This window comes from Amycolatopsis stemonae, from assembly GCF_054781455.1.
Genome location: NZ_BAAGUJ010000018.1, coordinates 56,215 through 169,259 on the forward strand (window position 1 = coordinate 56,215; position 113,045 = coordinate 169,259).

A 113,045-nucleotide genomic window follows, 5' to 3' on the forward strand; every position below is an offset into this window, starting at 1 on the left:
AGGCGATTCGCCCGGTTGGTTGCCATACGCAAGCAAGTTGCTTAGCCTAGCTAAGGGACTTTGCGAGCAGAAGGGTTGCACAGTGGCGGAACGCCGGACGTATTCGATCGCGGAACTGGGGCCGCGGTACAAGTGGATCGCGCTGTCCAACACGACGCTGGGCATGCTGATCGCCACGATCAACTCCTCGATCGTGCTGATCGCGCTGCCCGACATCTTCAAGGGCATCGGCATCAACCCCCTCGAGCCCGCCAACACCAGCTACCTGCTGTGGATGATCATGGGCTTCCTCGTGGTCACCGCCGTGCTGGTGGTGAGCTTCGGCCGGCTCGGCGACATGTACGGCCGCGCGAGGATGTACAACCTCGGGTTCGCCGTCTTCACCGTTTCTTCCATCATGCTGGCCGTCACCTGGTTCGACGGCGACGCCGCCGCGCTGTGGCTGATCGGCTGGCGGATCGTCCAGGGCGTCGGCGGCGCCTTCCTGATGGCGAACTCGTCGGCGATCCTCACCGACGCCTTCCCGGCCAACCAGCGCGGCCTCGCGCTCGGCATGAACGGCGTCGCGGCCATCGCGGGCTCGTTCCTCGGCCTGGTCGTCGGCGGCGTGCTCGCCCCGATCGACTGGAACCTGATCTTCCTCGTCTCGGTCCCGTTCGGCGTGATCGGCACGATCTGGGCGTACCTCAAGCTGCACGACACCGGCATCCGCAAGCACGCGAAGATGGACTGGTGGGGCAACATCACCTTCGCGGCCGGCCTCATCGCCGTCCTGGTCGGCATCACCTACGGCATCCAGCCCTACGGCACCTCGTCGACCGGCTGGGGCAGCCCGATGGTGCTGAGCTGCCTGATCGGCGGCGCCGCGGTGCTGGTCGCGTTCGTGATCATCGAGACGAAGGTGCCGAACCCGCTGTTCCGGCTGTCGCTGTTCAAGATCCGCTCGTTCACGTGGGGCAACATCGCGAACCTGACGGCGTCGCTCGGCCGCGGTGGCCTGCAGTTCATCCTGATCATCTGGCTGCAGGGCATCTGGCTGCCGCAGCACGGCTACACGTTCGAGCAGACGCCGCTGTGGGCCGGCATCTACATGCTGCCGATGACGGTCGGGTTCCTGGTGGCCGCGCCGACGTCGGGCATCCTCGCCGACCGGATCGGCAGCCGAATGCTCGCCTCGAGCGGTCTGTTCATCACCGCCGTGACGTTCCTGCTGCTGATCCTGCTCCCGGTGAACTTCAATTACTGGGCGTTCGCCGCGATCCTGCTGATCAACGGCATCGGCATGGGCATGTTCTCCTCGCCCAACCGCGCCGAGGTGATGAACAGCCTGCCGGCGGACGCGCGCGGGTCCGGCGCGGGCATGATGACGACGTTCCAGAACGCGGCGATGGTCCTGTCGATCGGCTTCTTCTTCAGCCTGATCATCGCGGGCCTGTCGAGCAGCCTCCCGACGACGATGAGCCAGGGCCTGATCCAGCACGGCGTCCCGGCGGCGTCGGCGGACCAGATCGCCCACCTCCCGGCGGTGGCGGTGCTGTTCGCGGCGTTCCTGGGCTACAACCCGATCCAGCAGCTGCTGGGCGGTCAGCTGTCGGCGCTGCCGCCGGACCAGGCGTCGTTCCTGACGGGCCGCAGCTTCTTCCCGAACCTGATTTCGGGCCCGTTCCAGTCGGGCCTGGCGGTGGCGTTCGGTTTCGCGATCGCGGTCTGCCTGATCGGCGCGGTGGCGTCGCTGCTGACGAAGGACGCCCGCCCCAAGGACCGCGAGTCAGTGGGCGAGGAGCTGGCCGCGGTGGCCGGCGAGTCCGGCGGCGGCCCGAGCGAACTGGTGTCGCCCGCCAGCGAACGCTGACGGTGGTTTCGGAAACCCGGGTGCCGCGTCCGGCGGCACCCGGGTTTCCGCGTCCTGGGCTACCAGCCGATCGAAGCCCGCTGGATCTTCACCGGATGTGCCGGAGCGCCGTCGAGCGGCCCGTTCGGATCGGTGGGAATGATCCCGTCCGCCACCATGTGGTCGATGGCCGACATCCCGCGGACCACGGTCCCCAGCACCGAATACTTGGCCGGGATGTTCGCGAAGGAATGCACGATGAAGAACTCCGACCCGTTGGTCCCGGGCCCCTGGTTCCCCATCGCCACGGTCCCGCGCGGGTAGGTCTCCGAACCGGTCACCTCGTCGGGGAAGGCGTACCCCGGCCCGCCCTTCTCGACCTCGTAGATGTCGCCGCACTGCAGGACACCGAGCCGGGAAGAGTTCGAAAGCCGCCAGCACTGGGACCGGTCGTAGAACCGCTGCGCGATCAGCGAGACCATGTTGTGCACCGCACAAGGCGCCGCGCCCGCGCGGTTCAGCCGGACGGTCACCGGCCCGTAGTTGAACCGGAAGGTGACGTCGACCGTCCCGAGCGTCGACGCGAACGGCAGCGGGCGCACCACCGGACGGGCAGCGGGGTTCGACGGCGTCGGCGTGAACGTGCACCGGACGACCGGAACCGACGCGGATGCCGGCGCCGGAGCGACCAGCAGGGCACCCAGGACACCGACGAGAGCCAGACCCCAGCGCAGCTTCATGCCGGGGACGTTAGCGAAGGACGAACTACTTGCGCCAGGCCGTGCGCTGCTTGCGGATGTCCAGCACGAGCAGCAGCATCAGGAACAGCGAGAGCCCGACGAGCCAGACGTTCTCGGTGTTGTTCTCGTGGTTGCCCTTGAGCATCACGAGCAGGATGATCGCGCTGACCCAGCCGGCGACCCGGGTGGCCTTCGGGAACGTGCCGTGCCAGCCCCAGGCCGCGGACGGCTCGTCGCGCGGGTCGACCTCGGGACGCCGCTTCTCGACCGCCTTGCCTGCCACGATGAACTCCTCAAGACCCGTGAACCTCGGACGCGCTGATGATCCCACACCTCGGGGTGCGCCGCGGACACGCCCCGCGTGGCGCCGGACACCCCGGCGAGGGTTTCCGGAACCAGGCTCGCGCGACGGTGTACCTCCGGGTGCGCCGCGGCGACGCGCCGCGCGACAATGACCCGCGATGACTACCTCGCGAAGCGTTCTCGTGCTCGGGTCCACCGGGTCCATCGGCGTGCAGGCCCTGGACGTCGCGGCCCGCAACCCGCACCTGTTCCGGGTGGCCGGCATCGCCGCGGGCGGCGCCGATCCGGCCAAGCTCGCCGCGCAGGCGCTCGCCCACGGCGTCGAAGCCGTCGCCGTGACCAAGGCCACGGCCGCCGAAGACGTGCAGCTCGCGCTGTACGCCGAAGCGCAGAAGCGCGGCTACTCCCAGGGGGACTTCAAGCTGCCGCGGCTCTTCGCGGGGTCCGACGCCGTCACCGAGCTGATCGACGCCGTCCCCGTCGACACCGTCCTCAACGCCCTGCCGGGCTCCCGCGGCCTCGAGCCGACGCTCAAGGCGCTCGCCACCGGCGCCACCCTCGCGCTCGCGAACAAGGAGTCCCTCATCGCCGGCGGTCCGCTGGTGCTCGCCGCCGCGAAGCCCGGCCAGCTCGTGCCGGTCGACTCCGAGCACTCCGCCATCGCGCAGGCCCTGCGGTCCGGCAAGGAGAACGAGGTCGCGAGGCTCGTCCTCACCGCCTCCGGGGGCCCGTTCCGCGGCCGCAGGCGCGAGGAGCTGGCGGACGTCACCGTCGAGCAGGCGATGGCCCACCCGACCTGGTCGATGGGCCCGCTGATCACGATCAACTCGGCGACCCTGGTCAACAAGGGCCTCGAGCTCATCGAGGCGGCGCTGCTGTTCGGCATCGAGCCGGACCGGATCGACGTCACCGTGCACCCGCAGTCGATCGTTCACTCGATGGTGACCTTCACCGACGGCTCGACGATCGCCCAGGCCAGCCCGCCCGACATGCGGCTGCCGATCGCGCTCGCGCTGCACTGGCCGGACCGGGTGCCCGGCGCCGCGCCCGCCTGCACCTGGGACAAGGCCGCGACCTGGACGTTCGAGCCGCTCGACAACGAGGCCTTCCCCTCGGTCGAGCTGGCCCGGCACTGCGGGACCGTGGGCGGCTGCCTGCCCGCCGTCTACAACGCCGCGAACGAGGAGCTCGTCTCCGCTTTCCTCGCGCAGAACACCCGCTTCACGTCGATAGTGGACACTGTTTCCGAGGTGGTGGGAGCCGCCGACGAGTGGCGTCGCGAACCGCGCGACGTCGAGGACGTTCTCGCCGCCGAGCGCTGGGCTCGCGCGCGGGCCGGTTCGATCATCGAGGGGAAGTAGCGGGTGCTCGCCTACATCATCGGGGTGGTGCTCTTCGCGCTGGGGATCTGCGTCTCCGTCGCGTTGCACGAGGCCGGCCACATGATCACCGCGAAGGCCTTCGGCATGAAGGTCCGCCGGTACTTCGTGGGCTTCGGGCCCACGGTGTTCTCGTGGCGCCGCGGGGAGACCGAATACGGCCTGAAGTGGATCCCGCTCGGCGGGTTCTGCGACATCGCGGGCATGACGGCGCTCGACGAGGTGACGCCGGACGAGGCGCCGCGCGCGATGTGGCGGTTCAAGACCTGGAAGCGCACCGTCGTGATGTCCGCCGGGTCCATCACGCACTTCATCCTCGGCTTCGTCGTGCTCTACCTGATGGCCGTGACGATGGGGCTGCCGAACCTGACCCCCGCCGACACCTCGCCGGTGCTGGCGTCGACGTCGTGTGCGCGGGCGGCGACGACCGAGGAGCAGGCCAAGGCCACCGACTGCCCGCCGGGTGCCGTGCGGCCGGCCGAGGCCGCCGGGCTGCGGGCCGGCGACAAGATCCTCGCCGTCGGCGGCAAGGCGGTCGCGAGCTGGACCGAGATGCTCGCCGCCGTGCAGGCCACCAAGGGCCGCACCGAGTTCGACGTCCAGCGCGGCGACCAGCGGCTCGCGCTCGTCGTCGACGTGCCGCAGGTGCAGCGCTGGACCAGCGCCGGCGTCAAGACGGTCGGCATGATCGGCGCCTCCCCGAAGCAGCCCGCCGTGACCACCCAGTACGGCCCGGTCGCCGCGGTCGGCGCGACGTTCGGCTTCACCGGCACGATGTTCTCCGAGACGGCGCAGCGGCTCGTCGAGTTCCCCCAGCGCATCCCGGCCGTGGTCACCGCGATCTTCGGCGGCGAGCGCGACCCGAACACCCCGGTCAGCGTCGTCGGCGCGAGCCGGATCGGCGGCGAGGCCGTCGAGCAGGGCATCTGGGTGCTGTTCTTCTTCCTGCTGGCCAGCCTCAACTTCTTCATCGGCGTGTTCAACCTGCTGCCGCTGCTCCCGCTCGACGGCGGGCACATCGCGGTGGTCTGGTACGAGCGCGTCCGCGACTGGATCCGGGGCCTGCGCGGCAAGGCGGCGGGCGGTCCCGTCGACTACACGAAGCTGTCCGGGATCACGATGGTGCTGGTGCTCATCGGGGGTGCGGTGACGCTACTCACGGTGACAGCGGACATCGTCAACCCGATTCGTCTGCAGTAGCGCCCCGCCACGGAGGGGTTCCGGCCCCTCCGTGGCGGGTGGCACCGGGCGTAATACTGCTCACCGTGACGGTTGACTTGGTGAAGGTGGCCCGGTCGGGGTAGGTACGCTGGAGGCCGTGACCGTCGCACTCGGTATGCCAGCCCTGCCCCCGCCCGTCCTCTCCGAGCGCCGCAAGACCCGCCAGCTCCAGGTGGGCCCGGTCGGCGTCGGCAGCGACTTCCCGATCTCCGTCCAGTCGATGACGACGACGCTCACCTCCGACGTCAACGCGACCCTGCAGCAGATCGCCGAGCTGACCGCCGCGGGCTGCGACATCGTCCGCGTTGCGTGCCCGTCGGCCGACGACGCCGAGGCGCTGCCCGCGATCGCGAAGAAGTCGCAGATCCCGGTGATCGCGGACATCCACTTCCAGCCGAAGTACGTCTTCGCCGCCATCGAGGCCGGCTGCGCCGCGGTGCGCGTCAACCCGGGCAACATCCGGAAGTTCGACGACCAGGTCAAGGAGATCGCGCAGGCCGCGAAGGACCACGGCACGCCGATCCGGATCGGCGTCAACGCCGGCTCGCTGGACAAGCGGATCATGGACAAGTACGGCAAGGCGACCCCGGAAGCGCTGGCCGAGTCCGCGCTGTGGGAGGCGTCGCTGTTCGCCGAGCACGACTTCCACGACATCAAGATCTCCGTGAAGCACAACGACCCCGTGGTCATGGTGCGTGCGTACGAACTGCTGGCCGAGCAGTGCGACTACCCGCTGCACCTCGGCGTCACCGAGGCGGGCCCGGCGTTCCAGGGCACGATCAAGTCGGCCGTCGCGTTCGGCGCGCTGCTGCGCCAGGGCATCGGCGACACGATCCGCGTCTCGCTGTCCGCGCCGCCGGTCGAAGAGGTCAAGGTCGGCGCGCAGATCCTGCAGTCGCTGAACCTGCGCCCGCGCAAGCTGGAGATCGTGTCGTGCCCGTCGTGCGGGCGCGCGCAGGTGGACGTCTACACCCTCGCCGACCAGGTCACCGCCGGGCTCGAGGGCATGGAGATCCCGCTGCGCGTGGCCGTCATGGGCTGCGTCGTCAACGGCCCGGGCGAGGCCCGCGAGGCCGACCTGGGCGTCGCCTCGGGCAACGGCAAGGGCCAGATCTTCGTCAAGGGCGAGGTCATCAAGACCGTGCCCGAGCACGCGATCGTCGAGACGCTCATCGAAGAGGCCATGCGCATCGCCGAAGAGTCGGGGGAGTCCCTCGGCGAGGGTGCTCCGGTCGTCACCGCTGGCTGAGCTGCTCCCGGACGACGTCCTCGAGGCGTCGTCCGTCGTGGCCAACAACGCGATGAACCGCGACCGGCGGCTGGCCGGTCGTGACGGGTATTCGCGGGTCCTCGGCTTCGACATCCCGGGCCTGCCGCCGGGCGCGCGGTGGCTGGATCTCTGCTGCGGCAGCGGGCGCGCGCTCCTCGACGCGGCGGCGACCCGGCCGGACCTGGACATCACCGGTGTCGACCTGGCCGGGTCCTTCGCGGCGGCCGGGCCCGTGCGGTTCGAGACCGCGTCGATCACGACGTGGGTGCCCGCGGGCCGGTTCGACCTCGTGACCTGCGTGCACGGGTTGCACTACGTCGGCGACAAGCTCGGCGCGCTGCTGCGGGCGGTGTCGTGGCTGAGCGAGGACGGCGTGTTCGTGGCGAACTTCGACGCCGCCGGCGTCCGCCTGCCGGGTGGCGCGCGACGGCTGCTCCCGGCCTTGCGCGCGGCGGGCTTCACCTATGACGCGCGGGCTCGCCGCATCCGTCGTCAGGGCCACTTCACCGGCACGCTGCCGTTCCGCTACCTCGGCGCGGACGACCGGGCCGGCCCGAACTACACCGGCCAGCCCGCCGTCCACTCGTACTACGAATCAGCCCTGTAGGTGGTGCTGGGCGGCGTCCCGGATCTGCAGGCGGACGTTCTCCAGCGCGGCGGCGACCTCGTCGATCTGCTGCGCGGCGAGCTGGATGGAGCCCTGGATCGCGGTCGCGGTCGACGTCTCCCCGAGCAGGCCGAGCACCTGGGCCTGCAGGTCTTCGAGGTCGCTCTTGGTGGCGAGCGCGATGCCGGTGGGCACCTGGTCGGCGAGCAGCTCCAGCTGCTGCGCCTGCTCCTGGATCGTCATCGGGTGTTCCTTCCGCGGTGGGGGACGCACCCTCCGTGTTATCAGAACCGGAACTGTCGGTGGTGACGTTTACGCTGGCATTCGTGACCGTGACCTGGGCTGTTCACGAGCCGCACCCCGTGGTGCGGCCCCTGGTCACGCGCTATGTCGGATACGCGCAGGACGAGGTGACGCTGCCGGTCCACCGCGGCCTGCCGTCCCGGCACGTGACGCTGGTCATCAGCCTGGCCGGGCCGGTCCGGATGGCCGGGCGCAGCCTGCAGGCGCTGGTCGGCGGCCTGCACACGCGCGCGGTCCTGATCCGGCAGGACCGCACGCAGGAAGGGCTGCAACTGGAGCTCGACCCGCTGGGCGTGCGCACGCTGTTCGGCGTCACGGCGGCGGAGCTGAGCGGCGAGGTGGCCGATCTGGCCGAGTTCGGCCTGGGCTCGCTGCCGGACCGGCTGCGCTCGGTGCCGACGTGGAGCGAGCGGTTCGCGCTGCTCGACGACGTCTTGGCGGCCCGGGCGGTCTCGCCGGTGGCACCGGCGCCCGAGCTGGGGGAGGCGTGGCGGCGGATGCGCGGCGCCGACGGCCAGGTCCGCGTCGCGGAGTTGGCCGGCGAAGTGGGCTGGAGCCGCCGTCACCTGAGCGAACGGTTCCGCGCGGAGCTGGGCTTGCCCCCGAAGCAGGTGGCGCGGGTGCTGCGGTTCGAGCGCGCCGGGCGGCTGCTGCGCACCGGGCAGACGGACCTGGCGCGCTTGGCCGTCGAGTGCGGGTACTACGACCAGGCGCACCTGACGAACGAGTGGCGCGCGCTGGCCGGGTGCACGCCGGGCACGTGGATCGCCGAGGAGCTCCCGTTCCTCCAAGACGAGGAGGTGGCGGCCGGGCAAAACTCGCCGGTATGACTCCTCAGCCGAACGTCTGGCCCGCCCTGCGCTACGACGACGCCCCGGCGGCGATCCGCTTCCTGGTCGACGTCGTGGGCTTCACCGAGGCGCTGGTGGTGCCCGAAGGCGACCTGATCGCCCACGCCGAGTTGCGCTGGCCCGAGGGTGGCGCCGTGATGCTGGGCAGCGTCCGCCCGCCGGACGGCGTCCACGACGCGATGAAGCCCGGCACGGGCGCGGTGTACGTGGTGTCGGACGAGGTGGACGAAATCCACGAGCGCGCGAAGGCGGCGGGCGCGGAGATCACGGCCGGGCTGACGGATACCGGCTACGGCTCCCACACGTTCAGCCTCCGCGACCCGGAAGGCAACGCCTGGACGTTCGGCACCTACCGAGGCGCTCCCTGATCGCCCCGGCGTCGCGGGTCAGCCCACCGACCGCTCGAACGTGGCCAGCAGGCCCCCACTCCGCCGGGCCCGACCCGGCCCTTCACCTCCGCCGGGGTGATGGCCTTCAGCTGCCACCCGTCGACCCCGTGGTCGTTCAGGAGCTTCTCGGGCTTGCCGCCGATGAGCTTTTCGCGGACTTCGACGACCTTGTCCGTGAACAGCTGCATCGGCCCGATTCCGCCCGCGGACCCTTCATCCCAGCGTGTCGGCGGGCTCGCGTTCCGTTTGCGAGCCGAATCTGGCACCCTGGAGCGCGTGTTGCGGCTTGCAGGTGCACGGCTGCTCGATGATCGGGACTATCCGGCGGTCCGTGCCGCGCTCGCCGCCGACCCGGTGGGCAGCTGCATGGTCAGCGCCCGGGTCGAGGCCGCGGGCCTCGACCCGTGGCGGCTCGGTGGTGAGCTCTGGGCTGCCGACAGCCGACCGGTCCGCGCCGGCCGGCTCCAAGGGCTGTGCTTTTCCGGCCCCAACCTCATCCCGCTCCGCGGCAACGCGCCCGCGTTGCGCTCCTTCGCCGACCGTGCCCTGCGGAGACAGAGAACCTGCTCCTCACTGGTCGGCCCGGCCGAGCAGGTCCTCGGCCTGTGGGACGAGCTCGCCGACGAGTGGGGTCCGGCCCGCGAAGTCCGCGATGACCAGCCGCTGATGGCCCTGGACAGCACCCCGCTCGTCAAGGCCGACCCGCTGGTCCGGCCCGTCCGGCCCGACGAGCTGGAGCGCTACCTGCCCGCGGCCGTCGCGATGTTCATCGAAGAGGTCGGCGTCGACCCGCGCAGCGGCGACGGCGGCGCCAGCTACCGCGCCCGCGTCACCGAGCTGATCGGCGCCGGGCGCGCGTTCGCCCGGTTCGAGAACGGCGAAGTCGTCTTCAAGGCCGAGATCGGCGCCATGTCCGCGACCGTCGGCCAGATCCAGGGGGTCTGGGTGCACCCGGACCGCCGCGGCGACGGCCTGGGCACCGCCGGCACCGCCGCCGTCGTGAACCGGCTCGTGAAAGGCCTCGGCCGCACCGCGAGCCTGTACGTCAACGCGTTCAACACCCCCGCCCTCGCGGCCTACCGCAAGATCGGCTTCCAGCAGGTCGGCCAGTACGCGACGGTGCTCTTCTAGCCACTCTTCCGTGGCGGCGTTTCGAGGCCGTCGCAGCGCGCTGACCAGGCATTATCTCGCCATGAGTGCACGTCGGCGCCGTGGTGCGCTCGCGGTGCTGCTGCTCGCCGCCGCGACCACGGCCGGGTGCTCGGGCGACAGCCCCGAGGACGCCCTCTCGGCCTTCCTCGACGCCTTCGCGTCCGGGGACATCGCCGCCGCGGCGGCGAACACCGACTCGCCGGACGCCGCCAAGACCGTGTTGTCCCAGGTCCGCGGCGTGCTCGAACCCGAGTCGCTGGACGTCGACGACGAAGCGGTGAAGGAGCCGGCCGACGGCGACACCGTCACGGCCGGCTACCAGCTCACCTGGCACCTGCCGCACGGCCGCACCTGGAGCTACCGCGCCGACGCCCAGCTGCGCGCGGCCGAGAACGGCTGGCAGGTGCACTGGCAGCCGACGGTCGTGCACCCGCAGCTGGCCGTCGGCCAGACCCTCGGCCTGGTGCCGCAGCCGCCCGAGACCGCGCCGGTCCTCGACCGCGACGGCGTGCCGCTGATGCGCCCGCAGACCGTGGTCGGCGTGGTCGTCGACCCGCAGAAGACCGGCAACGCGACCGCGGTCGCCGGGTCGCTCGCCAAGGCGCTGCACCGGTACGAGCCGTCGGTCACCGGCCGCTCGGTGCTCGACGGGATGAGCAAGACCAAGCCCGGCGACGCCTACTCGGTGATCACCCTGCGGGCCGGGGACTACCAGCGCGTCAAGCCGGTGATCTACGACCTGCCCGGCGTCCGGTTCGCCAGCCAGGAGCGGCTGCTGCCGGTCGCGCGCGGCTCCGGGCAGCAGGTCCTCCCCGGCATCCGCGCCCTGGTCGAGCAGCAGCTGGCCGGGGCGGCGGGCTGGCGGATCGTCACCCGGGACGTCACCGGCGGCGAGGTTTCGGAGCTGCGGGCCGAGCCGCCGCGGCCGTCGCCCGCGGTCACCAGCACGCTCAGCGCGAAGATCCAGGACGCCGCCGAGAAGGCGCTGGACACCGAGCAGTACCCGGCGGCTCTGGTGGCGATCCAGCCCTCGAGCGGCGACATCCTCGCCGTGGCGCAGAACCAGGCCGCCGACGACGAAGGCTCGCTGGCCCTGGCCGGCCGCTTCCCGCCGGGGTCGACGTTCAAGATCGTCACGGCGGCGGCCGCGCTGGCGACCGGGGACGTCGACGCCGGCAGCCCGGTCGACTGCCCCGGCACCACGACGGTCGAGAACCGCGTGATCCCCAACGAAGGCCGGTTCGACCTCGGGCGCGTCCCCCTGAAGACGGCGTTCGCCCGCTCGTGCAACACGACCTTCGCCCGGCTCGCCGCGGGGCTCCCGGCGTCGGCGCTCACCGACGCCGCGCGCTCGTTCGGGATCGGCGCCGACTTCGTCGTCCCCGGCCTGACCACGGTCACCGGGGCCGTCCCGGCCAGCGACTCGGCCGTCCAGCGCGCGGAGAACGGCTTCGGCCAGGGCACGGTGGTGACCAGCCCGTTCGGCATGGCGCTGGCGGCGGCGACCGTGCAGGCCGGGAAGGTGCCGACGCCGTCGCTGGTCAAGGGGATGCCCGCGGCCACGAACAACGTCGGTGACGCGCCGTCGGACGACGTCCTCGGCGCGCTGCGCGACATGATGCGCGAGGTCGTCACGTCGGGCACCGCGACCGGGCTGCGGGACATCCCCGACGTCGCGGGCAAGACGGGGACCGCCCAGTTCGGCGACGGCTCCCGCTCGCACGGCTGGTTCGTCGGCTACCGGGGTGACCTGGCGTTCGCCGTGCTGCTGACCGAAGCGGGCTCGTCCAAACCGGCGGTGCAGGCCGCCCACCGGTTCCTGGCGGCGGTCGGCTGACCCGGCCGTCGTAAGGTGGAGGCATGTCCGTTCGTGCCCCGCTCGTTCCCGGCGTCCAGACGCCGCGCCGTGACGTCCCCAGTTCGATCGCCCGTCCCGAGTACGTGGACAAGCCGGCGCCGAAGCGGGACACCGGAAGCGGCGTGCGCACGCCCGAGGTGATCGAGGCGATGCGGGTCGCGAGCCGGATCGCGGCACAGGCCCTGGAGGAGGGCGGCAAGGCCGTCAAGCCGGGCGCCACCACCGACGACATCGACAAGGTGGTGCACGAGTTCCTGCTCGACCACCACGCCTACCCCTCGACGCTGGGCTACCGCCGGTTCCCGAAGTCGTGCTGCACCTCGCTCAACGAGGTGATCTGCCACGGCATCCCGGACTCGACGGTGATCGAGGACGGCGACATCTGCAACATCGACGTCACCGCCTACATCGGCGGCGTGCACGGCGACACGAACGCGACGTTCCTGGCCGGCGACGTCTCGGAGGAGGCCCGCCTGCTGGTGGAGCGCACCCGCGAGGCGACGCTGCGGGCGATCAAGGCGGTCCGGCCGGGCCGTCAGCTCAACGTCATCGGCCGGGTCATCGAGTCCTACGCCAAGCGCTTCGGCTACGGCGTGGTCCGCGACTTCACCGGCCACGGCGTCGGCCCGGCGTTCCACACGCCGCCGACGGTGCTGCACTACGAGGAGCCCTCGGTGGAGACGGTGATCGAGGAGGGCATGACCTTCACGATCGAGCCGATGATCACCCTGGGCACCATCGACTACGACATCTGGCCGGACGACTGGACCGTCACCACGAAGGACAAGAAGTGGACGGCCCAGTTCGAGCACACCCTCGTGGTGACCGCGGACGGCAGCGAAATCCTCACCCTCCCCTGACCCCCACGGCGTGTCGACCCCGCAATCACGCGTGTCGACCCCCGGATCACCGGGGCCGCCGGCGGACCGGCCGGGCTCCGGTGATGGAGGAGCCGACACGCGTGACTGGGAGGTCGATACGCGTGACTGGAGGGTCGACACGCGTGATCAGAGCGACGACACGGCCTCAGTGGCTCGTGGCTCGCTTGTAGCAGCGCACCGAGAGCGGCACGAAGACCACCAGCAGCACCACGATCCACAGCACCGAAGCCAGCACGGCGTGCTGCATCGGCCAGACGTCGTGCACGGGCATCGTGGCGCTCGTGTTGCCGAACAGCTCCCGCGCCGCCTGCGTGATCGCCGAGACCGGGTTCCAGTCCGCGACCACACGCAACGGCGTGGGCAGCCGGGCGCTGTCGACGAACGTGTTGGCCAGGAACGTCAGCGGGAAGATGGCCACGCTCGCGACGTTGTTGAACACCTCGGGCTTGCGCACGGCCAGGCCGAGCGTCCCCATCACCCACGACAGCGCGTACGCGAAGGCCAGCAGCAGGAGCACGCCGCCCAAAGCCTCGAAGACGCCGGTGTGGATGCGCCAGCCGACCAGCAGCCCCACGAGACCCATGATGAGCAGGCTCGTCACGTTGAGGATCAGGTCCGCCGTGGTCCGCCCGACCAGCACCGCGGCCGGGGACATCGGCAGTGAGCGGAACCGGTCGATGATGCCCTTCTGGAGGTCGTCGGTCAGCCCGTAGCCGGTGACGATGCTGCCCATCGCCACGGCCAGGGTGAAGATCCCCGGCAGCATGAACTCCCGGTACGACATGCCGGGGATGTCGATCACGCTGCCGAACACGAACCCGAACAGCAGCACGAACATCACGGGCATGAACACGATCGACCCGAGCAGGTCCATCGAGCGCAGGATCTTGATCGAGTTGCGCTTGGCGACGGTGACACCGTCGGTCACGGCCAGCTGTACCGCGTTCATCACACGGCCTCCTTCACGTCGTGTCCGGTCAGGGAAAGGAAAACGTCGTCGAGGGTGGGGCGGCGGACCCCGACGTCGCGGACGTCGACGCCGTCGGCGGCCAGCAGCGCCAGTGCCTCGGTAAGCGCTTTCGCGCCGTGGGTCACGGGCACGGTGAGCCGGAAGCCCTCGGCCTGCGGTTCGCCGTTGGCCAGGCGGGCGAGGGCCCGCTGCGCGAACCCGACGTCGGCGTGGGAGCCGACGGTCAGCTCGATCCGCTCGCCGCCGACCAGGTCCTTGAGCTCGTCGGCGGTGCCGCGGGCGATGACGCGCCCGTGGTCGACGACGGCGATGCTGTCGGCCAGCCGGTCGGCCTCTTCCAGGTACTGCGTGGTGAGCAGCAGCGTGGTGCCGCCCGCGACGAGCTCGGTGATGACGTCCCACAACTCGGTGCGGGCCCGCGGGTCGAGCCCGGTCGTGGGCTCGTCGAGGAACAGCACCGGCGGGTTCGCGACGAGCGCGCCGGCCAGGTCGAGCCGGCGCCGCATGCCGCCGGAGTAGCCCTTGACCGGGCGGTCGGCGGCGTCGGCGAGGCTGAACCGGGCCAGCAGCTCCCGGCCGCGCGCCTTGGCCCGCTTGGTGCCCAGGTGGTAGAGCCGCCCGACCATCTCGAGGTTCTCGGCGCCGGTCAGCTCCTGGTCAACGGCGGCGTACTGCCCCGACGCGCCGATGCGCGAACGCAGCTCGTGCGCGTCCCGCACGACGTCCAGCCCGGCGACGGTCGCTCTCCCCGCGTCCGGTTTCTGCAGCGTCGTGAGGATCTGGACGGTCGTGGTCTTGCCGGCCCCGTTCGGCCCGAGCACGCCGAGCACCGTCCCCTCGGGCACCCGCAGGTCCATCCCGTCGAGCGCGGTGACCTTCCCGTACTTCTTGACCAGTCCTTCGGCCACGATGGCGTCTGGCATGGATTTCCCCTTTTCCGTGTGGAGTTTCAGGCGCGCCGGATGACGATGTCGCCGGTGTAGGTGTGGGCCTTGACCTCGACCGTCTCGGTGCTGCCGCCGGGTCCCTCGGAGGCGGTGAGCGAGTTGAGGACGGTGCCGGTCAGCGAGTTGAGCTCGAGCCACGCGGCACTGCCTTCGCGGATGCCGACCTCGATCTCGCCGACGGCCGTTTCGAGGACGACCCGGTCGCGGATGACCTCGTTGACGCGGATGTCGCCCGCCGCGGTCTTGGCGTTGACGCCCGCGTGGGCGAGGCCGACCAGGATGTCGCCGTTGGCGGTGGAGACCCGCAGGTCGCCGGTGACCTCGCCGACGCGGGTCTCGCCGTTGGAGTTCTTCACCACGGCCGAGCCGTCGATCTCGCGGATCCGCAGCTCGCCGGAGCCGGTGCCGACCTCGGCGTGCCCGGTGGCCCGCTCCACGGTGACGTCGCCGGTCGCGGTGGTCGCCTCGACCCGGGCGGCCTCGTCGAGGTGGATGTTGCCGACGGAGGTCTTCACGCGGCTTTCCCCGACGCGGCCGCTGATCCGGACGTCGCCCATGGCGGCCGTGGTCCGGACGCGGGAGCCGGCCGGCAGCTCGACCGTGACGTGCAGGGCGCCGCCCTTGCCCCACAGCCGGGTGGTGTACTTCTGGCCCTTGACCAGCAGCTCGCCGTCGGCGAACTCGACGCGGGTCTTGGCGACCGCCTTGACGTCTTCGGGGTCGCCCGGGTCGGCGGGCTCGACCTCGACGGTGGTTTCGGCGCGCTCGCCGGCGACGATCCGGACGTCGGCGATGCTGACGTCGATCACGGCCGAGATCGGCTCGGGGGTGGCGAAAACGGGCATGGCTGCGCCCTCCTGGGGTGCGTGGGTGGCGTCTCCGCAGGTCGGAGACGTGCGGGTGAGGAACGGGAAGGGCTACTGAACCCAGCCGGTGTACTTCTCGCCGAACACCGACCGGCGTGGCGCCGGACGGCTGCCGGGGCCGAGCGCGGTGCTCGCGGCCCGGACGAGCCAGGCGTTGATCGAGAGCATGTCCCGGTTCGCGGCTTCTTCGACCCGCTGCTTGAGGTGTTCGGGCAGCCGCAGGTTGATCCGCGAGACGGCGCCGTCCTCGGCCTCCGGCGGGGGAGGCGGGGGCTCGTCGGCCGCGGGCTCGGGCGTGGTGGGCAGGGAGACGGCGAACTCGGCTTCACGGCGGCGAAGGCGTACTTCGACGGAGCCGGGGGCGAGGTCGCGGGTGATCTCGTCGGCCGCGGCCGACAGGGCGTCGAGCAGGGTGAGCCGGATCGCCGATTCGAGCGGCGCGGTGAGCCGCTCCGCGAGGGCGACGGCCTCCTCGCCCGCCGCTTCGGCGGCGACCGCGAGCTCCCGGCGGAGTTCGTCCACGAAGGGCGTCAGGTCCATGGCGCTACTGTGGCACCACGGTGGTGCCACGACAACCCTGAATTGGCACCCTTAGGGGTCAAGCTTGGCACAAACGCAGGTCAGGAGCGCTCGATGCGCTCCAGGAGCTCGTCCAGGAACCCGCAGGCCTCGGCGGCGGCCTGCTCCGGGTTGCGTTTGGCGATGGCGTCGGCGAGGCCTTCGTGGCCGATTTCGGGCACGTAGTCGACGCCCGGGGTGATGCTCGACGTCGCCGCGACGCTCGCCGTGATGACCTCGGTCAGGCCCCGGTACAGCTCGGTGAGCAGCTGGTTGTGCCCGGCCCGCACGACGGCCAGGTGGAATTCGGCGTCGGTGTGCGCGAAGTCCTCCCAGCGCTTCTCGCGCTGCTCCTGCTCGCGGCGGGCGAGCAGCGACCACAGCTCGGCGACCTCCTCCTGGGTGCGCGACGTCGCGGCCAGGCGGGCGCCTTCGGCCTCCAGGGTGCGCCGGACCTGCAGGATCTCGCGCAGCTCGTCGCCGCAGAGGCGGCGGATCGCGCCCGACACCTCGCTGGTGGCGCGCACGTACGTGCCGTCGCCCTGGCGGACTTCGAGGATGCCGGTGTGCGCGAGCGCGCGCACGGCTTCGCGGACGGTGTTGCGGCCGACGCCGAGCTGGTCGACGAGCTCGGCTTCGGTCGGGATGCGGTCGCCGATGGGCCATTCGCCCTGCGCGACCGCGGTCCGCAGCTGCTCGATGACCTGGTCGACCAGGCCGGCCCGGCGGGTGGTGGCCAGAGGCACAGGATTATCCCTTCATCCAATCATCCTACGTATGCGATAGTAGCGGTCATGCAGGTCGAACACCGTGAATCCGCCCTCGAACCCGAGCTGGACGGCGCCATCGAGGTCCGGACGCCGGGGGTGGTCGCCGCCGGCGCGCTCCTGGCGGTCGCGGTGGTGCTCACCGCTCTCAACCTGCGCCCGGCCATCACCGGTGTCGGCCCGATGCTCGCCGAAATGCGCGCGGACCTGGGCACGTCGGTGGTCTGGGCGGGCGTGCTCACGACGTTGCCGACGCTCTGCTTCGCCGGTGCCGGGCTGGCCGCGCCGCTGCTCGCGCGCCGGGCCGGGATCGGCGCCGCCATCGCGATCGCGTTGACCGCCCTCGGCGCCGGGCTGGTGCTGCGCGTGCTCGACGGCCCGGCCGTCGTGCTCGGCGGGACGCTCGTCGCCACCGCCGGGATCGCGCTGATCAACGTGCTCATCCCGGTCGTCATCAAGGACTCCTTCCCGGCCCGCATCGGCGTGATGACCGGCGTCTACACCGCGGCGCTGCAGGGCGGCGGCGCGCTCGGGTCCGCCGTGACCCCGCAGCTCGGCGACGCGTTCGGCGGCTGGCGCCCGGCGCTGGGCTCGTGGGCGGTGGTGGCCGTGGTCGCCCTCGTGGCGTGGATTCTCGCAGCCCGCGGCACCGGCCGGGCACCGCGTCACGCCGATGCCGCCGACGCCGGCCGGTCGCTGCTGCGCAACCGGCTCGCCTGGATCGTCACGGTCTTCTTCGGGCTGCAGGCCTTCTACGCCTACGCGGCGATGGGCTGGTTCCCGCAGGTGCTGATGGACGCCGGGGTGCCGCGCGACGAGGCCGGGCTGTTGTTCGGCCTGGTCTCGCTGATCGCCGTGCCGATCAGCCTCGTCGTCGCGCCGATGGCCGCCCGCCAGCGCGGGCAGGGCCGGTGGATCGTCACGCTCGGCGTGTTCGGCTTCGCCGGGACGGCCGGGCTGATGCTGGCCCCGGAGTGGTCGCCGCTGCTGTGGAGCCTGCTGGTCGGGCTCGGGATGAGCGTGTTTTCGCTGGCCCTGACGGTGATCGCGCTGCGCGCCCGGACCGGTGCCGACACCGCGCGGCTGTCCGGCATGGCGCAGGGCTTCGGCTACCTCTTCGCCGCGCTGGGGCCGTTCCTGTTCGGCCTGCTGCACGACGTCGCGGGCGGCTGGCCGGTGCCGCTCGGGATGCTGCTGGCGTTGCTGCTGGTCCAGATGGTGTTCGGCGCGCTGGCCGGCCGCCGCCGGTTCGTCTGATTCTTAACTGTTAACGCCGTTCGTCCCGCCGGCCCGGCTTAAGATCACCGGGTGGCCGTGCCGGCGCCGGACCTGCGGACGTTGCTGCGCGAGGGGCCGTTCGACGCGGCCCTGCGCGCGGCGATCCGTGCTCGCGGGCTGAGCCTCGACCGGCTGCGCGAGCACCTGCGCGCCCGCGGCGTCACGGTGACGACGGCGACGCTGAGCTACTGGCAGTCCGGCCGGAGCCGCCCCGAACGGCGGGATTCGGTGCGCGGGCTGGGGCAGCTCGAGGCCGTTCTCGACGTGCCGGAGGGTTCGCTCGCCGCGCTGCTCGGCCCGCCGCGGGCGCGCCGGTCCGCGCCCGCGGAGATCGGCCGCTTCTGGCCCGACGGGCGGCGCATCGACGCCGCGGTGTCCGATGTGGACACTCGCTGGGACGAGCGGCTGACCCGGCTCAGCCAGCACGACGTCGTCCTCGTCGGCCCCGATCGCGAAGAGCTGGAGATCCGGTCGCGGCAGGTGCTGCGCGCGGAAGCCGACGGCCCGGACCGGTGGGTGGTGATCCTGCACCTCGACGAGCACGACCGGCCGCTGCCGGAACTGCGCGGGCTGCGCGGCTGCCGTCCCGGTCGCCGGGTGCTCCGGCCGGAAGACGGCCTCCTCGTCGTCGAACTGCTCTTCGGCCGGCCGCTCCGGCGTGGCGAAACCGTCCTGACCGAACACACGCTCGTGAATCGCGCGCCGCATCCGGTCGCGACGAACTACGAACGGAAGTTCCGGCTCCCGGTCCGCGAATACGTGCTCGAAATCCGCTTCTCGCCCGGCGCGGTCCCGCCGGTGTGCCGCCGGTTCGCCGAACCCGGCGAGGAAACCGACGTCGTCCCGGAAGCCGATGCGGTGCACGGGGTCGCGCTCAACTTCGGACCCGGCCGGTACGGTTTCGAATGGGACTGGCCCGCCAGTTAACTGTTAAGGACCTGCGGATCTTCAATTCGCTCCGCCGCGCGTTTTACGGTCTGCGCACTCCACTCGCCGATCCGAGGAGAAACCGATGCGCAGAATCGTTTCCGTCGCGAGCGCGGCCGCGCTGGCCGCGCTCGGCTTGGGCCTGACGCCCGCCGAAGCGGCGCCGGACCACCCGGACGCCGAGGTGGCGGGCGTCGCCGCGGCCTTCGGCCTCACCGCGGACCAGGCCCGCGCGCAGCTCACCGCCCAGGACGACGCCCACCGGCTGGCGGCGCACCTGCCCGCGGCGGTGCGCGCGGCTTCGGCCGGCCAGTGGTTCGACGCGGCCGCCGGGAAGCTGACCGTCGCCGTCACCTCGCCGTCCGCTGCCGGACAGGCGCGGGCCGCGGGCGCCGCCGCGAAGGTGGTCGCGCGGAGCCAGGCCGATCTGGACCGCACGGACGCGGCCGTCCGGGACCTGGTCGGCACGGGCGTCCCCGGCGTCTACGGCTGGGGCGTCGACGTGCGGGGCAACGAGGTCGGCGTCGACGTCGACCGGACGAAGTCGACGGCCGCGACCGAGAGCTTCCTTTCCCGCGTGCGGGCTCTCGGCGTCCGGATCACCGAGACGACGTCATCGCCGCGGCAGCAGTCCGGCACTATCCAGACCGGCAACCCGTGGTGGCCGGGCAGCGAGAGCAACTGCTCGGTCGGATTCCCCGTGACGGATTCGAGCGGGGCCAAGCACTTCCTGACCGCGGGGCACTGCACCAACGACCGCGACCAAGCCGCGTACGGCGCTGCGGGGCAGCAGAACAGGATCGGCACGTCGAACGTCGGCGGCACCCACAGCGTCAACGCCCGCGAAGGCGACATGGGTGTCGTCGCGGTGACGGAAGCGGGCTGGAACCTTTCGGCGTCGGTGAACACCTGGGGCCAGCCGGCAGTCACGCTCACCGGCGCGGCCGAAGCGATGGTCGGCGACCGCGTCTGCCACTCCGGCAACACCTCGCACTGGCAGTGCGGCGAGGTCAAGTACACGCACAAGTCCGTCGACTACGGCGGCGGCCTGGTCATCGACGACCTGACCTGGACGACGGCGTGCTCCCTCGGCGGCGACTCCGGTGGCGGCTGGCTGCTCGGCGACAAGGCCACCGGCCTGCACGACGGCGGCCCGTCGCAGTGCGTCGACAACCCGTCCGACGGCGACCTGTCCCTGTTCCAGCCGGTGCTCGAGGCGCTGGCCAAGTGGCAGCTCAGCCTGGTGACGAGCGGCGGCACGACGGCGCCGGGCGCGCCCGGCAACCCGCGGGTGACCGGCACGACCGCGACCAGCGTCTCGCTCGCCTGGGACGCGCCGACGGGCGACGTCACCGCGTACGACGTCTACAACGGCTCCGCGCCGGCGACGAGCGTCGCGGGCACCAGCTCCACGGTCACCGGGCTTTCGCCGAACACGGCGTACACGTTCACGATCAAGGCGCGCGACGCCGCGGGCAACACCTCGCCGGCGAGCGCCGCGGTCTCGGCCCGGACCCAGGCCGGGGGTGGAAGCCGGACACTGACCAACGACACGGACTACGCGATCCGCGACTACCAGCAGGTGTTCAGCCCGATCGCCTCGACGCTCACCGGCCAGGCGGCGACGTCGCTGTCGGTCGCGGTGACGATCCGCCACACGTGCGCCGAAGACCTCGGCGTCACCCTGCTCGACCCGCGCGGGGTTGCGTACGCGCTGAAGTACAGCGGCGGCAGCACGTGCACGCCGTGGAACGGCGCCCGCACGTTCACGGTCCCGGGCGTCGCCTCCCCGGCCGCGGGCAAGTGGCAGCTGCGCGTCACCGACTACGGCCCCGGCGACACCGGCACCCTCGACACCTGGTCCCTCACCCTCTGAACGCCATGAGGGGCACCTTCGCGGTGAAGGTGCCCCTCATGGCCTTGCGTCAGTCCAGGGGCAGGTTGAGCAGGGCGTTCTCGACCAGCTCCGGCATGGCCGGGTGGATCCAGTACTGGCCGCGCGCCATCGAACGCGCGTCCAGGCCGAAACTCATCGCCTGGATCAGCGGCTGGATCACCGACGACGCCTGCGGCCCGATGATGTGCGCGCCCAGCAGCTGCCCGGTCGCCGGGTCGGCCAGCAGCTTCGCGAAGCCCGTCGTGTCCTCCATCGCCCAGCCGTAGGCGATCCCGGCGTAGTCCTGCTTCGAGACCACATAGGACACGCCGAGGTCGCGCGCCTTCTGCTCGGTGAGCCCGACGGAGGCGACCTGCGGGTGGGTGAACACCGCGTGCGGCACGAACCGGTGGTCGGCGGTGATCCGCTCGTCCGGGTGCAGCAGGTTGTGCTGCACCACGCGGGATTCGTGGTTCGCGACGTGCTTCAGCTCGTGCGGCGAGGAGAGGTCGCCGAGGGCGTAGATCCCCTCGACCGCGGTCTCCTGGTAGTCGTCGACCACGACGTGCCCACTGTCCATTGTGGTCACTCCGGTGGCGGCGACGTCGAGCAGGTCCGAGTTCGGCTTCCGGCCGGTGGCGATCAGCAGCAGGTCGCCTTCGACGGTCTCGGCGCCCTGCGGGCCTTCGAGGTCCAGGGCCACGCCGGTGTCGGTCTTGCGCGCCCGGACGGTCTTGCGGTCCAGGCGGACGTCGAAGCGCTCGGCGGCCAGTTCGGTGAAGCGCTCGCTGACGTCTTCGTCCTCCGAACGCAGCAGCCGTCCCGAGCGGTTGACCAGCGTGACCCGCACGCCGAACGACGCGAAGACGTGCGCGAACTCGGCCGCGATGTACCCGCCGCCGAGGATGACGATGCGCTCGGGCAGCTCGTCGAGCCGCATGACCGTGTCGGAGGTGTGGTAGCCGACGGTGTCCAGGCCGGGGATCTCGGGGATGACCGGCCGCCCGCCCGCGGCGAGCACGAACTTGTCGGCCGTCAGCACCTCGTCGGGACGCCCGTCGGCGAAGCTGACCCGCAGCTCCTTGTGCCCGGTGAACGTGCCGGTGCCCTCGTAGACGTCGACGTTCGCGTTGTCCTCGTGGCTGCGGCGGTACTCCGCGCCCCCGGCGGCGATCGGGTCGATCCGGCCGAAGATCCGGTCGCGGATGTCGCGCCAGCGGACACCCTTCAGCTCTTCGTCGACGCCGTACTTCGCGCTGTGCGAAGGCGTGTACGCGACATCGGCGGCATACACGAACATCTTCGTCGGGATGCAGCCGACGTTCAGGCAAGTGCCGCCGAAGGTGCCCTTCTCCACGATCGCCGTCTTCTTGTCGGCGAAACCGGGGCCGAGGATCGAGTTCCCCGATCCCGTCCCGATGATCACCAGGTCGTAGTGGGGCACTGCATCCTCCGGGGTCCGTTCGGTCGGTTCACCCTAGCCAACCAGGCTCGGAAAGCCGATGTTCCCCGTTGTGCTTAACGTCGTATTACGTGGTCAGTGGCCGGTCGCGGTGAAGTGCATCCGGTCGGTCGGGTCGTGCCAGGCGCCGCCCCAGCTCCACCCGGCCGCCGCGAACGCGCGCACGGTCGCGTCGCCGGCCAGCACCATCCCCGGCCGGCGGTCCGCGCGGTCGACGTAGGCCGAGGCCAGCTCGGGCAGCACGAGGTCGCCCTGGGTGTAGGGGTTGCAGAACGGGTTGACGTCGACCGCGAGCCCGTAGGCGTGCGCCGACCAGTTCGTCTGCCCGCGGGCGGGGCGGCAGACGAACGCGCTGGTGTCGTTGCCGTCGCCGGTCGGCGGCGCGGTGAGCTCCGCCGGGCTGGTGATGCGCATCTCCTCGAGCGGGAAGCGCGCCGCGAAGAGCTGCCCGAACACCCGGGTGATCCCGGCGGCGCCGGACGCGTTCACCAGCAGCTCGCCGGTGTGCGCGCGGCCGTCGAACCCCCAGAACGACATCGTCAGGTAGCGCAGGTCGGTGGAGTTGACCGGGCAGGCGGCCTGCCAGGTGCTGCGCGCGAGGACGTCGGCGGGGACCGCGCTGATCGTCGACGCGTACCGGTCGCCGGCCGGTGGCGGGAGGACGTCTTTTGTCGGAAGTGCCCGGTTCACCAGTTCGGGTGGCGTCGGCTCGATCTCACCGAAGCCGTCCGGGCGCCGGGGGAGGGGGTGGGCACCCACCTGCCAGGTGACGGCGGGCGCGCTCGACGTCGCCGGCGCCGGCGTCGTGACCCCCGTCGTGGGCGTGGTCCGCGGCGGCGCCGGAGCCGCGGACGGCGGTGTCGAGGGCCCTTCCGACGAGCACGAGGCCAGCAGCAGGGTCAGCACCGCCCCGAATGTCGCCGTCGCACTCCGTCGCATCCGGCCAGCTTGGCAGAAGCGGTCGGTGAGCGCGGAGTCCACCCGTTCCAGTGACACCGTTTTGGGCCCCCTCGGATTAGGGTATTGAGCGCACATCGTTCACGCACCGGAGTCATCCGGGTGCCGAGTGCTCTGTCTTCTGCTGTGCCGAATGAGGGGAACGACCCATGTCCGTGAAGTCCCGCCGATCCTTGCTGCTCGCGAGCGGCGCGCTCCTCGCGGTCGCCGCGGTGGCCGTCCCGGTGGTGGTCGGCACGGCTTCGGCGGACCCGGCGTCCGCCAACCAGCCGCGGATCGTGGGCGGTGACAAGGCTTCGCTGGCCGACCACCCGTACGCGGTGTACCTGACCGACTCGGGCGGGAACCAGTTCTGCGGCGCGGTGATCGTCAGCTCCACGGCGGTCGCGACGGCCGCGCACTGCGCCAAGGCCGTGGCCAAGCAGGACATCCGCGTGGTGGCGGGCCGCGAGGACAAGCGCACCGACGACGGTGACGTCCTGAGCGTGTCGAAGGTCTGGGTCAGCAAGGGCTACAACGACCCCACGCAGGGCAACGACATCGCGGTGCTGACCGTCCGCGGCCAGCTCGGCTACCGGCCCGCTCAGCTGCCCAGCAGCGGTGACGCTTCTTCGTACCGCGAAGGCACCCAGGCGACGGTGCTCGGCTGGGGCCGCGTCGCCGACGGCGGCGACCGCTCCGACTACCTGCGCAGCGCCCAGGTGCCGGTCGTGTCGGACAACGCCTGCAAGTCCGACTACGACGTCTACGACCAGAAGTCGATGGTCTGCGCCGGGTACCCGAACGGCGGTGTCGACGCCTGCCAGGGCGACTCGGGCGGCCCGCTCGTCGTGGGTGACACGCTGATCGGCATCGTGTCCTTCGGCGACGGCTGCGGCAAGGCCGGCAAGCCGGGCGTCTACACGCGCGTCTCGGCGTACGTCGACGACATCCAGGACCAGGCGAAGCCGCGCATCTTCTGAGCGTGGTAAGCAGGGGGCATGCCGACCCTGCACGACGCGACCGGGCCCGAGCTGACCGCCGCCCAGCTGCACGACATCCTCCGCCTGCGCGTGGACGTGTTCGTGGTGGAGCAGAAGGCCGCCTACCCGGAGCTCGACGGCCGTGACCTGCTGCCGGACACCCGCCACCTGTGGTTCTCGGACGCCACCGGGGTCACGTCGTACCTGCGGGTGCTGCTCGACCCGGGCGGCGTCCGCCGCATCGGCCGAGTGGTGACGGCGTCCTCCGCGCGCGGCGCCGGCCTGGCGGCCCGCCTGATGGACGCGGCCCTGACGGTCCCGGGCGAATACGTGCTGGACGCGCAAACGTACGTCCAGGGCTTCTACGCACGCTACGGCTTCGTCGCGGAAGGCCAGGAATACACCGACGACGACGGAATCCCGCACATCCGCATGCGCCGCCTCCCGCACTGACGCGTGATGCCCCTTCAATCACGCGTGATACCTCTCTGATCACGCGTGATGCCCGTCCAATCACGCGAGACGTCCGGTGCGGTGTGGCTCAGCCGGTCGCGCCGCGGGGTGCCGTCGCCGTGATCACCTTCACCGCACGGTCCACATCGGACTCCGTGAGGTCGGCCCGCGCGGTCAGCCGCAGCCGGGAAATGCCGTCCGGCACCGACGGCGGCCGGAAGCAGCCGACGCGGATGCCCTGCTCCGCGCACGCCGCCGCCCACGCGACGGCCGTCTCCGCGGACGGTGCCTGGACCGAGATCACCGCCGCGTCCGGCAGGCTCACCGTCAACCCGGCCGCCTTCAACGACATCGCCAGGTTGCCCGCGTTCTCGACGACCTTCTCCGCCAGCCCCGGCTCTTCCTTCAGCGCGTGCAACGCGGCCAACGCGGCCGCGGCACTCGCGGGCGCCAGAGCCGTGTCGAAGATGAAGCTGCGAGCGGTGTCCACGAGGTGCTTGATCACGCGACGCGGCCCCACCACCGCCCCGCCCTGGGCACCGAGCGACTTCGACAGCGTCAACGTCGTGACGACGTCGGGCGCGCCCGACAGCCCGGCCGCGTGGACCGCGCCGCGGCCGCCTTCGCCGAGGACGCCGAAGCCGTGCGCGTCGTCCACCAGCAGCGCCGCGCTGTGCGCACGGCAGATCCCGGCCAGCTCGCCGAGCGGCGCGAGGTCGCCGTCGACCGAGAACACCGAGTCCGTCACCACCAGGGCGCGCGGCTTGCGCCGGGTCGCCAGCGCGTGCTTGATCGCTGACGGCGTCGAGTGCGCGACCGCGGCGACGTCCGCCCGCGAGAGCCGGCAGCCCTCGATCAGCGACGCGTGGATGTACTTGTCCGTGACGATCGCGGCCTCGGCGCCCGACAGCGCCGTCACCGCGCCGAGGTTGGCCGCGAAGCCGGAGGAGAACACCAGCGCCGCCTGCGCGCCGCAGAACCGGGCGAGCTCCAGCTCCAGCTCGGTGTGCAGCTCGGTCGACCCGGTCACCAGCCGTGACCCCGTCGAGCCGGCGCCCCAGCGCAGCGCGGCGGCCGCGGCGGCGCCGGCGACGCGCTTGTCGCGGGCCAGCCCGAGGTAGTCGTTGCCGGCCAGGTCCAGCTCGTCCGCCTGCGCGGGACGCGGCCGCAGCTGCCGCACGAGTCCCGCGTTCGCCCGCTTCTCCGCCTCGGTGTCGAGCCAGTCGAAAACCTCTTCGGGCGGGAGCGTCGGCGGCGTAGTCACGTCCGGCAGTCTCCCATCCGGGCCTCGCGCGACCGTGCAGCAGGGCCCGGAAACGCCGGAAGCCCCGGACCGCGGGGTCCGGGGCTTCCGAAGGACGAGATCAGCTGTCGTAGCCGCGCCGCGGGCCACGGCTCGGGCGGCCGTAGCCACCGCCGTTGCCCGAGCGGGGCTGACGGCCGCGGCCGCCGAAGCCGCCGGGACGGCCTTCGCGGTGACCGTGCCCGTCGCGCGAACCCTGGTAGCCGCGGTCGCCACCGCGCTCGCGGTCGCCGTAGCCACCGCGGTCGCCGTAGCTCCCGCGGTCACGGTCACCGTGGTTGCGGTCGCCGCGGTTGTAGCCGCCACGGTCACCGCCGCGGCCGCCGAAGCCGCGGTCGCCGCGGAAGCCACCGCCGCGACGCGGGTTCTCGCGCCGCCGCTCGACCACCGGCTCGCCGCTGGGCTCCTGGGCACCGGTGATGCGCGACAGCGCGTCGTCACCCGGGCGGACCGTCGTGGACTCGGCGCGCACGCCGGCCCGGTCGGTCATCCGCTTGACCATGCGGCGCTGGTCGTGCGTGACCAGCGTGACGACCACACCGGACGCCCCGGCGCGCGCCGTGCGGCCCGCGCGGTGCAGGTAGTCCTTGTGGTCGGCCGCCGGGTCGACGTGCAGCACCAGCGAGATGTCGTCGACGTGGATGCCGCGCGCGGCGACGTCCGTGGCGACCAGCACCGGGGTGTGGCCTTCCTTGAAGTCGGCCAGGACGCGGTTGCGCTGCCCCTGCGTCTTGCCGCCGTGCAGCGCCGCCGCGTGCACACCCTGCTCGCGCAGCCGCTCGGTGAGGCGGTCGACGTGGTGCTTGGTGCGCACGAACATGATCGTGCGGCCCTCGCGGGCGCCGATCTGCGTGACGACGTCCTGCTTGTCCTGGTGCGACACCTGGAGCACGTGGTGGTCCATCGTGTCGACGCTCGCGGTCGACGGCGCGACCGAGTGCGTCACCGGGTCGGTCAGGTACTGGCGGACCAGGCGGTTGACGTCACCGTCGAGCGTCGCCGAGAACAGCAGCCGCTGCCCGCCCGGCGGAGTGAGGTCGAGGATCTCGCGGACCTGCGGCATGAAGCCCATGTCCGCCATCTGGTCGGCCTCGTCGAGCGCGATGAAGTTGCAGTCACCGAGGTGCGCGGTGCCCTGCCGGACGTGGTCCGACAGCCGGCCCGGGGTGGCGATCAGCAGGTCGACGCCGCGGGACAGCGCGTCCGCCTGGCGGGCGAAGGCCATGCCGCCGACGGCCGTGCGGCACCACAGGCCGAGCGCCTTGGCCAGCGGGGTCAGCGAGTCGGCCACCTGCATGGCCAGCTCGCGGGTCGGGACGAGGATAAGCGCGCGGGGACGCTTCGGGCGCGCCTTGCCGCCGTCGAGCCGGGCCAGCATGGCCAGGCCGAAGGCGAGGGTCTTGCCCGAACCGGTCTGGGCGCGGCCCAGGACGTCGCGGCCGGCCAGCGCGTCCGGGATGGTCGCGGACTGGATCGGGAACGGGGTGGCGATGCCCGCGTCGGCCAGCGCGCGGAGCAGCGGCTCCGGCAGGCCCAGCTGGGCGAAGGTCTTGGTGGCCACGGTCTCGACGGCGTCGTCGCGCAGCATGTCCCCGCCGGCGGCGCGCTGGCGCGGCTTGCGGTCGGGACGGTCCGCGCGCGCGGACGTCGAGGAAGGGCCGGAGTTGAACGTGACGGTCACAAATGCCTCTCGGACGTGGTTCGTCACAAGGAGGCCCGGGCTCCCCGCGCGCAGGCAGGGCAAGATGGTGTGCGATGGGCGTTCACAGGGACGGACCCGGCACACTGTGTCTTGCGCTTGTTCCGACACTGCGCGCCGCTTGGGGGTTACGGATCACCGCGAGCCATTCGGTGGCTTTGGAGGCGACGGACACCAACTACATCCACGCCGCCGGTTGCGGTCTGTATCGATAGTACCTGAGGGGGGCCTGGTCCTCCGCACGGAGGTAACCGGTTGTGGGCGGCGTCGCAGGCGTGTTCCGCGCCACACCCGCGACGCCGCCGTGGAATCACCCGATCCCGGCCGCGGAGACGAGCTCCGCCAGCAGTTCGCCGGTGTTCGTGACGTGCTCGCCGAGCCCCCGGCCGTGGAACCAGCCGGCGAGGTTGCGGACGTCCCGCTCGAGGAACTCGACGCCGCCGGGGTTGGCGACGACGTCGACCACCTGCGGCAGGTCGATCACCACCAGCCGCCCCCGGTGCACGAGCAGGTTGTACGCCGAGAGGTCGCCGTGGGCGAGGCCTTCCGAAGCGAGCAGCTCGAGCGCCGCGGTGGCCTGGTACCAGAGGTCCTTGAGCTCGTCCGGCTCCGGACGCGCCTGGGCGAGCCTCGGTGCGGCCGTCCCGTCGTCCTCGCCGAGGAACTCGAGGAGCAGCTCGGTGCCGTTGCGCTGCACCGGGTACGGCACCGGCGCGCCGAGCGTCCACAAGCGACTCAACGCGGAGAACTCCGCGACGGCCCACTGTTCGGCGATGAGGTTGCGGCCGAACGCCGTGCGGTGCTCGATCGCGCGCATCTCGCGGGAGCGGCGCATCCGCCGCCCTTCGAGGTAGCCCGCGTCGCGGTGGAACAGCTTGTGTTCGTCGCTGCGGTAGCGCTTCGCGGCGAGCAGCGCGCCGCCGGTGCCGGGCAGGCCGCGCCGCAGCAGGTGGACGTCGGCCTCCTTGCCGGTCTTGAGGACGCCGAGGTCGGTGTCGACCGCGGCGAGCTCGGTGACGACCCAGTCCGGCCGGGGGAGCGGGCCGTGTTCGGCGTCGTCCCAGGTGGACCAGCGGTCGGCGCCGTCGGGCAGCTGCCGTTCGGTGTAGGCGTCGTCACGGAGCTTGGCGAGGCGGACGCGCTCGCCCTCGGTGAGCCGGCCGCGGCGGGCGGGTTCGGGTTCCTCGACCCGCCCGCGCCGGCGGGCCCGCGCCTGACGGCGGTGGGTGGGGTGGTCGTCGAACGAATCGAAGTCTTCGGAGTCGTGCGTGCGCACTGGTGGGGTTCTCCTTGGTCGGGATGCCCCACCGGGCGCGTGGTCAGCTCCGTGGGGCGGGTGGGTGGGGGCGCGAAAAGGCCCGGACATCCATCACGACGGCACCTCCCCGCTCTCACGCACCGGCTCCCTGCCGGACCCGGTCAGCTTGCCCGACCGTTCCGGGGCCGCGCAACCGAATAGCGCGAACGGACCGTTCGTGCGCTTTCCTTGAATTCGGCCCGCCGCCGCGGTCACGATGAACGGGCAAGCTCACCCGAGGAGGGGCGGATGGATGCGTACGACGTCGTGGTCGTCGGCGGCGGGCACAACGGACTGGTGGCGGCCGCGTACCTGGCGCGGGCGGGCCGGTCGGTGCTCGTGCTCGAACGGCGCGGGGAGACCGGTGGCGCCGCCGTGTCGTTCCGCGCGTTCGAAGGCGTCGACGTGCGGCTTTCGCGCTACTCCTACCTGGTCAGCCTGCTGCCCCGGAAGATCGTGGCCGACCTGGGCCTCGACGTGCGGCTGAAACGGCGCCGGATGTCGTCCTACACGCCCTCGGGCGGCTCGGGTCTCCTTGTCGACACGGGCGACGACGGCCGGACGGCGGCGTCGTTCCGCGCGGTCACCGGGTCCACATCGGACTTCGCGGCCTGGCGCCGGTTCTACGAGCTGACCGGCGGCGTCGCCGAACGCGTCGCCGGCACGCTCACCGAGCCACTTCTGTCCGAAGTGGACTTCCGCGGCCGGGTCGGCGACGGCGACGCGTGGTCGCTGCTGTTCGAGCGGCCGATCGGCGAGACGCTGGCGTCGTGGTTCGGCGACGACCTCGTCCGCGGCGTCGTGCTCACCGACGCGCTGATCGGCACGTTCGCCGCGGCGGACGGCGAGGACCTGCGGCAGAACCGGTGCCTGCTCTACCACGTGATCGGCAACGGCACGGGCGACTGGGACGTCCCGGTCGGCGGCATGGGCTCGGTCACCGGCTCCCTGGCCGCGGTGGCGGCTTCGGCGGGGGCGCGGCTGGTGACCGGTGCGGAGGTGCTCTCGGTCGACCCGGACGGCGAGGTGCGCTACCGCCGTGACGACGCGGAGCACGTCGTGCACGGCGGGCACGTCCTGGCGAACGTCGCGCCGGCGACCCTCGCGCGGCTGCTGGGCGAGGAACCGCCGGAGCGGCCGGAAGGCGCGCAGCTGAAGGTGAACATGGTGCTTTCGCGGTTGCCGAAGCTGCGCGACCCGGACGTCGACCCGGCCGAGGCGTTCGGCGGCACGTTCCACGTCAACGAGACGTTCACCCAGCTCGAGACGGCCTACCGCGAGGCGGCGGCGGGGCGGATCCCCACGCTGCCGCCGTGCGAGATCTACTGCCATTCGCTGACGGACCCGTCGATCCTCGGCCCGGCCGAACGCGCGGCCGGCGCGCAGACCCTGACGTTGTTCGGCTTGCACATGCCCGCGCGCCTTTTCGAGGGACGCAACGAAGAGGCGCGCGAAGCGGCGTTGCGCGCGACGCTGGCTTCCCTGAACAGCGTGCTGGCCGAACCGATCGAGGACTGCCTGCTGACCGGGCCGGACGGAAAACCCTGCGTGGAAGCGAAGACCCCGCTCGACCTGGAGGCCGAGCTGGGCCTGCCGGCCGGCCACATCTTCCACCGGGACCTGGCCTGGCCGTACGCGTCGGATCCGGCGCAGGCGGGGAAGTGGGGCGTGGAAACGGACCACGAACGCGTGCTGCTGTGCGGCGCGGGAGCGGTGCGGGGAGGTGGTGTCAGCGGCATTCCGGGCCACAACGCGGCGATGGCGGTGCTGGGTCTCCCCGGCGGGTGACGGGCGTCAGGCCCGGGCGGCGTCGTGTTCGGCGCACAGGCACCCGACGCCCGGCTCGATCCACTCCCGCCCGGCCCACTCCGGGTGGCGTTCGACGAGCAGCGTCCGCACCTCGGCCGTGATCTCGTCCACGCCCATCGCGGAGTCGCGGCGGTGCCAGGTCTCGTCCCGCAGTTCGCCCAGGTAGTCGCGGACGTCGGTGAGCACCGAGGTGCCGCCGACCTCTCCGTGGCCGGGCACCACCACGCGCGGCTCGCGCGCGGCCAGTGCGTCCAGCACCGCGAGCCAGCCGGTGCCGGTGACGTCCGTGTCGTGCGGCGGGAACCACGGGAGGATCGCGAACTGCCCGGTCTCGGCGAGGTCGCCGGTGAACAGCACGCCGGCGTCCGGCACCTCGACGACTTGGTCGCCGACGGTGTGGCCGCGGCCCGTGGGGCGCAGCCGGACGGTCCGGCCGCCGAGGTCGAGCTCGTGCACGCCGTCGTAGACGACGTCGGGAGCGGGCACCCGGACGCCGTCGAGCCGGCGGGCGACGACCTCGCCCAGGCCGCGGAACATCTCCAGGTAGCCCGGGCCCTTCGCGGCGAGGTCGACCGCCTGGGCGCGGTTGACCAGGTAGGTCGCCTCGCCGGCGAACACCTGCGCGCCGAAGGCGTGCTCCGGGTGGAAGTGCGTCGTGGTCAGGTACAGGCGGCGGCCCTTCGCGAACTCGGCCGCGAAGGCGAGCACCTGCGAGGCGTTCTCGGTGCCGATGCCGGTGTCGACGACCAGGACGGCTTCGGTCCCGGCGACGACGCCGATGTTGGGCACGAGGTCGACGCGGGCGTTGGGGATCACGAGCAGGTCCGCGGCGAGTTCGCGGGCGCCGCTCACCCGCACGGCGGGATCGGTCAGGTCGGTCATGCCCCCGATTCCACCGCCGGGCCCGCGAGCCGTCCAAGACCGATTGCGTGGTGCCGATACCGGACGCCTATCGTCGCGGGTCATGGAGCTGCGCACGCTGCGGTACTTCGTGGCCGTCGCCGAAGAACGTCACTTCGGCCGGGCCGCCGCGCGGCTGCACATGAGCCAGCCGCCGCTGAGCCGGGCGGTCAAGCAGCTGGAGGCCGACGTCGGCGCCGTGCTGCTCGTGCGGTCCGCGGCGGGTGTCGCGCTGACCCCGGCCGGGGCGGCGTTGCTGGAGGAGGCGCGGGCGCTGCTCGACCAGGCCGACCAGGCGCGCGTGCGGGTGGCCGCCGCGGCCGGGGCCGCGACGATCACCGTCGGGATCCTCGGCGACGGCGCGGATCCGGGCGCGGTGCGGCTCGCCGACGCCTACCGCCGCAAGCACCCGGACGTCGAGGTCCGCGTCCGCGACACGGACCTGACCGACCCCACGTGCGGGCTGCGGGCCGGGCTGGTCGACGTCGCGCTGACCCGCGGGCCGTTCGACGAGACCGGCCTGACCGTGCACCGGCTGCGCGCCGACCCGGTGGGCGCGGTGCTGCGCGCCGACGACCCGCTCGCCGCGCGCGACCACCTGGAGCTCGCCGACCTGGCCGCGCGGCGCTGGTTCCGGTTCCCGGACGGCACCGACCCGGCCTGGCAGGCGTACTGGCACGGCGGCGAACCGCGCGAAGGCCCGGTGGTGCGCGCCGTCCAGGAGTGCCTGCAGGCCGTGCTCTGGAACGGCACGGTCGGGCTGATGCCGCTCGGCCACCGCCCGCCCGGCGAACTGGAAGTCGTGCCGCTCACCGACCTCGCGCCGAACCCGGTGGTCGTCGCCTGGAAGGACGCCGGCCCGCTGGTCCGGTCGTTCGTGCGGCTGGCGGCGGACGCGTATCAGACGACCGGCGGGCGCCGGACGTCGTAGAGGTCCCAGTCCAGCTGCCAGAACGCGTCGATGCCGTGCTCGCGGATGTAGCGCCGCTCGGTGTCGTGCACCGGGTAGCAGCCGGCGATGCTGATCGGCGCGCCGCCGATGTCGATCAGCGTGTACTGGTGCGCGTCGAGGCTCGCGGGCGCCGAAACGGCGAACGCGGTCATCTTGGACTCCGGGGCGATCGGCTCGCCGAAGTCGATGGTGTCGCCGTAGACGAACGGGCAGGTGCCGCGCAGCTGCTCGGCGAGGTAGCCGATGGCGAGCGCCCACACCGGGTCGTCGGACCGGACGCTGATCCACAGCTCCGGTTTCACGCCGTGCCAGTCGGGGTGGTCGGCCAGCGAAAGCCCGTACGTCGCTCCGGTGAGGTAGCGCGGCTCCGGCTCGTCGGCGTAGACGAACGCGACGACGTCGTCGAGGCCGGCGTGGGTCGACGGGATCGGCTGCAGCCGGGGTTCGGCGTTCCCGGTCAGGGTGTCGAGATGGGCGACATACCGCTCGGCACGGCTCGGCATGGCGCGCAGCATACGACCGGCCGGCCGAACGCGCGGCGCATCCCGTTGGCCCCGGCGCGGCAGTTTCGGGCAGGGTGGGGGTATGCGAGTCCTCGTGATCGGAAGCGGAATCGGCGGCGCGGCGACGGCCTGGCACCTGGCGGGCCGGGGCGCGGAAGTGGTCGTGGCGGACGCGGCCCGACCGGGGACGGCCACCGAGGCCGGTGCCGGGATCGTCAGCCCGTGGACGTCGCGCTGGGAAGACGCGGTGTACCCGCTCGCCTCGGCCGCGGGCCGCTACTACCGCGAGTTCACGGCGGAGCTCGGGGGCTCGTCGTTCGAGATCGTCGGCGGCATGATCGTTTCGGCCGACGACGCCGAACTGACCGAAGCGGAAGAACGGCTGGCCGGGCGCGCGGCGGACGCGCCGGAGATCGGCGAGGTCCGCCGGCTCGACCCGGCCCAGGCCCGCGAACTGTTCCCGGCGCTGGCGCCCGGGCTGGGCGCGGTGCACCTTTCCGGCGCGGGCCGGGTCGACGGGCACGAGCTGCGCCGCGCCCTGCTGCAGGACGCCGAGCGCAAGGGCGCGAAGTTCGTCGAAGGCGAGATCGCGTTCCGGGCCGACGGGACGGTCGCGGGTGAAGCCGGCCCGTTGGAAGCCGACAGCGTCGTGGTCGCCGCCGGCGCGTGGAGCCGGGACCTGCTGGCACCGCTCGGGATCGACCTGCCGGTGACGCCGCACCGCGGCCAGATCAGCCACTTCGACCTGCCGGACACGGATACCGCGGTGTGGCCGGTGGTGCTCCCGCGCACCAGCCACTACCTCCTGGCGTTCGGCGGCGGCCGCGTGGTGGCGGGCGCGACGCGCGAGGCGGACGCCGGCTTCGACTACCGCGTGACGGCGGCCGGCCAGCGCGAGGTGCTGGACAACGCGCTGACGGTCGCGCCCGGCTTGGCGAACGCGACGCTGGCGGAGACCCGCGTCGGCTTCCGCCCGGGCACCCCGGACGGCTTGCCGGTGCTCGGCGCGCTGCGCCCGGGCCTGACGGTGGCGACGGGCTTCGGCGCGGGCGGGCTGACGAACGCGCCGTTCGCCGGCAAGCTGGTCGCGTCGATCGCCCTGGGGGAGGATCCGGGCTTCGACCTGACCGCGTTCGCCCCGGACCGGTTCTGACCGGTCTGCCCCACGGGCCGTCGCAGGACCCGTCAGCCCTCGGTGATCAGGTCCAGGGCGTGCTCGCCCGTGCGCTCGACCACCAGGCCCGCCCGCCGGATCACCTTCGCCAATTGGTCCACAGTGGACGGTTCGGCGCGGGTGTCCGCCAGCACGTGCGCCAGGCGGCCCTTGTACGCCTTGTTGAAGTGGCTGACCGTCACGCGCTCGCCGCTCGCGCCCTCCGTCACCACGCGGACCGTCACCGCGTCCGGGCGCAGCTTCGCGAACGCCGAGTACGTGCCCGAGCGCAGGTCCACGACCAGGCCCTCGACCTGCTGCAGCACCAGCTCGAGGACCGGCTTCCACAGCCCGCGGACCGTCCCGATCGACGGCAGCGAGTTCCCGCCCGAAAGCCGGTACGCGGGGATCGGGTCGGTCGCCGACACCACGCCGAACAGCGACGACGTCACCGCCAGCCGCCGGTGGGCCTTCGCCAGGCCCGCGCGGGTGAAGCTCTTCACGTCGAGCGCGTCGTACAGCACGCCGGTGTAGCGGCGCAGGGCCGGCATCGTCGGCGATGTCCACAGCTGCGCGTTGCGGGTGACCTCGCCGGTCTGGCGCTCGGTGATGCCCAGGGCCGCGATGCTGGCCGGGACGTCGCGGGCCAGCTCGACGAGCGCGTCGGCGAGCTTCGCGCGCGCCGGGTTCAGCTCGGGGAACGACAGCGCGTCGAGGTCCAGCGGACCGCCGCGGCCGCCGTCGGCCTTGGTTTCGGAAGGAGGGAGCAGCACGAGCACGGACCGAGCGTACTGCGCCGGTTTTCGCCGGTCCGACCACAGCCGCGCCCGGACCGCCCGCCCGGCAAATCGGGGTGCGCGGACGCCGTCGCCCGGCCTAGCCTCCCGGCATGGACCTGACCTGGCGCCCGTTGAGCCTCGACGACGTCCCCGCGCTCGCCCGGCTGTACGCCGCCGCCGAGGAGGTCGACCGGACGGGGGAGCACCTGAGCGCGGAAGACCTCCGCGAGGAGCTCGAAGCGCCCAACGTCGACCTGGCCCGGGCCACCACCGGCGCCTGGGCGGGCGACGAGCTCGCCGGCTACGGCCTGGTCCGCCGGCGCGACGCCGCGAACCCGGTCCACATGGTCCGGGTCCAGTCGGCCGTGCACCCGGACCACCGCACCGACGCCGTCGGCGCGCACCTGGTCGAGTGGTTCGCGCGCACCAGCCGCGAGGTCCACGAGCGCGCCTTCCCGGCCGCGCCGCTCGAGGTGCACCACGGCCACCACGAGAACGAGCGCTGGATCGCCGGCGTCCTCGCCGGTGCGGGCTACGAGCACGTGCGGACGATGGTGACCATGCGCGTCGGTCTCGCCGACCTGCCACCGCAGCCCCCGCTGCCGGCCGGCTTCGTGGCCGTGCCGTTCGACTTCGAGTACGACCTGGCCGCGCTCGACGCCCGCAACGACACCTTCGGCGACCACTGGGGCAGCACCGTCTACGAACCGGACGCCTGGCGCCACCTGGTCACCGGCGCGAAGGACTTCCGCCCGGACCTCTCGTACCTGGTGCTCGACGGCGACAAGGTGCTCGCGTTCGTGCTGAGCCACTTCTACGCGACCGACGCCGAGGTGACGGGCATTCGCGAGCACTACGCCAGCTGGGTGGGCACGCGCGCGGCCCTGCGCGGACGCGGTGTCGCGTCAGGGTTGCTGGGCCACACCTTGCTGGCCGCGAAGGCAGCCGGCTTCGAGCGCTCGGCGCTGAACGTCGACGTCGACAACGCGCACCGCGCGCTCGGGGTCTACGAGCGCTGCGGATACCGCGTCGAAGACGAGTGGCACGTCCACGTGCTCAAAGGTCCACGAGGTTGACCAGCTCCTCTCCGTTCACGTACCGCTTGAGCTGCTCCGCCGCCAGCTTCTTCGCGCGCGGGTAGAACGACGCCGACCCGCCCGCGACGTGCGGGGTCAGCACCACGCCGGGAATCGTCCACAGTGGATGGTCGGACGGCAGGGGTTCCGGGTCCACGACGTCGAGAGCCGCGCGCAGCCGGCCGGTGCCGGTCTCCGCCACCAGGGCGTCCGTGTCGATCGCCGTGCCGCGCCCGACGTTCACCACCAGCGCGTCGTCGGGCAACGCGGCCAGGGCCTTCGCGTCGAGCAGGCCGTGTGTCGCGGGCGTGTCCGGGAGGACCAGGACCACGATGTCGGCTTCCGGCAGCAGCCCGGGCAGCTCGGCGACGGCGTGGACGTGGTCCTCGGGCCGCGCCCGGCTCGCCACCCGCGTCACCACGGCCTCGGCGGCGAGCAGCTGGCGCTCGATCGCCCGGCCGATCGAGCCGTGGCCGACCAGCAGCGCCCGGCTGTCGGCCAGCGACCGCGTGTGCTCGCGCACCCACTCGCCGCGAGCCTGCTGCGCGAACCAGCGCGGCAGGTCGCGCTGCGCCGCGTGGATCAGCGCGAGCGCGTGCTCGGCGACGCTCAGGTCGTGGAGCCCGCGCCCGTTCGCCAGCCGCACGCCCTCGGGCAGCAGCGGCACGAGCGTCTCGACGCCCGCCGACAGCGACTGCACCACGCGCAACGACGGCAGCTCCCGGATCAGCTTCGGCGGTTCGGGCCCGCGGTCGTAGGGCAGCACGTAGAACTCGACCTCGCCCAGATCGCCGGGCGGCGACGAGACGCCGTCGTAGTACGCGGCCTCGACCCCTTCCGGCACTTCGATGTCGGTCCAAGGCAGCAGTACCCGAGCGCTCATGCCCGCCTTTCTACCCGGAGACGCAGAACTCGTTCCCTTCCGGATCCGTCAGCACCGTCCACGCCAGGCCCGGCACGGAGTGCTCCGCGACCTCCCGCGCGCCCAGCTCCACCAGGCGTTTCACCTCCGCTGCGCGGTCGTCCCCGCCGAAGTCGACGTGGACTCTGTTCTTCCCGGCCCGGGGCTCCGGGACCCGTTGCAACCCGAGCGGCAGCCCGCCCTCGGGCGGCGCCAGCACCAGGAACTCCCCTCCGTGGTCCTGGGCGACCGTCGTGCCGAGCGCGGCCGTCCAGAACTCCGCCAGACCGCGCGGGTCGGCGCAGTCGATCGTGATCATGCCCATGTGGATCGCCATGCCCCCGAAGCTAGCGGCCACCACCGACGAAAACCGGAGCCCGCGTAACCCGTTGGAGTCACGGCCGGGGGGTTGACTACCCTGAGCGGTACTTTCACACCCGCCCGGAGCAGGGAGCCCCGCAGTGATCACCAGGACTTCGTCGTTGTTCCTTCGCACGTTGCGCGAGGATCCGGCGGACGCCGAGGTACCGAGCCACCGGCTCCTGGTACGCGCCGGCTACGTCCGCCGGGTCGCCCCGGGCGGGTACTCCTGGCTGCCGCTGGGCCTGCGGGTGCTGCGGCGCATCGAGAACGTCGTGCGCGACGAGATGAACGCCATCGGCGCGCAGGAGATCCAGTTCCCCGCGCTGCTGCCGAAGGAGCCCTACGAGGCCACCGGCCGCTGGACCGAGTACGGCGACGCGCTCTTCCGCCTCAAGGACCGCAAGGGTGCCGACTACCTGCTCGGCCCGACGCACGAGGAGCTCTTCGCGCTCACCGTGAAGGGCGAGTACAGCTCGTACCGCGACTACCCGGTCACGCTGTACCAGATCCAGACGAAGTACCGCGACGAGGCGCGCCCCCGCGCCGGCATCCTGCGCGGCCGCGAGTTCGTCATGAAGGACTCCTACTCCTTCGACCTCGACGACGAGGGCCTGGCGCGCTCCTACCAGGCCCACCGCGACGCCTACGTCAAGCTCTTCGACCGCCTCGGCCTCGAGTACGTCGTCGTCAAGGCGACGTCGGGCGCGATGGGCGGCTCGGCGTCCGAGGAGTTCCTCGCCGTCGCCGAGACGGGCGAGGACACCTACGTCCGCAGCACCGAGTCGGGCTACGCGGCGAACGTCGAAGCCGTGGTCACGCCCGCGCCCCCCGCGCAGCCGATCGAGGGCCGTCCCGAGGCGCAGGTGCACCACACGCCGAACACGCCGACCATCGAGTCGCTGGTCACCTTCCTCAACGGCGCGAACCTCGGCCGCACGTTCACCGCCGCGGACACGCTGAAGAACGTCATGCTCAAGACGCGCCGGCCGGGCGCGTCGGAGTGGGAGCTGGTCTGCGTGGCCGTCCCGGGCGACCGCGAAGTGGACATGAAGCGCCTCGAAGCGTCGCTGGAGCCCGCCGAGGTCGCCCTGCTCGACGAGGCCGACTTCGCCAAGAACCCGTTCCTGGTCAAGGGCTACATCGGCCCGAAGGCGCTGCAGGACAACGGCGTGCGCTACCTCGCCGACCCCCGGATCGTGCCCGGCACCGCCTGGGTCACCGGGGCCGACAAGGTCGACCACCACGTCGTCGACCTGCTGGCCGGCCGCGACTTCACCCCGGACGGCACGATCGAGGCCGCCGAGGTCCGTGAGGGCGACGCGTCGCCGGACGGCCACGGCACCCTGGTCGCCGCCCGCGGCATCGAGATCGGGCACATCTTCCAGCTCGGCCGCAAGTACACCGACGCGTTCGAGGTCGACGCCCTCGGCCCCGACTCGAAGCCGATCCGCATCACGATGGGCTCCTACGGCGTCGGCGTCTCGCGGCTGGTCGGCGTGCTCGCCGAGCAGAACCACGACGACCTCGGCCTCATCTGGCCGCGCGAGGTGTCGCCGTTCGACGTGCACATCGTCATCGCGGGCAAGGACGAGGCGGTCGCGGCCGGCGCCGAGAAGATCGCCGCCGAGCTGGACGCGGCCGGCATCGAGGTCATCCTCGACGACCGCAAGGCGACCCCGGGCGTCAAGTTCGCCGACGCCGAGCTGGTCGGCGTGCCGACCATCCTGGTGGTCGGGCGCGGCCTGGCCAACGGCGTCGTCGAGGTCAAGGACCGGCGCTCCGGCGAGCGCGAGGAGATCGCGGTCGACGCCGTCGTCGAGCACCTGGTCAAGCTCGTCCGCTCCTGATGGGGCGGTTCTCCCGGCGGTCCGACAACCCGACGCCGGGGTACGAGGACAACGCGGCGCTCCGCGGGTTCGGCGGCTACGAACCCGCGGACGCCCCGCGCGCACAGCCGAAGCGGATCCGCCCGGTCGCGAAGCCGCCGAAGTGGCGGCGGGCGCCGTGGCTCGGGCTCGCCCTCATCGCGCTGATCGCGGGCGTGCTGAACGCGCTGGGCGTCGGCAAGACGCACCAGGCGTCGCCGACGCCCGCGCCGCGTTCGCCGCTGGTGGCGACCCCGTCGCCGCGGGTCGCGGTGCCCGCTGCGGTCGCCGGCTGGCATCCGGTCGCGGCTCGTGACGGGTCGTACGCCTACGACGTCCCGCCGAACTGGGAACCGGCCCCGACCACGCTGCACGGCTGGGACCAGCCGTCGATCCGGCTGGTCACGAGCGCGTTCCTGGGCAAGAACTTCTGCGGCGAGGACGACCTGGGCGGCGCGGGCGTCACGACCTCGCCGGAGCCGGACCCGGACGCGGCGGCGCGCAAGGTCGCAACGGACCTGGCGGCGGCCGCGTACGGCGGGACAGCCCAGGTGGACCCGGGCGCGGAAGCCCCGCTCACCAAGGCCGACGGCACGAAGGTCCCAGCCCGGTTCGTGGTCGCCGAGGTCGCCCCGACGGGCACGGGGGAGTGCACCGCGAAGCACGCGCTGGTCGCGGCAATGGCCTTCGGGAACGGCTCGGGGGCGTCGGGCGTAGTGGTGGCGTACGCCGACAGCGACCGCGGCGGAGCGTCGATCCGCGAGGACCTGGTGCGGATCGTGCGGAGCTACCGGTTCGTGCCGGCGGCGGACCGGAGCACGACCACCCCGCCGCCGACCACCTACCGCTAGGAAGGGTCGTACCGGGTGTAGTCGCCGCCGATTCGCCGGTGCAGCCCTTGTGCCGCGACGCGGAGCGAGCGGACGATCCCGTCGTCGCGGGAACCGCCGAGTCCGGACTCGATGAGCTGCCGGGCCAGCTCGTCGAGGTAGGTCGCGGCCTTCGACACGTACGCAACCGAATCGTCCATGCCGGGGTGGGACCGCAGCGCGACCGTCCGTGCGACGAGGTCGGACAGCTGGTCCGAAAGCTGGCTGTGGGCTCCGCCGGGCAACGGCGACCGCGCGAGCGTGCGCAGGAGCCGCTGGCAGGTGTCGATCAGCAGGTCGAGGAGCTGGAAGTCACGCGGCGCGACGACGAACGTGTCCGCGGTGGCGATCTGCTGGGCCACTCCGATGTTGTCGGGGCCGATGGCGATCCGGCTCTGCTGGGCCGCTACCGGGAACGGCGTCAGCGCCGCCGGCTGGTCGACGCTGAGCGCCGGCCGGAAGCAGGGGTGGATGTGGAACTCGTTCTCCTGCGGCTGCAGGGGGAGCTGCCCCGACCCGGAGTAGGACACGCCGGTTTCGCGGAGCACGCCGAGGAACCCGACGCGGTAGAGGACGTCGACGACGCCGTCCGCGGTCAGGACGCCCGCGTAGTTCGGGAACTGGCTGTGCAGCGCCTCGGCGAACGGCTCCAGCCGCGTGGCCACCGCGCCGCGCATGACCACGTACCCCGTGTTCTGGAACAGCACGAACAGCCGGTCGAGGAACGGGATGGTGACCAGGTACTCCTTGGCGAGGTCCAGCAGCTTCCACTGGGAGAACCGCAAGGTCGCGCCCCGCACGTCCGGCTCCGTGATCCGGTCCGCGCCGTGGTCGTGCGCGGCGTCGCGGCAGAGGTTGAGGAACTGGATCGCGTCGCGCGGGCGTGGCAGCGTGCGCGAGAAGAGGTAGGCATCGGTCGGCTCGTGCCCGATCCGCGCCGGGAAGACCTCGCCCCAGAGTTCGTCGCGGGTCAGCGAACGGCCGAGGGAGGCCCGGGCTCGCAGCAAGGCGACTTCGCCGAGCTTCTCCGGGGTCCAGTCGAGGCGCAGCTCGTCGCTGTGGAACTTGTCGGCGTCGTCGAACTGGAGCGCGTCGTAGATGTCCGAGCGCAGGAACAGCACGCAGCGCACGGCGCCGCCGTAGACCTGGGTGACGCGCTTGCTCGCCAGCAGCAACCCGACCACCAGGTCGTCGCTGTCGCGATCGCTCGACCAGACCTGCTCCAGCTGGTCGACGAGAACGAGCAGCGGGGCGTGGTCCGCACAGCCGAGCGCCCGGAAGCCCCGTGCGACACCGGATTCGAGCACCTCGAGCTGCTTCGAGGCGCGAGCTCCCTCCGATGCCCCGTTCTTGTGGTCGACGCTCGCCTTGACCCCGAACGCCTCCAGCGAGAGCGACGCCTGCAGGCCCTGGCCGCCCCGGAGGATCCGGTCGTAGAAGCTCACGTCGGCGAGCTCGCCGTTCTTCTTCAAGAACCGGCGTAGCGCGCGGACCGGCTTCGCGGACCGGCGGCGGTGCCCGCGCCGCGCGTGGGCGACGAGGTGACGGGCCGCTTGCACCGCGAAGACGTACCGCCAGATCAACGACTTCGCGGTCGCCCCGGTGAGGCCCTGCAGCTCGAAGCGGCGGAGCTCCTCGCCGGCGGCGTCGTCCGGCGTGATCAGGCACGTGCCGTCGTCCGCGGTGAGCTGCATGCAGATGGCGCTCTTGCCCGTGCCCTTGCGCCCGATGACGAGGTTCTTGTGCCCGGCCGACACCTCTTCGAAGGCCTTGGTGACCAGGAACCCTTCGCGAAGCAGCCCGTCCGCGAAGTCGTGCTCGGCGTCGTCGCGGCCGAAGTACAGTCGCCCAACGGTCCCCTCGGCCACGTCCGCCTCCCTCGGTCCGTGGCTCAGGGTACCGCTCGGGTCACCGCTTCCGGGCCAGCTTCGCCAGCTCCCGCAGGCGGACGTCCGGCAGGTACGCCCGGCTCAGCGCCAGCCCGATCCGCGGCAGGTCGGCTTCGTCGCGGTAGGCCAGGTACAGCGGTACCCGCCGTGGCTGGAACTTCGCCTTGAACGCGTGCAGTGACCGGAAGCCGTAGTACGGCTCCATGACCCGGCCCAGTGACTCCAGTGCGCGGTCCACCGTGCCCGCCGGTGACGCGCTGCGGGCCAGCGGTGCGCCCGACAGCGAGACGAACCTCGCGCCCTCCGCGCGGAACTGCACGCACGCCGACGCGATCAGGAACTCCATCACCGGGCGGAAGCCGTGGGCGCTGCGGCGCATCACGTCCAGGGTCCAGCCGCCCACCTTGCCCGCGCCCGTGTGGACCGGGAGCCACGACGTGACGCCGTGGACCGTGCCCTCCGCGTCCACCGCCAGGCCGACGCGCGTCGCCGGGTCCATCGCCTCGTCGAGGCCGCCGAGGGTGAAACCCATCTCCGGCATGCCCTTGCCGGACATCCACTCCTCCGACAGCGCGCGGACCTGGGCGAGGATGGGTTCCGGCTGGTCGGCCAAGCGGACCAGCCGGAAGTCGATGCCCTGCTTGGCGGCCTTGTTCAGCGCCGAGCGGACGTCCTGCCACGCCTTGCCGCGGAACTCCAGTCCTTCCAGGTCGAGCACGTTGTCCTCGGCCACCTGGACGTGCTGCCAGCCCTGCTCGCGGGTCGCCGCGACGGTCGCTTCGGTCGCCGAGAACACGCACGGCACCAGGCCGGTGTTCTCGCACATCGTGGTGAACTCGGTGACCGTGGCCGCCGCCGTGCCGTCCGGGGCGATCGGGTCGCCCAACGCGACCGCGACGCCCGCGTGCCGGCGGTAGGCGAGGTAGGACCGGCCGTCCGCGCGGACGAAGTACGTGTTGCGCGGCCAGGTCGTCATCCACGACAGCGTGCTGCCGCCGTGGCGCCCGAGCAGCGTGCGGGCCAGTGCCGCGCCCGGGCCCTGGGCGTGCCGCCGCAGCCGGCGCCGCGAAGGCACGCGGAAGGCGTGGCGCGCGGCGATCAGGACGCCCAGCAGGACCGTCCACAAGAGATTGTCCACGAAGAACAACGGCAGGCCGGTGGGGTCGTAGTCAGCCCCGAAGAGGTCGGCCAGCCCGTAGACCGTGGCCGCCGCGAGCCCTTGCAGCGTGACGAACGCCGACAGCCCGGCCGCCCAGCGCCAGGCGACGCGGCCGCCCTTGCGCAGCCCGTTGATCATCGGCACGACGACCAGCACCAGCACCGCCAGCTCCGGCGCCGACAGCGAGACCCCTTCCGTGGAGCCGAACGGGCCTTCGCCGGGCACCAGGAACATCACGATCTCGGCGATGGTGAGCAGCAGCAGGCCCGCGACGGTCAGCAGCCGCCACTCCCGCAGGTTCGGCCCCGCCGACGGCACCCGCCGCGAGCCGACGAGCCGGTTGCCGAGCGGGATCGCCAGCAGCAGCGCGAAGAAGTGCACCAGGTCGGCGAGCGTGCCGACGTAGACGATCGCGACCCCGGCGTACACGCACAGCCCGGCCCGCAGCCGCAGCGCCCACGGCGGCCGCAGCGTCGCGCTGGCGACCGCGACCGCGGCGAGCGCGCCGCCGGAGAACCCGACGTCGAGGCTGCCCGCCATGCGTTCGGCCCACAGCCAGCCGGAGTTGCGGCACAGCGCGAGGAACTGCGTCGCGGCGAGCACCGAGACGAACTGGCCGCCGATGGTCACGACCATCGCCCGCCGGGTGCCCAGCTGCCACTCGGCGAAGCCGGCGAAGAGCGCGAAGCTGCCGACCATCGGGAGGTAGTACCAGGGGATGACGGCGAAGAACGGCCCGGTGAGCATGGTCCACCACCGGCCCGTCTCCAGCGACGGCAGCCCGTAGGCGACGAACGGGTAGGCCGCGCGGTCCTCGGCGGCGTTCCACACCGCCCCGGTCGCGACGGCCAGCACGAGCATCGCGAGCACGACGCCGCTGGTGAAGGGCAGCCGTCGCCTGAGTACGGCGAGCGTGCCCCGGATGCGTCCCCCTCCGGCGGCCACGGCCGCCGACGCTGTTTCGGTCATGCGAAAAGCATGTCGACTCCGCCCGCCGCGGACATCAGGCGAAGGACGGACTTATCCCCTAGGGGAGTCCGCCTTTCGATTGAGGGTCATCCCCCTCTGGAGGACCACGCTCAGCCGAGGACGGCGCTCCGGACGGCGTCCGTGTCGGCCAGGTCCGGCAGCACGATGTGCGCGCCCGCCTCCCGCAGCACGTCGGCGGAGTAGAGGCCGGTCGCCACCGCGATCGAGACGGCGCCGTGGTGCAGCGCGGCCTCGACGTCGTTCGGGGTGTCGCCGATGACGACGACGTCGGCGCCCTCGAACGACGCGCTGTGCTTGGCGGCGGCGAGGCCGACGGCGTGCGGCACCAGGTCGGGGCGGTGCACCGACAGCGCGCCGTACCCGCCGATCTCGAGGTCGAGGTGCTCCAGCAGGTCGAACGCGGCGAGCTTGTGCCGCGAGATCTCCGGCAGGTTGCCGGTGACGAGCGTCTGGACGACCTCGCCGTACCCGGCGAACGCGAGCAGCGCCTCGGCCGCGCCGGGCAGCACCCGGGCTTCGGTCGGGAACCGGTCGACCGCGCGTTCGGACTCGGCGACGAGCGCGGCGAACATCGCCTCGATCGTCTCCCGGCCGGCCTCGATGCCGTTCGAGGTGAGCAGCTCGGTCGTGGTCGCCAGCTCCGTGCGGCCGCCGAACACCGGGTCGACCCGCAGGGTAGCGCCGGTCGCGGCGGTGAACGCCGCCGAGTACCAGGAAGCGCCGAGCCCGGCGAAGTCCACCAGCGTGTGGTCGATGTCCCAGAGCACCAGCCGTGTCTTCGTCACGGCTTCGAGGCTACCGGGAGCGCTATTCAACACGTGTTGACTTCTTGGTGAACGCGCCGTACCGTGAGCTGCAATTCAACAAGTGACGAATTACTGGAGGCTTGTCATGACCAGTCCCGTCCGGCGCCCCGCCGGGGCGCTCGCCCTGGTCGCCGCCGTGGTCGGCGCGCTGGTGGCCGTGGTGCTCGGGTTCCTCACCTTCGGTGCGCAGGCCACCGTCGCGCCCGACGGCGTCCCGGTCGCCGTCGCCGCGCCGCCGGGGCCCCTGCAGGGCGTCGCGCACCAGCTCGCCGGGCACGGCGGCGGCCAGCTCGCCTGGACCGTCACCGACCCCGCCGGCGCGCGGCAGCTGCTGGAGGACAAGAAGGTCTACGGCGTGCTCGAACTCGGTTCGCCCGCGACGGTCGTGACGTCCGGCGCGGTCAACCCGGCCGGTACCCAGGTCGCGCAGCAGGCGCTGACCGCGGGCGCGGCCGCCCTGGGTGGTGCGCCGAAGCAGGAGGTGCTGCACCCGGTGAGCCTCGCCGGCCGGACCGCGCCGCTGGCCGCGTCCGCGCTGGCCTGGATCGGCGCGCTCGCCGGCGGTCTCGCGCTGACGCAGCTGGCCAAGCGATCCGGCCGCACGGCCGGCGCCGGCGCCCGGCTCGCGCAGGTCGTCGGGGTGGGCGTGCTCGTCACGGCGGTCGTCGCCGGGTTCTTCGCGCTCTGGGACGCCACACTGCCGCTGAACGCCCGAGTGCTCGGGTTCGTCTTCCTCGCCGCAACCGCGTTCGCGGCCCTGCAGGCCGGGCTGCTGCGCCTGCTCGGGCTGCGCGCGATGGCCGTCCTCGGCCCGCTCTACCTGGTCGCGCCCGCGGTCGCCGGGCAGGTCCCGGAGCTGCTGAACCCGGCCTACCGCACGCTGCTGTGGTCGTGGACGCCGTTCCGCTTCTCCGCCGAAGGCCTGCGCAGCCTGCTCCAGGGCGTGCCGGGCGCGCCCGACGTCAAGACCGGCGTCTGGGTGCTCGGCGGCCTGCTCGCCGCGGGGCTGCTCCTGGCCCTCTGGCCGGGCCGGTCAGCCCGCCAGGAGGCTGAACCGCACCTTGCGGACCGGGTTGTCGAGGTTGGTGTCCACTAGGCAGATCGACTGCCAGGTGCCCAGCGCCAGGACGCCGCCGAGCACCGGGATCGTCGCGTAGGGCGGCACCAGCGCGGGAAGCACGTGGTCACGGCCGTGACCCGGGCTCCCGTGCCGGTGCCGCCAGCGGCCGTCGCGGGGGAGCAGCTCGTCGAGCGCGGTCAGCAGGTCCTCGTCGCTGCCCGCGCCGGTCTCCAGGACCGCCAGCCCGGCGGTGGCGTGCGGGACCCAGACGTGCAGCAGGCCGTCCGCCGCGTCGGCGTCGCGCAGGAACGCTTCGGCCTCGTGGGTGAGGTCGTGGACGACGGCTTCGGAGCCGGTGCGGACCTCGATCTCGGTGGAGTACATACGCCCCAGCCTAGGGAGGGACGGGCTCCCTCGGGCTTCCGGCTCAGGACTCCAGGTAGCGCAACACCGCCAGCACCCGGCGGTTGTCCCCTTCGGACGGTGGCAGGCCGAGCTTGCCGAAGATCGACGTCACGTACTTCTCGACCGAGCCGGCCGAGAGGAACAGCTTCGCCGCGATCGCCGAGTTCGACCGGCCTTCCGCCATCAGGCCGAGGACTTCGCGTTCGCGCGGGGTGAGCCCGCCGAGCGCGTCGGTCTTGCGCGTCGCCGAGAACAGCTGGCTGACGACCTCGGGGTCGAGCACCGTTTCCCCGTCCGAGACCCGGCGCAGCGCGTCGAGGAAGTCCGACACCTCGGCGACGCGGTCCTTGAGCAGGTACCCGACGCCGCCCGCGCGGTCGGCGAGCAGCTGGGCCGCGTACTTCGTCTCGACGTACTGGGAGAACAGCAGGATCGCGCGGCCCGGCACCTCGTGGCGCAGCGCGATCGCCGCCCGCAGGCCCTCGTCGGTGTGCGTCGGCGGCATCCGGATGTCCACAATAGACACATCGGGGGCGGTGTCCGCGACGGCCGTCCGCAGCGCGTCCGCGTCCTTCACCGCGGCGACGACCTCGTGGCCGCGGAAGGTCAGCAGCTCGACGAGACCCTGGCGCAGGATGGTCGAGTCCTCCGCGATGACGATCCGCATGCGCGGGAGCTTATCCGGGCAAGGGCACTCGCGCGGTCACTTCGGTGGGCCCGCCCGCGGGACTGGCGACGGCCAGTTCGCCGTCGACCGTCCGCAGCCGCTCGGCGACCCCGGCGAGGCCGCCACCCGGCACGATCCGCGCGCCACCCCGGCCGCTGTCGCGGACCCGCAGCCACAGGACGTCGCGCTCCTCGGTGAGCTCGACCAGCGTCGTCCCGCCGTGCTTCGCGGCGTTGGTGAGCAGCTCGGCGGCGCTGAAGTAGACGATCGTCTCCAGCGACGGCGGCGGGCGCCGCGGCAGCGCGACGGTCACCCGCGCGTCGATCCCCGACGTCGCGACGAGCGTGGAGAGGGCCACGTCGAGACCGGCGTCCAGGGCCGCGGGGTGGATGCCGCGGGCGAGGTCGCGCAGCTCGGTCAGGGCCTGCTTCGCGTGGGCGTGCGCGGCGTTGACCAGCGCCTTCACCTGGGGGAGGTCGACGTCCGCCAGCTCGTCCTTGGCCAGGCCGAGTTTCATGGCGAGGGCGACGAGCTGGGCCTGCGCGCCGTCGTGCAGGTCACGCTCGATGCGCCGCAGCCGCAGGGCCGCGTCTTCGACCGCCGTCGCCCGGCTCGCCTCCAGGTCGCGGACGCGTTCGGAGAGCACGCGCGTACCGAGCAGGCCGACGACGAGCAGCCGGTCGAGCGCGGCGAAGGCGTGCGTCACCCACGGGAGCGCCACCAGCACCAGCAGCCCCGACGCCGACCAGGCGAGCGCACCCGGCCAGCCGTCGGCGTGGATGTCGAAGGCGGGCATCCGCTCTTCGCCGAGCGGGAACCACAGGAAGGCGTAGCTGGTGGCGGCGACGCCGTAGACCGTCGCGACGACCATGGTGAACAGCGCGACGAGGGTCAGCGGCAGGCGCAGCAGCAGGTAGCCGGCGGTGCGCCAGCCGGCCGGATCGCCGACGCGCGCCTTGACCCACGCCCACAGCCCGGGCTTCAGCTCGGGCCGCCGCGGAGCGGGCACGCTCACGCCGAGCAGCGCCCGCGCGAGCCGCCGGTGGACGGCACCGAGGCCACGTGCGTACAGCAGCGCCCCGGCGAGCACGAGAAACCCGAGGAGGATCGGCGTCAGCCAGAGGCCGAGGGCGACCACGGTGAGGAAGGTGACGAGGGCGAACAGCGTCAGGGGCGCGGAGAGGCACAGCCAGAGGTATTCGGCCCGGAAGTCCCGAGAGGCCAGCGGCCCGAACACCCGCCGCAGCGGGTGGGGGCGGGGCAGGTCGTAGCCGGTCACCTGCCCAGTCTCGCCTGGGCTGGGCGGGCTGCCCATCCGGTTTTCCCCCTACCGCGGCCCCGGGAAGCTGCTTTGGGAAGGTTGCCCGGCTTCGCTGGGCCGCCCGGTCCCGCCGGGGGCGGCTTCGCCGAGCTGCCTGGGCCTGCCGGGGCGGCTTCGCCGAGCGGCCCGGCCTCGCTCAGGCCCCGCGTCGCCGAGTGCCCGCTGGGGGCGCCCCCGTTTTCCACGCTACCGGCGACCACCGACAATTCCGCTCCCCGAAAGCCGCGAAGGCCACGTCGAGGGACTCTCGACGCGGCCTTCGCGAACACTGGGTTCAGACGTGGTCCGGGTCGTCCTCCCGGGCCTTCTGCGCGGCTTCGCGCATCTCGATGACGTCGGTCAGCCAGTCGCCCGTTTCGCGGGCGATGTCGCGGATCGCGCCCGTGATGATCGAGGCGATGTTGCCCACGTGGGTCGCGGCCGATTCGGTGATCACTTGCAAGGTGTCCTTGTCTCGTTCGAACTGGCCCACCATGTCACCCTCACGCTGCTCGGAGCTGCCGGTCGGGTTCCACGGTAGTCGGCGACGGCGAAGTCTGCGGGAGAGCCAGCTTCACGATCTTCTTCGCCACCGACCAGAGCTGCTTGCGCAGCGGGCCGGTGTGGTACGGCAGGCCGTACTTCTCGCAGATCGCGCGCACCTCGCCGGCGATCTGCGGGTAGCGGCGCGCCGGGATGTCCGGGAACAGGTGGTGCTCGATCTGGTGGGACAGGTTCCCGCTCATGATGTGGAACAGCGGGCCGCCCGAAATGTTCGCCGAGCCGAGGATCTGGCGCAGGTACCACTGCCCGCGCGATTCCGAGGCCGTCTCCTCCTCGGTGAAGCTTTCGACGTCGGCGGGGAAGTGGCCGCAGAAGATGATCGCGAACGCCCACAGGTTGCGGGTCAGGTTCGCCGTCGCGTTGCCGAGGAACGTCAGCGGCGCCAGCGGGCCGGTCAGCAGCGGGAACAGCACGTAGTCCTTGCCGATCTGCCGCGACGCCTTCCGGACGATCCGCCGCAGCACCGGCACGTTCTCGGCCCAGGTCCGCTCGCCCTTGACGACGTTCTCGACCTCGAGGTCGTGCAGCATCACGCCCCACTGGAAGAACAGCGCCAGCAGCGTCGCGTACACCGGGTTGCCCAGGTAGTACGGGTGCCACTTCTGGGCGGTGTCCATCCGCAGGATGCCGTAGCCGACGTCGCGGTCCTTGTCGACGATGTTCGTGTACGTGTGGTGGATGTAGTTGTGCGAATGCCGCCAGTTCTCCGCCGGCGCCACCGTGTCCCACTCGAAGCGCTGCGAGCTCAGCGCCGGGTCGCGCGTCCAGTCGTACTGGCCGTGCATGACGTTGTGGCCGATCTCCATGTTGTCGAGGATCTTGGCCACCGAAAGCGCGCCGACGCCGGCGAGCCACGCGGGCGGGAAGAACCCGGCGAACAGCAGCGCCCGTCCGGCGACCTCCAGGCCGCGTTGCGTCTTGATGACGTTGTGGATGTAGTCGACGTCCTCCTGGCCCAGGTCGTCGACGATCCGCTGCCGCAGCGCGTCGAGCTCGCGGCCGAACTCCTCGACCTGTTCCGGGGTCAGGCGGTCCTGCAGACCGGTCATGGCGGTTCTCCCTACGCGTCGATCTCGACGTCCCCGACCGGGACGGAGATGCAGAGCTGGATTTCTTCGTCTTCTTCGCCGGAGATCTCGCCCGTCTTCGCGTTGCGGACGCGCCCGGCGGTCTTGAGCTGGGTGCAGGAGAAGCAGATACCCATCCGGCAGCCGTGCTCCGGCGAAAGGCCCGCTTCTTCGGCCTGCTCCAGCAACGGCTTCCCCGAGTTGGCGCACTCGCGCCCGCTGCGCTTGAAGCGCACCTGGCCTTCCGCGGCCGACGTGTCGAAGGTCAACGCCGGTGGCGTGAACTCCTCGGTGTGCACGCGTTCACCCAACTCCTCGCGAACGGCGTCCATGAGCGGCTTCGGGCCGCAGACGAACGCCTCCGCGTCGCGGAACCAGGGCGCGACCTGCGCGAGGTGCTCCGGCGAGAAGAAGCCGCGCAGGTCCCCGCCCTGGGTGTGGGTGTAGGCGTGCACGACCCGCAGCCCGGGGTGCCGGGCGGCGAGCTCGGCCAGTTCGGTGCGGTAGAGCGCGTCGGCCGGCCCGTTCGAGTACTGCACGAACACGATCTCGCCCGCGTGGCCTTCGTCGACCAGGGTGCGGGCCATGGCGAGCACCGGCGTGATGCCGCTGCCGCCGGCGATCAGCAGCAGCCGGTCCGGCCGGGCGGCGGGCAGGGTGAACGTACCGTCCGGAGTGGACAGACCGACCACCGAGCCGGTGCCGAGCCCGCGGTTCAGGTGCCCGGAAACCAGGCCCTGCTCCTTGACCGTGAACTCCAGTTCGCCGTCGTACTGCGAACCGCACGGCGAATAGCAGCGCGTGCGCCGGACGCCGTCGATCTCGACCTGCAGGCGGACGTACTGCCCGGCGGTGAAGCCGGGCCACGCGCGGCTCGGCCGCACGGTGAAGGTGACGCTGTCCGGCGTCTGCTTGCGCACCGCCGTGACCAGCCCGCGGATCTCGCGGCGGACCAGCATCGGGTCGACGAGCTCGAGGTACCGGTCCATCCCGTGCGGCGTCAGCAGCGCCTCGGCCAGCGAGGCGAGGCCGCGCACCCGCCGGGGGATCAGCGCCGTCATCGGTCCTCCTCGATTACAGTGAACGACTGTACACTCAACAGTGCACTGCAGGAGTGGACCGCCTGTCAACGAAGAGCGCGGAGGATGTGACGTGAGCAACGCGGTGGACATCCGTACGCTGGACCTCGTGTCGGAGGAGCCGGTAAGCCGTCAGGAGCGCAAGCAGCGCACGCGCCAGGCGTTGCTGGACACGGCCCTCGAGCTGCTGGCCGACCGTCCCTTCGCGACGCTTTCGCTGCGCGAAGTCGCCAAGGGCGCCGGCCTGGTGCCGACGGCCTTCTACCGGCACTTCGCCTCGATGGAGGAACTCGGCATCGCGCTCGTCGAAGAGGCGACGCGCACGCTGCGCGGCATGATGCGCTCCGCGCGCACCGACCCCGACACCTACCAGGGGATGATCAGCGCCTCGGTGGCCACCGTCCACCAGTTCGTCCGGGCGCACGAGGACCACTTCCGGTTCCTGACGCGCGAGCGCTACGGCGGCGGCCCGCTCGCGCGGTCCATCGCCGTCGAACTCCGGATGTTTTCCGGCGATCTGGCGATCGACCTCGCGCGGTTCGCACCGCTGCGCGCGTGGAGCACCGAAGATCTGCACATGCTGGCCGACTTGATCGTTTCCGTGATGATCACGACGACGGTCGAACTGCTGGAAGCCCGCCCCGGTGAAGACGCGAAAATCACCGGAACGGCGGAAAAACGGCTGCGCCTGATCCTGCTCGGCATCCCCCATTGGAAAACTCGCTGAATGAGGGCTATTCGGATCAGGCCGGCGCTGCGGCACGGGGGCGGAGCGCCTGGCGGAACCTTGCGCCGGCCGACGTCTGAATAGTCCTCACAGTTTCCCGCACGACGCTCGTATCTTCTGGCACAACCACGAGACTTGCGACCCACGTCACTGGGGAGTGTCGGTCCGACGTGGTACAACCCTCGGATCGTGCCTCGCCGATGAGGAGGTCGTGTGGCGGACAGCGAACAGCATCAGCAGCTCACCGTGGGTGTGGTGGCCGAGTCACGCCCCGGGGAGCGCCGGGTGGCCATGGTGCCCAAACTGGTCGGGAGGCTCGCGCAGCGCGGTTTGCGCGTGCTCGTCGAACCGGGCGCCGGGGCCGGCGCGCACCTGAGTGACGACGCGTACACCCAGGCGGGCGCCGAACTCGGTGACGCCTGGAGCGCGCCGATCGTCGTCAAGGTGAACCCACCCGCGCCGGAAGAGGTCGCCAAGCTGAGCCGGGGCGCCGTCCTCGTCGGCTTCCTCGACCCGCGCGGCAATCCGGAGGGGCTCGCGAAGCTCGAAGAAGCGGGCTTGCGCGCGTTCGCGATGGAGGCGATCCCGCGGATCTCCCGGGCGCAGGCGATGGACGCGCTGTCGTCGCAGGCCAGCATCGGCGGCTACCGCGCCGTGCTGCTCGCGGCGCAGAAGCTCCCGCGCTTCTTCCCGATGCTCACCACCGCGGCGGGCACCGTCCCGCCGGCCAAGGTGCTGGTGCTCGGCGCCGGCGTCGCGGGCCTGCAGGCGCTCGCCACGGCGAAGCGGCTCGGCGCGCAGACGACCGGTTACGACGTCCGGCCCGAGGTCGCCGAGCAGGTCAAGTCGCTCGGCGCGCAGTTCCTCGACCTCGGCATCGAGGCGGTCGGCGAGGGCGGGTACGCCCGCGAGCTGACCGCGGAGGAGCGCGAAGAGCAGCAGCGGCGGCTCACCGAGGCGATCACGAAGTTCGACGTCGTGATCACCACCGCGCTGGTGCCGGGCCGCAAGGCGCCGACGCTCGTCACCGCGGACGCCGTCAAGGGCATGCCCGCGGGGTCGGTCGTCGTCGACCTCGCCGGCGAGACCGGCGGCAACTGCGAGCTGACCAAGCCGGGCGAGGACGTCGTGGAGCACGACGTCACCATCTCCTCCCCGCTGAACCTGCCCGCCGAAATGCCTTCGCACGCCAGCGAGCTGTACGCGCGCAACGTCACCGAGCTGCTCGAACTGCTCGTGACGAAGGAAGGCGCGCTGGAGCTGAACTTCGAAGACGAGATCGTCGCCGGTGCCTGCGTGGCCGGGCGCGAAGGGAGCGCGTCGTGAGTCCGCTGGTGCAGAACCTCGCCGTCCTCGTGCTGGCCGGGTTCGTCGGCTTCGCCGTCATTTCCAAGGTGCCCAACACCCTGCACACACCGCTGATGTCCGGCACGAACGCCATCCACGGCATCGTGCTGCTGGGCGGCCTGGTCGTGCTGGGCCTCGGCGTCGACGGCGTCTTCAACAAGATCCTGCTGGTGATCGCGATCGCCTTCGGCACGATCAACGTCGTCGGCGGGTTCCTGGTCACCGACCGGATGCTGTCGATGTTCAAGGGCAAGAAGCCCGCTCCGGCCGAGGAGGACGACAAGTGACCGACTTCGTCGCGATCCTCTACATCATCGCGTTCGCCCTCTTCATCTACGGCCTGATGGGCCTGACCGGCCCGCGCACCGCGGTCCGCGGCAACTGGATCGCCGCGGTCGGCATGGGCATCGCCGTCATCGCCACCCTGCTCACCCCGGGCATGGGCAACTGGCTGCTCATCGTCCTCGGCGTCGCGATCGGCGCGGTGGTCGGCGTCCCGTCCGCGCGCAAGGTCAAGATGACCGCGATGCCGCAGATGGTGGCCCTGTTCAACGGCGTCGGCGGCGGCGCGGTCGCGCTCATCGCCTGGGTCGAGTTCAACTCCACCGACGGCTACGCGCACGAACCCGCGTACATCGCGATCGCGTCGCTCTTCGCGGCGATCATCGGGTCGATCTCGTTCTGGGGTTCGAACGTCGCGTTCGGCAAGCTCCAGGAGCTGATCAGCGGCCGCCCGATCACGCTGGGCAAGCTGCAGCAGCCGGTCAACGCGCTGCTCCTGCTGATCGCGCTCGCCTGCGCGGTGATCATCATCGCGGGCGGCGACTCCGGCTTCCTGATCGTCGGGCTGCTCGTCGCGGCGGGCATCCTCGGCCTCACGGTCGTGCTGCCGATCGGCGGCGCGGACATGCCGGTCGTGATTTCGCTGCTCAACGCGTTCACCGGGCTCTCGGCCGCGGCGATGGGCCTCGCGCTGGACAACACGGCGCTGATCGTGGCCGGCATGATCGTCGGGGCGTCCGGTTCGATCCTGACGAACCTGATGGCCAAGGCGATGAACCGGTCCATCCCGGCGATCGTCGCGGGCGGCTTCGGCGGCGGCCCGGCGGTCTCGGGCGGTGGCGGCACGAAGGAAGAGCGCCCGGTGCGCTCGACCAGCGCGGCCGACACCGCGATCCAGATGGCGTACGCCAGCAAAGTCGTCGTGGTGCCCGGCTACGGCATGGCGGTGGCGCAGGCGCAGCACACCGTCCGCGAGATGGCGAAGCTGCTGGAGAAGAAGGGCATCACGGTCGCCTACGCCATCCACCCGGTGGCCGGCCGGATGCCCGGGCACATGAACGTGCTGCTCGCCGAGGCCGACGTGCCGTACGAGCAGCTCAAGGAGATGGACGAGATCAACTCCGAGTTCGCCCAGACCGACGTCGCGCTGGTCATCGGCGCGAACGACGTCACCAACCCGGCCGCGCAGACCGACCCGAGTTCGCCGATCTACGGGATGCCGATCCTGAAGGTCAACGAGAGCCGGTCCGTGATCGTGTTGAAACGCGGGATGAGCTCCGGCTTCGCCGGCATCGACAACGACCTGTTCTACGATCCGAAGACCAGCATGCTCTTCGGGGACGCCAAGTCGTCGGTGGGCGAAATCGTGGAGGAACTCAAAGCGCTATGACGACCGGGTCGGATGTCCGTGCCGCGTTCACGGATCCGGCCGAAAACCTGGCGTTCGACGAAGCACTCCTCCGGGTTGCGCCCGAGTCACCGGTGCTGTGGCTCTGGCGCAACCCGGTTTGCGTCGTGGTGGGGCGCGGGCAGCGGATCGCGCGCGAGGTGCGCGTCGCGGAGTGCGAGCGCGACGGCGTCCCGGTGCTGCGGCGGGCGAGCGGCGGCGGCACGGTGTTCCACGACCCGGGAAACCTCAACGTGACGCTGGTGCTGCCGGGGCCCACGGACCGGCCGCTGGAGACGCTCGGCAAGGTGATGAGCGCCGCCGTCGACCAGCTCGGGCTGGTGCCCCGGATCGGCGACCGCGGCCTGTTCGTCGGCGAGGCGAAGCTCTGCGGGTTCGCCGTGTTCCGCACCAAGACCGGCCTGCTGGCCCACTCGACCCTGCTGGTCGAGACGTCGGCGTCGCTCGTCGGCCGCTACCTGACGAGCGCGCCGCCGGACCCGCGGCCGCTCGACTCCCACCGCAGCCCGGTGGCGTCGCTGGCCGAGCACGGCCTGCGTCCCGGCTTCCCGTCGGTCGAAGCGGCGGTGCGGGCGGCGGCGTCGCAGATCCTCGGGACGCTGGTGCCGCGCCCGCCGTCCGCGGCCGAGCTGGCGCGGCAGCGGGCGCTGCTGCACACGCGCTACCGCTACCCCTCTTGGCACGCCGACGGCAGCCAGCGCGCCGCCTGACCCTCTGTCTACTGTGGACTTACTCGGCCGCGGAGAACGTGACGCCGGGCACCTTCCGCGCCGTCGCGCGCGTGGTCTTCTTCGGCTCCGCGGCCTTGCGCGTGCGGGTCGTCTTCGCGGGCTCGGCCTTCGCCTTGACCGCCTTCGCGCGGGTCGTCGTCTTGGGCTCGGTCTTCGCGGTCTTGGCCGCCGTGCGCCGCCCGGCGACCGCCTTGGCCGTCTTGGGGGCCGCTTTCGCGCGTGGCTTCTTGGCGCCCGGGACGATCCGCGGCCGGCGCTTGCGGCCACCGGTGCGGCGGCCGGCGTCGGCGTAGCGCTGCAGCAGCTCGCGCAGCGCCTCGGCGTTGGCGAAGGAGAGGTCGATGTCGTAGTCGATGCCGTCCAGCCCGAACCCGACGGTCTCCCCGGCGGGGTCGCCGGTCAGATCATCCAGTACCTGCACCGCCGTGTTCCTGGCCACGACAAACCTCCCGTGCTCCGAACGTGGTAACCGCGCGCGCACCGGGGCCGACGGCACCCGGGGCCGCCGACTTCTTGCAGCTTCCCGACGAGGATAACCGCTGGCTTGCGTGATCCCGCGTGGTGGTGTGCGCTGAAGCCATGTCTGGACAGACTTTTGACGTAGTGGTGATCGGCGCGGGTCCGGTGGGGGAGGTGGCCGCCGAACGGGCGGCCCGCGGAGGCCTCAAGGTCGCCCTCGTCGAGCACGAGCGCTTCGGTGGCGAGTGCTCCTATTGGGCGTGCATCCCGAGCAAGGCGTTGCTGCGGCCGGGAAACCTCCTCGCCGCGGCGAAGCGGATCCCCGGCGTGCCGGTCGGCGACCGGCTCGACCCCGCCGCGGTCTTCGCGCGGCGCGACTGGTTCACCGGCAAGGGCGACGACTCGGGGCAGGTCGGCTGGGCCAAGGGCGTGGGCATCGAGCCGATCCGCGGGCACGGCGAGCTCACCGGTGAGCGGGAAGTGACCGTCGACGGCGACCTCGTGCTGACCGCGCGGCACGCCGTGATCGTGTGCACCGGCAGCGTGCCCAGCACGCCGTCGATCCCCGGCCTCGACACGATCAAGCCGTGGGGTTCGCGGGAGGCGACGTCGGCGGAGTCCGCACCGCGGCGCCTCGGCGTCCTCGGCGGCGGCGTGGTCGGCGTCGAGATGGCGCAGGCGTTCGCCACCCTCGGCTCGGAGGTCCACCTGGTGATCACCGGCGAGCGGCCGCTGCCGCGCACCGCCGCGTTCGCCGGCGACCTCGTGCTGCACGGGCTGCGTGAGGCGGGTGTGTACGTGCACACGGAGTCGGGGGTCGAGCGGGTCGCGGCGGGTTCGGACGGCACCGAGCTGACGCTGAAGGACGGTGAGGTGCTGGTCGTCGACGAGTTCCTGGTCGCGACCGGCCGGCGTCCCGCGACGGCCCGGCTCGGCCTGGAGGCGATCGGTGTCGAGGCCGGCCGCGCGCTGGAGGTGGACGACACCGGCCGGGTGTCCGCAGTGGACGGTGGCTGGCTGTACGCGGCGGGTGACGTCACGGGCCGCGCCCCGCTGACCCACCAGGGCAAGTACGGCGCCCGCGCGGCGGGTGACACGGTGGCGGCCCTGGCGGCGGGCAAGCCGGTCTCGTCGGCGGCGTGGAGCCCCTTCACCGCGACGGCCGACCACCACGCGGTGCCGCAGGTGGTGTTCACCGACCCGGAGGTCGCGGCCGTCGGCCTGGCGGACGCGCGGCCGGGCTCGGCCGACCGGGTCGTCGACATCGACATCGCGGTGGCGGGCTCGTCGCTGCACGCGGACGGCTACACCGGCAAGGCCCGGATCGTCGTCGACACCGAGCGGAACGTGCTGCTCGGTGTGACGTTCGTCGGCCAGGACGTCTCGGAACTGCTGCACTCGGCGACGATTGCGATCGTCGCCGAGGTGCCGCTGGACCGGCTGTGGCACGCGGTGCCGTCGTTCCCGACGATCAGCGAGGTGTGGCTGCGGCTGCTGGAGGCGTACGGCCTCTGAGTCACTCGGCGGGCAGGTCCAGGGCCGCCTTCGCGGCCCGGGCCAGGCCGGGATCGTCCGCAGTGGACGGTCCCGGCACCCACACGGCTTCGACGAGCCGCACGGAGTTGCCGTCGGCCTTGGAGGCGTAGGCGGCGTTCTCGAAGCGCGGCGCGGGGGTGCCGTCCCACTTGCCGGTCTCGGTGGCGAGGTCGAGGATCCCGCCCCCACCGGGCGTGTCGGCGACGGCCTTGAAGGCGGCGGCCTGGCCGGCGTCGGGAAACTCGACGATCCCGACGGTGACGGCCCCGGCCCGCCCGTCGACGGTGACGGCGTAGGAGGCACGCCGCACGCCGGAGCAGCTGGTCTGCTGCAGGCTGGCCTGGGCATCCCCGAAGGCGTGCGAAGCACAGCGCTGATCGTGATCGGCGGCGCGCAGGGCGAACCGCAGACTCTGCACGGGAGGCGCGGAAGCGGTCGTCCGCGGCGGCGGCGCCGGTGGGGTGGTCGTGCCGGGGGCGGCGGCGGTGTCGTCCCCGGAGGTGGCCACGACAACGGCGGCAACGATCAGCGCGGCGAGCAACCCGATGGCCCCGAGGGGCAGCCACCGGACGGTCCGCGAGGCCGGGGTTTCGGTGGGCGCGGGCGGCCGCGGGGTGGGGAAGGGCCGCGGGCTGTCCGGGGATGCGGCTTCGGTTGAGGAGAGGCCGTGCGCGGGCTGCGCGTGTTCTTGCGTGGCCGGCTGCTCGGGCTCGCTCGGCCGGGAGCCGGCTTTCTCAGGTTCGGACTCGACTGGTCGCGTCGCCGTGGGAACGCTGAGGTTTTCAGTTCGCTCCGTATCCGCGGTCGGCGATGCGTTCGCATCACTCGCCTGGGTGGATTGTGGCAGCGCCGCGCCGGGGAAGATCGGCAGCGTGGAGGTTTTCTCCGGTGCGGGAACCGGAATGGTCTCCGTTTGCCCGGTTTCCGCGAGCGCATCCGGCGACCCGGCACGATCGGCTTCCGGTGCCACCGCGGTCGCCTCCGCCTCGGGCCTGGCAGGCCCTGGCACGCCGGATTCGGGCGCGGCGGGCCCCGGCTCGGCAAGCCCCAGCCTGGCTGGCTCGGGCTTGGCGGCCGCCGACTCGGTGGGCTCGGGTTCCGCACGCTCGGCAGGTCCCGGCTCTGTGGGCTCGTGCTCGGCAGGCCCCAGCCCGGAAGGCTCGGGCCCTGCAGGCGCGGGCTCGGCAAGTTCGGTGGGCCCTGGCCCGGCGGGCGTCGGCTTGGCGGGCTCCGGCGTGGCAAGCCCGGGAGGCCGCGGCTCGGCAGGGCCCAGCTCGGCGGACCCCGGCGCTGCAAGCCCGGCAGGTCCGGGCTCGGCAGGTCCTGGCTCGGCAGGCTCCGGCTCGGCGGGCACCGGGGTCTTGGTGTGCCACTCGGCCGTACCGGCCGAAGCCGCCCCCGCCGCAGCCGCCCCGGCCGAAGTCGTACCGGCCGAAGCCGTGCCTGCCGAGGTTGGGGCCGCGGGCGGTGTGGCCTGGCGGGGTGCCGGTGGGGCCGTGTCCCAAAGGGACTCCGGGGGTGAGTCGTCGGAAAACCTGCTGAATCCCTCGCCCAGCAGGATTTCGTCCGAAAACTCCGGAGCCTCCGGGGCCAGGCCGCGGATCAGGGCCCGTACCTGGTCCACCGAGCGCGGGCGGTGCGCCGTGGCCAGGGAGACCGTGGCCGCCAGCATGGTCGTGGGGGTCGGGTGGAGCACCCGGACCGGGCCGGCCAGGTCGCCTGCCGGCTGGTCGACCGTCTCCACGTACGGTCCTACCGCGACGATCGTGCCCACCGGGGCCGTGCCCGGGACCAGTTCCGCGATCCGCTGCTCGCACGCCTGGGAGATGTCCAGTGCTTCGGTGGCCGGGTTGACCGCGTCGTCGTCGGCCACCAGGGGCCAGCCGTCCGCCTTCCACTCCGCGCCCAGCGGGGCTTCCAGGCGCAGGGCCGGGTCCGGGAGGTCGACGCCGATCACGATGATCACCCCGTGGGGGAGCAGGACCACCGCCTCGATCGGGCGCTCGGTCACCGAGCCGACACCCACCAGCGCGATCCCGCCGATCACGGTGCTGCCGCGGCCCAGGGACGCCAGTGCCGCCCGGACGTCGTCGGCGACCCGGGACTGCTGCCGCTCCAGGCGCACCAGTCGCACCGAAAACCCCTCCCTGCTCGTCGTTCCGGGTCAACACGCTAGCGCGCCCGGCCGAATCCCCGGCGCGACACGGGGACGACGCGGCCGGGTGCCCTCCGAAAGTGGTGCCCCGGGTGACTTGTGGTGTTCATGTGGCCAAACAGCACGGTTGGGGTGCAGAATGTGCTACAACGCATCGGAGGCGGCATTCGGGAGCCGCGCTGAAGCCGCACCGCAGCTCGAGTCAGGGCGTAGGGGAAGACGTCCCTCGTCGAGCAACAAGCGGAGGTAGCAGTGAGCACCCGTGGCAGCACCCGAGGTGTGGTGTACGTCCACTCGTCGCCGTCTGCGGTGTGTCCGCACGTCGAGTGGGCTATTTCGGGCACCCTGGGTGCCCGCGTTGACCTGAAGTGGACGGCGCAGCCGGCCAGTCCGGGTCAGCTTCGCGCCGAGTGCGGCTGGCGCGCGCCCGCGGGCACCGGCGCCAAGCTGGCGGCCGCGCTCAAGGCGTGGCCGATGATTCGGTTCGAAGTCACCGAAGAGCCCAGCGCGGGCCTCGACGGCGAGCGGTTCTGCTTCGCGCCCGGCCTCGGCCTGTGGCACGGGCGGACCAGCGCCAACGGCGACATCGTGGTGGGCGAGGACCAGCTTCGCGCCCTCGTCGCCATGACCCGCGGGGGTGAGTCCCTCGCGCACAAGCTCGACGAGCTCCTCGCCGCGAGCTGGGACGAAGCCCTCGAGCCCTACCGCCACGCCGGCGACGGCGCCCCGGTCACCTGGCTGCACCAGGTCGGCTGACGCGCGGCCCGGCGGGGAAACCGCCCTCCGCCGGGCCGGTACGCTCTGCGGGGTGACCACCCCCGCCCCCAGCTCCCGCCAGCGCTGGCTGGCGCCCATCGTGGTCGTGGTGCTGTCCGTGACCGTGGGCAGCGGCCTGCTCGCGCGTGAGCTCTACCGCCGTCCCGACCAGCCCGCGGACGAGACCACCGCGTCGACGGCCACCTCGTCGCCGGCCGGGGGCGTACCCGCGCCGACGGGCCCGGTGCGGATGACCGACGACGCGCTGGCACACCCGCAGGCCGACGCCGTCCGCAAGCTCCTCGAGACGTACTTCGGGGCCATCAACGCCAAGAACTACCAGCAGTGGACCCAGACCGTCAGCAGTGAGCGGGCCGCGCAGCAGCCGCCTGCCGCGTGGCGGGCCGGTGTCAAGTCCACAAGGGACTCCGACGCGCTGGTCTACCGGATCGAACGCGGGTCCGGCACGTCGCTGCGGGTGCTGGTCGCGTTCACCAGCGTGCAGGACACCAAGGACGCCCCGGAGTTCTTCAAGGAGCCCTGCATCAAGTGGCGCCTCGTGATGCCGGTGGTCGTCGAGCGGAACTCGCTCCGGATCGACACCGTCGACCCCGGGCCGGCACCCGAGCACGAGAAGTGCTGAAAAGACGCTGAAAAAGGGGGCCCGGCCGAAGCCGGGCCCCCTTTTTTCGCCGGAACTCAGGCCGCGTGGGTGAACAACAGCGCGGTGTTGTGCCCGCCGAAGCCGAACGAGTTGCTGATCGCGGCGGTCAGGTCGACCTTGCGCGCCTCACCCGAAACGACGTCCAGCTGCACCCGCGGGTCCAGGTCGGTCAGGTTCAGGGTCGCCGGCACGATGCCGTGGTAGAGCGCCAGGATCGTGATGATCCCCTCGACCGCGCCGGCGCCGCCGACGAGGTGGCCGAGCGAGCCCTTCGGCGCCGTCACGACCGGGTGTTCCCCGACCGCGTTGCGGATCGCCGCCGCCTCGCCGATGTCACCGACCACAGTGGACGTCGCGTGGGCGTTCACGTGCCCGACGTCCGCCGCCGTCACGCCGGCCATCTTCATCGCCGCGCGCATCGCGGCGATCTGGCCGACGCCCTCGGGGTGGTTGCCCGTGATGTGGTAGGCGTCCGAGGTGATGCCGTGCCCGGCGATCGTCGCGTAGACGCGCGCCCCGCGGGCCCTCGCCTGGTCGGCGCGCTCCAGGATGACCACGCCGGCGCCCTCGCCGAGGACGAAGCCGTCGCGGTTCGCGTCGAACGGCCGCGACGCGCTCGCCGGGTCGTCGTTGCGCGTGGACACCGTGCGGGCCTGGGCGAAGCCGGCCAGCGTGATCGGGTGGATGCACGCCTCGGCACCCCCGGCGACCACGACGTCGGCGCGCCCGGAGCGGATCATCTCCACGCCGCTGGCGATGCCCTCGGCGCCGGAAGCGCAGGCCGAGGCCGGGGAGTGCACCCCGGCCCGCGCCTTCAGGTCGATGCCGACGTGCGCGGCCGGGCCGTTCGGCATCAGCATGGGCACGGTCAGCGGCGACACCTTGCGGAGACCCTGCTGGTGCAACAGGTCGTTCTGGGTGAGCAGGGTGACCGGGCCGCCGATGCCGGTGCCGATCGACACGCCGAGGCGGTCGGGATCGACGTCGGTGTGCTCGTCGGTCGGCTCCGTGTACCCGGCGTCGGCCCACGCCTGGCGGGCGGCGATCAGCGCGACCTGCTCGCAGCGGTCGAGCCGGCGGGCCTGGACCCGGGGCAGGACCTCGGCCGGGTCGACGGCCAGCTGGCCGCCGATCTTGACCGGAAGCTGCAGCTCTTCGACCCAGTCGGCCTCGATCGCCCGGACCCCGCTCCGCCCGGCCAGCAGACCGTCCCAGGTGGACGTGACGTCCCCGCCGAGCGGTGTGGTGGCGCCGAGACCGGTGATCACGACGTCGATGTTGCTCATTTGAGTCTCCTCAAGGAGGGGAAGAGGACTTACTTCGAGTTGGCCGACACGTAGTTCACGGCGTCGCCCACGGTCTTGAGGTTGGCGAGCTCGTCGTCCGGGATCTTGACGCCGAACTTGTCCTCGGCCTGCACGGCGATCTCGACCATCGACAGCGAGTCGATGTCCAGGTCGTCGACGAACGACTTCTCGGCGGTGACGTCGTCCTGAGCCACACCGGCCACCTCTTCGACGATCTCGGCGAGGCCGGCGAGGATCTCAGCGTTGTCAGCCATGGGGTTGTTCCCTTCTCGGTCTTTCTGGGGGTTCTGTGTTGCCCGTGGGCGAATGCCCGCGGGGAGCGTAACGGTGATCAGGGGCAGACGAACGCCTGCCCGGCGTAGGACAGGCCCGCGCCGAACCCGACCGCCAGCACCACGTCGCCGGACTTGACCGTCCCGGCCTTGCGCATGTGGTCCAGCGCGAGGGGGATGGACGCCGACGAGGTGTTGCCGGAGTACTTGATGTCGTCGGCGACGACCATGTCGTCACGGGCGCCCTGCGCCCGCAGCTTCTTCGCGATCGCCTCGACGATGCGCAGGTTCGCCTGGTGCGGGATCAGGACGTCCACATCGGACGGCTTGAGCCCGGCGGCCTCGAGCGCCTGCATCGCGATCGGCGCGATCTTCGTCGTCGCCCACCGGAAGACCGACTGGCCCTCCTGGTAGATGTACTTGTCGTCGCGCATGTAGATCAGGTCGACCAGGTCGCCCGCGCTGCCCCAGGAGACCGGGCCGATGCCCGGCTCGTCGGAGGCACCGACGACCGCGGCGCCCGCGCCGTCCGCGAAGATGATCGCGTTGGCCCGGTCGACCGGGTCGACCGAGTCGGTGAGCTTCTCCGCGCCGATCACGAGGACCTTCTTCGCCGAGCCCGCCCGGATCAGGTCCGAGGCGACGCCGAGGCCGTAGCAGAACCCGGCGCACGCGGCGTTGAGGTCGAACGCGCCGGGGCTCGGGATGCCGATCCGCGCGGCCACCTGGGCGGCGGCGTTCGGGATCAGCGTCGGCATGGTGCAGTTCGGCAGGATCACCGTGTCCACTTCGGACGGGTCGACCCCGGCGTCCTCGAGGGCGGCCTTGCCGGCGGCGACGGCGAAGTCGGTGAGCGACTCGTCCTTCTCGGCGAACCGGCGCTCGATGATGCCGACGCGCGTCTGGATCCACTCGTCGTTGGTGTCCATGATCTTCGAGAGGTCGTCGTTGGTGACGACCTTCTCGGGCTGCGCGCTGCCGATGCCCAGCACGCGGCTGCCGCGCGAGCCGGGGTTGAGGCTCAGGGTGGGTCGGTCGGTCACGAGGCGTCCTCCTGGCGCAGCGCGGCCAGCTCGGCCGGCGTCTTCAGCGCGGTGGTAGTGGTGACGACGCCCTTGAGCTGCCGCTTGACCAGGCCGGTCAGGGTGCCCGCGGGCGCGAGTTCGACGGTGCGGGTGACGCCGAGCGAGACCAGGCCGTCCATCGTCAGGTCCCAGCGGACCGAGCGGGTGACCTGCGCGACGAGGCGCTCCAGGTACTCGGCTCCGCTGGTGACGACCGCGCCGTCGGCGTTCGACAGCAGCGGGCGGGTGGGGTCGGCCGGGGTCAGTTCGGCGGCGTGGGCGCGCATCGCCTCTTCGGCGGGCGCCATGTACTGCGTGTGGAACGCGCCGGCCACCTTGAGGGCCCGGATCTTCGTGCCTTCGAGGGGCTCGGCGACGATCTTCGCGATGGCGTCGGCGGCGCCGGAGGCGACGATCTGCCCCGCTCCGTTGCGGTTCGCCGCGGTCAGGCCCTGCTCGGCCAGCCACGCGACGACCTGCTCGGGGTCCCCGAGCATGACCGCGGCCATCGACGTCGGTTCGAGCGCGCACGCCTTCGCCATCTCCGCGCCGCGGACGGCGGCGAGCGCGACGGCGTCGGCGGGCTCGAGCACCCCGGCGATCGCGGCGGCGGCGAGCTCGCCGACGGAGTGCCCGGCGACCGGCGCGTCCGCGGGGACCGGCGCGGTGGCCTGGAGGTGCTCGAAGGTGAGCAGCGACAGCGCGACGATCAGTGGCTGCGCCACCGCCGTGTCCTGGATCTCGTCGGCGTCGGCCTCGGTGCCGAGGCGGAGCAGGTCGAGCCCCGCGCGCTCGGACCACTGGGCGACGCGTTCGCGGGCGCCGTCGAGGTCGAGCCAGGGCGTGAACATACCGGGGGCCTGGGACCCCTGACCGGGAGCGAGGACTGCTGCTGTCACCCCTCAAGACAACACGGGAGAGGGCGTTTCCGGGGATGCCGACGCTCACAGTGTCTGCCCGGCGTCTTTGTCGGAACCCTCCAAAGACGCGCCGGACGAGCTCGCTCGTAACCCGGAAGCCTTGTCGGGTTCACTGTAATCTGGGTCACGCGCCGAGCGTCACCAGAGGCCGCGGGCGCGGGCCAGCCTGCCCACCGTGAGCGCGATCCGCAGCACCAGCGCGTCCCGGGGGTCGGTCGCCTGGCAGCCCGTCAGCTCCGCCGCCTTCCGCAGCCGGTACCGGACCGTGTTCGGGTGGACGAACAGCGTCTTGGCGCACGTCTCCAGCACCCCGCCGCTCTCCAGGTACGCCTCGACCGTGCGCTGCAGCGTCGGGCCCGCCTCTTCCAGCGGACGCGCGATCCGGTCCACCAGGAGGCGTTCCGCCTCGGCGTCGCCCGAGAGCGCCCGCTCGGGCAGCAGGTCGGCCGAGCGGACCGGCCGGGGCGCGCCCGGCCAGCCGACCACCGCCCGCAGGCCGGACAGGGCCTCCGTCGCGCTGTGGTGCGCCTCGGCGAGCGTCGGCACGGTCGGGCCGGCGACCACCGGGCCGTCGGCGAACGCCACCGACATCCGGGCGAGGATCTCCCGTTCCTTGACCCCGCCGTCGGTCGGGCCGCCCACCACGACCACCAGCCGGGAGCCCTGCACCGAAAGCAGCACCGCGCGGCCGACGCGGGCGGCGCGGCTGCGGACCTCGAACACCACCGTCGGCGGGTCCTCCGACGGCGGGTTGCCGACCAGGACCGTCGCCGCGGCGGTCGGCTCCCAGCCGAGCGCCGTAGCGCGCGAAAGCACGGACTCCTCCGCGTCGCCACGGACGATGCCGTCGACGACCAGCGCCTCCAGCCGGGCGTCCCACGCGCCGCGCGCTTCGGCCGCCGCGGCGTAGGAATTCGCCGCCGCGAACGCGATTTCCCGGCCGTAGCGCAGGATTCCTTCGATCAGGGCGGCTCGTTCCGCTTCGTTCGCGGCGAACTCGGGCAGCTGCTCCTCGAACACTTCGATGGCGAGCCGCACCATGCCGACCGCCTGGCGCAGGCTCACCCACCGCGAGAGCTCGGCCGGTGCGTCGCGGAACGCTTCGGTCGTCAGCTTCAGCGCTTCCTTCGAGTCCCGCAGCCAGTCGACGAAGCCCGCCGCGCCCGCCTGGGTGATCAGCAGCACGCTCGCGCGCTGGTCGGCCGGGAGCCGGGCGAACCACGGCAGCCGCCGCTCCATCACCGCGATGCTCGCGCTCGCCAGGCTGCCGGACGCGTGCTCCAGCCGCCGGAGCGTCTTCGCGGACAGTCCGTGGTGCTTCGGCACCGGGCGCGGGGTTCCTTCCATGGCGTAGGCGATCCTACGTGGCTCGCAACTTTCGCAGCCCCGGTGGCAACGTCGGGTGGTGTGCGGCGCGTCTTCGTACTGCCTAGGATCGGCACCACACAGGAATGGGGGAACCGGAATGACCGGTTTAGAGATCGACAGGATCTCCAAACGCTTCGGCGACGTGGTGGCTCTGCACGAAATGACGTTCGACGTCCGGCCGGGTGAATTGTTCGGCTTCGTCGGCAGCAACGGCGCGGGCAAGACCACGACCATGCGGATCGCGCTCGGCGTGCTTTCCGCCGACGCGGGCGAAGTCCGTTACGACGGCGAGCCCGTGACGCACGAAACGCGGCGCCACATCGGGTACATGCCGGAAGAACGCGGCCTCTACCCGAAGATGGTCGTCGCCGAGCAGCTGACGTACCTCGCGCGCCTGCACGGCATGTCGGCCGCGGACGCGCGGAAGTCGGCGGAGAAGTGGACCGAACGGCTCGGGGTCGCCGCCCGCCGCGACGACGAGGTCCAGAAGCTCAGCCTGGGCAACCAGCAGCGCGTCCAGCTGGCCGCGGCGCTCGTGCACGAGCCGCGGATCCTGGTGCTCGACGAGCCGTTCTCGGGCCTCGACCCGGTCGCGGTCGACGTGATGAGCCAGGTGCTCAAGGAAAAGGCCGCCGAAGGCGTGCCGGTCGTGTTCTCCAGCCACCAGCTCGACCTGGTCGAGCGGCTCTGCGACCGCGTCGGGATCGTCCGGAGTGGACAGATGGTGGCCAAGGGCACCGTCGGCGAGCTGCGGGCCGGCGGCACGGTCCGGCTGCGGGTCGACGCACCCGAGGCCCCCGAGGGCTGGGCCGACGGCCTGGCCGGGGTGAAGGTGCTGGGCCACTCGGGCCCGGTGACCGAGCTCGAGCTCGGCGACGGCGCCGACGACCAGGACGTCCTCAAGGCCGCGCTGGCCACCGGGCCGGTGCGCGAGTTCGCCCGCGAACAACCGTCGCTGGCCGACCTGTTCCGTTCCGTCGTGACCGTGGAGGTCCCCGCATGAGCGCCCCGGTTCCCGACGTCCGGATGAGCCCGATGGCGGCGGTGGGGCTGGTCGCCTCCCGCGAGATCACCACCCGGGTCAAGTCGAAGGCCTTCCGCGTCGCCACCGTCGTCATGCTGGTGCTGATCGTGGCCGGGATCCTGCTGCTCAAGCTGATCTCCGGCGGCAGCGGCGCCGACGCGACCGTCGGCTACACGGCGGCGACCGCCCCGCTCTCCGCGCCGCTGCAGGCCGGCGGGCAGACGGTCGGCGAGAAGATCGACGTCACCCAGGTCTCCGACGAGGCCGCCGGGCGCGCGAAGCTGGCCGACGGCTCGATCGACGCGCTCCTCACCGGCGACGGCAGGACCGTGCACGTCCAGGTGAAGAAGGACCTCGACGGCAAGCTGGCCAACGTGCTGCAGCTGCTGTCCCAGCAGGTGGCGATCGACCGGCAGATCACGAGCCTGGGCGGCGACCCGGCGCGCTTCAAGGCCGCCGTCGCGTCGGCGAAGTACGTCGAAGACCCGCCGCTGGAGCAGCCGTACGACTACAACGGCACGCAGCTGGGGCTCGGCATCGCCGCCGGCATCCTCATCTACCTGTCGCTGATGATCAACGGCCAGAGCGTGGCGCAGGGCGTCGTCGAGGAGAAGACGTCGCGGGTCGTCGAACTGCTGCTGTCGACGATCAAGCCATGGCAGCTGATGGCCGGGAAGGTGCTCGGCATCGGGGTGGTCGGGCTGATCCAGATGGTCGTCATCGGCGTCGGCGGAATGGTGGCCGCGCTGGCGACCGGAGCTTTGCCGGACCTCTCGCTTTCCTCGGCCGTCGGCACGGTCGTCTGGCTGATCGTCTGGTACCTGCTCGGGTTCTTCATGTACTCGATCGTGTTCGCCGCGCTCGGTGCCCTGGTTTCCCGTCAGGAGGACGTCGGCGGGGCGACGATGCCGGCGCTGATGTTCGTGATCGCCGGGTACGTGATCGGCATTTCGGTGCTGCCGTCGAATCCGGGCAGCACGTTCGTCGAGGTGCTTTCCGTGATCCCGGTGTTCTCGCCGACGCTGATGCCGATCCGGCTGGCGATGGGCGGCGTGCCGGTGTGGGAAGCCGCGTTGTCGGTGGTGCTGGTGGTGCTGATGATTCCGGGGCTGATCTGGCTGGCCGCGCGGATCTACCGCAACGCCGTGATGCGCACCGGCGCGAAGGTGAAGCTGCGGGACGCCTTGCGCGCCGCCTGACGTTTCCCGGTTGTTCATCCGGCCCTCGGACGCTTCGGTGTCCGGGGGCCGGTTCTTTACGTCCGGTAAATGCTCGAGGCCGCCCGGCGCTCGCGGTTTTCGCTGCGCCGGACGGCCTCGTCTCCCCGGTCCCCACCGGTGAAACCAGTATGGCCATCGCTGATCTTCGCGCGCCAGTCGTCTCACTCGATCGTGGGGCGCACGAGTTGCCGACGCTGGGTACCTGATCAACGATCCGGTGCAACACAGCGCCACCAACCCGAATCGTTGCGTGGCGATTCGGCGCAAAAACCGTGGAGGGATCGGTATGGGCCAGCAACTGAAGGACGGGCTCGGGCAAGCGTGGAACCTGGTGGCCACGTTCGTCCCGAAACTCGTCGGATTCCTGATCATCCTGCTGATCGGCTGGCTGATCGCGAAGGCCGTCTCGAAAGCCTTGGGGCTCGTCCTCGCGAAAGTCGGGTTCGGGAAGCTCGTGGAGAAGACCGGCCTGAGCGGAACGGTCGGCCAGCAGAAGATCGACGCGACCGGGATCCTCGTGAAACTGGTCTACTACTTCATCCTGCTGATCGCGCTGCAGCTGGCGTTCGGCGTCTTCGGGCCGACGAACCCGGTGAGCCAGCTGCTGAACGACATCATCGCGTTCCTGCCGCGGATCCTGGTGGCGCTGGTGCTGGTGGTGGTCGCGGCGGCCATCGCGAAGGTCGTGCGTGACGTCGTCGCGTCGGCGCTGTCCGGCCGCGGGGCCGCTCGCCCGCTGTCGCTGGCCGCCTACTGGCTGATCATGGCGTTCGGCATCATCGCGGCGCTCGGCCAGGTGAACATCGCGACGACGATCACCGGCCCGCTCCTGATCGCGGTGCTGGCGACGATCGGCGGCGTCATCGTGGTCGGCTTCGGCGGCGGCCTGATCAAGCCGGCGCAGGACCGCTGGCGCGGCTGGATCGCGAACATGGAGCACCAGATGGAGACGCCGAAGCAGCGCACGGGCGAGATGGGCACCAGCGCGGCCCCGCGCGTCCCGGTCGGTGCCGACAACACCCCGACCCCGCCGGCGGGCACGCCGCGCCCGCAGGGCTGAGGTTTTCGAACGGTTTCGGGGCGGGTCCGGCGGACGAGGAAGGCGCCGGGCCCGCCCCGGTCTTTCGCCCCACCCGGCCGGCGTCCCACGGTCCGGGATGTTCCGCCGCTCACAGTTCCTAGGGAATTCACCACCCCCGGAGCATGTTGGGTGCGGTAGGACGAAAGGGGCGTCACGTGGATTTCCTGCTGCACCACGGAATCACGGTGCTCGGCCAGTGGATCTCGATCGCGGAGCTCGCCGGGCAGGTGTTCGCGCTCGCTGTCGTGTTCCTCGCGCAGCGTCGCACCCTGTGGACGTGGCCCGTGCAGGTCGGGGCCACCGTGCTGCTCTTCGCCGTCTACGTCTCCGCGCACCTCGGCGGGCTCGCCGCCCGGCAGGTCGCCATCCTCGCCATCTCCGTCTACGGCTGGTGGGCCTGGACGCGCCGGCAGGACCCGGTCTTCGGCGTCGTCGTGCGGCAGGGGCGGCTCGCCGAACGACTCGCCATGCTCGGTGCCTTCGTCGCCGGCACCACCGTGATGGCCCTGGTGCTCGACGCGCTGAACGCGTCCTGGGCGCCGTGGCCGGACGCCGCCATCTTCGTCGGCACCCTGGTCGCCTTCGGGGCGCAGGGGGCCGGGCTCGTCGAGTTCTGGCTGGTCTGGCTGGTCGTCGACGCGATCGGCGTGCCGCTGCAGATCTCGTCCGGGCTGTACTTCTCGGCCGCGATCTACATCGTCTTCGCCGGGCTCGTCATCCACGGCTGGTGGAGCTGGAACCGCTCGGCCAAGCGGGTCGGGCAAAGCGTCATGGCAGCATCCAGCTGAGCACCGGCGTGCTCTGCCCGAGCACGATCAGGCACATCACCAGCAGCAGCCCCAGGCTCCACGGGAGCACCTTCCGCAGCAGCTTGCCCTCTTCGCCCGGCAGGTTCGCCGCGACGCAGGCGATCGTGAGGTTCTGCGGCGAGACCATCTTGCCGAGCACGCCGCCCGAGCTGTTGGCCGCGGCCAGCAGGTCGGCGGGCAGGCCGGTCTTGTTCGCCGCGGTCACCTGCAGCGCGCCGAACAACGCGTTCGCCGACGTGTCCGAGCCCGAGACGGCGACGCCGAACCAGCCCAGCACCGGCGAGAGGAACGCCAGCCCGCTGCCGGCGGCCGCGATGAACGTGCCGATCGTGCTCGTCTGGCCGGACAGGTTCATCACGTAGGCCAAGGCGAGCACCCCGGTCACGGTCAGGATCGCGAACCGCAGCTCCTTCACGGTCGCGCCCCACTCGCTCGCGGCACCGCCCGCCGAGACGGCCAGGATCGCCGCCGTCAGGACGCCGGCCAGCAGCACGAGCGTGCCGCCGGTGTTGAGGAACGGCAGCGAGAACGTGTTGCCGGACACCGGTTTCCCGTTCGGCCCGGCGACGTTCAGCCCGGGCCAGTGGAACTTCCAGGTCGCCTTGTCGAGCAGCTTCTTGACCGGCGGCAGCACGGCCAGCGAGAAGATCACGATGATCAGGGCGTACGGCAGGTACGCCTTCACGACGTCGGTGCGTGAATCCTCCGGCGGTGCTTCCTCGGTCGCCGTCCCGCCCGTGCCGATCCGGACGGCTTCCGGCACCGGGCGGCGGATCTGGGGGAGGGCCACGAGCGCGGCCGCGCCGGCGAGCGCGGCGGCGATGTCGGCCAACTGCGGCGAAACGTAGTTGGACGCGAGGAACTGCACCAGCCCGAACGCGACGCCGCAGACCAGCGCGGGCAGCCAGGTGTCCTTCAGGCCGCGCTTGCCGTCGACGATGGTCACCAGCAGCAGCGGCACGACCAGCGCGAGCAGCGGCGTCTGGCGGCCGACGATCGAGGAGACCTGCTCCAGCGGCAGCCCGGTCACCTGGGCGAGCGTGACGACCGGGGTGCCCATGGCGCCGAACGCGACCGGTGCGGTGTTCGCCACCAGCGCGACGACCGCGGCCTTCACCGGGTGGAAGCCGACGGCCACCAGCATCACGGCGCTGATCGCGACCGGTGCGCCGAAGCCCGCCAGGGCCTCCATCAGCGCGCCGAAGCAGAAGGCGATGATCAGCGCCTGGATGCGCGGGTCGTCGGAGATCCGGCCGAACGAGCGGCGCAGGACGTCGAAGTGCCCGGTCCGCACGGTGAGCCGGTAGATCCACAGCGCGTTGACGACGATCCACATGATCGGCCACAGCCCGAACGCGGCGCCCGACAGCGCGCCGGAGACGGCCTGGACGACCGGCATGCCGTACGCGGCGATCCCGACGACGAGCGCGACGAGCAGCCCGATCAGGGCGGCGTGGTGCGCCCGCATCCGGACGACGCCGAGGAGGACGAGGACGGTGGCGAGCGGCAGCACGGCGACGAGCGCCGACAGGCCCAGCGAATCGAGGGGAGTCAGGTCTTGCACGAACACGGGCGACCTCCGTTTTCCACGATGCGAAAACGGCCTTTCGGCGGGTGCCCGAGATCTTCGTCACAAACCAGTCGGTCCGTCAAGAAGTTGAGACCGGTTGGCCCAGTCGGTCAGCGGCTGACCGGCAGCACGGCGAGGGCGGTTTCGGCGATGCCGAGCAGGTCGGCCTGGTCGCAGCCGCCCTTGCCGAGGGCTTCGATGCCGCGCAGGGTCGCCAGCAGGAGGCCGGCCAGCCGGGCCGGTTCGTGGCCCTCGGCGATGTCGCCCGCGCGCTGGGCGCCGGCGACGCAGGCCGTCAGCAGGCCGTTCAGCTCGCGGAACGCCTGACGGGCGCGGGCCGCGATCTCGGGGTCGTGCTCGGCGCACTCGGCGGCGGTCTTCGCGATGAGGCAGCCGCGGTGGATGGCGTCCGCGGCGACGGCTTCGGCGTCGGCCAGGACGTAGTCGCGCAGCCGCTGGTAGGCCTCGCTGTCGGGGCCTTCGAGCCGGCGTCGCGCGCCCTCGACGGCGGTGGCGCAGTGGTCGGCGAAGACGCGCACGAACAGGGCGTGCTTGTCGCCGAAGGCGCCGTAGAGGCTGCCCTTGCCGAGGCCGGTCGCGGCGGCGATGTCGTCGATCTTCGTGCCCGCGTAGCCGGTCGACCAGAACCGGTCCCGCGCCGTGCGCAGGACCGCGCCTTCGTCGAAGCTCCGCGGTCTCGCCATGACTTCAGGATAGGCATTCTTGACTGTCTCGTCCAGAACGGCGTAGGTTCTGGACGAGACAGTCAAGAATTCGGGAGGACATCGTGAAGCTGGCGAACAAGACCGCCCTCGTGACCGGCGCCGGGACCGGCATCGGCCTGGGCATCGCGAAGCGGTTCGCCGCGGAGGGCGCGCACGTCGTGATCACCGGGCGGCGCAAGGAGGTCCTCGACGACGCCGTCGCCGAGATCGGCGGTTCGGTGCAGGCGATCCGCGCCGACTCGTCGGACCTCGCCGACCTGGACGAGGTCTACCGCGCGATCGCCGAACGCGGCCGCGGCCTGGACGTCGTGGTGGCCAACTCCGGCAGCGGCGTCAACGCCCCGCTCGGCGAGATCACCGAGGAGCAGTTCGACGTCACCTTCGGCACGAACGTCAAAGGCGTGCTGTTCACCGTGCAGAAGGCGTTGCCGCTGCTCAACGAGAAGGCATCGGTCGTCATCATCGGCTCGACCACGTCGACCCGGGTGGCGCCCGGCATGAGCGTCTACGCGTCGACGAAGGCCGCCGTCCGCAACTTCGCCCGCACCTGGGCGCTCGACCTGCAGGGCCGTGGCGTGCGCGTGAACGTCCTGAGCCCGGGGCCGACGCTGACCCCGGGCCTGCTCGGCCTGGCCGAGCCGGGTGCGCAGCAGGCGATGGTGGAGCGGATGACGGACGCGGTCCCGCTGGGCCGGATCGGCGACCCGGCGGAGATCGCCGCGGCGGCGCTGTTCCTGGCCACCGACGAGGCGAGCTTCGTCAACGGCGTCGAGTTCTTCGTCGACGGCGGCCAGGCGCAGGTCTAACGCAGGGTGGCGTGGCTCGGCGTCAGGTCCTTCAGCGTCCGGACGCCGAGCAGCTGCATCGTGCGGACCATCTCGGTCCGCAGGATGTCGACGCACCGCTGGACGCCGCGCTCGCCGCCGGCCATCAGGCCGTAGAGGAACGCGCGGCCGACCAGCACCGCGTCGGCGCCGCGGGCGATCGCCGCGACGATGTCGCCGCCGGACAGGATGCCCGTGTCGATCCACACCTCGGCGCCGCCCTGGAGCTCGTCCAGCACCGCGGGCAGCAGCTCCAGGGGCGTCGGGGCGCGGTCGAGCTGGCGGCCGCCGTGGTTCGAGATCAGCACCGCGTCGGCGCCGTGTTTCACGACGTCCCGCGCGTCGTCGACGTTCTGGACGCCCTTCACCACGAGCTTCCCGGGCCAGGTGCGGCGCACCCAGTCGAGGTCGTCGAAGTTCAGCGTCGGGTCGAACAGCTTGTTCAGCAGCTCGGCGACGGTGCCGCCGAAGTGGGTGAGCGAAGCGAACTGCAGCGGCTCGGTGGTGAGCAGGTTGAACCACCACGCCGGGTGCGTCGCGCCGTCGAGGAACGTCTTGAGCGTCAACGCGGGCGGGATGGTCAGGCCGTTGCGGACATCCCGCAGGCGCGCGCCGCCGACCGGGGTGTCCACGGTCAGCATCAGCGTGTCGAAGCCGTGCTCCCACGCCCGATTCATCAGATCTTCACCGGCGCCGTGGTCGCGCCAGACGTAGAGCTGGAACCACTTGCGGGCGCCCGGCGCGGCCGCGGCCAGGTCCTCGATCGACGTCGTCGCCATCGTCGAGAGGCCCATCGGGATGCCGTTGCGCTCGGCGACGCGCGCGACCGCGCTCTCGCCTTCATGCTGCATCATCCGCGTGAACCCGGTGGGGGCGAAGGCGAACGGCAGCGCCGACGTCTTGCCGAGGATCTCGCGGGTGGTGTCCACATCGGACACCCCGCGCAGCACGTTCGGGTGGAACTCGACGCGCCGGTAGGCCTGCCGCGCCCGGCGCAGGCTGTCCTCGAGCTCGGCGGCGCCGTCGGTGTAGTCGAACGCCGCCCGCGGGGTCCGCTTGCGGGCGATCATCCGCAGGTCGGCGATGGTGTGGGCGTTCGCCAGCCGCCGGTCGGTCGGGTTCAGCACGATCGGCTTCGGCCGCAGGATCTGCTTCAGCTCGTCCGGCTTGGGCAGTCGGCGCTTCGTCACCCTCATCAACTCCCTAAGCGAGCGGGACCCGGCAGACATCGGATGTCTGCCGGGTCCCTTTCTAGCATCGGATCACGCGCTGCCGGAATCCGACGTCTGCGGCCCGGCGGCCGCGATGTCGTCGAGCCGGTACTTCGTGGCCGCTTCGAGGACCTTCGCCTGGTCGACCTCGCCGCGCTTGGCGAGGATCGACAGCGCCCCGACGGTGATCGACTCGGCGTCGACGAGGAACTTCCGCCGCGCCGCCGGCCGGGTGTCGGAGAAGCCGAAGCCGTCCGTGCCCAGCGTCAGCATGTCGGTCGGGACGTACGGGCGGATCAGGTCCGGCACCGCGCGCATCCAGTCCGACACCGCCACGACCGGCCCGTTGCTGCCCGAGAGCTTCTCGGTCACGTACGGGACGCGCGGCTCGCTGCCCGGGTAGAGCAGGTTGTCGTGGTCGATCTCGACGGCCTCCCGCCGCAGCTCGGTCCACGACGTCGCCGACCACACCGCGGCCCGCACGCCCCACTCCTCGGCCAGCAGCTTCTGCGCCTTGAGCGCGTCCGGCATCGTGACGCCCGAGACCAGGATCTGCACCTCGGGACCGTCGCCCCCAGGGGCGTCGGCGTACTTGTACAGGCCCTTGAGCAGGCCGTCGACGTCGAGGTTCTCCGGCTCGGCGGGCTGCTGGTACGGCTCGTTGTAGATCGTCATGTAGTAGAAGACGTTCTCGCCGTTGCCGTCCGGGCCGGCTTCGCCGTACATCCGGCGCAGGCCGTCCTTCACGATGTGCGCGATCTCGAACGACCACGCCGGGTCGTAGGCCACCGCGGCCGGGTTGGTCGCCGCCAGCAGCAGCGAGTGCCCGTCCGCGTGCTGCAGGCCCTCACCGGTCAGCGTGGTGCGCCCGGCGGTGGCGCCGAGGACGAACCCGCGGGCCATCTGGTCGGCGGCGGCGTAGAGGCCGTCACCGGTGCGCTGGAACCCGAACATCGAGTAGAAGATGTAGATCGGGATCATCGGCTCGCCGTGCGTCGCGTACGACGTGCCGACGGCGGTGAACGACGCGGTCGAGCCGGCCTCGTTGATGCCCTCGTGCAGCAGCTGGCCCTTCTCGGACTCCTTGTAGGCCAGCATCAGGCTCGCGTCGACCGACGTGTACGTCTGGCCGTGCGGGTTGTAGATCTTGGCGGTCGGGAACATCGAGTCGAGGCCGAAGGTGCGGGCCTCGTCCGGGATGATCGGGACGACGCGCTTGCCGATTTCGGAGTCCTTGGCGAGCTCGCGGACGAGCCGGACGAACGCCATCGTCGTGGCGACCTCCTGCTTGCCGGAGCCCTTCCGGATGCCCTCGTAGACCTTGTCGCCGGGCAGCACCAGGGCCTTCGCGGCCTTGGGACGGCGTTCCGGCAGGAAGCCGCCGAGCGCCTTGCGGCGGCCGATGAGGTACTCGATCTCGGGCGAGTTCGCGCCCGGGTGGTAGTACGGCGGCAGCTTCGGGTCGCGCTCGAGCTCCTCGTCGCTGATCGGGATCCGCTGGGAGTCGCGGAACAGCTTCAGGTCGTCGAGGGTGAGCTTCTTCATCTGGTGCGTGGCGTTGCGGCCCTCGAACGCCGGGCCCAGGCCGTAGCCCTTGATGGTGTGGGCCAGGATCACCGTCGGCTGGCCGTGGTGCTCCAGCGCCGCCTTGTAGGCCGCGTACACCTTGCGGTAGTCGTGGCCGCCGCGCTTGAGGTTCCAGATGTCGGCGTCGGAGAGGTCCTTGACCAGGTCCTTCGTCCGCGGGTCGCGGCCGAAGAAGTGCTCGCGGACGAACGCGCCGTCGTTGGCCTTGTACGTCTGGAAGTCACCGTCGGGTGTCACGTTCATCAGGTTGACCAGCGCGCCGTCGCGGTCGGCGTGCAGCAGCGAGTCCCACTCGCGGCCCCAGATGACCTTGATGACGTTCCAGCCGGCGCCGCGGAAGTACGACTCCAGCTCCTGGATGATCTTGCCGTTGCCGCGCACCGGGCCGTCGAGCCGCTGCAGGTTGCAGTTGATCACGAAGGTCAGGTTGTCGAGGCCTTCGCCGGCCGCGACGTGGATCAGGCCGCGGGACTCGGCCTCGTCCATCTCGCCGTCGCCCAGGAACGCCCAGACGTGCTGGTCGTCGGTGTTCTTGATGCCGCGGTCGCGCAGGTAGCGGTTGAACCGCGCCTGGTAGATGGCGTTCATCGGGCCGAGGCCCATCGACACCGTCGGGTTCTCCCAGAACTCCGGCATCAGCCGCGGGTGCGGGTACGACGGCAGGCCGCCGCCCTCACCGGCGTGGCTGTACTCCTGGCGGAAGCCGTCGAGCTGCTGCTCCGACAGCCGGCCCTCGAGGAACGCGCGGGCGTAGATGCCGGGGGAGGCGTGGCCCTGGATGTAGATCTGGTCGCCGCCGCCGGAGTGGTCCTTGCCGCGGAAGAAGTGGTTGAAGCCCACTTCGTAGAGCGCGGCCGAGGAGGCGTAGGTCGAGATGTGACCGCCGACGCCGACGCCCGGGCGCTGTGCCCGGTGCACCATGATCGCCGCGTTCCAGCGGATGTAGGCCCGGTAACGGCGCTCGATCTCCTCGTCGCCGGGGAACCAGGGCTCGTTCTCGGTGGGGATGGTGTTGACGAAGTCCGTCGACGTCAGCGCCGGGACACCGACGTTCCGCTCCCGGGCGCGCTCCAGGATGCGCAGCATCAGGTAGCGCGCCCGCTGCTGACCACCCCTGGCCAGCGCCTCGTCGAAGGAGTCCAGCCACTCGGCGGTCTCCTCCGGGTCGATGTCGGGCAGGTGCGCCGCCAATCCGTCACGGATGACGCGTACGCGTGCCGGGGTCTCCTTGCCGGAGGCGCCGTCGTTCTGCGGGGCCAAGGGGTCTCCTTGCGAAAAGTTGTAGCCGGTGGTGCTCGTACGCGGGGGTGTACGACTCTCCATCGTCGTCTTCCGTCCCGGCTTCCGCACCGCTACTTGGCGGTAACATCGGCCGACCCGGTCGAGCCACTCCCAGCGCGCGGTGTATCGCGCGCGCGTTTTCTTCTTCCCCACCCTAGGGGACGCCCCCCGAAGGGGTGGCAGACCGGTCTCGCGAGGTACCCGAAACGCCGTCGCGAGGGGCCTCGCGCGGGCCGTATCCTGCGACACGAGTTGTCAAAGATCCGGTGTGGACGGTTGCGCGCGGAGCCGCACCAGTGTTCGCTATCGGCAACCGGGTCGCCGAGTGTGGCGCCGTCGTACCCTCGCGGGGGTGTTCCGACGCCACACTCCGTCGTAGTTGGAGGAGTGAAAGCAGTGGTCGCCGCGGGAGACGCTGATCAGACCAGCGTCGCCGAGAGGCTCGGCATCAAGCCCGAGATGGTGGTCCAGGAGATCGGCTGGGACGAGGACGTCGACGACGACGTCCGCGCGGCGATCGAGGAGCAGATCGGCGGGGACATCCTCGACGAGGAAGCCGACGAGGTCATCGACGTGGTGCTGCTGTGGTGGCGCGAAGACGACGGAGACCTCGGCGACGCGCTCATCGACGCCAGGGGCCCCCTGGACGAGAACGGCGTCATCTGGGTGCTCACCCCGAAGACGGGGCAGCCCGGGCACGTCGAGCCGAGCGAAATCGCCGAAGCGGTGCCCGCCGTCGGACTGGCCCAGACCGCCAACATGAGTGTCGGCGCGAACTGGATCGGCACCCGGCTGGTCTCCCCCAAGTCGAAGTCCAAGCAGCGCTGAACAGGTCTCGCCGGGCCGACACGATAGGGTTGTCGTCGCAGGCACGTGTCCGTTCGGGAGAGGAAACGCGGTATGGCCGTCGAGGTCGGCTCTGAGGCCCCTGACTTCACGCTCAACGACTACAACAAGCAGCCGGTGCAGCTGTCCTCCTTCCGGGGTGACAAGCCGGTCCTGCTGGTCTTCTACCCGTTCGCGTTCAGCGGCATCTGCACGGGCGAGCTGTGCCAGCTCCGCGACGAGTTCGCCGACTACGACAACAAGGGCGTCCAGGTCCTGGGCGTCTCGGTCGACACACCGTTCTCGCTGAAGGCATGGGCCGACAAGGAGGGCTACCAGTTCCCGCTGCTGTCCGACTTCTGGCCGCACGGCGAGGTGGCCCAGGCGTACGGCGTCTTCAACGCCGACGCGGGCTTGGCGGTGCGCGGCACGTTCCTGATCGACACGTCCGGCGTGGTCCGCTTCGCCGAGGTCAACGCGCCGGGCGAGGCCCGCGACCAGCAGGCGTGGAAGAAGGCCGTGGCCGAACTGGCTTGATCCCCCTCGGACGGCGGTCCCGCTCGGGGCCGCCGTCCGCGGGCGCATAGCTCAGCGGAAGAGCACTCGGCTTACACCCGAGCGGTCGCAGGTTCGAACCCTGCTGCGCCCACCAGCGAATACGGGGCCCGAAGATCGTTCGGGCCCGGTGACACCAGTCGACGACGTGGCCCGTGGATGCTCGTCACGCGATCGAGTCGTGCTCCGCCACCTCTCGGATGGTGGCCGGAGCTTGCCGTTGCTCCGATCGGGTGGGCTCCGGCCGGAATGTCAACCCCTCTCCGGTTCAGGCGTGAACCATCCGCCGGATCCGACAGCACGGTGAGAGCTGTCCTCGCGCGGGGAACGAGAGGGAGAATGCATGCGATCGACGAAGGCCACGAGGCGCCGCGGCGGGGTTGTCACCGCGGGCCTGATGGCACTGCTGGTGCTGACGGCGCCGTCGGCCTCCGCAGCGGTGCGAAGCTGGTCGCCGGATCCCTTTCCGATCCCCGGCAACTGGCACTGCGCGGACCAGTCGCGCAAGGTCTACTCGTGCCTGATCAACTCGAACGACGGCACCCAGCAGGTCTACAAAGCGGTGATGGTCGTCACCAACGACACCGCTGTCGGCTACCAGATGAGCGCGCCGGTGGTGAACATCTGGAGCACGCCCAGCCCGGCGCAGCAGATCCAGGGTGACTCCTGCTACGCCAGCGCGCTCTCCGCCGGCTATACGGCGGCCTGTTACGGCACCGCGGTGAAGCGTTCGACCGTCTGCGCGACGCGACCGAATGCGGCCACCATCACCGCCAACGTCGCCGTTTCCTACGGCGGGACCCGGACTACGGTCGTGAGTCCGGCGTTGGCGGTGAACTGCTGATCCCCTGCACCCACCGGACAGCGGCGCCCCGCACCGCCCGGGGCGCCGCTTTCGGCTCACTCCGCCATCGCCGGCACGGGCGCCGGGCGCATCGTGCGCACCAGCAGCGCCAGCCCCGCGAAGAGCACCGCCGCGATCACGCCCGTCACGTTCAACGCCGTCGTGAACGCTTCCCGGGCCTGAGCCGCCACCTCCGGCCGGGTCACGTCCGCCGCGAGTGTCGTGCCCGCCGGGAACGCCGCGTGGTAGACCGCGGTTGCCGTCAGGCCGATCAGGGCCATGCCCAGTGAGCCGCCCAGGTAGTTGCCCGTGTCGGCCATCGAAGCCGCCGAGCCCGCGCGCTCCGGCGGGACCGCGCCCACCACCAGGCCGATGCCGAGCGCGAACAGCGGGCCCGTGCCCAGCGTCAGGACCGTGATGCCCACCATCACCCAGGCCAGGCCGTCCGTGAGGGCCAGCAGGAGGCCGCCGGAGGCCGACACCGCCAGGCCGCCCGCGATCGCCGTCGACGGGGTCAGCCGGCGGGTCAGGGACGGGGCCGTCATCGTGCCCGCCGCGACGCCGAGGCCCATCGGCGCGAACAGCACCGCCGACGCGAGCGGCGAGTAGCCCAGGACGCTCTGCAGGTACTGCGTCACCAGCAGGCCGACCCCGGCCATCGCGACCCCGGCGAAGACCAGCGCCACCAGCACCGCCGTGAACGCCCGGTTCCGGAACAGCCGCAGGTCCAGCAGCGGCGGCGACGTCGTCAGCTGGCGGCGGGCGAACACCACCCCCAGCACGGCGCCCGCGGCGATCGCGCCGAGCGGCGTCAGCAGCTCGCCCGTCGTCAGCTGCTTGAGGCCGAACACGATCAGCAGCACCGCGGCCAGCGAAAGCCCGACGCCGGCGAAGTCGAGCCGGCCGGACGCGGGCGCGCGGAACTCCGGCAGCAGCACCGGGCCGGCGACCAGCAGCAGGCCCATGGCCGGGACCGCGACCAGGAAGACCGAGCCCCACGCGAAGTGCTGCAGCAGGAACCCGGCGAGGACCGGGCCGGCCGCGCCGCCCGCGAACTGGCACGTCGCCCAGATCGAGATGGCCTTCCCGCGCTCGCGGCCGTCGCGGAACATGTTCGTGATCAACGCGAGCGTCGACGGCATGAGCGTCGCCCCGGCGATGCCGAGCGCGCCGCGCGCGACGATGAGCATCGCCGGGCTGGTGGAGAACGCGGCGACGACCGAGACGGCCGCGAAGGCGCCGCCGCCGACGAGCAGCAGCCGGCGGCGGCCGATCCGGTCGCCGAGGGTGCCCATGGTGATGACGAACCCGGCGACGACGAAGCCGTAGCTGTCGGTGATCCACAGCTGCTCGGTGGCGCTCGCCCCGAGGTCGGCGCTGAGCTGGGGCAGCGCGAGGAACAGCGAGGTCATGTCCATGGCGACGAGCAGGGTGGGCAGCACGAGCACCGTCAGCCCCAGCCACTCCCGCCGTCCGGCCGGCTTGTCCATTTCGACTCCTTTTCGGTGGTGCGGTCACCGAGGGGTCGGAGCCGCCCGGCCCGGCCGGACACGGGCGCGGGAACTTTCTTGAGGCGATCTTGAGGAACGGCGGAGGGCGGCCGGAGGTCCGCGTCCGAACCTGGTTCCAGCGCACCACAGCAGGTGGTGCCCACCGGACAAGGAACCCCATGGCCAACCACGCGCTCCCCGCTCGCCGCCGCTCCGCCCGCCGGCCCGTCGCCCTCGCCGTCATCGGGGGCGCGGTGCTCGTCGCCATGGGCGCCGGTGTCTGGGCGACGCTCTCGGCGACCGCCTCCAACGCGACGCCCGAGACGATCAGCAGCGGCACCCTCAAGCTGACCCTCGCGGGCAACGGCGCCGGGTTCGACCAGGCGATCTCCAACCTCGCCCCGGGCGACGTCGTCAACCGCTACGTCGACCTGACCAGCGGCGGCAGCCTCGACGCGCAGGCGCTGACCATGCAGGTCGCCGCCACCGGCGCGGGCGCGCTCGTCACCGACGGCACCACGACGAAGGCCCTGCGGGTCACCGTCAAGCAGTGCCCGGGCACCTGGAACACCTCGACCGGCGCGTGCACCGGCACCGCGACGACGCTGCTCCCGGCGACCGCGCTGAGCGGCCTGAGCAGCGCCCAGTCACTGATCGCGGGCGCGGTCGCCGCGGGCGCCGTCTCGCACCTGCAGGTCTCCGTGCAGCTGCCGGACCAGACCGAGACCACGGTCAACGGCACCCTGCCCACGGCGACGATCCAGGGCCTGACCGCCAACCTGACCTACACCTTCGCCGAGACTCAGCGCTCGGCCGTCACCACCAACTCCTGAGGTGGGGCGCCGGCTCTGGGCCGCCGGGCTGACGGCGGCCGCCGCGCTGGCCGCCGTGCCCGCCACGGCGGACGCGGCCGGCCTGGCCACCGCTTCGGCGACGGCCCGAGCGAGCACCGTGACGTGGTCGGCCGTGCTGGCCGACAGCGCCGGCGCGGTCCAGACCGGCAAGCCGCTCACGGTCTCGTGGGGCCTGCTCGACACCTCGCCGCGCTACGCGTCGGTGCGCAACAACGGCAGCGTCGCGCTGACCGGCGAGACCTACCAGGTGAGCGCGAGCCTGGCGACGGTCCGCTTGGACGCCTGCGTCGGCGGCACCTGGTCCGGCGGCGCGTGTTCGGGCGCGATCGTCACGCTCACCGACTCGGCGTCCGGCGCGACCGCGGTCACCCGCGCGCTCGCCGCCGGTGAGCAGCTGGGCCTGCGGCTCACCCCGAACGGCCTGCTGGGGCTCGCCAGCGCCTCTCTCAGCGTCTCCGTCTCCCGCGCGCAGGTCCGCGCCGCCACCACCTCGAACTCGTAGGAGCCACCATGACCGCCACCGCGCCCGCCCGGCACCGCGCGACCCGCCCGCCGCGCCGGCTGCCCGGGGTGGTGCTCGCCCTGGTGGCGGTGCTCGCCGTCGCGGGCGCTGTCGCCGTCTTCGTGCTCCGGATCGGCTTCGCCCCCGTGCTCTCGCCGAGCATGGAGCCCGGCTTCGCGCCGGGAGACCTGCTCGTCACCCGTCAGGTGGACGCCCGATCGGTGGACGTCGGCGACGTCGTCGTCCTGCCCCGGCCGGACGCGCCGGGGGAGCGGTACGCCCACCGCGTCGTCGAGGTCGACCGCTCGGGGGCCGAGCCGCTGGTGCGGACGAAGGGTGACAACAACGCCGCCGCGGACCCGCAGCGCCTGCGCATCACGTCCGCGACGGTGCCGGTGGCCGTCGGGCACGTGCCGTGGATCGGGCGGGTGGCGCTGCTCGGCCAGTACGGCGTGGTGCGCGTCGCGGTGATCGTCTTCGTGGGGCTGTGCCTGCTCGTGGCCGCGAAGCGGGCGTTGTGGTGATGCTGCCGACCCGCGCCAGGCCGGTCACAATCGCGATCATGGCGAAGGTTCTGGTGGTGGAGGACACCGACAGCATCCGCGAGGTCGTCGAGCTCGCGCTCGACGACGCCTGCTTCGACGTGCGCACCGCCGCGGACGGCGACCGCGCGCTGGCCGAGCTGCGGGCGTGGGACCCGGACGTCGTCGTGCTCGACCTGAACATCCCCGGCCCGGACGGTCTCGAGGTGTGCCGCCGGCTGCGTGGCTTCTCGCAGGCCTACGTCGTGATGCTGACCGCGAAGTCCGACGAGGTCGACAAGCTGGTCGGCCTGGCCAGCGGCGCCGACGACTACCTGACCAAGCCGTTCTCGCCCCGCGAGCTGGTGGCGCGGATCCAGGCGATGCTGCGGCGGCCGCGGGCCCTCGGGGACCCCTCGCCCGCGCCGGGCCGCGTGGTCGGCCCGGTCCGCATCGACACCGAGGCCCGGGACGTGACGGTGGACGGTGCGCACGTCGAGCTGACGCGCATCGAGTTCGACCTGCTGGACGCGCTCACCGAGAACGTCCGCGCGGTCAGCAGCCGCGACGCCCTGCGCCGCCGCGCGTGGGGCGAGAGCTGGCTGGCCGACGACCACGCCGTCGACGTCCACCTGTCGAACCTGCGCCGCAAGCTGGCCGCGGCGGGCGCGCCGGGGTTCATCGCGACGGTCCGCGGCATCGGCTACCGCATCGACCGGGGTGCCCGGTGACGCGCACGGTCCTGGTCGTCGACGACGACCCGGACGTGCGGGAGGTCCTGAGCCTGGCGCTTTCGGCGTTTTCGACGTGGCGGATCGAGACGCTGGCGGGCGGCGCGGAAGCGGTCCGGCGCTGCGGGAACGGCGGGGTGGACGCGGTGGTGCTGGACGTGGAGATGCCGGGCTACGACGGCCGCCGCACCCTGCGCGAGCTGCGGGCGGCGAACGCGGCCCTGCCGGTGGTGTTCCTGACGGCGGCCCCGGACACGGCGGGCCTGCTGGAGCTGGGCGCGCTCGCGGTGCTGGGCAAGCCGTTCGACCCGCTGGGCATCGGGACCCGGCTGGCGGGCCTGCTGCACTGGGACTGACGACTCTCCGGTCGGGTGTCACCACCAGGCGCGTTCGACGTCCGGCCCGGCGACCGGGAGCCGGACGGTGAAGGTGCTGCCGCCGCCGTCCGCCGCGGCGGCGCGGACCGTGCCGCCGTGGGCGTGCACGATGCCGCGGGTGATCGCCAGGCCCAGGCCCGCGCCGCCGGTGGGCGCGCCCGCCTGGACGAACGGCTCGAAGATCCGGTCGAGGTCTTCCGGCGGCACGCCCGGGCCGTGGTCGCGGACCGACACCTCGGCCCACGCGTGGTCGTCGCGGGCGCCGACCGTGATCGCCGTGCCTTCCGGGGCGACCGCCGCCGCGTTGGCGAGCAGATTGGTGAACACCTGGACGAGCCGGTCGGCGTCGCCGCGGACCGGGCCGGCCGCGCCGGTGCGCTCGATCCGGACGCCCATCCGCTCGGCCGCGCCTTCGACGCTGTCCACAGCGCTCTCCAGCACGCCCGCGACGTCCACATCGGACAGTTTCAGCCGCAGCCTGCCGCCTTGGAGGCGGGTCAGGTCGAGCACGTCGTTGGACAGCCGGATGAGCCGGTCGGTGTTCTTGGCCGCGATCGCGACCAGCCGCGCCGCCCGCTCGTCCAGTTCCCCGAACCGCCCCGAGCCGACCAGCTCGAGGGAACCGTGGATCGACGTCAGCGGCGTCCGCAGCTCGTGGCTCACCAGCGAAACGAACTCCTCGCGCACCTCGCGGGCGCGGTGGGCGTCGCGCCGCGCCTGGACGACCGCGACCTCGAGTTCGACCCAGTGCGCCAGATCGCGCAGGCGGTCCCGCTGCTCCGCCGTCAGCCGGCGCGGCTCGCGGTCGATCACGCACAGCGTCCCGACCTTGTGCCCGGACGGCGTGCTCACCGGCTGCCCGGCGTAGAACCGGATGTACGGCGGCCCGGTGACCATCGGGTTGTCCGCGAAGCGCGGGTCGAGGCGCGCGTCGGGGATCTCCATCAGGTCGTCGCGTTCGATGGCCCGCGAGCAGAAGGACGCACTGCGCGGGCTTTCCCGCTCGTCGAGCCCGACGCAGGACTTGAACCACTGCCGGTCGAGTTCGACGAGCGAGACGAGCGCGATGGGCACCCCGAAGGAGTGCTGGGCGAGCCGGGTGATCCGGTCGAAGCGCTCTTCGCTGGGGGTGTCGAGCAGCTCGAGCGCACGCAGGGCGGCGACCCGCGCCAGCTCCGCATCCCTGTCCACGGCCCCAGTATCGAAGCGCGGCCGCCCGGCTGCGCGCCGCGTGACTCGATCAGGTGACGGAGCTCCCGCCGCGCAAACGGCGGGAGCTCCGCGGGTTCACCCGCAGTGCCAGCGCACGAGGTCCTGCCGGTACTCCGGCGACTGCGTCGTCAGCACGCCGAAGACGTCACCGTTCTCGGCGACCTCCTTGACCTGGGCGTCTTGCCCACTCGGCACGACGGTCTGCTCCGGGCCTCCACCGGCCGGGAGGAACAGCGTCGACCCGTCGTCCGCGCGACCGACGATCGCTCCCGCGGCGTTCATCGCCGACACGCTCCGCAAGCCCGGCAGCGCCCGGTCGATCGAGCCGTCGAGGCGCCAGAGGAACGCCCCTGCTTCCTCGACGTCCCCGGTGATCCGCTGTGCCGTGATCGCCGAGGGAGTCACCGAGCCGGAGGAGACCGGAGACGCCATGCGGATCGAGCCGCCGCCCGACGGCAGTACGTAGCCCGCTAGGTAGCCGCCGGTGGACTGGTCGAAGGCCGCCGCGGCGACTGTGCCGTCGTCGTCGATGCCGGCCGCGACCTGCCAGCCCGGCAACGGCATGGGCAGCACCCGCACCGTCCCCGGCGCGTCCGCCGGCCACACCACCGTGGTGCCGACGCCGGTTGCCGCTGTTTCGCCGACCTGGCCCATGATGTCGCCGCGTGCGTTGATCGCCAGGGCCTTCGTGTTCGGGTACCCCGGCGGGGCCGGCAGCCGCTCGAACCGGCCATCGGCGTACCGGATCGCGTGGTCCAGCGGGAACTCGCCGAACACCCGCGGATCGGTGTACGAGCCGACCGCCACGCCGGACGTGTTCACGTCGGCGAGTTCGGTGTCCAGCCCGAACGCGGCGCCGAGCACGTGCGGCTCGTCGGCGCGCCAGACGACTCCGAGGATCGGTCCGTCGAGCGAATTCGGCCGCAGAGTGCCGGTGATCGCGCCCGCCCCGTCGCCCTGACCGACGCTACCCAGCCGATAGCCGTCAGGCACCGGCAACGCCGACGAACTCCATCGACATCCCTCCGCTGCCGCGGCCTGCGGCCCGGTCATGACCACTGCCGTCACCATCGCCGCGACGGCGGCAGCGGCGTACTTCCCCCACTTGCGCAATCGTCCTCCCAGGACATCGGACCAACCTCCGACCGAACACTCGAGAGCTTATCGGCGGGCACCGACAAAATCGGGCTTCCTGTTGCCGCGCAAGGAAAACGAGTAGCGTCGACGGCGTGAAGATCATCGTGCTGGGTGCGACCGGGCTTGTCGGGCGGGCCGTTGCAGCCGCTCTCGAACCGCGTCACGACGTCGTCCGGGTCTCCCGGGCTTCCTCCGTGCGCGCCGACCTCCGGGACCCCGACTCGCTCGACGGGCTCTTCGAGGCCGAGCCGGACGCTGTCGTGTGCTGCGCGGCCAACGTCCCCTTGCGGCCCCTGGCCGAGCTGACCGACGAGCGGGTCCTGGACGACCTGTGCGGCAAGCTGCTCGGCCAGGTGGCCCTTGCCCGGCGCGCGGCGGCGCACCTGACCGGCGGCTCCATCACCCTCACCGGCGGGACGTTCGCCGAGCCGATCCCGGGCAGCGGGCTCGGCGCGCTCGTCAACGCCGGGCTCGAGGGCTTCGTCCGCTCGGCCGCCGCCGAACTGCCGGACGGCCTGCGCATCAACGTCGTCAGCCCGGGCTGGATCCGCGAGACCCTCGAAGCGATGGGGGAGACGGGCGGGACGCCGGTGGCCGTGGTCGCCGAGGCCTACCGCGCCCTCGTCGAAGGCGACGCGAACGGGACCACCGTCAGACCGCGGTAGCGTGCCAGGCGTGGTCGGCGAAGGCGTCGTCCAGCGGGGCGTCCGTCAGGCGGTTCGCGAACGTCGACAGCGTGTAAGTCCCGATACCCAGCACGACTTCCAGCGCGTTCCGGGCCGTGTACCCGGCGTCGGTGAACGCCGTCAGCTCCGCGGGCGGGACGTCGCCGGTCGTGTCGAGCACCACGAGCACGAAGCGGCGCAACGCTTCCAGTCGCGGCGAGGGCAAGTCCGACTGCGCCCGCAACGCCGTGATCAGCTCCGGTGACGCCGGCAGGCCGGACAGAGCAGCCGTGTGCATTGCCACGCACAGGTGACACCCGTTGCGGGCCGCCACCGTCATGACCAGGACTTCGCGGTCCAGGGCCGGCAGGGTCGTGGACTCGAAGATCGCGTTCAGCTTCAGGAAGCCGTTCAGCAGCTCCGGAGACGTCGCCAGGCGGGCGACGGCCGCCGGGACGCGGCCGAACTTCTTCGCGGTGGCCGCCATCGCGGGGCGGGCGGCCGGGGGTGCAGACTCCGGGGTGTGATCGGGGAACAAGACGTCTCCAGACGTACGATCGACAATGTGGTTGTCGAAACCGTAAACCTGGTTGTCGAATTTGGCAAGGACTCATGACCGACACGCCCGGGTACGAGCTGCCCTTCCTGCTCTTCGGCGGCTTCCGCACGCTCATCGACCGCCTCCACGCCGAGCTCGCGCGCCGCGGGCACCCGGACGTCCGCCCGTCCTACGGCTTCGCGATGCAGGCCATCGGCGTAAGGGGCGCGACGGCGTCGGAGATCGGCCGCCGGCTCGGCGTGTCCAAGCAGGCGGCGGGCAAGACGGTCGAACGGCTCGAGGCGCTCGGGTACGCCGAGCGCGCCGACGACCCGGACGACGCGCGCCGCAAGATCGTGCGGCTCACCGCGCACGGCGTCGACGCGCTCTCGAAGTCCGCGGAAATCTTCGACGACCTGCGGAAGGACTGGGCTCGCACGGTCGGTGCCGAGCGTGTCGCCGCCCTCGAGGCGGACTTGCGCGCGGTCGTCGGTCCCGCCGTGTACCGGCTCGACGCGGCGGGCTGGTTCTCGAGCTGAATCACCTTGTCGCTACGGGCTCGCTGGCTTCGGCCGTCGTGTCGAGGTCATCCTCGGGCCTCACTACCATCGCGCTGGTATGCGACCAGGCGATGCAGTCTCTGCAGTTCGTCCTCCAGGTTCGTGAATTTGAAGTGATACCCGAACTTTGTCAATCGCGCGGCGGCCTCGTGGATCGGCATCGCGGCGCGGATGGCACTTTCGAGCAACTTGGACATGGTGAGCGGAGTCCACACGTCGAGAGCCTCATCGAGAGAAGACTTGTCTTCACAGAGTAAAGCAAAATCTTGCTCGGTGAGTTCCGTGGGTTCCGGCGCCGAGCAGCCTAGTTCGCGAAGGCAGGAAATAATTGCCCGCGGCTCCATTTTGTAATCGTCGGCATGCTGGAAGATGGCGGACAGCGGCACTTCGCGCTGTCCTGATGCGACCATTGCGGGCAGATTCGGTGGAATCAGATGTGCATCGACATCGTCGAAATCCTTAGGGTATTCGACAGAGAATCCGAACTTCGCCAGGCGCTTGGCAACCTCTTCGGAGGGGTAATCGGTTCGCGTCACCATCATGGCGAAACTTCGCAGGTCCACCGTTCCGGAATGGTTGGCCAGATCGATTCCCTGGAGGATTTCCCGATCTATCGAGTCGGGGTCCGGCAGGAGATACACGGTCTCGCAAATGTTGAACCCCATGGCTTCGAGTCGGTTGGCCGTCTCCTGGGCCGTCAGACTCACTCTCAAAAGAGTCCCCAGTAATGCTCGCGGCTCTATGCGGTCAGGCAAGTCGCGTACGAACGGCATAAAGGCTTGGTCTGTCGCAGTCAGCTGCTCCGGCAACTGCTTGTCGGTGTGTATGCCGAAACGCGCCAACTCCCGGACGAGTTCTCCCGGCTGACACCCCGCCTTCATCGCTTCACGGCAGATTTCGCTGGCTCGCGGCTTCTGCCAGTATTCGTTCACTTCCTCCATCGCCTTGCGCAGAGCCGGAGCGAGGGCATCGAGGTCGGCCATGGTCACTTCGAAGTCCGGAACGTCCCACCCCAGTCGACGTAACCGATTCACGGCGTGCGCCGGTTCCAAACCGGTCGCCCGGGCGGCCAGCAGCAGATACAGGGCGGAGACGGGTTCTCCAGAAGCCAGGCAGGGACGATCGGTGTCGAACGGTAGGTCGCGATAATTGCTGATCAGCCTGACGTCGGTGCCGTCGGCACGGCCCGGCGGCACGACACGCGGTCTTTCGAGGCCGAGCTCGGAGAGTCGCTGGGCCACTTGGGCCATGGACAGGTCCAGCCGAGCGCTCGCAATGACCAGCTGAGCGTGTAGATCAGTCCGGGTGTGGTGTTCTGAGCTCTCCTTGAAATCGATGCTCGTCTCGATCAACACCACGTCGGTGGAGTCGATGTGAGCAGGCGGCGGCAGGGTTTCACACTCGGCCACCGAGTAGCCCAGGTGAGCCAGCCGCCGTATGGCCTTCGTCGGGCTGATACCGAGCCGGAAGGCCGCGCGCCACACGGAAGGGGGAAAGGCCTCCACACGGTGAGCGCTGTCCGGTTGGGTGAAGCGCACCAGATTGATCAGGGAGTTGTCCGAAGGCAGCGCCGGACGCAGCGGCCGGCCGGTATCGTCGGCACGTTCTGCGTTCAGTGCCAGCAACCGCCACAGCAGGACGTGTTGGGGCGCCGTTCCGGCGAACCCAAAGCTCCACGAGCCGTCGTCCACCATGTCATCATGGGCCAGTTCCGGGTCCAGCTCGATGACTCCGGCAACGTCCGCGGTGGTATCGTACGGGCCGACCCGCGTCGGCATGCCTTGGACGATCGCCGCGTCGGCGACGATATCGGCGATTCCCGGGTTGTTCTTCGCGATATCCAGCGTCCACTTGTATCCGAGAAGGGAATCAGGCCGCCGGAGCTCTGCGGTGGCCTCGTTCAGCAGCACCTCGGCTTGTTCGGATACGTCCTGGAGCACCGACATCCGGTCGACGCTGAGCCGGGGTGAGTAGCGTCCGGTCAGATTGATCACCGCGCCACGCGGATCACCGTGACTCCCCTGTGCGGTGAGCACTCCGCGCTGGTTCTCGCAGCGCACGTAAATGCCGTCGACGAGCAGGGCACCACCGCTCTCACACCAGACGACCTGACCGTTGTCGGATGCGACTCCGTGTTGCAGACGTCCGTACGCCTCGATGCTGTCGTCGCGCGCGGGGTGCCGGCGGCGGGGTATGAATTCGAACGGATGCCAGCGCTCGACCTCCTCGTCGCCATATTTCGCCATCGTTTCGAATTCGGCGATGCCCAGCAGCCGGCGCAAGGTCACGACGCAGGATGGGGCGTGCGCCCCGTCCCGCAGGTGCAATTTGACCTCCGTGCCCGCGTCGCGGCCGTCGTCGTCGGGACCGGTGAGCGTCTCGACTCGGAACAGATGGCCAGGTCCGGCGATGACCACCTTCACCAGCGGCAGACGTTCCCCGCCCGGGTTCATTCGGCGGGTCGTGACCTCGATCCGGTCGGCGAGCATGAAGTAGCTCATCACCCCGATGCCGAAGCGACTGTTGGGGTAGACGTGGATGTTCTCCTCTTCCCAGCGTGCGCGCTCCACCGCGAACTCACGCCGGTCTGCGAACCGGATCCCCGCCTGCGAGAACACCTCGCGCAGCTCGGCTTCGCCCATCCCGACGCCGTTGTCTCGACAGCTCAGGAAGTGCCGGCCGTCCTCTTCCCACTGCCTGAACTCGATCTTCCCCGGCCAGGACCAGTCCCGCGGCCCGCCGTTCTTCACGACGATGTAGCGGCGCCACGCTTGGCTGTACCGGCAGGCGTCGAGCGCGTTCTGGTACAGCTCGCGGATGGCCAGAGATCGGTCGCGATAGAGCTGCTCGCCCATCAGCAACTCACGCACGCGGGTCTCGTCGAGGCGGAACTTCGTCGTCGGGACCACGAACTCGGGCTGCCCTTCCCGCTCCGCCGGCCTGACGTCTTCGTCCGACGCCCGTTCCGGCAACGCGAGTAGTGGCGCCACCGCCGTTTCGCGCGCGGCGGCCTCACGGGCGGCCCGGAGAACTTCGGACATTCGCGTCACGTGCTCGGTAAGCACCTCGTACACCGCTTCGTGTCGGCACTCGGTGTTCAACCGCAGCGCCGTGGGGGTGCGTACCCACCTGCTTCCGCGCAGTGTCCGACGGACGTCCGCCAGATCCACCTGGTGGTCGATGCCCAGGTGCTCGACGAGTGTGCTCGACAGAGAGCCCGGTTCGATGGCCATGGTGTGGGCGAGGCCCAGCACGAATGCCACGAGCCGGATCCGCAGCTGATGACCGCCGAGCCACTCTTCCGAGTGGTCCGCGCTCAGACGCCAGTCCTTGAGCTTGCCGGGGGACAGCCGGAACACCTGCAGGAGCTCCGTCAGGTGGTGTTCGAGCGCGGCGGCTTGCGGCGATTCCAGTCCAGGCAACTGTTGCCCTCCTGCCGGGGCCTGTCCGGTTGCGCTCTGGTCGAGCCACCGGTGGAACAGCCACCAGCAGATCGCCCGGCGGTCCGGTTCGTGCTCGGCCGGAATGCGCCCGGCTCGCTCGACGAGGCGCTGCTGCTGGCCGCCGCTCAAGAAGAACTCGTACTCGGGCTCGGCTTCGCGGCCGGGGTGACGTTGGAGCCGGTTGGGGTCCACATGCGGGTGTGCTTTGGCGGCGTTCTGTGCCCATCGGGTGTGGTGGAGCAACGGCGCGACTGTGAGCAGGAACGCCTCCGCCGCCGAGAACAGAATCGGGTTTCCGGCACCGGAGAGGTATCCCATGAGCTCGCCGACACGCCGCACGGTTCGCTCTGGCAGCTCCTCGTCGAGCCACGGGTCATCGATCAGCGCCGTCTCCACCGCCCTACGACGCTCACCATCCAATTGCCGCAGGGCGGCCAGCGCCTGCCCTCGCAGCTCTGTTGCGTCGTCGGCATCCGGCCAGATCTTCGTCTCGCGAACGAGCTCCTCCCACGGCGAGCTGTCCCCGACCGGATGCCGCCCGTCGCGTTCTTGAACCTCCTCCCGCCATGCTAACCAACTGCCTTCGCCGACGCCCTTCATCAGCTCCGGATCCGACGGGGAGATCGGCGGCCGACGGTTGACCGCCGCAGCCAGCATGACACCAACCAGCACGTGCAGGCCGTCGTCGGGAGGTATGTGGTCGCCCCGCAGCCAGTCGCCGATGCTGCGGTCGTTCAGCGGGTGACGCCGCTGAGTGCCGGTGACGACGAAGTTCTTCGACCGCTTGGCGATCTCCACGTTGCTGAGACCGGAAAGGTCCTTGAGCGCGCGGAGCCGTTCCGCCAGCCTGCTTTGCTTCGCCATGCGTTGCCTCCGGTCGGGCCACACGTCGGTCGGTACCGGACCGGTACTTCGGTTCGTGAGCATTGACCAGGGTAAAGCCGCCTTCCCCTGCCTCGTGAGGCGATCGGTTTCCGGCCGCACCGGTCGAATTGCGGGGTGGCCGGGACACCTCGGTCATCCGAATGAATCGAGCGGGAGACGAAGATGGTTACGGGAATCCTGGCGGCCCTGGGGGCGATGGTGCTGGTGCTGCAGGCGGCTGCCAGGCTGCCGGCCGCCGTGACGCTGTTCCTGCGTGCGCTGATCCCCATCGTCCGGGCCCTGCGCACGCTCCGCGACGAGTGGCGCCGCAGCGGCCCGAAGCGTGACGAATGATGACCGACGAGCTAGTAACCGCAGCCCGGGTCCGGCGCGTCCTCCGACAGCGGGCTGCCCGCCGGGAGCACGTACAGGACTTCGAGCACCAGCGGCGTCGTCCCGAGGTTGCGGCCGATGTGCACCTGGTCGGGCTTTTCGGTGAACGCGCGCCCGGCGCGGAAGACGCCGTCGAGGCTGCAGTCGGCCAGGTTGTGCGTGAGCGTCCCGGACTTCACGTACGCGTAGAGCGTGCCGTCGTGGAAGTGCCAGCCGGTGTAGCCGCCGGGCTGGATGGTGATCTCCCGCAGCGTGTAGTCGGTGTGGCCGACGGTCTTCTGCGCCAGGATCGTGCCCGTGACGCCGCTGCCGGGCGTCGCGGACGCGGTCGCGGGCAGCAGGACCGCGGCGAGCACGGACGCGGCGAGAACGGTGACGGGCTTGCGCATCGGGGACTCCTCCCTCGGGGACGGGGGAAAGCTACCGCGAACCGGGGTGCCCGCGGGGGCCGCCGATCGGGCAGCGCTCGGCGGGTCATCCGGGCTTGCGCTGGAGTTCGCTCCAGCTCTTAACGTCGGGGGATGACCACTGCACAGCACAAGCTCGGCTCGGGCTTCGGCGCCACCAGCACCGCGGCCGACGTCGTCGCCGGCCTCGACCTGACCGGCAAGCTCGCGATCGTCACCGGCGGCTACTCCGGCATCGGCCTGGAGACGACGCGGGCGCTGACCGCCGCCGGCGCGCACGTCGTCGTCCCGGCCCGTCGCCGCGCCACGGCCGAAGAAGCCTTGCGGGGCTGGGAAAACGTCGAGGTCGACGAGCTCGACCTGGCCGACCTCGAAAGCGTCCGCGCGTTCGCCGAGCGGTTCGCCGCCTCGGGCCGCGGCATCGACGTCTTCATCGGCAGCGCCGGGATCATGGCGTCGCCCGAAACCCGGGTCGGGCCGGGCTGGGAGGCGCAGTTCGCGACCAACCACCTCGGGCACTTCGCCCTGGTGAACCGGTTGTGGCCCGCGGTCAACCCGGGCGCGCGCGTCGTTTCGGTGTCCTCGCGCGGCCACCACTTCGGCCCGGTCCGCTTCGACGACCTCGACTTCCGCCGGGGCTACGACAAGTGGCTCGCCTACGGCCAGGCGAAGACCGCGAACGTCCTCTTCGCGGTGCAGCTGGACAAGCTGGCGCGAGACGTTCGCGCGTTCGCCGTGCACCCGGGCCGGATCTTGACGGACCTGGTGCGCTACCTCGACCGCGAGGAGCTGGTCGCGGCGGGCATGCTGGACGCGGACGGCCAGGTGACCGGCGAGGTGAAGACGCCGGAGCAGGGCGCCGCGACGCAGGTTTGGGCGGCGACGTCCGCCCAGCTCGACGGCCTCGGCGGCGTCTACCTCGAAGACTGCGACATCGCCGAGCCCGCCCCCGCCGACGGCACCCGCACGGGCGTCAAGGACTACGCGATCGACCCGGCCTTCGCCGAGCGCCTGTGGACGGTCTCGGCCGAGCTGACCGGTGTCGACGCTTTCGCCTGACGCCGTGCTAGAGCTTTTCGACCTGCCGCACCAGGAGGTCGATCTCGTCCTCGGTGTTGTAGTAGTGCACGGACGCTCGGACCATGTCCGGCAGGGCGCGCGCGGTGAAGTCGAACTGGGCCGAGGTGGCCGTCGACAGTGACGTGTTGATGTTCGCCTCGGCGAGCTTGACCTTGACCTCCGCCGCCGGGGTGCCATCGACGCTGAAGGTGACGATGCCGCACTTGCGGGCGCCGACGTCGTGTACGCGCGCTCCGGTGTCCGAGAGACGGCTTCGCAGTGTCGCGGCCAGAGACGCGACGCGCTCTTCGATGGCCGGCAGTCCCCAGCCGAGCGCGTAGTCGATCGCCGCGCCGAGGCCGACCACCGCGGCGAAGTCGCGCTCCCACACCTCGAAGCGCTTCGCGGTCGGGTCGACGACGTACTCCGACGGTGCTTCCCAGGTCGCCGAATGCAGGTCGAGCATCGCGGGCTCGAGCCGCTCCCGCAGCCGCGGGTGCACGTATAGGAACCCGGTGCCGCGCGGGCCGCGCAGGTACTTGCGCCCGGTCGTCGACAGCGCGTCGCACTTCAGGCGCGCGACGTCGAGGTCGACCTGGCCGGCCGACTGGCACGCGTCGAGCAGGAACGGGATGCCGGCCGCTTCGGCGACCGCGCCGATCTCCTCGGCCGGGTTGACCAGCCCGCCCTGGGTGGGCACGTGGCTGACGGCGATCAGCTTGACGTCGCCGTCGACGCGCCGCCGCAGCTCCTCGACGTCCAGCTGGCCCGACTCGTCGTCGCCGACCACCTCGACGACCGCGCCGGTGCGCTTCGCGACCTGCAGGAACGCGATGGCGTTGCTGGCGTACTCCGCGCGGGAGGTGAGGATCCGGTCGCCGGGCCCGAACGGCAGCGCGTAGAAGACCGCCTGCCACGACCGGGTCGCGTTGTCGGTCAGCGCGATGTCGTCGGGTTCGCCGCCGACGAGGGCCGCCGCCGACGCGTACACCGCGGCCAGGCGGTCCGCCGCTTCGGCGGCCGCTTCGTAGCCGCCGACCAGGGCTTCGTGGCGCAGGTAGTCGACGACGGTGTCGGTCACGACGGCCGGGGGCAGGGCGGAACCCGCGTTGTTGAAGTGGACCACTTCGGCGCAGCCGGGCGTTTCACGGCGGGCGCGGTCGACGTCGAAGGTCATGTGAACTGAATACAGTAGGTCAGTTCTGTATGCAATACTGCCCGCATGGCCAAGACGCCGATGCGCAGCGACCTCACCGAGGAGGTCACGGCCCGCGTGCTCGACGGGCGGCTCGCCGCCGGTACCCGCGTCAACGAGGTGCACCTGGCCCGCGAGCTGGGGGTCAGCCGGACGCCGCTGCGCGAGGCGCTGATCGGGCTCGCCGACCGCGGGCTGCTCGTCTCCGCGCCGGGCCGCGGGTTCCTGGTGCCGCCGTTCGACCCGGACGAGGCCCGCCGCCTCTACCCGCTGGTCGCCGAGCTCGAAGCGCTCGCCCTGCGCTGGACGTCGCCGCTCGAGCTGGCCGGGCTGCCGGACGCGCTCGACGCCGTCGCCGAGGAGATGACCGCGGCACTCGAAACCGGCGGCGATCTGTCCGAAGTGGACGACCGGTGGCACGCGCTGCTGCTGTCGCGCTGCCCGAACCCGCACCTGCTGCGCCTGATCGAGCAGACCAAGCCGCTGCTGAAGCGGTACGAATCGTGCTACTTCGGCGGGGCGGGCCGCGCCGCGGAGAGCATCGGCGAGCACCGCCGGATCGCGGCCGTCCTGCGCGACGGCGATCTGCCCGCCGCGTCCGCGGTGCTCGTCCGCAACTGGGTGAAAGCGCTGACCTACCTGGGGAAGGACGAACGATGATCATCGCGCACCTGAGCGACCTCCACCTCGACGGCGGGCAGCGGGCCGAAGACCGCGTCGCCGCCGTCATGGGCTACCTGCGGGACCTGGCCGTCGACGTGGTCGTCGTCACCGGCGACATCGCCGACCACGGCGCCGCGCCGGAGTACGCGCGCGCCGCCGAACTGCTCGTGCACCCGGCGCCGGTGCTGGTCCTCCCGGGCAACCACGACAGCCGCGCCGCGTTCCGCGCCGGGTTGCTCGGGCTGCCCGCCTCCGGCGAACCGATCGACGTCGCCCACGAGGTCGGCGGCGTCCTGTTCGCGCTGTGCGACTCGACGATCCCGGGCCGCGGCGCGGGGTTCCTCGCCGACGAGACCCTCGGCTGGCTCGACGGCGTGCTTTCCGAGGGCGACGGCCCGGCGTTCGTCGCCTTCCACCACCCGCCGGTCGAGGTCGGTGTCCCGCTGGTGGACGCGATCCGGCAGGCCGGCGAGGAGCGGCTGGCTTCGGTGCTGGCCCGCCACCCGCGCGTGAAGGCGCTGCTGGCCGGCCACGTGCACACGGGCGCGTCGACGACGTTCGCGGGCGTCCCGCTGCGGATCGCGCCGGGCGTGGTTTCGCAGTCGCTGCTCCCGGCCGAGCCCGGCTCCGGGCGCGGCTGGGCGGAGGGCGGCCCGCTGGACTACGAGCGGCCGCCGTCCCTGCTCCTGCACGTCCTGCACGACGACGGCCGGGTGACCAGCCACCACCGCGTCGTCGCTAGCGGTTGAACACCGGCAGCGTGACCTTCGACGGCCTCGCCGCGTCGTGGAACACCTCGAACCGGTTGGCCTTGCCCTCGATCGCCCGCGTCACCGGCTCGTCCGTGCCGTGGTTGCGCGCGAAGCGCGGGAACGCGCCGCCCGCGACCTGGACGCGCAGGCGGTGGCCGCGGCGGAAGCGGTAGGCCGTCGGGTCGAGCGTGACCTCCGCCGCCACGACGCCGTCGGCGTCCGAGGCCGGGAAGCCCGGGCGCAGCCGGAGGATCCCGTCGGTGACGTTGCGGGACACGCCGCCGGCGTCGACGTCGCAGACCCGGACGTAGACGTCGGCGTGGCCCAGTTCGGTGCGCACGTGGACGGTCGCCGTCACCTCGCCGATGACGTCGAGGTCCGACGGCAGCGGCTCGCCGGTGAACACCAGCACGTCCGGGCGCGCCTCGACCTCCTGGTTGTCCCGCTGCTTCCAGTCGCCGGTCAGCAGCGGGCCGCCGACCGCGGGCGTCGGGTCCGCCGGGTCGTAGGTGAACGTCGTCGGCCGCGCCTCGGCCGCGACGGCCTCGCCGAGCCCGCCGATCGGCCGCAGGTGCGACGCGGTCGGCGCCGAGGGCGGCGGCCAGGACTCGAAGTCCAGCCAGGAGTTCGCGCCCTGCAGGAAGAGCCGGACCGGGGCGCGCTGCAGCTGGGTGCGGTCGCCGAGCAGGTGCGCGCGCAGGAACCCGAGCTGGTCGCGGATCATCGGGCCCATGCTCCCGGGCTCGCCGTGCGCCCACGGCCCGATCGTGATCCGCGGCGCCTTGCCCGCCTCGGCGAGGGTCCGGAAGTCCTGCAGCTGGGAGCCGATGAACAGGTCGTACCAGCCGGTGACCATCGACACCGGGACGTCGAGCTTCGCGACTTCGGCGCTGTGGTCGGACATGGCCCAGTAGTCGTCGTCCGGCACGAAGTGCTCGGTGACGTCCTGGAGGAACTGCACGGGCTTCCCGATCGCGGCGACGTCGGCGCGGCCCAGCGGCAGGAACGACATCGCCTTGCGCGTCTTGCGCTTCTGCAGCGGGTTCGGCAGCGCGGCGAACCGCTCTTCCTGCCGGCCGATCATCGCCGACCACGAGACCATGTTGTCCGCGGCGAGCACGCCACCCGGGTAGAACGTCGAAATGAACTCCGACGCCGTGACGCCCAGGCACATCGCGGCCAAGGGCGGGTCGAGGTACGGCCCGAGCGCCCACTGCGTGTGCCCGAGGTAGCTGGCCCCCGCGGTGCCGATGGTCCCGTCGCACCACGGCTGGGCGCGCAGCCACTCGGCGGTCGCGATGCCGTCTTCGCGCTCGAGGTGGAAGGGCCGGAACTCGCCGCCGGAGCCGAACGAGCCGCGGGTGCTCTGGACGACCGTCTGCAGGCCGTGCCGGGCGAACGTGTCCCCGAAGAGCTTCCCGAGCAGGCCCGAGCGGCCGTACGGCGTGCGGATCAGCACCACCGGCGCCGACGTCGTGCCGGCGGGGGCCCACCGGTCGGCGAGCAGCGTCACGCCGTCGTGCATCGGCACGGCGAGATCGCGCGTGACGACGGGCTTGGGGCCCTCGGCGCGGGGGAGTCCGAACAGCTTGTCGACAAGTCGGTCCAGCACGGGCGCCCGCCTTCCGAAGTGGAGTCGATCCTTCCGGATCCGACGGTACCTCAGTTCGCGCGCGCGAGCGTTTCCGGACGCAGCAGCCTCGCGAGCTCCTCGGCCGGGATCAGGCCCTTCTCGACGACGAGCTCGGCGACGCCCCGCCCGGTCGCGAGGGCCTCCTTCGCGATCTCGGTCGCGGCCGCGTAGCCGATGCTCGGGTTGAGCGCCGTGACGAGCCCGATCGAGTTCTCGACGTAGGCGCGCATGACGTCGACGTTCGCCGTGATGCCCGAGACGCACTTCGTGGCCAGTGTCCGGCAGGCCGCGCCGAGGTGCGTGATGCTCTCCGACAGCGCGTGCAGGATGACCGGTTCGAACGCGTTGAGCTGCAGCTGCCCGGCTTCGGCGGCCATGGTCACGGTGACGTCGTTGCCGATCACCTCGAACGCGACCTGGTTGACCACCTCGGGGACGACGGGGTTGATCTTGCCGGGCATGATCGACGACCCGGCCTGCACCGGCGGCAGGTTGATCTCGTTGAGCCCGGCGCGCGGGCCCGACGAAAGCAGGCGAAGGTCGTTGCAGCTCTTCGACAGCTTGACGGCGATCCGCTTGAGCACGCCGGAAAGGTGCACGAACGCGCCGCAGTCCTGCGTCGCCTCGACGAGGTCCGCGGCGGTGACGACCGGCAGCCCGGTGATCTCGCGCAGGTGGCGGCACGCCGCCTCGGCGTAGCCCGGCGCGGCGTTGAGGCCGGTGCCGATCGCGGTCGCGCCGAGGTTGATCTCGTGCAGCAGCGTGACGGCTTCGTTGAGCCGCTGCCGGTCTTCGCCGAGCATGACGGCGTAGGTGCCGAACTCCTGCCCGAGCGTCATCGGGACGGCGTCCTGCAGCTGCGTGCGGCCCATCTTCAGCACGTCGTGGAACTCGACGGCCTTGGCCGCGAACGCCTTCTCCAGCACGATCATCGCTTCGGACAGCTCGCGCACGGCGATGATGGTCGCGACGTTCACCGCGGTCGGGTACGCGTCGTTCGTCGACTGCCCGAGGTTGACGTGCTCGTTGGGGTGCACCACGTGGTAGTCGCCCTTGGCGTGCCCGAGCAGCTCGAGGGCGCGGTTCGCGATGACCTCGTTGGCGTTCATGTTCGTCGACGTCCCGGCGCCGCCCTGGATGACGTCGACGACGAACTCGCCGTGCAGCCCGCCTTCGCGGATTTCCGTGCAAGCGGCGCAGATCGCGTCGGCGATCTCCGGCTTCAACAGCCCCAGCTCGGCGTTCGCGCGCGCGGCGGCTTCCTTCACCGCGGCCAGCGCTTCGATCAGGTGCGGGTAGGCGGAGATCGTCGTGCCGGTGATGGGGAAGTTTTCGCGGGCGCGAGCGGTGTGCACGCCCCAGTACGCCTCGGCGGGGACGTCCTTGTCGCCGAGCAGGTCGTGTTCGCGGCGGGTGGTCATCGCAGGCTCCCCACAGACAGGTTTCCGGTGAAACGCAGGTTGTCCGGGCCGGGCGGCACGTCGACGCCGCACAGCTTCAGCGCCGCGGCCAGCACCGGGTAGCGCGCCCGGTCACCGCCGTCGGCGATCTTGAACGCGATCGCCGTGCCGTCCGGCAGCGCGGCGATCTGGACGGCCTCGAAGCCGTCCTTCGCGATCAGCCCGGGCACCGCGCGCATGACGGCCGTGACGTCACGGCGGCTGCCGCCGACCAGGTCCGGGTGCCGGCGGATCCCGTCGGCCACCAGGAATTCCGGTGTGCCGGGCGCGGCCGTGGCGATCTTCGAGACGGCCGTGGCGAGGCCGCGCAACGTCGTCGCGAAAAGGGGCGCGCCGCAGCCGTCGACGGCGACGCGCTCGATGCCGCGGCCGGTCAGGTCCTCGACGGTGGCGGCGATCGCGCGCTGCAATGGGTGGGCGGGGCCGAGGTAGCCGTCGGTGCTCCAGCCGTTCAGGTCGCACGTCGCGAGCATCGCCGCGTGCTTGCCGGAGCAGTTGTGCGCGAGCCGGCTCGGCGCGCGGCCCGACGCCACCCAGATGTCCCGCTCGATCGGGTCGAACGGGAAGTCCGCCGGGTTGCCGAGCGCGTCGGGAGAGCGGCCGTCGAGGACGGCCGAGGTGGCGTCGAGGTGCCGGGCCTCGCCGGAGTGGCTGGCCGCCGCGATGGCGAACCCGGCGGGGGACAGCCGCAGCCCGAGCCGCGCCATCGCCGTGGCCTGCAAGGGTTTCGCCGTCGAACGCGGGTACATCGGGGCGTCGGGGTCGCCCGCGGCGGTCAGCGTCGAGCCGTCCGGGGCGAGCACGACCAGGGAGCCGTGGTGGCCGCCCTCGACCATGCCGTCGCGGATCAGCTCGACCAGCGGTTCGTGGCTCACAGGCCCTCCTTGTCGAACTCGCGCATGTCGATCCGCCTGCGCACGGCGAACCAGCCGGCGACCAGCGCGACGGCGATCGCGGGCAGGCACAGCAGGGTGATCCGGCCGGTCTCGTCGAAGCCCATCAGCACGACGACGGCGGCGAGGAACACGAGCGTCGCGATCTCGGTGTACGGCGAGAACGGGAGCCGGAACGCGGGCCGCTCGAGGCCGTCGCGCTTCGCCTTCCGGACGAACAGCAGGTGGCAGAGCACGATGATCGCCCAGGTCGCGAGGATGCCGATGGCGGCGAAGTTGAGCACGATGTCGAAGGCGTCCTTCGGCACGACGTAGTTCAGCCCGACGCCGGCCACGCAGACCGACGCCGTCAGCAGGATGCCGCCGTAGGGCACCTGGTTGCGGTTCATCACGCCGGTGAACTTCGGCGCCGAACCCGCCTTCGCCATCGAGCGCAGGATGCGGCCGGTCGAGTACAGCCCCGAGTTCAGGCTGGACAGCGCCGCGGTGAGCACGACCAGGTTCATCACGCTGTCCGCCGCGGGCACGCCGAGGTGCGCGAGCACGGTGACGAACGGGCTCTGGTCCTTCGTGTACGAGCTCCACGGCAGCAGCATCGCCAGCAGCACGACCGAACCGACGTAGAACACGAGGATGCGCCACATGATGGAGTTGATCGCCTTCGGCATGATCTTCTCCGGGTTCTCGGTCTCGCCCGCGGCGACGCCGACCAGCTCGACCGAGGCGTAGGCGAACACGACACCCTGCACGATCAGCACCATCGGCAGCAGCCCGGCGGGGAAGAACCCGCCGTGGTCGGCCAGCAGTCGCGGCCCGCCGGCGGCGCCGTCGATCGGCGTCTGCGTCACCAGCAGGAAGATCCCGATCACCATGAACAGCACGAGCGCGGCGACCTTGACGATGGCGAACCAGAACTCCATCTCGCCGAACAGCTTCACCGAGACGAGGTTGAGCGTCAGCACGACCGCCAGCGCGATCAGCGCGAGCACCCACTGCGGGACCGGCGAGAAGAACGACCAGAAGTGCGCGTAGAGCGCGATGGCCGTGATGTCGGCGATGCCGGTGGTCGACCAGTTGAGGAAGTGCATCCAGCCGGCGACGTACGCGCCCTTCTCGCCCATGAACTCACGCGCGTAGGAGACGAAGGCGCCGCTGGAGGGCCGGTAGAGAATCAGTTCGCCGAGCGCGCGCACGACGAAGAACGCGAAGAGCCCGCAGACGGCGTAGACGATCGCCAGCGCCGGGCCGGCCTGCGCGAGCCGCCCGCCTGCGCCGAGGAACAGGCCGGTGCCGATGGCGCCGCCGATCGCGATCATGGTGACGTGACGCGGTTTCAGGGCCTTGTTGTAGCCGGCGTCGCCCGCGTCCGCGGACGTGGCCGTGAGGGTCTGTTCGGTCACTGGTCCCCGTTCACGATGCTGGTGAGAGTGGCTTCGACGTGCGTGAGGTGTGCGGTCATGGCGTCGACGGCTTCCGTTTCGGAGCCGCTCTCGATCGCCGCGACGATCGCCCGGTGCTCGACGTTCGACCGGCGGCGCCGGTCGCCGAGCTGGTTCAGGAAGGCGGACTGCCGCGCGAGCGCGTCCCGGATCTCTTCGATCACCTTCCCGAACACGGGGTTGCCCGAGGCCTGGGCGATGGTGATGTGGAAGAGCGAGTCGAGCGCGACCCATGCCGTGTTGTCGGTCTCGGCGTCCATCCGCTCGACGAGGTGGGCGAGCAGGTCGAGGTCGTCCTGGCTGCGTCTCAGCGCGGCGTAGCCGGCGACGGGGATCTCGACGTGCCGGCGCACCTCGATGAGGTCGCGGGCGGAGTAGGGCCCGAACGTCGGGTTCTCCGCGGGCCCGGCGGCGGTCACGAAAGTGCCCTTGCCGGTCTTGGACTCGGTCATGCCGAGGGCCTGCAGGCCGCGCAGCGCCTCGCGGATGACCGAGCGGCTGACCTCGAACTCCCTGCTCAGGGACGCCTCGGACGGCAGCTTGGCGCCGACGGGGTAGTCACCGCTTTCGATGAGCCGGCGCAGGTGGGCCAGCACGGCCTCCATGGCGCTCACCCGGCGTGGACCACCTTGTCCGGCTGTCTGGCTGTCAGACAGGTTCATGCGGGGAATGCTCGGTTCCGCGGGGTCCGCTGTCAACGGTCGCCCGCACGCTTGTGGGCCACTTCACGGGTTCGCTGACAACCGGACAGAAGTCCACCGGGTCGTTGACGCCCGGAAACGGGTGACCGTAGCGTTGCGCAGCGTCAAGTCCGACATCGTTGTCAGCGGGAGCGAGCCATGGTCGCGCGGAAGTTCCTGACGGTGCTCGGCACCGTGGCCCTGGCCGCGACGGCGTTCGCGCCACCGGCAGCGGCGGGCGTCGCCCTGGTCGCCGACCCGGCGTCCTACGTCGACCCGCTGATCGGCAGCACCAATGCGGGCAACACCTACCCGGGCGCGACGACGCCGTTCGGCATGCTGGCGTGGAGCCCGACGACGACCCGCGGCAAGCAGAACGGAACGGGCGCGGCCGGCGGCTACCAGTACGACGTCACGCGGCTGCGCGGCTTCAGCCTCACCCATCTCGACGGCACCGGCTGCACGCCGGGCGCTTCGGGGGACATCCCGATCATGCCGTTCCCGGGCGCGGTCCTGTCGTCGCCGTCGGCCGACGCGACCGACCAGGTCTTCGCGAGCGACTTCTCCCACGCCGACGAAATCGCCGAGCCGGGCCACTACGGCGTTCGCCTGGCCAACGGCGTCGGCGTCGACCTGACGACCACGGACCGCGCCGGGATCGGCAAGTTCGCCTTCCCCGCCGGATCACCGGCCACGCTGCTCTTCCGGACGTCGAACTCGCTGCCGGGCAGCTCGAACGCGTCGATCAGCATCGACGCGGCGCACCGGCGCGTGACGGGCTCGGTCGACTCGGGCGGCTTCTGCGGCCGCACCACGGGCGGCGAGGAGAACCAGCGCTCCTACTACACGCTGCACTTCAGCGTCACGTTCGACCAGCCGATCACGTCGCAGGGCACCTGGGTCGACGGGACATTGCGGCCCGGTTCCCGCAGCGCCTCCGGCGGCGAGGGCTACACCGACGCCGAGCGCGTCGGCAAGGGCTCGGGCGGGTACGTCGGCTTCGCGCAGGGCAGCCCGGTCACGGCCCGGATCGGCATCTCGTACGTCAGTGCGGCGAACGCCCAGCGCAACGCCGACGCCGAGATCCCGGCTTCGCGGACGTTCGGCGACGTGCGTGCTTCCGCGCGTCGCGCGTGGACGGACCAGCTGAAGAAGATCGAGATCGGCGGCGGCACGCACGCCCAGCTCACGACGTTCTACACCGCGCTGTACCACGCGCTGCAGGAGCCGAGCCTCGCCAGCGACGTCACCGGCGAATACCTCGGCAGCGACCGGAAGGTGCACAAGCTCGCGAAGGGCCAGCACGCGCAGTACGGGACGTTCTCCGGCTGGGACGTCTACCGCGCGCAGGTCCAGCTGCTCGCGTTCCTCGACCCGGCGCGGGCGGGCGACTACGCGCAATCGCTGTACAACTACGCCAGCCAGAACGGCGGCGAGTGGGACCGCTGGCTGCACAACAACGGCGGCACGCACGTGATGTCGGGCGACCCGTCGGCGCCGGCGCTGGCCGGGATGTACGCGTTCGGCGCTCGCAACTTCGACGTCCGCGGCGCCTTTGCTTCGCTGTCGCGGGCCGCCACGGTCCCGACGGCCGACGACACGCGCGACGCGGGCTGCCCGATCCAGTGCATCGGCCAGCGTCCCGGCCTGGCGGACTACCTGAAGCTGCACTACGCGCCGGACGACGCGTGCCACTGCTGGGGCTCGGCCGCCGAGACGCTCGAAGACTCCGTCGCGGACTTCGCGCTTTCGGACTGGGCTTCGCGGCTCGGTGCCGGCTCGGCTTCCTTCCTGGCGCGGTCGGGTTACTGGCGGAACCTGGTGAACCCGCAGGCTTCGCCGTCCGGCCCGTACGTCCAGGCGCGGAAGTCGGACGGCACGTGGGTGACGCCGTTCGAACCGGCGACGGACACCGGGTTCGTCGAGGGCAGCAGCGCGCAGTACACCTGGATGGCGTCGCACGACGTGGCCGGCGTGGTCGCGGGCCTGGGCGGCGCACCGGCCGCCTTGAAGCGCCTGGACGGCTTCTTCCACGACGCGGCGGGCAACTGGGCGCTCTCCGGTGCCGACGACGTCCACTACAACCCGGGGAACGAGCCGGACATCAACGCGCCCTGGCTGTACGACTACCTCCAGCGGCCGTGGCAGACGCAGGAGACGGTCCGGCAGATCGTGACCACGATCTACGGCCCGGGCACGGGCGGCCTGCCCGGCAACGACGACCTCGGCACGATGTCGGCGTGGTACGTCTTCGCGACGCTGGGGATGTTCCCGCAGGTCCCGAGCCGCGCGGACCTGGTGCTGGCGTCCCCGCTGTTCCCGCGCGCGGTGGTCCACCGCGGCAACGGCGCGACGATCACGGTGGACGCCCCGCGCGCGTCGGCGGACACGTACTACGTCCAGGGCGTGCGGGTGAACGGCTCGCCGACGTCGAAGCCGTGGGTCCCGGAGTCGTTCACCGCGAACGGCGGCACGATCGGCTACGACCTGGCTGCGACGCCGAACCAGTCGTGGGGCACGGCGGCGGCCGACGCCCCACCGCAGGCGGCGCTCCCGGCATTTCACCCGAACGTGGCCGCCCCGGCGGCCCCGACACCCGCCCGCACGGTGGTGACCCCGGCCGGCTGACGCGCCGCGCGCCCACCCCGCCCCGCGACCACCCGGTCACGGTCCGCCGCAGTGATCATCACCGCCCGAAGCGGTGGCGCGTCGCAGCGGCGGAACGGCTCCCGGGAGGAGCAGAATCGAGCCGGCGAGCACGTGTCGGCACCGGGAACGCCACGGGTTAGGGTGGGGGACCCGGGCGCGCCGGTCCGCTTCACCTAGGGGAGGTTTTCGCTGGTGTCGAACGATTCTTTCGTCCACCTGCACGTCCACACCGAGTACTCCATGCTCGACGGTGCGGCGAAGATCGCTCCCCTCTTCGCGGAGGCCGCCCGCCTCGGCATGCCCGCGGTCGGCATGACCGACCACGGCAACATGTACGGCGGCGACGAGTTCTACCAGCAGTCGAAGAAGCACGGCCTCAAGCCGATCATCGGCATCGAGGCCTACATCGCGCCGGAGAGCCGGTTCCACAAGAAGCCGGTCTTCTGGGGGCAGTCGAACCAGCGCGGCTCCGACGAGCTGGGCGAGGGCGGCGACGTCTCGGGCGCCGGCGCGTACACCCACATGACGATGCTCGCGCAGAACGCGACCGGCCTGCGGAACCTCTTCAAGCTGTCCTCGCTGGCCAGCATGCAGGGCTACTACCGCAAGCCGCGGATGGACCGCGAGCTGATCGCCGAGAACCACTCCGGGATCATCGCCACCACCGGCTGCCCGTCCGGCGAGGTGCAGACCCGGCTGCGGCTGGGCCAGAAGGAAGCGGCGATCCAGGCCGCGTCCGACTACAAGGACATCTTCGGCGCCGACAACTTCTTCCTCGAGCTGATGGACCACGGCCTGCCGATCGAGCGGTCGGTCCGCGAAGGCCTCCTCGAGATCGGCCGCCTCCTCGACCTCAAGCCCCTCGCCACGAACGACTCGCACTACGTCACCAAGGACCAGGCCGACACGCACTCGGCGCTCCTGTGCGTCCAGGCCGGCAAGACCCTCAACGACCCGACCCGGTTCAAGTTCGACGGCGACGGCTACTACCTCAAGTCCGCCGCCGAGATGCGCGAGTACTGGGACAAGGAGGTCCCGGGCGCGGCGGACACGACGCTGATGATCGCCGAGCGCATCGAGTCCTACGAAGACGTCTACGCGCACAAGGACCGGCTGCCGTTCTTCGAGGTCCCGGAGGGCTACGACCAGGGCGGCTGGCTGCGCGAAGAGGTCGCGAAGGGCCTGAAGTGGCGCTTCCCGGAGGGGCCGCCCGAGGGCTACGACGAGCGCATCGAGAAGGAGCTCGACGTCATCATCGGGAAGGGCTTCCCGGCCTACTTCCTGATCGTCGCCGACCTCATCTCCTACGCCCGCCGCGTCGGCATCCGGGTCGGCCCGGGCCGTGGTTCGGCCGCCGGTTCGCTGGTCGCGTACGTGCTCGGTATCACGAACCTGGACCCGATCCCGCAGAAGCTGCTGTTCGAGCGGTTCCTGAACCCCGAGCGCGTCTCGATGCCCGACATCGACATCGACTTCGACGACCGCCGGCGCGGCGAGATGATCCGGTACGCGACCGAGAAGTACGGCTCGGACAAGGTCGCCCAGGTCATCACCTTCGGCACGATCAAGACCAAGGCCGCGATCAAGGACTCCGCGCGCGTCCACTTCGGCCAGCCCGGTTACGCCATCGCGGACAAGATCTCCAAGGCGCTGCCCCCGCCGATCATGGCGAAGGACATCCCGCTCTCGGGCATCGTCGACTCGAAGCACGAGCGCTACGGCGAGGCCGCCGAGGTCCGCGCGCTGGTCGAAACCGACGAAGAGTGCAAGACGATCTTCGAGACCGCCCGCGGTCTCGAGGGCCTGATCCGCAACGCGGGCGTGCACGCCTGCGCGGTCATCATGTCCTGCGACCCGCTGACGGACGCCATCCCGCTCTGGCAGCGTGACGACGGCTCGATCATCACGGGCTGGGACTACCCGTCGTGCGAGGCCATCGGCCTGCTGAAGATGGACTTCCTGGGCCTGCGGAACCTGACGGTCATCGGGGACGCGATCGACAACATCAAGGCCAACCGCGGGATCGACATCGACCTCGACACCCTCGGCGTCGAGGACCCGGAGACGTACAAGCTGCTCGCCCGCGGCGACACGCTCGGCGTGTTCCAGCTGGACGGCGGGCCCATGCGCGACCTGCTGCGCCGCATGGAGCCCACGGTCTTCGACGACATCGTCGCGGTCGGTGCGCTGTACCGCCCCGGCCCGATGGGCATGAACGCGCACAACGACTACGCCGACCGGAAGAACAACCGGCAGAAGGTCAAGCCGATCCACCCGGAGCTCGACGAGCCGCTGCGGGAGATCCTGGCCGACACCTACGGCCTGATCGTGTACCAAGAGCAGATCATGCACATCGGCCAGAAGGTGGCCGGGTACACGATGGGCCGCGCGGACGTGCTCCGCCGCGCGATGGGCAAGAAGAAGAAGGAAGTCCTCGACCTCGAGTACGAGGGCTTCGAGGCCGGCATGAAGGCCAGCGACCTGGTCCCCGGCGGGTTCTCCGCCGAGGCCGTCAAGGCGCTGTGGGACACGATCCTCCCGTTCGCCGGCTACGCGTTCAACAAGAGCCACGCGGCCGCGTACGGCCTGGTCTCCTACTGGACCGCGTACCTCAAGGCGAACTTCACCGCGGAGTACATGGCCGCCCTGCTGACGTCGGTCGGCGACAACAAGGACAAGTCGGCGGTCTACCTGTCGGAGTGCCGTCGCCTCGGCATCAAGGTGCTGCCGCCGGACGTCAACGAGTCGGCCCTGCGGTTCGCGGCCGTCGGGGACGACATCCGCTTCGGCCTGGGTGCCGTCCGCAACGTCGGCGCGAACGTCGTCGAGTCGATCATCAAGACGCGCGAGGAGAAGGGCAAGTACGCCTCCTTCACCGACTTCCTCGACAAGTCCGAGCTCGTGGCCTGCAACAAGCGGGTCATCGAGTCGCTGATCAAGGCGGGCGGGTTCGATTCGCTCGGCCACACGCGGCTGTCGATGATCCAGGTCCACGAAGACGCGGTGGAAGCCGTCGTCCCGCTCAAGCGCCAGGAGGCGATGGGCCAGTTCGACCTGTTCGGCTTCGGCGGCGACGAGGGCGAGGCCGCGCCGTCGTCCTCGCCGCTCGCGCACCTGAAGTTCGGCGAGGAGGAGTACCCGCGCAAGCAGCTGCTCGCCTACGAGCGGGAGATGCTCGGCCTGTACGTCTCGGCCCACCCGCTGGACGGCGCCGAGCGGATCCTGCGCAAGCACGCCCCGAAGCCGATCGCCGGCATCCTCGCCGACCCGCCGAAGGAAGGCGAGATCGTCATCTCCGGGCTGATCACGTCCCTGGAGCGGCGGGTCAACAAGAAGGGCGAGCCCTGGGCGATCTGCACGGTCGAGGACATGGACGCCTCGCTCGAGGTGCTGTTCTTCCCGAAGGCGTACGCGCTGTTCGCCGGTGAGCTGATCGAAGACAACGCGGTGCTGGTCAAGGGCCGGGTCAACTGGCGCGAAGACAAGATGTCGGTCTTCGGCGGCGGCCTGGCGACGCTCGACCTGTCCGAGGTCGGCACGGGCAACGGCGACGACGAGCCACCGCTCGTGCTGCTCGCCGCGGCCGAGAAGATCGACCAGTCGGTGGTCAGCGAGCTGCGGTCCACGCTGCTCGCGCACAAGGGGGAGACCCCGGTCCACCTCAAGCTGGTGGGCAAGAACCAGACGGTCTTCGCGCTCTACGACTACCCGGTGAAGGTCAGCTCCATGCTGATCGGCGAGCTCAAGGGCATCCGCGGGATCACAGCCAGCACGTAGGCGCGCGGCTGAGGGAGGTGCGCTCGCAAAATGCGCTCGCCACCTCCCTCGCCTACGGTGTCCTGTGGGGGTGCAACCCCCACACCCCGCCCGGGGGCGAGCCCCCGGAACCCCCGCGGTGGTCCAGTTTTCGAGTCACCGGGCGTGAGGTCAGCAGGCCGATGTCGTACGAACCCGATCCCCGGCGCTGGAAAGCGCTTGCCGTCTCGCTGACCGCGGGGTTCATGGGCCTGCTCGACGTTTCCATCGTGAACGTCGCCCTGCCGTCGATGCAGTCGGGGCTGAACGCGAGCAGCGGCGGCATCCGCTGGGTCGTCTCCGGCTACGCGCTCGCGTTCGGCCTGGTCCTGGTCACCGGCGGCCGCCTCGGCGACGCGTTCGGCCGCCGGAACATGTTCCTCGGCGCCCTCGCGGCGTTCGTCGTCACCAGCGCGCTGGCCGGCGCGGCACCGAACGAGACGACGCTGGTCATCGCCCGGCTCGCCCAGGGTGTCGCCGCGGGCATGCTGACGCCGCAGAACACGGGCCTGATCCAGGACCTCTTCCGCGGCGCCGAGCGCGCCCGCGCGTTCGGGATGTTCGGCGCGATCGTCGGGATCTCGACGGCCGTCGGCCCGATCCTCGGCGGCGTGATCCTCGCGGTGTTCGGTGCCCACGACGGCTGGCGGTGGGTGTTCTACGTCAACGTCCCGATCGGCGTCGTCGCGTTCGCGCTGGCCCTGCGGCTGCTGCCGCGCAGCGAGAAGAAGCAGCTCAGGATCCGGTCGGAGATCGACTTCGTCGGCATCGTGCTGCTCGCGGTCGCCGTCCTCGGCGTGCTGCTCCCGGTCATCGAATCCGACAGCGACGGCCCCGCGCGGCTGTGGTGGCTGTTCCTCGTCGCGCTCGTCTTCGGGGCGGCGTTCGTGCGCTGGGAACAGCGGGTGGTACGGCACGGCCGGTCACCGCTGCTGGACACGCGGCTGTTCACCGGCACGCCGGGGTACGCCACCGGCGCGTCGGTCGGCGCGCTCTACTTCTGCGGGTTCGCCGGGATCTGGCTGGTCTTCGCGATGTTCTTCCAGCAGGGCCTCGGCTACTCGCCCCTGCAGTCCGGCCTGTCGGTGACGCCGTTCGCGCTCGGCTCGGCGGTGTCCGCGGCCGTCGCCGGCCGGTTCGTGCCGACGCTCGGCCGGCGGCTGACCGTCACCGGCCTGACGATGGTCGCCCTCGGCCTGCTCGGCGTCGCGCTGCTCGCCGAGCTCGTCCCGCCGTCGTCGGCCGGGTGGGCGTTCGCGCTCCCGCTGCTGTTCGCGGGGGTCGGCGGCGGGATGGTGATCCCGCCTAACACGACGTTGACCCTCGAGTGCGTGCCCGTCCGGATGGCCGGCGTCGCGGGTGGCGCCCTGCAGACGGGCCAGCGGATCGGCACCGCGATCGGCACGGCGGTGCTCGCGTCGGTGTTCGGCACGGTCGTCGGCTCCGCGAAGGGCTACTCGCTCGCCCTGACGATCGCCTTGTGCTGCGCGGCCGCGCTGACGTGCACCGCGCTGGCCCTCGCGATCGCCGAGCTGCGGGCGCGGCGTCACCGTGCGCAGACTTCCGAGGAAGAAACGGAAACGCGGCGTACCCAGACGTCGGCCGCGGACGTGCAACGGGGCTGAGACACTACTTTCGGCAGATTAGCGATGCTCCATCCGAGTGACGAGCACGGAAAGACACTGGTGCTACGCAGAGCAACCGGGTAGATCTTATGGAGCCTTCACTGCGCGGCTTCGGCTACCGACAGTGGCAATCGGTCGGCCACCCGGGGATGGGGTGACCGGCACGAGCGATCGAGGCGTCCGGAGTTCGAGGGAATGGACACACTCGGTCACCTTCCGTCCAGTGAGCTGTCGGCGTCCGCGGGGGACCGCCCGGCACTCGCGGAAGGGATGCCCATCGGCAGCCGCCGGCGCGTGACGGCAGCGGGCGGGCCCGGGTGAGGGGGAACCGGGCCCGCCCGTTCTTCGTGTCGTGCTTTCCTCCCGGCCGGTGATCATGTTGGGATGACGACGTCCGACAGGCACGAGCCGGGGAGCGTCGATGACCGAGCAGCCGTTGCGACCGGAGAGCCGGCTCCGGGTGTGGCGCCGGCCGATGCGGTCGCGTGACCGCCACGAGCACCACCGCGTCGCGACCCCGCTGGAACTGCTGTTCGACCTCTGTTTCGTGGTCGCGGTCGGCCAGGCCGCCGCGCAGCTGCACCACGCGCTCGCCGAAGGCCACGTCGGCCACGGCGTGTTCTCGTTCGCGCTGGTGTTCTTCGGCATCTGGTGGGGCTGGCTGAACTTCAGCTGGTTCGCCTCGGCGTTCGACACCGACGACGTCCCGTACCGGCTGGCGACGCTGGTGCAGATCGCCGGCGGCCTGACCGTGGCGGCGGGGGTCGAACGCGCGTTCAACGGCGACTTCCGGGTGATGGTCGCCGGCTACGTGCTGATGCGGCTCGCGATGGTCGTCCAGTGGGTGCGCGCGGCGCGGTCGGACCGCGACTGCCGCCCCGCCGCGCTCCGGTACGCCGCCGGGATCGCCGCCTGCCAGGTCCTGTGGGTCGCCTACCTGTGGTTGCCGCACGGCCTGCAGCCGTACGCGTTCTTCGTCCTCGCGATCCTCGAGATGGCCGTCCCGGTGTGGGCGGAAAGCCGGCACGGCACGACGTGGCACCCGCACCACATCGCCGAGCGGTACGGCCTGTTCACGCTGATCGTGCTCGGCGAGGTGATCCTCAGCGCGACGAACGCGATCAAGGAGGGCGCCGCCGAACCCGGGCACCTCGGCGCGCTGATCTCGCTGGCCGCGGCCGGGCTGGTGCTGGTGTTCTCGATGTGGTGGCTGTACTTCGACCGCCCCGGCCACGCGCGGCTCGTCCGCCGTCCGACCATGTTCACGTCGATGAGCTGGGGGTACGGGCACTACTTCATCTTCGCGTCGGTCGCGGCCGTGGGCGCGGGGCTCGAGGTGGCCGTCGCCTACGACACCGGGACGCTGCACGAGCTCGGCGGCGTGGCGGCCGCGTTGCCGACCACCGTGCCGGTCGCGATCTTCCTGCTGGGCGTGTGGCTGCTGCACATCGGCCCGACCAACGAATGCCGTCCGATCGCCATCGGCTTCCCGGTGACGGCGCTGCTCGTCGTGGCGGCGTCGTTCACGCCGGCACCGATCCACATCGCCGCGGTGCTGACGGCCGCGCTCGTCGCGCTGACGGTCATCGCGACACACGGCGAGCCCCAGCCGGCTTGACCGCGGATCGGTGCAGGTCAACGGCCTGGCGCGATAAAAGGGACCCCCCTGCGCAAGGGCGTTTCGGGGGCATGT

At 71.5% G+C, this 113,045-nt stretch carries 104 protein-coding genes and 1 tRNA gene; 54 read left to right on the forward strand and 51 right to left on the reverse strand.

Going from position 1 to position 113,045, the window contains the following annotated elements; genetic code table 11:
- The first annotated feature begins 82 nt into the window (after positions 1-82).
- Entirely contained in the window at positions 83-1,852 is a 1,770-nt protein-coding gene (locus ACYVLJ_RS41015; protein WP_460442750.1) for an MFS transporter, read from the forward strand.
- A gap of 59 nt (positions 1,853-1,911) precedes the next feature.
- Here ACYVLJ_RS41015 and ACYVLJ_RS41020 read toward each other — a convergent pair whose 3' ends face one another.
- Together ACYVLJ_RS41020 and ACYVLJ_RS41025 are read right to left on the reverse strand one after the other, a co-directional pair.
- Complete coding sequence (locus ACYVLJ_RS41020) at positions 1,912-2,571, reverse strand: peptidylprolyl isomerase (RefSeq protein ID WP_460442751.1); 660 nt, start codon at positions 2,569-2,571, stop codon at positions 1,912-1,914.
- Positions 2,572-2,596: 25 nt separating this feature from the next.
- Positions 2,597-2,854: a DUF2631 domain-containing protein gene (locus ACYVLJ_RS41025; RefSeq protein ID WP_460442752.1), complete on the reverse strand. Its 258-nt coding sequence runs from the start codon at positions 2,852-2,854 to the stop codon at positions 2,597-2,599.
- Positions 2,855-3,032: 178 nt separating this feature from the next.
- Here ACYVLJ_RS41025 and dxr point away from each other — a divergent pair, with 178 nt between their 5' ends.
- The 4 genes from dxr to ACYVLJ_RS41045 all read left to right on the forward strand — a co-directional run bounded on the left by dxr (position 3,033) and on the right by ACYVLJ_RS41045 (position 7,351).
- Entirely contained in the window at positions 3,033-4,235 is a 1,203-nt protein-coding gene (dxr, locus tag ACYVLJ_RS41030; RefSeq protein WP_460442753.1) for a 1-deoxy-D-xylulose-5-phosphate reductoisomerase, read from the forward strand.
- Positions 4,236-4,238: 3 nt separating this feature from the next.
- Positions 4,239-5,453, forward strand: coding sequence for a M50 family metallopeptidase (locus ACYVLJ_RS41035; protein WP_460442754.1), 1,215 nt, complete (start codon positions 4,239-4,241; stop codon positions 5,451-5,453).
- A gap of 118 nt (positions 5,454-5,571) precedes the next feature.
- Positions 5,572-6,723 (forward strand): flavodoxin-dependent (E)-4-hydroxy-3-methylbut-2-enyl-diphosphate synthase, encoded by a 1,152-nt coding sequence (gene ispG / locus ACYVLJ_RS41040; protein WP_451974491.1) that lies wholly within the window; start codon positions 5,572-5,574, stop codon positions 6,721-6,723.
- On the forward strand, positions 6,698-7,351 hold the full coding sequence (locus ACYVLJ_RS41045) for a class I SAM-dependent methyltransferase (RefSeq protein WP_460442755.1): 654 nt from the start codon (positions 6,698-6,700) through the stop codon (positions 7,349-7,351). Before ispG ends, ACYVLJ_RS41045 begins: the two co-directional genes overlap by 26 nt.
- On the opposite strand, the gene ACYVLJ_RS41050 is transcribed toward ACYVLJ_RS41045, so the two are convergent.
- Positions 7,340-7,594, reverse strand: a complete 255-nt coding sequence (locus tag ACYVLJ_RS41050; RefSeq protein ID WP_086683462.1) for a hypothetical protein — start codon at positions 7,592-7,594, stop codon at positions 7,340-7,342. The two genes, ACYVLJ_RS41045 and ACYVLJ_RS41050, sit on opposite strands and share 12 nt — an antisense overlap.
- Before the next feature lie 83 nt (positions 7,595-7,677).
- On the opposite strand from ACYVLJ_RS41050, the gene ACYVLJ_RS41055 reads away from it, so the two are divergent.
- A complete protein-coding gene (locus ACYVLJ_RS41055; protein WP_460442756.1) occupies positions 7,678-8,484 on the forward strand; it encodes a helix-turn-helix domain-containing protein in 807 nt (268 codons plus the stop codon).
- The gene (locus tag ACYVLJ_RS41060) at positions 8,481-8,873 is read left to right on the forward strand and encodes a VOC family protein (protein WP_460442757.1); all 393 of its coding nucleotides are present in this window, start codon (positions 8,481-8,483) and stop codon (positions 8,871-8,873) included. The genes ACYVLJ_RS41055 and ACYVLJ_RS41060 overlap by 4 nt, the downstream gene beginning before the upstream one ends.
- Here the strand turns inward: ACYVLJ_RS41060 and ACYVLJ_RS41065 are convergent.
- Positions 8,855-9,082, reverse strand: a complete 228-nt coding sequence (locus ACYVLJ_RS41065) for a DUF4177 domain-containing protein (protein WP_460442758.1) — start codon at positions 9,080-9,082, stop codon at positions 8,855-8,857. The genes ACYVLJ_RS41060 and ACYVLJ_RS41065 overlap by 19 nt on opposite strands.
- An 88-nt stretch (positions 9,083-9,170) precedes the next feature.
- Between ACYVLJ_RS41065 and ACYVLJ_RS41070 the strand changes: the two genes are divergently transcribed.
- From ACYVLJ_RS41070 to map, 3 genes are all read left to right on the forward strand, one after another.
- Entirely contained in the window at positions 9,171-10,025 is an 855-nt protein-coding gene (locus ACYVLJ_RS41070; RefSeq protein ID WP_451974481.1) for a GNAT family N-acetyltransferase, read from the forward strand.
- A gap of 61 nt (positions 10,026-10,086) precedes the next feature.
- On the forward strand, positions 10,087-11,883 hold the full coding sequence (locus ACYVLJ_RS41075; RefSeq protein WP_451974479.1) for a penicillin-binding transpeptidase domain-containing protein: 1,797 nt from the start codon (positions 10,087-10,089) through the stop codon (positions 11,881-11,883).
- Between the two features lie 23 nt (positions 11,884-11,906).
- Entirely contained in the window at positions 11,907-12,764 is an 858-nt protein-coding gene (map, locus tag ACYVLJ_RS41080) for a type I methionyl aminopeptidase (RefSeq protein WP_451974477.1), read from the forward strand.
- Positions 12,765-12,930: 166 nt separating this feature from the next.
- Here map and ACYVLJ_RS41085 read toward each other — a convergent pair whose 3' ends face one another.
- From ACYVLJ_RS41085 to ACYVLJ_RS41105, 5 genes are all read right to left on the reverse strand, one after another.
- Positions 12,931-13,734 (reverse strand): ABC transporter permease, encoded by an 804-nt coding sequence (locus ACYVLJ_RS41085; RefSeq protein ID WP_460442759.1) that lies wholly within the window; start codon positions 13,732-13,734, stop codon positions 12,931-12,933.
- Positions 13,734-14,678: a DrrA family ABC transporter ATP-binding protein gene (locus tag ACYVLJ_RS41090; protein WP_460442760.1), complete on the reverse strand. Its 945-nt coding sequence runs from the start codon at positions 14,676-14,678 to the stop codon at positions 13,734-13,736. The genes ACYVLJ_RS41085 and ACYVLJ_RS41090 overlap by 1 nt, the downstream gene beginning before the upstream one ends.
- 26 nt (positions 14,679-14,704) lie before the next feature.
- Positions 14,705-15,547: a DUF4097 family beta strand repeat-containing protein gene (locus ACYVLJ_RS41095; protein WP_460442761.1), complete on the reverse strand. Its 843-nt coding sequence runs from the start codon at positions 15,545-15,547 to the stop codon at positions 14,705-14,707.
- Between the two features lie 72 nt (positions 15,548-15,619).
- The gene (locus ACYVLJ_RS41100; protein ID WP_460442762.1) at positions 15,620-16,108 is read right to left on the reverse strand and encodes a hypothetical protein; all 489 of its coding nucleotides are present in this window, start codon (positions 16,106-16,108) and stop codon (positions 15,620-15,622) included.
- Positions 16,109-16,188: 80 nt separating this feature from the next.
- Complete coding sequence (locus tag ACYVLJ_RS41105; protein ID WP_460442763.1) at positions 16,189-16,872, reverse strand: FadR/GntR family transcriptional regulator; 684 nt, start codon at positions 16,870-16,872, stop codon at positions 16,189-16,191.
- Positions 16,873-16,920: 48 nt separating this feature from the next.
- Between ACYVLJ_RS41105 and ACYVLJ_RS41110 the strand changes: the two genes are divergently transcribed.
- From ACYVLJ_RS41110 to ACYVLJ_RS41120, 3 genes are all read left to right on the forward strand, one after another.
- Positions 16,921-18,150, forward strand: coding sequence for a CynX/NimT family MFS transporter (locus ACYVLJ_RS41110; RefSeq protein WP_460442764.1), 1,230 nt, complete (start codon positions 16,921-16,923; stop codon positions 18,148-18,150).
- Between the two features lie 51 nt (positions 18,151-18,201).
- On the forward strand, positions 18,202-19,098 hold the full coding sequence (locus ACYVLJ_RS41115) for an XRE family transcriptional regulator (protein WP_460442765.1): 897 nt from the start codon (positions 18,202-18,204) through the stop codon (positions 19,096-19,098).
- Between the two features lie 85 nt (positions 19,099-19,183).
- On the forward strand, positions 19,184-20,974 hold the full coding sequence (locus ACYVLJ_RS41120) for a fibronectin type III domain-containing protein (RefSeq protein WP_460442766.1): 1,791 nt from the start codon (positions 19,184-19,186) through the stop codon (positions 20,972-20,974).
- Between the two features lie 49 nt (positions 20,975-21,023).
- Here the strand turns inward: ACYVLJ_RS41120 and ACYVLJ_RS41125 are convergent, their stop codons facing one another.
- Positions 21,024-22,418 (reverse strand): mycothione reductase, encoded by a 1,395-nt coding sequence (locus tag ACYVLJ_RS41125; protein ID WP_460442767.1) that lies wholly within the window; start codon positions 22,416-22,418, stop codon positions 21,024-21,026.
- Positions 22,419-22,511: 93 nt separating this feature from the next.
- Positions 22,512-23,375, reverse strand: a complete 864-nt coding sequence (locus ACYVLJ_RS41130) for a M15 family metallopeptidase (RefSeq protein WP_460442768.1) — start codon at positions 23,373-23,375, stop codon at positions 22,512-22,514.
- A 167-nt stretch (positions 23,376-23,542) separates the two neighbouring features.
- On the opposite strand from ACYVLJ_RS41130, the gene ACYVLJ_RS41135 reads away from it, so the two are divergent.
- Positions 23,543-24,355 (forward strand): S1 family peptidase, encoded by an 813-nt coding sequence (locus ACYVLJ_RS41135; protein ID WP_460442769.1) that lies wholly within the window; start codon positions 23,543-23,545, stop codon positions 24,353-24,355.
- Between the two features lie 18 nt (positions 24,356-24,373).
- Positions 24,374-24,808 carry a GNAT family N-acetyltransferase gene (locus tag ACYVLJ_RS41140; protein WP_460442770.1) on the forward strand — a complete coding sequence of 145 codons (435 nt, stop codon included), beginning with the start codon at positions 24,374-24,376 and terminating at the stop codon, positions 24,806-24,808.
- A gap of 88 nt (positions 24,809-24,896) precedes the next feature.
- Here the strand turns inward: ACYVLJ_RS41140 and ACYVLJ_RS41145 are convergent, their stop codons facing one another.
- The 3 genes from ACYVLJ_RS41145 to ACYVLJ_RS41155 form a co-directional block, all read right to left on the reverse strand.
- Positions 24,897-26,072, reverse strand: a complete 1,176-nt coding sequence (locus tag ACYVLJ_RS41145) for an 8-amino-7-oxononanoate synthase (RefSeq protein WP_451974451.1) — start codon at positions 26,070-26,072, stop codon at positions 24,897-24,899.
- A gap of 100 nt (positions 26,073-26,172) precedes the next feature.
- Positions 26,173-27,792 carry a DEAD/DEAH box helicase gene (locus ACYVLJ_RS41150; protein ID WP_451974449.1) on the reverse strand — a complete coding sequence of 540 codons (1,620 nt, stop codon included), beginning with the start codon at positions 27,790-27,792 and terminating at the stop codon, positions 26,173-26,175.
- A gap of 328 nt (positions 27,793-28,120) precedes the next feature.
- A complete protein-coding gene (locus tag ACYVLJ_RS41155; protein WP_460442771.1) occupies positions 28,121-29,086 on the reverse strand; it encodes a serine protein kinase RIO in 966 nt (321 codons plus the stop codon).
- Between the two features lie 270 nt (positions 29,087-29,356).
- Between ACYVLJ_RS41155 and ACYVLJ_RS41160 the strand changes: the two genes are divergently transcribed.
- Complete coding sequence (locus ACYVLJ_RS41160) at positions 29,357-30,895, forward strand: phytoene desaturase family protein (RefSeq protein WP_460442772.1); 1,539 nt, start codon at positions 29,357-29,359, stop codon at positions 30,893-30,895.
- 6 nt (positions 30,896-30,901) lie between these two features.
- Here ACYVLJ_RS41160 and ACYVLJ_RS41165 read toward each other — a convergent pair whose 3' ends face one another.
- Complete coding sequence (locus ACYVLJ_RS41165; protein ID WP_460442773.1) at positions 30,902-31,798, reverse strand: MBL fold metallo-hydrolase; 897 nt, start codon at positions 31,796-31,798, stop codon at positions 30,902-30,904.
- Between the two features lie 82 nt (positions 31,799-31,880).
- On the opposite strand from ACYVLJ_RS41165, the gene ACYVLJ_RS41170 reads away from it, so the two are divergent.
- Positions 31,881-32,747 carry a LysR family transcriptional regulator gene (locus tag ACYVLJ_RS41170; protein WP_460442774.1) on the forward strand — a complete coding sequence of 289 codons (867 nt, stop codon included), beginning with the start codon at positions 31,881-31,883 and terminating at the stop codon, positions 32,745-32,747.
- On the opposite strand, the gene ACYVLJ_RS41175 is transcribed toward ACYVLJ_RS41170, so the two are convergent.
- Entirely contained in the window at positions 32,717-33,271 is a 555-nt protein-coding gene (locus tag ACYVLJ_RS41175; protein WP_451974439.1) for a suppressor of fused domain protein, read from the reverse strand. The genes ACYVLJ_RS41170 and ACYVLJ_RS41175 overlap by 31 nt on opposite strands.
- An 82-nt stretch (positions 33,272-33,353) precedes the next feature.
- Here ACYVLJ_RS41175 and ACYVLJ_RS41180 point away from each other — a divergent pair, with 82 nt between their 5' ends.
- Complete coding sequence (locus ACYVLJ_RS41180; RefSeq protein ID WP_460442775.1) at positions 33,354-34,424, forward strand: NAD(P)/FAD-dependent oxidoreductase; 1,071 nt, start codon at positions 33,354-33,356, stop codon at positions 34,422-34,424.
- A 32-nt stretch (positions 34,425-34,456) separates the two neighbouring features.
- On the opposite strand, the gene yaaA is transcribed toward ACYVLJ_RS41180, so the two are convergent.
- Entirely contained in the window at positions 34,457-35,203 is a 747-nt protein-coding gene (gene yaaA, locus ACYVLJ_RS41185) for a YaaA family protein (protein ID WP_460442776.1), read from the reverse strand.
- A gap of 110 nt (positions 35,204-35,313) precedes the next feature.
- On the opposite strand from yaaA, the gene ACYVLJ_RS41190 reads away from it, so the two are divergent.
- Positions 35,314-36,279, forward strand: coding sequence for a GNAT family N-acetyltransferase (locus ACYVLJ_RS41190; RefSeq protein ID WP_460442777.1), 966 nt, complete (start codon positions 35,314-35,316; stop codon positions 36,277-36,279).
- Here ACYVLJ_RS41190 and ACYVLJ_RS41195 read toward each other — a convergent pair.
- Positions 36,260-37,162, reverse strand: a complete 903-nt coding sequence (locus ACYVLJ_RS41195) for a 2-hydroxyacid dehydrogenase (protein ID WP_460442778.1) — start codon at positions 37,160-37,162, stop codon at positions 36,260-36,262. The genes ACYVLJ_RS41190 and ACYVLJ_RS41195 overlap by 20 nt on opposite strands.
- 10 nt (positions 37,163-37,172) lie before the next feature.
- On the reverse strand, positions 37,173-37,517 hold the full coding sequence (locus ACYVLJ_RS41200) for a VOC family protein (protein WP_451974429.1): 345 nt from the start codon (positions 37,515-37,517) through the stop codon (positions 37,173-37,175).
- Between the two features lie 124 nt (positions 37,518-37,641).
- Here ACYVLJ_RS41200 and ACYVLJ_RS41205 point away from each other — a divergent pair, with 124 nt between their 5' ends.
- Positions 37,642-39,390 carry a proline--tRNA ligase gene (locus ACYVLJ_RS41205; protein WP_451974427.1) on the forward strand — a complete coding sequence of 583 codons (1,749 nt, stop codon included), beginning with the start codon at positions 37,642-37,644 and terminating at the stop codon, positions 39,388-39,390.
- Positions 39,390-40,259, forward strand: a complete 870-nt coding sequence (locus ACYVLJ_RS41210; protein ID WP_460442779.1) for a hypothetical protein — start codon at positions 39,390-39,392, stop codon at positions 40,257-40,259. The genes ACYVLJ_RS41205 and ACYVLJ_RS41210 overlap by 1 nt, the downstream gene beginning before the upstream one ends.
- Here ACYVLJ_RS41210 and ACYVLJ_RS41215 read toward each other — a convergent pair.
- From ACYVLJ_RS41215 to ACYVLJ_RS41225, 3 genes are all read right to left on the reverse strand, one after another.
- Complete coding sequence (locus ACYVLJ_RS41215) at positions 40,256-42,145, reverse strand: P-loop ATPase, Sll1717 family (protein WP_460442780.1); 1,890 nt, start codon at positions 42,143-42,145, stop codon at positions 40,256-40,258. The genes ACYVLJ_RS41210 and ACYVLJ_RS41215 overlap by 4 nt on opposite strands.
- Before the next feature lie 40 nt (positions 42,146-42,185).
- Positions 42,186-44,294, reverse strand: a complete 2,109-nt coding sequence (locus tag ACYVLJ_RS41220) for a bifunctional lysylphosphatidylglycerol flippase/synthetase MprF (RefSeq protein ID WP_460442781.1) — start codon at positions 44,292-44,294, stop codon at positions 42,186-42,188.
- A 110-nt stretch (positions 44,295-44,404) separates the two neighbouring features.
- Positions 44,405-45,100 (reverse strand): HAD family hydrolase, encoded by a 696-nt coding sequence (locus ACYVLJ_RS41225; protein WP_460442782.1) that lies wholly within the window; start codon positions 45,098-45,100, stop codon positions 44,405-44,407.
- 106 nt (positions 45,101-45,206) lie between these two features.
- On the opposite strand from ACYVLJ_RS41225, the gene ACYVLJ_RS41230 reads away from it, so the two are divergent.
- Positions 45,207-46,217 carry a YhgE/Pip domain-containing protein gene (locus tag ACYVLJ_RS41230; RefSeq protein WP_460442783.1) on the forward strand — a complete coding sequence of 337 codons (1,011 nt, stop codon included), beginning with the start codon at positions 45,207-45,209 and terminating at the stop codon, positions 46,215-46,217.
- On the opposite strand, the gene ACYVLJ_RS41235 is transcribed toward ACYVLJ_RS41230, so the two are convergent.
- From ACYVLJ_RS41235 to ACYVLJ_RS41260, 6 genes are all read right to left on the reverse strand, one after another.
- Positions 46,155-46,565: a secondary thiamine-phosphate synthase enzyme YjbQ gene (locus ACYVLJ_RS41235; protein ID WP_410676432.1), complete on the reverse strand. Its 411-nt coding sequence runs from the start codon at positions 46,563-46,565 to the stop codon at positions 46,155-46,157. The genes ACYVLJ_RS41230 and ACYVLJ_RS41235 overlap by 63 nt on opposite strands.
- Before the next feature lie 43 nt (positions 46,566-46,608).
- Positions 46,609-47,253 carry a response regulator transcription factor gene (locus ACYVLJ_RS41240; RefSeq protein WP_451974415.1) on the reverse strand — a complete coding sequence of 215 codons (645 nt, stop codon included), beginning with the start codon at positions 47,251-47,253 and terminating at the stop codon, positions 46,609-46,611.
- Between the two features lie 10 nt (positions 47,254-47,263).
- Entirely contained in the window at positions 47,264-48,568 is a 1,305-nt protein-coding gene (locus ACYVLJ_RS41245) for a sensor histidine kinase (protein ID WP_460442784.1), read from the reverse strand.
- 280 nt (positions 48,569-48,848) lie between these two features.
- Positions 48,849-49,049: a hypothetical protein gene (locus ACYVLJ_RS41250; RefSeq protein WP_451974411.1), complete on the reverse strand. Its 201-nt coding sequence runs from the start codon at positions 49,047-49,049 to the stop codon at positions 48,849-48,851.
- Between the two features lie 7 nt (positions 49,050-49,056).
- Positions 49,057-50,166, reverse strand: a complete 1,110-nt coding sequence (locus tag ACYVLJ_RS41255) for a fatty acid desaturase family protein (RefSeq protein WP_451974409.1) — start codon at positions 50,164-50,166, stop codon at positions 49,057-49,059.
- Positions 50,167-50,177: 11 nt separating this feature from the next.
- Complete coding sequence (locus ACYVLJ_RS41260; RefSeq protein ID WP_451974407.1) at positions 50,178-51,245, reverse strand: ferredoxin reductase; 1,068 nt, start codon at positions 51,243-51,245, stop codon at positions 50,178-50,180.
- Positions 51,246-51,336: 91 nt separating this feature from the next.
- On the opposite strand from ACYVLJ_RS41260, the gene ACYVLJ_RS41265 reads away from it, so the two are divergent.
- The 5 genes from ACYVLJ_RS41265 to ACYVLJ_RS41285 all read left to right on the forward strand — a co-directional run bounded on the left by ACYVLJ_RS41265 (position 51,337) and on the right by ACYVLJ_RS41285 (position 55,737).
- A complete protein-coding gene (locus ACYVLJ_RS41265; RefSeq protein ID WP_451974405.1) occupies positions 51,337-51,990 on the forward strand; it encodes a TetR family transcriptional regulator in 654 nt (217 codons plus the stop codon).
- A gap of 213 nt (positions 51,991-52,203) precedes the next feature.
- Positions 52,204-53,316 (forward strand): NAD(P) transhydrogenase subunit alpha, encoded by a 1,113-nt coding sequence (locus tag ACYVLJ_RS41270; protein ID WP_460442785.1) that lies wholly within the window; start codon positions 52,204-52,206, stop codon positions 53,314-53,316.
- Between the two features lie 5 nt (positions 53,317-53,321).
- Entirely contained in the window at positions 53,322-53,624 is a 303-nt protein-coding gene (locus ACYVLJ_RS41275) for an NAD(P) transhydrogenase subunit alpha part 2 (RefSeq protein ID WP_290054394.1), read from the forward strand.
- Positions 53,621-55,009, forward strand: a complete 1,389-nt coding sequence (locus tag ACYVLJ_RS41280) for an NAD(P)(+) transhydrogenase (Re/Si-specific) subunit beta (RefSeq protein WP_451974401.1) — start codon at positions 53,621-53,623, stop codon at positions 55,007-55,009. Before ACYVLJ_RS41275 ends, ACYVLJ_RS41280 begins: the two co-directional genes overlap by 4 nt.
- Complete coding sequence (locus ACYVLJ_RS41285) at positions 55,006-55,737, forward strand: lipoate--protein ligase family protein (protein WP_451974399.1); 732 nt, start codon at positions 55,006-55,008, stop codon at positions 55,735-55,737. The genes ACYVLJ_RS41280 and ACYVLJ_RS41285 overlap by 4 nt, the downstream gene beginning before the upstream one ends.
- Before the next feature lie 19 nt (positions 55,738-55,756).
- Here ACYVLJ_RS41285 and ACYVLJ_RS41290 read toward each other — a convergent pair whose 3' ends face one another.
- Positions 55,757-56,197 carry an Lsr2 dimerization domain-containing protein gene (locus ACYVLJ_RS41290; protein ID WP_460442786.1) on the reverse strand — a complete coding sequence of 147 codons (441 nt, stop codon included), beginning with the start codon at positions 56,195-56,197 and terminating at the stop codon, positions 55,757-55,759.
- A gap of 140 nt (positions 56,198-56,337) precedes the next feature.
- Between ACYVLJ_RS41290 and ACYVLJ_RS41295 the strand changes: the two genes are divergently transcribed.
- Positions 56,338-57,732 (forward strand): dihydrolipoyl dehydrogenase family protein, encoded by a 1,395-nt coding sequence (locus ACYVLJ_RS41295; protein ID WP_451974395.1) that lies wholly within the window; start codon positions 56,338-56,340, stop codon positions 57,730-57,732.
- Position 57,733: 1 nt separating this feature from the next.
- Here ACYVLJ_RS41295 and ACYVLJ_RS41300 read toward each other — a convergent pair whose 3' ends face one another.
- Entirely contained in the window at positions 57,734-59,887 is a 2,154-nt protein-coding gene (locus tag ACYVLJ_RS41300; RefSeq protein ID WP_460442787.1) for a DNA polymerase III subunit gamma/tau domain-containing protein, read from the reverse strand.
- Between the two features lie 273 nt (positions 59,888-60,160).
- Here ACYVLJ_RS41300 and ACYVLJ_RS41305 point away from each other — a divergent pair, with 273 nt between their 5' ends.
- Entirely contained in the window at positions 60,161-60,664 is a 504-nt protein-coding gene (locus tag ACYVLJ_RS41305; protein WP_451974391.1) for a DUF3145 domain-containing protein, read from the forward strand.
- A gap of 52 nt (positions 60,665-60,716) precedes the next feature.
- Positions 60,717-61,307, forward strand: coding sequence for a hypothetical protein (locus ACYVLJ_RS41310; protein WP_460442788.1), 591 nt, complete (start codon positions 60,717-60,719; stop codon positions 61,305-61,307).
- Positions 61,308-61,363: 56 nt separating this feature from the next.
- Here the strand turns inward: ACYVLJ_RS41310 and ACYVLJ_RS41315 are convergent, their stop codons facing one another.
- The 5 genes from ACYVLJ_RS41315 to ACYVLJ_RS41335 form a co-directional block, all read right to left on the reverse strand.
- A complete protein-coding gene (locus tag ACYVLJ_RS41315; RefSeq protein WP_451974387.1) occupies positions 61,364-62,614 on the reverse strand; it encodes a beta-ketoacyl-[acyl-carrier-protein] synthase family protein in 1,251 nt (416 codons plus the stop codon).
- A gap of 29 nt (positions 62,615-62,643) precedes the next feature.
- Positions 62,644-62,889: an acyl carrier protein gene (locus ACYVLJ_RS41320; protein ID WP_004559006.1), complete on the reverse strand. Its 246-nt coding sequence runs from the start codon at positions 62,887-62,889 to the stop codon at positions 62,644-62,646.
- Positions 62,890-62,966: 77 nt separating this feature from the next.
- A complete protein-coding gene (locus ACYVLJ_RS41325; protein ID WP_460442789.1) occupies positions 62,967-63,950 on the reverse strand; it encodes a beta-ketoacyl-ACP synthase III in 984 nt (327 codons plus the stop codon).
- Positions 63,947-64,870, reverse strand: a complete 924-nt coding sequence (locus ACYVLJ_RS41330; RefSeq protein WP_451974383.1) for an ACP S-malonyltransferase — start codon at positions 64,868-64,870, stop codon at positions 63,947-63,949. The genes ACYVLJ_RS41325 and ACYVLJ_RS41330 overlap by 4 nt, the downstream gene beginning before the upstream one ends.
- A 159-nt stretch (positions 64,871-65,029) precedes the next feature.
- Positions 65,030-66,238 carry a PucR family transcriptional regulator gene (locus tag ACYVLJ_RS41335; RefSeq protein ID WP_460442790.1) on the reverse strand — a complete coding sequence of 403 codons (1,209 nt, stop codon included), beginning with the start codon at positions 66,236-66,238 and terminating at the stop codon, positions 65,030-65,032.
- 118 nt (positions 66,239-66,356) lie between these two features.
- Between ACYVLJ_RS41335 and ACYVLJ_RS41340 the strand changes: the two genes are divergently transcribed.
- The 4 genes from ACYVLJ_RS41340 (at position 66,357) to ACYVLJ_RS41355 (ending at position 70,372) form a co-directional block, all read left to right on the forward strand.
- The gene (locus ACYVLJ_RS41340) at positions 66,357-67,262 is read left to right on the forward strand and encodes an ABC transporter ATP-binding protein (RefSeq protein WP_451974379.1); all 906 of its coding nucleotides are present in this window, start codon (positions 66,357-66,359) and stop codon (positions 67,260-67,262) included.
- The gene (locus ACYVLJ_RS41345) at positions 67,259-68,482 is read left to right on the forward strand and encodes an ABC transporter permease (RefSeq protein WP_451974377.1); all 1,224 of its coding nucleotides are present in this window, start codon (positions 67,259-67,261) and stop codon (positions 68,480-68,482) included. Before ACYVLJ_RS41340 ends, ACYVLJ_RS41345 begins: the two co-directional genes overlap by 4 nt.
- A gap of 307 nt (positions 68,483-68,789) precedes the next feature.
- The gene (locus ACYVLJ_RS41350; RefSeq protein ID WP_451974375.1) at positions 68,790-69,563 is read left to right on the forward strand and encodes a mechanosensitive ion channel family protein; all 774 of its coding nucleotides are present in this window, start codon (positions 68,790-68,792) and stop codon (positions 69,561-69,563) included.
- A 176-nt stretch (positions 69,564-69,739) separates the two neighbouring features.
- Positions 69,740-70,372 (forward strand): nicotinamide mononucleotide transporter family protein, encoded by a 633-nt coding sequence (locus ACYVLJ_RS41355; protein ID WP_451974373.1) that lies wholly within the window; start codon positions 69,740-69,742, stop codon positions 70,370-70,372.
- On the opposite strand, the gene ACYVLJ_RS41360 is transcribed toward ACYVLJ_RS41355, so the two are convergent.
- Both ACYVLJ_RS41360 and ACYVLJ_RS41365 read right to left on the reverse strand, forming a co-directional pair.
- On the reverse strand, positions 70,353-71,963 hold the full coding sequence (locus ACYVLJ_RS41360; RefSeq protein ID WP_460442791.1) for an L-lactate permease: 1,611 nt from the start codon (positions 71,961-71,963) through the stop codon (positions 70,353-70,355). The genes ACYVLJ_RS41355 and ACYVLJ_RS41360 overlap by 20 nt on opposite strands.
- Positions 71,964-72,073: 110 nt before the next feature.
- Positions 72,074-72,667: a TetR/AcrR family transcriptional regulator gene (locus ACYVLJ_RS41365; RefSeq protein ID WP_460442792.1), complete on the reverse strand. Its 594-nt coding sequence runs from the start codon at positions 72,665-72,667 to the stop codon at positions 72,074-72,076.
- A gap of 83 nt (positions 72,668-72,750) precedes the next feature.
- Between ACYVLJ_RS41365 and ACYVLJ_RS41370 the strand changes: the two genes are divergently transcribed.
- Positions 72,751-73,494: an SDR family oxidoreductase gene (locus ACYVLJ_RS41370; protein WP_460442793.1), complete on the forward strand. Its 744-nt coding sequence runs from the start codon at positions 72,751-72,753 to the stop codon at positions 73,492-73,494.
- Here the strand turns inward: ACYVLJ_RS41370 and ACYVLJ_RS41375 are convergent.
- Positions 73,491-74,702: an alpha-hydroxy acid oxidase gene (locus tag ACYVLJ_RS41375; RefSeq protein WP_451974365.1), complete on the reverse strand. Its 1,212-nt coding sequence runs from the start codon at positions 74,700-74,702 to the stop codon at positions 73,491-73,493. The genes ACYVLJ_RS41370 and ACYVLJ_RS41375 overlap by 4 nt on opposite strands.
- Before the next feature lie 72 nt (positions 74,703-74,774).
- The gene (gene aceE, locus ACYVLJ_RS41380; RefSeq protein WP_451974363.1) at positions 74,775-77,570 is read right to left on the reverse strand and encodes a pyruvate dehydrogenase (acetyl-transferring), homodimeric type; all 2,796 of its coding nucleotides are present in this window, start codon (positions 77,568-77,570) and stop codon (positions 74,775-74,777) included.
- Positions 77,571-77,987: 417 nt separating this feature from the next.
- Here aceE and ACYVLJ_RS41385 point away from each other — a divergent pair, with 417 nt between their 5' ends.
- The 4 genes from ACYVLJ_RS41385 (at position 77,988) to ACYVLJ_RS41400 (ending at position 79,815) form a co-directional block, all read left to right on the forward strand.
- Positions 77,988-78,419 carry a DUF3052 domain-containing protein gene (locus ACYVLJ_RS41385; protein ID WP_451974361.1) on the forward strand — a complete coding sequence of 144 codons (432 nt, stop codon included), beginning with the start codon at positions 77,988-77,990 and terminating at the stop codon, positions 78,417-78,419.
- Between the two features lie 72 nt (positions 78,420-78,491).
- Positions 78,492-78,953, forward strand: a complete 462-nt coding sequence (locus tag ACYVLJ_RS41390) for a peroxiredoxin (protein WP_451974359.1) — start codon at positions 78,492-78,494, stop codon at positions 78,951-78,953.
- 40 nt (positions 78,954-78,993) lie between these two features.
- Positions 78,994-79,068, forward strand: a tRNA-Val gene (locus tag ACYVLJ_RS41395).
- A gap of 300 nt (positions 79,069-79,368) precedes the next feature.
- On the forward strand, positions 79,369-79,815 hold the full coding sequence (locus tag ACYVLJ_RS41400; RefSeq protein WP_460442794.1) for a hypothetical protein: 447 nt from the start codon (positions 79,369-79,371) through the stop codon (positions 79,813-79,815).
- A 56-nt stretch (positions 79,816-79,871) separates the two neighbouring features.
- Here ACYVLJ_RS41400 and ACYVLJ_RS41405 read toward each other — a convergent pair whose 3' ends face one another.
- Positions 79,872-81,305 carry an MFS transporter gene (locus ACYVLJ_RS41405; protein ID WP_460442795.1) on the reverse strand — a complete coding sequence of 478 codons (1,434 nt, stop codon included), beginning with the start codon at positions 81,303-81,305 and terminating at the stop codon, positions 79,872-79,874.
- Positions 81,306-81,484: 179 nt separating this feature from the next.
- Between ACYVLJ_RS41405 and ACYVLJ_RS41410 the strand changes: the two genes are divergently transcribed.
- The 5 genes from ACYVLJ_RS41410 to ACYVLJ_RS41430 are packed head-to-tail and all read left to right on the forward strand — an operon-like array spanning position 81,485 to position 84,269.
- Positions 81,485-82,138, forward strand: coding sequence for a TasA family protein (locus tag ACYVLJ_RS41410; protein ID WP_451974355.1), 654 nt, complete (start codon positions 81,485-81,487; stop codon positions 82,136-82,138).
- 1 nt (position 82,139) lies between these two features.
- A complete protein-coding gene (locus tag ACYVLJ_RS41415) occupies positions 82,140-82,661 on the forward strand; it encodes a hypothetical protein (RefSeq protein ID WP_460442796.1) in 522 nt (173 codons plus the stop codon).
- 8 nt (positions 82,662-82,669) lie between these two features.
- A complete protein-coding gene (locus tag ACYVLJ_RS41420; RefSeq protein WP_460442797.1) occupies positions 82,670-83,185 on the forward strand; it encodes a S24/S26 family peptidase in 516 nt (171 codons plus the stop codon).
- Between the two features lie 38 nt (positions 83,186-83,223).
- Positions 83,224-83,913 (forward strand): response regulator transcription factor, encoded by a 690-nt coding sequence (locus tag ACYVLJ_RS41425; protein WP_451974349.1) that lies wholly within the window; start codon positions 83,224-83,226, stop codon positions 83,911-83,913.
- Positions 83,910-84,269, forward strand: a complete 360-nt coding sequence (locus ACYVLJ_RS41430) for a response regulator (RefSeq protein WP_451974347.1) — start codon at positions 83,910-83,912, stop codon at positions 84,267-84,269. The genes ACYVLJ_RS41425 and ACYVLJ_RS41430 overlap by 4 nt, the downstream gene beginning before the upstream one ends.
- Positions 84,270-84,287: 18 nt before the next feature.
- On the opposite strand, the gene ACYVLJ_RS41435 is transcribed toward ACYVLJ_RS41430, so the two are convergent.
- Both ACYVLJ_RS41435 and ACYVLJ_RS41440 read right to left on the reverse strand, forming a co-directional pair.
- Positions 84,288-85,481, reverse strand: coding sequence for a GAF domain-containing sensor histidine kinase (locus tag ACYVLJ_RS41435; protein WP_460442798.1), 1,194 nt, complete (start codon positions 85,479-85,481; stop codon positions 84,288-84,290).
- A gap of 96 nt (positions 85,482-85,577) precedes the next feature.
- The gene (locus tag ACYVLJ_RS41440; RefSeq protein ID WP_460442799.1) at positions 85,578-86,615 is read right to left on the reverse strand and encodes a hypothetical protein; all 1,038 of its coding nucleotides are present in this window, start codon (positions 86,613-86,615) and stop codon (positions 85,578-85,580) included.
- A 116-nt stretch (positions 86,616-86,731) separates the two neighbouring features.
- Here ACYVLJ_RS41440 and ACYVLJ_RS41445 point away from each other — a divergent pair, with 116 nt between their 5' ends.
- Positions 86,732-87,304 carry a Rossmann-fold NAD(P)-binding domain-containing protein gene (locus ACYVLJ_RS41445; protein WP_460442800.1) on the forward strand — a complete coding sequence of 191 codons (573 nt, stop codon included), beginning with the start codon at positions 86,732-86,734 and terminating at the stop codon, positions 87,302-87,304.
- Here the strand turns inward: ACYVLJ_RS41445 and ACYVLJ_RS41450 are convergent.
- Positions 87,291-87,791, reverse strand: coding sequence for a carboxymuconolactone decarboxylase family protein (locus tag ACYVLJ_RS41450; protein WP_460442815.1), 501 nt, complete (start codon positions 87,789-87,791; stop codon positions 87,291-87,293). The genes ACYVLJ_RS41445 and ACYVLJ_RS41450 overlap by 14 nt on opposite strands.
- Positions 87,792-87,916: 125 nt before the next feature.
- On the opposite strand from ACYVLJ_RS41450, the gene ACYVLJ_RS41455 reads away from it, so the two are divergent.
- Positions 87,917-88,381: a MarR family winged helix-turn-helix transcriptional regulator gene (locus ACYVLJ_RS41455; RefSeq protein WP_460442801.1), complete on the forward strand. Its 465-nt coding sequence runs from the start codon at positions 87,917-87,919 to the stop codon at positions 88,379-88,381.
- Between the two features lie 47 nt (positions 88,382-88,428).
- Here ACYVLJ_RS41455 and ACYVLJ_RS41460 read toward each other — a convergent pair whose 3' ends face one another.
- On the reverse strand, positions 88,429-92,709 hold the full coding sequence (locus ACYVLJ_RS41460; protein WP_460442802.1) for an ATP-binding protein: 4,281 nt from the start codon (positions 92,707-92,709) through the stop codon (positions 88,429-88,431).
- A gap of 183 nt (positions 92,710-92,892) precedes the next feature.
- Between ACYVLJ_RS41460 and ACYVLJ_RS41465 the strand changes: the two genes are divergently transcribed.
- Positions 92,893-93,063: a hypothetical protein gene (locus ACYVLJ_RS41465; protein ID WP_460442803.1), complete on the forward strand. Its 171-nt coding sequence runs from the start codon at positions 92,893-92,895 to the stop codon at positions 93,061-93,063.
- An 11-nt stretch (positions 93,064-93,074) separates the two neighbouring features.
- On the opposite strand, the gene ACYVLJ_RS41470 is transcribed toward ACYVLJ_RS41465, so the two are convergent.
- A complete protein-coding gene (locus tag ACYVLJ_RS41470; protein WP_460442804.1) occupies positions 93,075-93,491 on the reverse strand; it encodes a cupin domain-containing protein in 417 nt (138 codons plus the stop codon).
- A 132-nt stretch (positions 93,492-93,623) separates the two neighbouring features.
- Between ACYVLJ_RS41470 and ACYVLJ_RS41475 the strand changes: the two genes are divergently transcribed.
- Complete coding sequence (locus ACYVLJ_RS41475; RefSeq protein ID WP_460442805.1) at positions 93,624-94,568, forward strand: SDR family NAD(P)-dependent oxidoreductase; 945 nt, start codon at positions 93,624-93,626, stop codon at positions 94,566-94,568.
- Positions 94,569-94,575: 7 nt separating this feature from the next.
- Here ACYVLJ_RS41475 and ACYVLJ_RS41480 read toward each other — a convergent pair whose 3' ends face one another.
- On the reverse strand, positions 94,576-95,745 hold the full coding sequence (locus tag ACYVLJ_RS41480) for an aminotransferase class V-fold PLP-dependent enzyme (RefSeq protein WP_460442806.1): 1,170 nt from the start codon (positions 95,743-95,745) through the stop codon (positions 94,576-94,578).
- Positions 95,746-95,790: 45 nt separating this feature from the next.
- Between ACYVLJ_RS41480 and ACYVLJ_RS41485 the strand changes: the two genes are divergently transcribed.
- Positions 95,791-96,423, forward strand: coding sequence for a GntR family transcriptional regulator (locus ACYVLJ_RS41485; protein ID WP_451974333.1), 633 nt, complete (start codon positions 95,791-95,793; stop codon positions 96,421-96,423).
- The gene (locus ACYVLJ_RS41490; protein WP_451974331.1) at positions 96,420-97,175 is read left to right on the forward strand and encodes a metallophosphoesterase; all 756 of its coding nucleotides are present in this window, start codon (positions 96,420-96,422) and stop codon (positions 97,173-97,175) included. Before ACYVLJ_RS41485 ends, ACYVLJ_RS41490 begins: the two co-directional genes overlap by 4 nt.
- Here the strand turns inward: ACYVLJ_RS41490 and ACYVLJ_RS41495 are convergent.
- From ACYVLJ_RS41495 to ACYVLJ_RS41515, 5 genes are read right to left on the reverse strand one after another with little or no spacing between them, the layout of a single operon-like run.
- The gene (locus ACYVLJ_RS41495) at positions 97,165-98,790 is read right to left on the reverse strand and encodes a CocE/NonD family hydrolase (protein WP_460442807.1); all 1,626 of its coding nucleotides are present in this window, start codon (positions 98,788-98,790) and stop codon (positions 97,165-97,167) included. The genes ACYVLJ_RS41490 and ACYVLJ_RS41495 overlap by 11 nt on opposite strands.
- Positions 98,791-98,840: 50 nt before the next feature.
- Positions 98,841-100,232 (reverse strand): aspartate ammonia-lyase, encoded by a 1,392-nt coding sequence (aspA, locus tag ACYVLJ_RS41500; protein WP_460442808.1) that lies wholly within the window; start codon positions 100,230-100,232, stop codon positions 98,841-98,843.
- Positions 100,229-101,146 carry an asparaginase gene (locus ACYVLJ_RS41505; RefSeq protein ID WP_460442809.1) on the reverse strand — a complete coding sequence of 306 codons (918 nt, stop codon included), beginning with the start codon at positions 101,144-101,146 and terminating at the stop codon, positions 100,229-100,231. Before ACYVLJ_RS41505 ends, aspA begins: the two co-directional genes overlap by 4 nt.
- A complete protein-coding gene (locus ACYVLJ_RS41510) occupies positions 101,143-102,564 on the reverse strand; it encodes an amino acid permease (protein WP_460442810.1) in 1,422 nt (473 codons plus the stop codon). The genes ACYVLJ_RS41505 and ACYVLJ_RS41510 overlap by 4 nt, the downstream gene beginning before the upstream one ends.
- On the reverse strand, positions 102,561-103,208 hold the full coding sequence (locus tag ACYVLJ_RS41515; protein WP_451975167.1) for a FadR/GntR family transcriptional regulator: 648 nt from the start codon (positions 103,206-103,208) through the stop codon (positions 102,561-102,563). The genes ACYVLJ_RS41510 and ACYVLJ_RS41515 overlap by 4 nt, the downstream gene beginning before the upstream one ends.
- A gap of 234 nt (positions 103,209-103,442) precedes the next feature.
- On the opposite strand from ACYVLJ_RS41515, the gene ACYVLJ_RS41520 reads away from it, so the two are divergent.
- The 4 genes from ACYVLJ_RS41520 (at position 103,443) to ACYVLJ_RS41535 (ending at position 112,970) form a co-directional block, all read left to right on the forward strand.
- A complete protein-coding gene (locus tag ACYVLJ_RS41520) occupies positions 103,443-105,911 on the forward strand; it encodes a GH92 family glycosyl hydrolase (RefSeq protein ID WP_460442811.1) in 2,469 nt (822 codons plus the stop codon).
- 213 nt (positions 105,912-106,124) lie between these two features.
- A complete protein-coding gene (gene dnaE, locus ACYVLJ_RS41525) occupies positions 106,125-109,709 on the forward strand; it encodes a DNA polymerase III subunit alpha (protein WP_451974319.1) in 3,585 nt (1,194 codons plus the stop codon).
- Positions 109,710-109,870: 161 nt separating this feature from the next.
- Positions 109,871-111,352 carry an MFS transporter gene (locus ACYVLJ_RS41530; RefSeq protein WP_460442812.1) on the forward strand — a complete coding sequence of 494 codons (1,482 nt, stop codon included), beginning with the start codon at positions 109,871-109,873 and terminating at the stop codon, positions 111,350-111,352.
- A gap of 421 nt (positions 111,353-111,773) precedes the next feature.
- Positions 111,774-112,970 (forward strand): low temperature requirement protein A, encoded by a 1,197-nt coding sequence (locus tag ACYVLJ_RS41535; RefSeq protein ID WP_451974317.1) that lies wholly within the window; start codon positions 111,774-111,776, stop codon positions 112,968-112,970.
- Positions 112,971-113,045 lie beyond the last annotated feature (75 nt).

Coding starts and splice junctions, on each gene's coding strand:
- ACYVLJ_RS41315 (WP_451974387.1), bottom strand. CDS start 62,614: ATGAGCAACATCGACGTCGTGATCACCGGTCTCGGCGCCACCACACCG.
- ACYVLJ_RS41455 (WP_460442801.1), top strand. CDS start 87,917: ATGACCGACACGCCCGGGTACGAGCTGCCCTTCCTGCTCTTCGGCGGC.
- ACYVLJ_RS41175 (WP_451974439.1), bottom strand. CDS start 33,271: ATGCCGAGCCGTGCCGAGCGGTATGTCGCCCATCTCGACACCCTGACC.
- ACYVLJ_RS41420 (WP_460442797.1), top strand. CDS start 82,670: ATGACCGCCACCGCGCCCGCCCGGCACCGCGCGACCCGCCCGCCGCGC.
- dxr (WP_460442753.1), top strand. CDS start 3,033: ATGACTACCTCGCGAAGCGTTCTCGTGCTCGGGTCCACCGGGTCCATC.
- ACYVLJ_RS41230 (WP_460442783.1), top strand. CDS start 45,207: ATGACCAGTCCCGTCCGGCGCCCCGCCGGGGCGCTCGCCCTGGTCGCC.
- ACYVLJ_RS41140 (WP_460442770.1), top strand. CDS start 24,374: ATGCCGACCCTGCACGACGCGACCGGGCCCGAGCTGACCGCCGCCCAG.
- ACYVLJ_RS41160 (WP_460442772.1), top strand. CDS start 29,357: ATGGATGCGTACGACGTCGTGGTCGTCGGCGGCGGGCACAACGGACTG.
- ACYVLJ_RS41490 (WP_451974331.1), top strand. CDS start 96,420: ATGATCATCGCGCACCTGAGCGACCTCCACCTCGACGGCGGGCAGCGG.
- ACYVLJ_RS41405 (WP_460442795.1), bottom strand. CDS start 81,305: ATGGACAAGCCGGCCGGACGGCGGGAGTGGCTGGGGCTGACGGTGCTC.
- ACYVLJ_RS41065 (WP_460442758.1), bottom strand. CDS start 9,082: ATGCAGCTGTTCACGGACAAGGTCGTCGAAGTCCGCGAAAAGCTCATC.
- ACYVLJ_RS41235 (WP_410676432.1), bottom strand. CDS start 46,565: ATGTACTCCACCGAGATCGAGGTCCGCACCGGCTCCGAAGCCGTCGTC.
- ACYVLJ_RS41480 (WP_460442806.1), bottom strand. CDS start 95,745: ATGACCTTCGACGTCGACCGCGCCCGCCGTGAAACGCCCGGCTGCGCC.
- ACYVLJ_RS41200 (WP_451974429.1), bottom strand. CDS start 37,517: ATGGCGATCCACATGGGCATGATCACGATCGACTGCGCCGACCCGCGC.
- ACYVLJ_RS41260 (WP_451974407.1), bottom strand. CDS start 51,245: ATGACGGCGCTGATCCCCCGGCGGGTGCGCGGCCTCGCCTCGCTGGCC.
- ACYVLJ_RS41450 (WP_460442815.1), bottom strand. CDS start 87,791: ATGGCGGCCACCGCGAAGAAGTTCGGCCGCGTCCCGGCGGCCGTCGCC.
- ACYVLJ_RS41120 (WP_460442766.1), top strand. CDS start 19,184: ATGCGCAGAATCGTTTCCGTCGCGAGCGCGGCCGCGCTGGCCGCGCTC.
- ACYVLJ_RS41180 (WP_460442775.1), top strand. CDS start 33,354: ATGCGAGTCCTCGTGATCGGAAGCGGAATCGGCGGCGCGGCGACGGCC.
- ACYVLJ_RS41110 (WP_460442764.1), top strand. CDS start 16,921: ATGCAGGTCGAACACCGTGAATCCGCCCTCGAACCCGAGCTGGACGGC.
- ACYVLJ_RS41165 (WP_460442773.1), bottom strand. CDS start 31,798: ATGACCGACCTGACCGATCCCGCCGTGCGGGTGAGCGGCGCCCGCGAA.
- ACYVLJ_RS41400 (WP_460442794.1), top strand. CDS start 79,369: ATGGCACTGCTGGTGCTGACGGCGCCGTCGGCCTCCGCAGCGGTGCGA.
- ACYVLJ_RS41170 (WP_460442774.1), top strand. CDS start 31,881: ATGGAGCTGCGCACGCTGCGGTACTTCGTGGCCGTCGCCGAAGAACGT.
- ACYVLJ_RS41515 (WP_451975167.1), bottom strand. CDS start 103,208: ATGGAGGCCGTGCTGGCCCACCTGCGCCGGCTCATCGAAAGCGGTGAC.
- ACYVLJ_RS41060 (WP_460442757.1), top strand. CDS start 8,481: ATGACTCCTCAGCCGAACGTCTGGCCCGCCCTGCGCTACGACGACGCC.
- ACYVLJ_RS41340 (WP_451974379.1), top strand. CDS start 66,357: ATGACCGGTTTAGAGATCGACAGGATCTCCAAACGCTTCGGCGACGTG.
- ACYVLJ_RS41240 (WP_451974415.1), bottom strand. CDS start 47,253: ATGCGGATCGTCATCGCGGAGGACTCGACCATCCTGCGCCAGGGTCTC.
- ACYVLJ_RS41460 (WP_460442802.1), bottom strand. CDS start 92,709: ATGGCGAAGCAAAGCAGGCTGGCGGAACGGCTCCGCGCGCTCAAGGAC.
- ACYVLJ_RS41390 (WP_451974359.1), top strand. CDS start 78,492: ATGGCCGTCGAGGTCGGCTCTGAGGCCCCTGACTTCACGCTCAACGAC.
- ACYVLJ_RS41130 (WP_460442768.1), bottom strand. CDS start 23,375: ATGCGACGGAGTGCGACGGCGACATTCGGGGCGGTGCTGACCCTGCTG.
- aspA (WP_460442808.1), bottom strand. CDS start 100,232: ATGACCACCCGCCGCGAACACGACCTGCTCGGCGACAAGGACGTCCCC.
- ACYVLJ_RS41365 (WP_460442792.1), bottom strand. CDS start 72,667: ATGGCGAGACCGCGGAGCTTCGACGAAGGCGCGGTCCTGCGCACGGCG.
- ACYVLJ_RS41335 (WP_460442790.1), bottom strand. CDS start 66,238: ATGGAAGGAACCCCGCGCCCGGTGCCGAAGCACCACGGACTGTCCGCG.
- ACYVLJ_RS41100 (WP_460442762.1), bottom strand. CDS start 16,108: ATGGACCTGACGCCCTTCGTGGACGAACTCCGCCGGGAGCTCGCGGTC.
- ACYVLJ_RS41520 (WP_460442811.1), top strand. CDS start 103,443: ATGGTCGCGCGGAAGTTCCTGACGGTGCTCGGCACCGTGGCCCTGGCC.
- ACYVLJ_RS41020 (WP_460442751.1), bottom strand. CDS start 2,571: ATGAAGCTGCGCTGGGGTCTGGCTCTCGTCGGTGTCCTGGGTGCCCTG.
- ACYVLJ_RS41195 (WP_460442778.1), bottom strand. CDS start 37,162: ATGAGCGCTCGGGTACTGCTGCCTTGGACCGACATCGAAGTGCCGGAA.
- ACYVLJ_RS41255 (WP_451974409.1), bottom strand. CDS start 50,166: ATGACCGGTCTGCAGGACCGCCTGACCCCGGAACAGGTCGAGGAGTTC.
- ACYVLJ_RS41220 (WP_460442781.1), bottom strand. CDS start 44,294: ATGACCGAAACAGCGTCGGCGGCCGTGGCCGCCGGAGGGGGACGCATC.
- ACYVLJ_RS41350 (WP_451974375.1), top strand. CDS start 68,790: ATGGGCCAGCAACTGAAGGACGGGCTCGGGCAAGCGTGGAACCTGGTG.
- ACYVLJ_RS41090 (WP_460442760.1), bottom strand. CDS start 14,678: ATGCCAGACGCCATCGTGGCCGAAGGACTGGTCAAGAAGTACGGGAAG.
- ACYVLJ_RS41050 (WP_086683462.1), bottom strand. CDS start 7,594: ATGACGATCCAGGAGCAGGCGCAGCAGCTGGAGCTGCTCGCCGACCAG.
- ACYVLJ_RS41320 (WP_004559006.1), bottom strand. CDS start 62,889: ATGGCTGACAACGCTGAGATCCTCGCCGGCCTCGCCGAGATCGTCGAA.
- ACYVLJ_RS41475 (WP_460442805.1), top strand. CDS start 93,624: ATGACCACTGCACAGCACAAGCTCGGCTCGGGCTTCGGCGCCACCAGC.
- ACYVLJ_RS41425 (WP_451974349.1), top strand. CDS start 83,224: ATGGCGAAGGTTCTGGTGGTGGAGGACACCGACAGCATCCGCGAGGTC.
- ACYVLJ_RS41075 (WP_451974479.1), top strand. CDS start 10,087: ATGAGTGCACGTCGGCGCCGTGGTGCGCTCGCGGTGCTGCTGCTCGCC.
- ACYVLJ_RS41250 (WP_451974411.1), bottom strand. CDS start 49,049: ATGGTGGGCCAGTTCGAACGAGACAAGGACACCTTGCAAGTGATCACC.
- ACYVLJ_RS41465 (WP_460442803.1), top strand. CDS start 92,893: ATGGTTACGGGAATCCTGGCGGCCCTGGGGGCGATGGTGCTGGTGCTG.
- ACYVLJ_RS41470 (WP_460442804.1), bottom strand. CDS start 93,491: ATGCGCAAGCCCGTCACCGTTCTCGCCGCGTCCGTGCTCGCCGCGGTC.
- ACYVLJ_RS41210 (WP_460442779.1), top strand. CDS start 39,390: ATGGGGCGGTTCTCCCGGCGGTCCGACAACCCGACGCCGGGGTACGAG.
- ACYVLJ_RS41530 (WP_460442812.1), top strand. CDS start 109,871: ATGTCGTACGAACCCGATCCCCGGCGCTGGAAAGCGCTTGCCGTCTCG.
- map (WP_451974477.1), top strand. CDS start 11,907: ATGTCCGTTCGTGCCCCGCTCGTTCCCGGCGTCCAGACGCCGCGCCGT.
- ACYVLJ_RS41245 (WP_460442784.1), bottom strand. CDS start 48,568: ATGGGCAGCCCGCCCAGCCCAGGCGAGACTGGGCAGGTGACCGGCTAC.
- ACYVLJ_RS41295 (WP_451974395.1), top strand. CDS start 56,338: ATGTCTGGACAGACTTTTGACGTAGTGGTGATCGGCGCGGGTCCGGTG.
- ACYVLJ_RS41285 (WP_451974399.1), top strand. CDS start 55,006: ATGACGACCGGGTCGGATGTCCGTGCCGCGTTCACGGATCCGGCCGAA.
- ACYVLJ_RS41485 (WP_451974333.1), top strand. CDS start 95,791: ATGGCCAAGACGCCGATGCGCAGCGACCTCACCGAGGAGGTCACGGCC.
- ACYVLJ_RS41135 (WP_460442769.1), top strand. CDS start 23,543: ATGTCCGTGAAGTCCCGCCGATCCTTGCTGCTCGCGAGCGGCGCGCTC.
- ACYVLJ_RS41535 (WP_451974317.1), top strand. CDS start 111,774: ATGACCGAGCAGCCGTTGCGACCGGAGAGCCGGCTCCGGGTGTGGCGC.
- ACYVLJ_RS41345 (WP_451974377.1), top strand. CDS start 67,259: ATGAGCGCCCCGGTTCCCGACGTCCGGATGAGCCCGATGGCGGCGGTG.
- ACYVLJ_RS41190 (WP_460442777.1), top strand. CDS start 35,314: ATGGACCTGACCTGGCGCCCGTTGAGCCTCGACGACGTCCCCGCGCTC.
- ACYVLJ_RS41095 (WP_460442761.1), bottom strand. CDS start 15,547: ATGCCCGTTTTCGCCACCCCCGAGCCGATCTCGGCCGTGATCGACGTC.
- ACYVLJ_RS41085 (WP_460442759.1), bottom strand. CDS start 13,734: ATGAACGCGGTACAGCTGGCCGTGACCGACGGTGTCACCGTCGCCAAG.
- ACYVLJ_RS41410 (WP_451974355.1), top strand. CDS start 81,485: ATGGCCAACCACGCGCTCCCCGCTCGCCGCCGCTCCGCCCGCCGGCCC.